This is a genomic window from Geodermatophilus sp. SYSU D00525, assembly GCF_054050475.1.
In genome coordinates, this window is the sequence record NZ_JBJGZK010000020.1 from 1 (window position 1) to 82,270 (window position 82,270).

Here is an 82,270-nt window from a genome sequence, read left to right on the forward strand (position 1 = left end):
GCAGCCCGCCGCGCCCCCCCGCCCCCCCCCCCCCCCCCCCCCCCCCCCCCCCCCCCCCCCCCCCCCCCCCCCCCCCCCCCCCCCCCCCCCCCCCCCCGGCGGCGGTCATCAACGGAAGCGCTCCACCAGAGCCTGCCGCGTGCTGGACGTGCGCCCACTCTCCCGCGGCCGGCCTGATCTGGCCTACTCCGCAGCCAGCGACCGCGGGGCCGCCGTGGTCAGACGAGTCCCTCGTCGTGGGGCTCGATGCTGGCCGAGGGGTCCACCCCCTCGTCGGCGGCCGGCTGGACGGGGCCCTCGCCCGGCTCGGGACCGGAGCCGGCGGCGGTGTTCCGGGAGGACCGCTCCGGATCGGTCACGTCGGTGGTCGTCGGCGCCTGACCGATGCGCTCGGCGGCCGGCGTGCGCTGCGGATCCGGTCGTGTCGGGGACGCCACCGTCGGGTCTACGTCGATCCGGGCACGAGCCGGGCGAACTCCCCGCCCAGGTGGGACAGCACGTCGTCGAACTCGCCCGGCTCGGCCGCGTCGCGGGTCGTGGCCAGCACGGCGACCATCCCCTCCCGCGCCAGGGCCCGGTCCCTCGCCCGCGTCCGTCGTGACCGGGGCGCGGGGCCACCGGTCGTGGGCGCACTCCCCGACCCGGTCGGACCCCCAAGGGGACGTCGGCCGGCCCCGGATCGGCATGTCTGCCGATACCGGGCGGCCCGCCGCGCCGGGTGCAATCGAGGTCCCGACCCCCGCCGGGCGCGGGGACCACCCCCGACGAGGAGGCAGCGTGAAGGCAGTCGTGTACGACGGGCCCCGCCAGGTCAGCGTCAAGGAAGTACCGGACGCGCGGATCGAGCGGCCGACCGACGTCCTGGTGCGGATCACCTCGGCGAACATCTGCGGCTCGGACCTGCACATGTACGAGGGCCGGACCGACTTCGAGACCGGCCGCTGGTTCGGGCACGAGAACCTGGGCCAGGTGGTCGAGGTCGGCGACGGGGTCGACAAGGTGCAGGTGGGCGACTGGGTCGTCCTGCCGTTCAACATCGCCTGTGGGCACTGCAAGAACTGCGAGCGGCAGCTCACGAACTACTGCCTGACCGCCCAGCCGGAGCCGAAGATGGCCGGCGCCGCCTACGGCTTCGCCGACATGGGCCCCTGGGCCGGTGGGCAGGCGGAGCTGCTGCGCGTGCCCTGGGGTGACTTCAACTGCCTGCGGCTGGGTGAGGACGCCGAGCAGCGCCAGACCGACTACGTGATGCTCGCCGACATCTTCCCGACCGGCTACCACGCCACCGAGATGGCCGGCGTGAAGCCCGGTGACCAGACGGTCATCTACGGCGCCGGCCCGGTCGGGCTGATGGCCGCCCTCTCGGCCACCATCCGGGGGGCCGGCAAGGTGATGGTCGTCGACCGGCACCCCGACCGGCTCAAGCTGGCCGAGTCGATCGGCGCGATCGCCATCGACGACTCGAAGGTCGATCCGGTGCAGGCCGTCCTCGAGCAGACGATGGGGCTGGGCGCGGACAACGGCTGCGAGTGCGTCGGCTACCAGGCGCACGAGCCCGACGGCCAGGAGCAGGCCAACCTGACGATGAACCGGCTGGTCGCCTCGGTGCGCTTCACCGGGACGATCGGCACCGTCGGCGTCTACGTGCCGCAGGACCCCGGCGCCAGCGACGAGCTGGCGAAGCAGGGCAAGCTCGCCTTCGACTTCGGCATGTTCTGGTTCAAGGGCCAGCACATCGGCAGCGGCCAGGCGCCGGTCAAGAAGTACAACCGGCAGCTGCGCGACCTCATCGCCGGGGGCAAGGCCGAGCCGTCGTTCATCGTGAGCCACGAGCTGCCCCTCGACCACGCGCCGGAGGCCTACGAGCACTTCGACCAGCGGGACGACGGCTGGACGAAGGTCGTCCTGCACCCGGCGATGGCGGGGAGCTGACGTGGCCGGGGAGCTGAACGGACGGCGGGTCGCGATCCTGGCGGCCGACGGGGTGGAGCGCGTCGAGCTGGAGCAGCCCCGCCGGGCCCTGGACGACGCGGGCGCGCGGACCGACGTGCTGTCGATCCACGACGGCGAGATCCAGGCGCGCAACAACGACCTCGAGGACGCCGGCACCTTCGGCGTCGACCGGCTGGTCGGCGCGGCGTCGGTGGACGAGTACGACGCGCTGCTGCTGCCGGGCGGCACGGTGAACCCGGACCAGCTGCGCATGCAGCCGGCGGCGGTCGAGTTCGTGCGGGACTTCGTCGAGTCGGGCAAGCCGGTGGCGAGCATCTGCCACGGGCCGTGGAACTTCGTCGAGGCCGACGTCGCGCGAGGACGGCGGCTGACGTCGTTCCCGAGCATCCGCACCGACCTGCGCAACGCCGGCGCCGAGGTGGTCGACGAGCAGGTCGTCACCGACGGCAACATCACCACCAGCCGGTCGCCGGAGGACCTGCCGGCCTTCTGCGAGCGCATCGTGCAGGAGTTCGCGCGGGCACCGCAGACCGCCGCCGCGGGAGGTCGGGCATGACCCACTCCATCGGGAACGTGGCGTCCTTCGCCGCCCGCGCCGGCGGGAGCGTCGTCCGCCAGGTGCGGTCGGCCATCGACCCGTCCGCCGCCCGGCCGGCCGGCGCGGGCCGGTCGGCGTCCGGATGGCTCGTGGTGACCGTGTTCCGCGAGCCGTCCGACGTCGACACCGCGCGGCTGCCTGCCCCCCTCGCGGGGTTCGGGGACCGGATCGAGGTCCGCGTCCGCCCGGCCGCGGGCGGCAAGGGCACCGAGCTCGCGGCCCGGTTGCGCGACCGGCCGTCGCCGGGCACCGCCCTCGGCCGGCTGAGCGGCAACGACCCGCAGGCCGACCTGCGGTCCGCGCTGCGCCAGGCCAAGCAGCTCATCGAGGTGGGCGAGGTACTGGCGGTGGACCCGGCGCCGCACGGCAGGCGGACGGCGACGCCCGGTGGCGTGCTCCTGGAGGCGTGGACCCGGATGGCCCCCAGGGCAGGTGTGCGATGAAGGCGGTGACCTGGCGCGGGGTCAACGAGATCGGCGTCGAGGACGTCCCCGAGCCGAAGCTCCTCAACGACCACGACATCATCCTCGAGGTCGGCCTGTCGGTGACCTGCGGCTCCGACCTGCACCTGATGGGCGGGTACATCCCCGCGATGCGCGCCGGTGACGTGCTCGGGCACGAGTTCATGGGCACGGTCGCCGAGGTCGGGGCCGGGGTGACCAAGCACCGGGTCGGCGACCGTGTGGTGGTGGTCTCCTTCATCGGCTGCGGGCAGTGCTGGTACTGCAAGCAGGAGCTGTGGTCGCTGTGCGACAACGGCAATCCCAACCCGGGGATCACCGAGGCGCTGTGGGGTCAGTCCATCGGCGGCTGCTTCGGCTACTCGCACGCGATGGGCGGCTGGGCGGGCAGCCACGCCCCCTACATCCGGGTGCCCTACGCCGACCAGGGCGCCTTCACGATCCCCGACGGCGTCTCCGACGAGCGGGCGCTGTTCGCCTCCGACGCTGCACCCACCGGCTGGACCGGGGCGCACCAGGCCGAGGTCCGGCCGGGCGACGTCGTCGCGGTGTGGGGCGCCGGCGGCGTCGGGCAGATGGCCGCGCGCAAGGCGATGCTCATGGGCGCCGAGCGGGTCGTCGTCATCGACCGGTTCGACAACCGGCTCGAGCAGGTCCGCACGCACATCGGGGCGGAGACCCTCGACTACGAGGAGGTCGACGTCCCCGCGGAGCTGCGGGAGATGTCCGGCGGGCGCGGTCCGGACGTCTGCATCGAGGCGGTGGGCATGGAGGCGCACAGCCCGGGCCCGCAGTACCTCTACGACCAGGTCAAGCAGCAGTTGCGGCTGCAGTCGGACCGGCCGACCGCCCTCCGGGAGGCCATCTACGCCTGCCGCAAGGGCGGGACGGTGTTCGCGCTGGGCGTGTTCGGCGGCCTGGTGGACAAGTTCCCGATGGGGGCGGTGATGAACAAGGCGCTGACCCTGCGCGGCGCCCAGCAGCACGGGCACCGCTACGTCCCGGAGATCCTCGACCTGATGAGCCGGGACGAGGTGCGGACCGAGCACCTCGCCACCCACGTGATGCCGCTCGACGACGGGCCGAAGGGCTACCGGATGTTCAAGGAGAAGGAGGACGGGTGCGTCCGTGCGGTGTTCCGTCCGGGTGGCTGAGGCGACGCCGGACGTACCGCCACGGGGCCCGGCGCCGGGCCGGACGGTGGGCCGGCGCCGGGCCCCCGCCGGCCCGGTGCGGGGCGACCCGGTGAGCGCCGCGCCCCGCACGACGGCGGTGGCGGCGGGCCCACGGCCGACGATCCTGTCGTGGCGCCGCCTGCTGGTCTGTCTCGGCGGCGGGCTCCTCGCCGCCGTGCTGACCACGATCGCCGGCGTCCCCGAGCTCGCGGTCCTCGCCGGCTGGGCCGTGGCCGCCGGCGGCCTGCTGTTCTGGGTGTGGCGGATCAGCTGGCCGCGCGACGCGGAGGGGACCAAACGCCTGGCCGAGGAGGAGGGGCAGACCCGGGTCACGGACACGGCCGTGCTGGGTGCGGCGGTGGCCAGCCTCGCCGCCGTCGTCGAGGGCCTCGTCCGGTCCAGCTCCGGGGACGCCGTAGGGGTCGCCACCGTGGTGCTCGGCGTCCTGGTGGTGATCCTGTCGTGGGCGCTGGTCAACACGGTCTTCGCCCTCAAGTTCGCGCGCCACTACTACTCCGGTGGCGACGGCGGCATCGACTTCGGCCAGCGGGAGCCGCCTGCCTACAGCGACTTCGCGTACGTCGCGTTCACCGTCGGGATGAGCTTCGCGATGCCGGACACCCAGGTCGAGGACACGTCGATCCGCAGGGTCGCCCTCGGGCACGCTCTGCTGTCCTACCTGTTTGGCACCGTGGTGATCGCCGTGGCGGTGAACCTGGTGACCAACCTGGGACAGCAGGGATAGCGCCGGGGTGACGGCCGACGCGGTGTCCACGGTGCTGCGCCCTCCGACCAGCCGGCCACGGCGAGCAAACCTCCCGTGGCCGTGGAGGTGGACCCGTCGCCCGGCACGGACGTGCTCGGCGTGGTTGCCGTTGGTGGTGTTCGCCCCCGGGCCCCCTTGTGCGCCGCCGTGCGAACCGGCAGGTCGAGCGGCTCACGGAACGCCCGTGGACCGCCGTGAACGCGATCATGACGGCCCGGCAGCGTGGGGGTCAGGGGTCCGAGTCCCCTCAGCTCCACCCCTTCGGACCAGGGCCTTCGCCAGAAGGCCCTGGTCCGATCTCGTTCGTGGTCGCAGTCGGCTCCCCCTCACCTGTCAGCAGCAGGGCGCCCATGCGGTCGGCGACCTCGTGACTCGAGCGGCTCGCACCGGGACTGCAGGAGTCTCGGAGCCTCGGTTCTGGTGCAGGCGGGGTCGCCGGTGAGGCGCGCGCGTCGCCGGTAGCCCCCAGTACGGGCTCCAGTGCCGCGCGAGGGCGGGCAGGTCGCGGTCCGCGAACTCGATGTCTCCAGTTGGAGTCGGCCGTGCGGCGTTCGTTGACCGCGTCACATGTGGGGTGCTTCACTCCCTACCGATAGTTTCCGGAAGTTCTGGCACCGCTTCCGGGCCTTTCTCGCGCCGGCGCGGCGCCCCTCCTGAGGAGAACCACGACGCAATGAGCCGACGACGCCTCGCGGCCGGGACCACCGTCCTGGGCCTGCTCGCACCGCTGGGGGTCGGCCTGGCGCCCTCGGCCGCCGCTGCTCCGGCGACGGTGCACGAGACCGGCTTCGAGGACGGGACCGGTGGCTGGTACGGCCGCGGCTCCTCCGCGGCCGTGACCACCGACGTGGCCCGCACCGGTGCGCACAGCCTCCTCTCCAGCGGCCGCACCCAGGCCTGGCAGGGGCCCGGCGTCAACGCCCTGCCGTTCATGCCGGCCGGCACCTACGAGGTCGCGGCCTGGGTGCGGCTGCCGGCGGGCTCCGGCAGCGACCAGGTGACCCTGAGCGTGAAGCGGGTCAGCGGCGGCGCGACCGCCTACGAGACGGTCGCCTGGCAGGTCGCGGTGAGCGACGCCGACTGGACCCTGGTCACGGGCGAGTACACCCACGCGACGGACAACACCGAGCTCGAGCTGTACCTCGAGAGCCCGGACCCCACGCAGGACTTCTACGTCGACGACGTCACGGTCGTCGGCGAGGCCGCGGCGCCGAGTGAGCCGGGCACCATCCAGCCGGTCAGCAGCGACTTCGAGAGCGGCCTGCAGGGCTGGGGCCCGCGCGGTGACGCGCAGGTCGCCACCACGACGTCCGACGCGCACGGCGGCACCACCAGCCTGCTGACCACCAACCGGTTGCAGGCGTGGCAGGGCCCGACCCTCGACGTCACCGAGAGCCTGGCCGTCGGCAGGACCGTGCAGATCTCCTTCTGGGCGAAGCTGGCTCCTGGGCAGTCGGCGACGTCGGCGTCCCTGAAGGCCTCCATCCAGCGCGACCGCGCCGGCGCTGCCACCGGCTACGACAACGTGCCGGGCGCCAGCGCCGTCGTCACCTCCGACGCGTGGACGGAGATCACCGGCCGGTACACCCTGGGCGCGCCGATCGACACGGCGCAGCTCTACGTCGAGGGCGACGCGAACGTCAGCTTCCTCATCGACGACGTCTCGGTCGCCGAGTTCACCGAGACGCCGATCCAGGACGTGCCGGCCCTCCAGGACGTCCTCGGGAGCCAGGGCTTCGAGCACGTCGGCGTCGCCATCGACCAGCGGGAGACGGTGGGCCGGGCGTCACAGCTGGTGCAGCGGCACTTCAACGCCTTCACCCCCGAGAACGACGGCAAGCCCGCCGAGATCCAGCCCACCGAGGGGAACTTCACCTTCGGCGACCTCGACGCCCTGCTCGACTACGCCGACGCCAACGGCGTCCAGGTGTACGGGCACGTGCTCGCGTGGCACTCCCAGACCCCGGACTGGTTCTTCAAGGACGGCGACCGCGACCTGACGAACAGCCACGCGGACCAGGCCCTGCTGCGCGCCCGCATGGAGGCGCACATCAAGGCGATCGCCGACCACGTCAACGCCCGCTACCCCGACGGGAACAGCCCGATCTGGGCCTGGGACGTCGTCAACGAGGTCATCAGCGACAGCGACAACGCCAACCCGCACGACATGCGCGACAGCCGCTGGTTCCAGGTCCTCGGCGAGAGGTTCGTCGACGACGCCTTCCGCTTCGCCGACGAGTACTTCCCGCAGGCCGAGCTGTTCATCAACGACTACAACACCGAGATGCCGACGAAGCGGGCGGACTACCTGTCGCTGATCGCCGCCCTGCAGGAGCGGGACGTGCCGATCGATGGGGTGGGCCACCAGGCGCACATGGACTTCGCCCGCCCGGTGGAGTGGCTCGACGACTCGCTGACCGCCGTCGAGCAGCTCGACCCCTCCCTGCTGCAGGTCATCACCGAGCTGGACATCAGCACCTCGGCCGAGAACTACGGCGCCGACGTCAGCAGCGGCACCACTCCGCAGCACCGCCCCGGGATGGCCGACCAGGACGAGGCCGAGACCGAGAACGGGTACTACTACCGCGACCTGTTCGACGTGCTCCGCAGCCACTCCGACTCCATCGAGTCGGTGACCTTCTGGGGCATCAGCAACGCCCGCAGCTGGCTGCGGACGTGGCCGGCCGCTCGGCCGTGGGAGGCGCCGCTGCCCTTCGACGACGACCTGCAGGTGACCCCGGCGTACTGGGGGATCGTCGACCCGACGAAGCTCGCGGAGCGCCCGTCCGACCAGTTGGCCCCGCGCGTCGCCGGTCACGACCCGGTCTCCGCGGACTCGACGGGCGTCGCCGGCGCGAAGGTCCCGTACACGGTCACCGCCGGTGACACCCGGGACGGCGCGGTGACGGCGACGTGCACACCGCCCTCGGGGTCCCGGTTCCCGATCGGCACCACGAAGGTCACCTGCACGGCGACCGACGCGGCCGGGAACACCTCCAACCCGATGACCTTCGACGTGGTGGTCACCCGACGCGCACCAGGACCACGCGCCTGAACCAGGCACATCGTTCGACCGGCCCCCGACCACACCCGTGGCCGGGGGCCGGGGTCTCCTCAGGGCCGCCGGCCGCCCTCGCGCCCGGCGGCGCGGTCGCGTTCCCGCGCGGCGAACTCGCGGGCGTCGCGGGCCTCGCGGCGGAGGCGGTCGCCGGCCTCCGGGCGGGTCTCGGCGAGCTGGTCGAGGGTCTCGGCGAGCCGCGTCTCGGTGTCGACGATGCTGCGGGTGGTCCTGGCCAGCGCGTCGGCCAGCTCCTCGTGCCGGAGCCGGAGGTCCTCGGCCCGGCGCCGCACGGCCTCGGCCCGCCGCGCGAGGCGCCGGGTCCGGTCGACCTCCCCGGCGGAGGGTGCTCCGCCGTCCGCCCGGGCCGCCATGGCGGACAGCGTGACGCACCGGCGTGCGGCGCGGCAGCTCCCGCGTCCCCGGACGACGGGTGCCGTGCGGCCGGCGCCGCGACGCGCCAGGATCGCGGCGTGCTGCACGTGGGGGTCGTCGTCCTGGGGGTGCGGGACGTGCCGCGGGCCGCGGCCTTCTGGACGGCCGCGCTCGGCTACACCGTGCGCAGGGACGGCTTCGGCGGCTGGGCCACCGTCCTCGTGCCGCCCGACGGCGCCCCCGGCTGCTCCCTGGCGCTGCAGAGCAGCGAGACGCCGCCGCAGGACCACCCGCGGCTGCACCTGGACCTGCACGTCACCGGCGCCGCCGAGCAGGCCGCGGAGGTCGAGCGGCTGGTGGGCCTCGGCGCCGGACGCGTGGAGTGGGACGCCTACCCCGACGACCCCGACTTCGTCGTGCTCGCCGACCCGGAGGGCAACCGGTTCTGCGTGGTCGACCTGGCGCACGGCTGACCGCCGGGGACCGGCGGCGGGGCGGCCGCCGGTCGGGGTGGCCGGTGCCGGTCGCCCGACCCGGACGGGGGACGGCGCGGCGCGGGTGCTTGCGCAGGTCGGCAGACTGCCGGGGTGATCGAGAGCGCCGACGCCGCCGGGACGACCGCACGCATCCCCTCCCTCCCGGCTCCTCGGACCGCTCCGGTCCCCGCCCCGTCCGACGACACGCTGCTCGTCCCGGGGGAGACCTGCTGGCGGATCGAGCGCGCCGACCGGCACGCCGTCTTCGTCGACGCCGCCGACTACTTCGCCACCCTCAAGCGCGCGGTGCTGCGCGCCGAGCGGCGGGTGCTGTTCATCGGCTGGGACTTCGACCCGCGCATCCGGATGGACCCGCGCACGCCCGGCCGCGCCCGCGACGACCGCCTGGGCCGCGTGCTCGAGCACGCCGTGCGCGCCAACCCGCGGCTGGAGATCGGCGTCCTGCAGTGGGACCTCGGCATGGTGGTGGCGCTGACCCGCCGCATGGCCCCGATCGTGCTGCTCGACCGGCGCACGCCCGACCGGCTGCGGTTCACCGTCGACACGCACCACCCGCTCGGCGGCGCGCACCACCAGAAGATCGTCGTCATCGACGACTGCCTGGCCTTCGCCGGCGGCATCGACGTCACCGCCGACCGCTGGGACACCTCCGAGCACCGCGACCGCCACCCGCTGCGGCACCGGCCGCACACCACCCGGCTGCGCGGCCCCTGGCACGACGTCACCAGCCTGGTGTCCGGCCCGGCCGCCCGCGCCATCGGCGACCTCGCCCGCGAGCGCTGGGAGAGCGGCACGGGGGAGCACCTGGAGCCGGTGACCGACGTCGAGGTCTGCTGGCCCGAGGAGGTCGAGACCTTCCTCACCGACGTCGACGTCGCGGTCTCGCGCACCCGCCCCGAGTACGGCGGCGCCGAGCTGGTGCACGAGATCGAGCTGCTGTGGCTGGCCGTCGTCGCCGCCGCCCGGCGCACCGTCTACGTCGAGACGCAGTACTTCGCCAACCGCCGGGTCGCCGAGGCGATCGCCGAGCGGCTGCAGGAGCCCGACGGGCCGGAGTTCGTCGTCGTCCTGCCGCGGTCGGCCGACGGCTGGCTGGAGAGCAAGGCCATGGACACCGCCCGGGTGAAGCTGTTCGACCTGGTCTCCCGCGCCGACCGGTACGACCGGTTCCGGCTGCTCGTGCCGGTCACCGAGGAGCGCCGGCCGATCTACGTGCACGCCAAGGTGACCTGCCTCGACGACCGGCTGCTGCGGATCGGCTCGGCCAACCTCAACAACCGCTCGATGGGCCTGGACACCGAGTGCGACCTGTCGATCGAGGCCCGCACCGGCGACCCGCGCCACGACGAGCTGGCCGCCGCGGTCCTGGGCATGCGCCACCGCCTGCTCGGCGAGCACCTCGGGGTCACTCCGGAGGAGGTCGCGGCCGCGGTGGAGGAGCACGGCGGGTCGCTGGTCCGCGCCGTCGACGCGCTCATGCGGCCGACCGGGCGCTCGCTGGTGGCCTTCGAGGCGCCGGACCTCGACCCGGTGGAGCGGCTGCTCGCCGAGACCGAACTGCTCGACGCCGAGCACACCCCGAACCGCTGGCGCCGGGTGCGGCGGGCCTTCGCCGGCCGCCGCCGCCGTCAGCGCGGCTGAGCGTCCGGCGGGTCAGAAGCCGAAGAGCAGGCCCAGGCCCGCGACGGTGAACAGCACCATCACGAGCACGAGCGGCAGCTGGTCCGACGCCGGGGCCCGCGGCGCCACGCGCAGCGCCTTCTCGTGGGCCAGCAGCACGCCGACGACGTGGCCGAGCACGACCGCGCCGACCTGCACCCAGGCGATGAGGTCCGGGCTCACCGCGCGCAGGTCCACCACGTTCGCCGCCGTCCCGAACAGGTCCGCGCCGGTGCCGAACGGGTCGCTGGCGAGGATCCACGTCGTCTGCCCGTCGAGGGCGAGCAGCGAGAAGTAGTGCGCCACGGTGTAGCCGACCGCGATCGGCACCACCGACGCCGCGTACAGCCGGGGCTGCGGGCCGAGCGGGAGGCGGCCGAGGCGGCCCGAGAGCCGGGTGCCGAGCAGGTACAGGACCGCGACCAGCGCGGTGCACGCGGCGAGCCCGAGCGTGCCCGACAGCGTGTCGTCCGCCGCCCCCGGCCCGCTCTGCCACCACGCGGTGCGGGAGAGCCCGTCGAAGCCGGTGGAGCCGAGCAGCACCACCACGACGGCGGCCAGCCCCCGGCCGTCCGGACCGGCCATCGCGTTGGTCAGCGGCGAGCGGACGACGACGACGCCGTCGTCGCGCCGGCCGACCACCGACAGCCGGCCGAGGACGGTCGAGTACACCTCGAAGCCGTCGCCGCGGGCGAACCACCCCTCGCCGAACCAGGCCACCGCGGCCAGGTGCACTCCGGCGTACGCGACGAGGAAGACCGCGACCGTGACCGGCTCCGCCCGGCCCGGGAACACCAGCTCCAGCCAGACGAAGACCAGCAGCGAGGCGACCGCCGGCCAGAGCCCGAGGGCCGGCAGCCGGTCGGCGCCCCGCGGTGGTCCGGCGAGCACCCGCAGGCCGCGGGCGAGCAGCCGCAGGGGGTTGACCACCCGCCACACCGGCCCGAGCAGCAGGCTCGCCGGCACCAGCCCCACCCAGAAGGTCACGTAGAGGACCCAGGGCGCGAGGTTGTCCGCGGTGTCGTCGGGGCCCGCCAGCGCGACCACCAGCACGAGGACGGCGACGGCGAGCGCGACCGCCTGCCCGCCCCGGCGCAGCGGAGCGCTGTCCGCGGCGCGCTGCACCCAGGCCGGCAGCGGGTGCCCGGAGGCGGCGTCGCCCAGCTTGGGCCGGCGCCAGAACAGCAGCAGGACGGTGAAGCTGACCAGGATCGCCGCGCCCGCGCCGTAGAGCGCCAGGCCGAGGGGGAGGGGCAGGTCGGTGCGCGACCCGACGCCGTGCGCGAGGACGGTCACCCGACCTGCAGCGACAGCAGCACCGTCCCCGCCCCGTGCAGCTCCACCTCGAACACCCCGGGGACGTCCGCGGTGAACTCCACCGTCGCGGGCGTGCCCGGGGCCAGCGCTGCCTCCAGGTCGTAGCCGTGCACGTGCACCTCGTCGGCGACGTCGCCGGTCACGGTGAGGGTCACGTGCTCCCCGGCGGGGACGGGCACCCGGCCGGTGTCGCCGGTGACCTGCCCGCCGGCGACCTGCACCGCGAGCGCGCGGCCGGCCGGGGTGGTGGGGGCCGCCGTCGACGCCTCCGGGGAGGGGGCCGGAGTACCCGACGGCGCGCCCGCGTCGGACGGCGCGGTCCCGGCGCACCCGCTCAGGGCCACGACCGCGAGAGCGGCCAGGGTCAGGCGGCGGGTCACCGGCCGGCCCCGCTCGGCGCCGGGGCCGGGCTGTCCACCGGCCGGTCGGGGAGCCGCTCGCCGGCGCTGCTGCGACGCGAGTAGCGGCCCACGCCCCAGGAGATCGCCGCGACGATCGCGATCGTGCAGGCCAGGACGACGAGGTTGGCCGCGGTCCACAGCCCGCCGCCGGAGTCCTCGAGCTCCCGCTGCAGCAGCTCGATCTCGGGGATCGCCGCGCGGGTGACCCCGTCGGTGGCGGCGATCTCGTCGGCCGGGATGGCCGGGTCCTCGGGCAGGTAGATCGGCACCGCGGTGAGCACCCGGCCGTCGTGGATGCGCAGCATCGTCTTCCAGTCGTCGTGGACCGGGACCGGCTCGGTGGTCCGGTACTCGCCCGGCCCGGTGCGCTCGAGGTCGGTGACGACCAGGCCCTGGCCCTGCCACGCGGTGATCTGCACCCACGCCGGGTCGTCGAGGGCGTCGGCGGGGTCCAGCCGCACGGTGACGTCCGCCGTCCGCGGGTCGGTGGTGACGTCCTCGATCGCGAGGGTGGCCTCGAGGTCGTCGGGGACGGTCGCGACCAGCCCGTTGGTCACGCCGCCGGCGACCGCCAGCAGGCTGAGGACGAGCACGCCGCGCGCGACGGCGGGGCGGGGCAGCCGGCGGCGCAGGCCCAGCGCGAGCAGCGCGCCGACCAGCCCACCGGCGACGCCGCCGACGACGGCCATGAGGGTGCCCTCGACCAGGACGTCGCCGTTCCACTCGAGCACCTGGGTGACCCGGGTCCACAGGCCCTCGACGGCGGTGCCGACGGTCCCGACCAGGACGCCGGCGACCGCGCCGAACGCGAGCGGGCGGCGGGCGAGCGGCCAGGCCAGGGCGAGCAGCTCGACCAGCAGCGCGGAGCCCAGGTAGAGCGGGAACTGCGGCGTGACCTCGCCGAGGACCGGCCCGACGACGACGGCGATCGTGCCGCGGACGACGAGGAAGAACCCGGCGGCGGCCAGCGCCCCGCCCCGGCCCATCCAGAGCCGGGCGGCGACCAGCGCGGCCCCCGCGGCGCCGGCGATCAGGAACGGCTCGAGCACCAGGCGGAACTGCGGGACGTCGAAGTCGAACTCGCCCTGGAACACCGACAGGCCCAGCAGCAGGCCGCCCATCGCCGAGGCCTGCCGCAGGAACCGGGCGCGGTTGCCCACCTTGCGGCCGCCGTCGTCGGTGGACAGCCCGCCGTGGCCCTCCATCTCCAGGACCAGCAGCCCGACGATCGACAGGCCGGCGCCGCCGATGAGCATCAGGTGGGTGGGGCCCCACAGCGTGACGTCCTGGCCGAACAGGCGGTGCCAGACGTCGTCGAGGGGGAAGCCGAGCAGGGCGTAGAAGCCCGCCGCGGTGAGCAGCACGCCGCCGACCGGCACGTCCCAGCCGCGGACGAAGCGGACGGCGGCCGGGCCGGGGCGCTCGTCCAGCGGCATCGAGCAGGCCAGGACGCCGCCGGCGAAGACCCCGAACAGGCCGAACAGGATGAGGTAGTGCGCGGGGTTGGCCAGCGGGCCCTCGTCGCGGCCGACGCCGATGTGCAGCGCGATGTCCCACATCATCCCGAGCAGCGCGACCAGCAGGGACGCCGTCGTCAGCACGGTCGGGAGGGCGACCCAGCCGGGGACGTGGGTGGCCCGGCCGAGGGCGTCCCCGGCGCGGGCGAGCACCGTCGTCCGGCGGGTGCGGTGCGCCCACACCAGGCCGAGCAGGACGGCGGTGAGGGCGAACCCGATGGCGGAGGCGAGCACGACCTCGCCGAGGGCGGCACCGCCGGCGGGACGGTCCTCCACGGCGAGCAGCACTGGTCCCAGGGGCGTCACGCCGGGTATGGAACACCATTTGACGTGACATCGCAAAGTGGCACATCGGGACACCGTTACGATCAGGTCCTGATGGAGGCTGAGGAACGGGTTGCCGCGACCACCGGTGACGGTGACCGGGAGCTGACGGTCGACGAGCTCGCCGCGCGGGTGGGCATCACCGTGCGCAACGTGCGGGCCTACGCGGCCCGCGGGCTGCTGCCCCCACCCCGGCTGGTGGGGCGCACCGGCTACTACGGCCCCGAGCACGTCACCCGGCTGCTGCTGGTGCGCGAGATGCTCGCCGAGGGCTACTCGCTCGCCGTCATCGAGCGGACGCTGGCCACCGCCCCGGCCGTCGGCGGCTCGGCCGCTCTGGCGCTGCACCGCGCCCTGCTGGCGCCCTGGCTGCCGCCGGAGCCGGAGGAGACCACCCCCGAGGAGCTCGCCGCCCGGGCAGGCGTCCCGGTGGACGCGGCCACCGTCGACGAGATGGTCCGGCTCGGCCTCGTGGAGCGGCTCGACGACGGCCGGCTGCGCGTCAACGACCCGCCGCTGCTCACCGCCGGCCTGCAGGTCGTCCAGCTCGGCGTGCCGCCGTCGGCGCTCATCGCCGCCCAGGCCCGGGTCATCGAGCTGGTGCGGGAGATCGCGGCCACCTACGTCGGCATGTTCGTCGAGACCGGGTGGCGCGCGCTGCTCGAGGAGGGCGCCCGGCCCGACCGGCTCGACCGGGTCCGCGCCATGGTCGACCGGCTGCAGCCGGCCGCCGCGCAGGCGCTGCTGGCGAGCTTCCGCACGGAGATGGCCGCCGCGGTCGGCGCCGCGGTGCAGGCCGAGCTCGGCGCGCTCGCCGAGGAGTGAGCCGAAGCCCGTCCCGTCAGCCGGCCCGGGGTCGTGGTTGCGGGAGGACGCCCAGCTCGCGGGCCCGGTCGACGGCCAGCAGGCGGTCGTGGCGGTCCAGCTTGCGGTAGGCGTTCTCTAGGTGCTTGTGCACCGTGCGGTCGCTGACCCCCAGCAGGCGCGCGACGGCGCCCGCGGTCAGCCCGCTGCCGACGTGGCCCAGCACCTGGACCTCCCGGGCGGTGAGCCCCGGCCACTCGGCCGCCGCGGCGCCCGCCGGTGCCGTCGTCGTCCCCGTGCCGACCGTCCGGTCCAGCAGCGCCAGGACCGGTTGCAGGGCGCGGGCCGACGCCAGCTCGTCGTCGGTGAAGTCGGCACCCGACCGGTTCACCGTCCACACCCGGCTGCCGCCGGCCGCCCGCCGCGCGGTCATGATCGTCAGCTGGTGCTCGGCGCCGCCCGGGCGCAGCATCTCCACGTAGGCCGGGCTCCGCAGCAGCTCCGCGCGCGTCGCCACGTCACTCAGCCGCCGCGGGGCCGGGATGCCGCGGGACCGGTCGGCGCGGTAGCTGCGCACGACCGGGTGGCCGTCGGCGACGTCGAGCAACTGCCGCGCCAGGTCGCCGGCGGGCCGACCGCCCCGCGGGTGGCGCTGCACCTCGGCCGACCGGACTGCCAGGTCGAGCGCGACGTGACCGACGAAGTCGGCGCCGAGGAGGTCCACCAGGCTCTCGGCGACCACGCGCAGGTACTCGGCCCGGTCGACGACGCCGGCGAGCCGGGAGGCCAGGTCCGGCGCCGCCGGCATCCGTGCGCTCGACAAGGCGACTCCCGCCACTCGCCGCCGGAGGTGTGCGGTCGCCAGCGTGGCACCGGCCCGCCCGGGGCGCGAGGTGTGCTAGTCGGCCGGCCGGCGGTCGCGCCCGGCCGACGGCTCGTCGATGCGCTCGTGGGAGCCGTCGAGCCCGTCGCGCTCGCGGGCGGCCAGCCGCCGGTCGCGCACCACGGCGGCGACGACGACCGCGACCAGGACGGCCGCCGGCACGAAGAACCCGGCGGTGGCGATCAGGCTCAACCCGTCGGTCGCCAGGACGCTCGTGCCGGACACGCCCTCCATGTGACACCGATCGGTGTCACGGTGTCAAACCGGCGCACCTGTCGGCACCCGGCGGTAGGACACCGGCATGAGCCCGCGCCGCTCGCTCGACCTGCTGGCCGCCCCCTCCAGCGCCGCGGCGCACTGGGCCGGTCAGGAGCGCGCCTGGGCGGCGCTGGCCGCGGCGGGGCTGGCGGAGGAGCTCGGGCGGACGCGGGAGGTCGCCGTCCGGGAGCTGTTCCCGCCGGTCCGGTGGGCCGCCGGCCCGGCCCCGGCGGGGCGGGTGCGCGACGCCGCCCGCGTCGTCGCCGGCCTGGCCGCGGTGCAGGACGCCGCAGCCGCGACGCTGCGGGCCGGCCGGCTGCCGGTCGTGGTCGGCGGCGAGTGCACGACGACGGTCGGGCTGGTCGCCGGCGCCCGCGCCGCGGGCCGGTCCCCGGGGCTGGTCTACGTCGACGGCGGCGTCGACCTGCGCACCCCGGCCGACAACCCGACCGGCGTCGCGGACTCGATGGCGCTGGCGCACGTGCTGGCCCTGCCGGGGTCCGACCCCGAGCTGCTCGCGGTCGGACCGGTGCGGCCGCTGCTCGCGGTGGACGACGTCGTGGCGGTGGGCGTCCGGGACGTCGAGCCGGACGCGACGACCGCGGCCCGGATCGGCCTCGGCACCGTCCCGGCCGGCGCGGTGGCGGCCGACCCCGAGGGCGCCGCCGCCCGGGCCGCCGCGGAGGTGGACCGGCCCGACGGCTTCCTCGTGCACCTCGACGTCGACGTCGTGGAGTTCCTCGACCTGCCGCTGGCCGACGTGCCGGACCACGGGCGGGGGCTGCCGCTCGACGCCGTCGCCGCGGTGCTGCGCCGGCTGTGCGCCGAGGACGGCTTCGGCGGCCTGTGCCTCACCGAGGTCAACCCCGACCACGCGCCGGACCCCGGCGAGGTGGCCCGGCTGGTGGCGGTCCTCGCCGCCGCGCTGGCCTGAGCCGCGGTTCCGCGCGGGCACCGCGGGGGAGGAGCAGGGCATGGCCACCACCACCTTCGACTTCACCGGCTCCGTCGTCCTCGTCACCGGCGGCGGGACGGGCATCGGCCTGGCGATCACCCGGGCCTTCCTCGACGCCGGCGCCACCGTCGCGGTCACCGGCCGCCGGCGGGAGCGGCTGGAGTCCGCCCTCGAGGGCGTGCCGGCCGAGCGCGGGGCGGCGCTGCCCGCGGACGTCTCCGACCCGGCCCAGGTGCGGCAGCTGGTCGCCGACGTCGTCGACCGGTTCGGCCGGCTCGACGTCGTGGTCAGCAACGCGGCCGGCTACGAGAGCGGGGAGGTCACCGACCTCGCCGACGACGCGTGGGAGCGGATGCGCGCCACCAACGTCGACGCGTTCTTCCACCTCGCCAAGGCCGCGCTGCCGCACCTGGCGGAGTCCGGCGGCAACCTGGTCGCCGTCTCCTCGGTGTCCGGGCTGCGCGGCGACTGGGGGCAGGCCGGCTACAACGCCACCAAGGCCGCGGTGACCAACTTCGTGCGCTCGCTGGCGCTGGACTGGGGCCCGCGCGGCGTGCGGCTCAACGCGGTCGCGCCGGCCTTCACCTTCACCGAGCTCAACGCCGACGCGCCGCGCGACGACCAGTCGCTGGCGCCGTTCCGCAACCGCATCGCGCTGGGCCGGCCGGGGGAGCCGGAGGACATCGCGCCGTCGGTGCTGTTCCTCGCCTCCGAGGGCGCGCGGTACGTCACCGGCGCGGTGCTGGCCGTCGACGGCGGCACCAGCGCCTCCACCGGCCAGGCCCACGTCTGAGGGCGCCCGCGTGACCGCCCGCCCGACCTCCGGCCGGCTGGCGTTCGTCGCCGGCGTGGTCGCGGCGGCGCCGGGGGAGCGGGTGCTCGAGGTCGGCTGCGGCGCCGGCGCGCTGGTCACGGAGCTGGTGGCCGCGGTCGGTGACGGGCGGGTGGTCGCGGTGGACCGGTCGGCACGGATGGCCGCCGCCGCCGCCCGGCGCAACCGGGCGGCGGTCGACGCCGGCCGGGTGCGGGTCCTCGCGGCGCCGCTGCTCGACGCCGACCTCGCCGGCGAGCGCTTCGACGCCGTCGTCGCCGTCGACGTCCGGGCGTTCTGGACGCCCCCGGCGCCGGAGTGGGACGTCGTCGCGCGGGTGCTGGCCCCCGGCGGGCGCGTGGTCCTCGGGTTCTCGGTGATGCGCCCGGACGACCGGGACCGCGTGCGGGCGGCCGTGGCGCGGACGGCGAGGGAGCGCGGGTTCGAGGTGACCACGACGGCGGAGGCGGCCACCGCGCCGTTCCCGACGGCCGCGGTCGAGGTGCGCCGTCCCGGGTAGGGGAGGGGCCACCCACCGACGGGAGGACCCTGCGATGACCGACGAGCTGCCCGGCGACCTCTACGGCTACGAGACGCTGCTCGACGACGAGGAGCGCAAGGAGCTGGCGGGCATCCGGCGCTTCCTGGCCGAGGAGGTCCGGCCACGGGTCAACGACGCCTGGGCGTCGTCGGAGTTCCCGATGGACCTGGTGCCGCGCTTCGCCGAGGAGGGCATGGTCGGGCGCAGCTACGACCTGGAGCACCGGCCGCGCGCCTCCCGGCTGTTCACCGGGTTCATCGCGCTGGAGGCCGCGCGGGTCGACCCGTCGATGGCCACCTTCCTCGGCGTGCACAACGGCCTGTCGATGGGCTCGATCGTGCTGCTGGGCTCCGACGAGCAGCGCGCCCGGTGGGTGCCGGACATGGTCGCGCTGGAGAGGATCGGCGCGTTCGCGCTCACCGAGCCGCACGGCGGCTCCGACGTCGCCCGGGGGCTGGAGACCACCGCCCGCCGCGACGGCGACGGGTGGGTGATCGACGGCGCCAAGCGGTGGATCGGCAACGGCACCATCGCCGACGTCGTCGTGGTGTTCGCCCGCGACGTCGCCGACGACGCGGTGAAGACCTTCGTCGTCGAGAAGGGCACGCCCGGGTTCACGCCCACGAAGATGGAGGGCAAGTACGCCCTGCGCACCGTGCAGAACGCCGACATCGTCTTCGACGGCTGCCGCGTGCCCGCGGAGAACAAGCTCGAGCACGGCAACTCGTTCAAGGACGTCAACCGGGTGCTCAAGCTGACCCGCGGCGGCGTCGCGTGGTCGGCGGTCGGCTGCCAGATGGGCGCCTTCGAGGCGGCGGTCGCCTACGCCAGGGAGCGCGAGCAGTTCGGCCGCCCGATCGGCGGTTTCCAGCTGGTCCAGGACCTGCTCGCCCGGATGGCCGGCAACGTCACCGCGAGCCTCGGCATGGCGGTGCGGGTGTCCCAGCTGCAGGAGGAGGGCGTGTTCAAGGACGAGCAGGCGGCGCTGGCCAAGGCGTTCGTCACCGGCCGGGCCCGCGAGACGGTGGCGCTGGCCCGGGAACTGTTCGGCGGCAACGGGATCCTGCTGGAGAACGACGTCGTGCGGTACTTCGCCGACGCCGAGGCGCTGTACTCCTACGAGGGCACCCGGGAGATCAACAGCCTGATCGTCGGGCGGGCGCTGACCGGGATGAGCGCCTTCGTCTGACGCCACCCCGCCCGGGTGAGGCGGCCGCGGCCCGGGTGGAGGCCGGCCGCGCCGCCGCCGTTGCTCCCACCGGGGGCGGCCGTCCGGGTCGCCGGGACGGAGGCGCGCGGTGGCCGGGCAGTCGGTGCTGGTGGTGGAGGACACCCCGGAGATCCGCGAACTCGTCACCACGGTGCTCGCCCGCGCCGGGCTCGACGTGCGGGCCGTGGCCACCGGTGTCGAGTGCCTCGCCGAGGTGCGCCGGTCCACGCCCGACCTCGTCGTGCTCGACCTCGGCCTGCCCGACCAGGACGGCACCGAGGTCTGCCGCCGGCTGCGCGCCGAGAGCGGCTGCTACGTCCTCATGCTCACCGCCCGCGCCGAGGAGGTCGACCTGCTCGTCGGCCTCGCCGTCGGCGCCGACGGCTACATGGCCAAGCCGTTCTCCCCGCGCGAGCTGGTCGCCCGCGTGCAGGCGATGCTGCGGCGCCCCCGGCTCGCGCTCGCGCCGGCCGAGGACGCCGTCGTCCGGCTGGCCGACCTCGAGGTGGACGAGGACAGCCGCGAGGTGCGCGTCGACGGCGTCGTCGTCGACCTGACCCGCACCGAGTTCGACCTGCTCGCGGCGCTGGCCGCCCGGCCCGGCCGCGTGCTGCAGCGGGAGACGCTGCTGCGCGAGGTGTGGCGCACCGACTGGGCCGGCAGCCTGCGCCTGGTGGAGGCGCACATGTCCAACCTGCGCCGCAAGCTGACCGCGGCGGGGCTGCGGGCGGCGCAGATCCGCACCGTCCGCGGGGTGGGCTACCGGCTGGTGGCCTGACCGCCGCGCGGCTCGGGCACCCGGCCGGTGCAGCAGGTGGCCCGGGCGCGCAGCCGCCGCACCAGGACCGGGTCGGCGGCCGGGGACTGCGGGGCGGCGGGCGCCGCGGCGGAGTCGTCGAGGAAGGCCAGCAGCCGGGCCGGCAGCTCACTGCCGGGACTCGGGTTCCTCTGCGCGGTGCCGCCGTCCTGCGTGCTCACGACCGGGAGCCTGCCACCGGCTGCGCGGCCCCTCCGCGGGACCCCCGCGACGGAGCCGCGGGGACGTGTGCTCTCAGCGCGGCAGCACCAGCGTCGCCGTGGTGCCGCCGCCCTCGGTGCCGGCCAGCTCCAGCCGGCCGCCGTGGGCGGCGGCGATCGCCCGGGTGATGGACAGCCCCAGCCCGACGCCGGGCACGCCCGCCCGGCGGGCGCTCGCGGCCCGCTCGAACCGCTCGCCGATGCGCTCCCGGTCCGCGGCGGCGATGCCGACGCCGGTGTCCCGCACGTGCACGCGCACGCCCGCGTCCCCGGCGTCGACGGAGAGCTCCACCCGCCCGCCGCGCGGCGTGGACTTGACCGCGTTGGAGACCAGGTTGTCCACCGCCTGGGCGAGCCGGACGGCGTCGCCGGGGACCACCGGCCCGGCCGCGGGCAGCCGCGTGGTCAGCGTCACCCCGGCGGCCGCCGCGGCGACCCGGGCGGACTCCTCCGCGGCCGCGACGAGGGCGGTGAGGTCGACCTCGCCGGGGGTGAGCGCGAACCGGCCGGCCTCGACCTGCGCGGTGAACAGCAGGTCGCCGACCAGCCGCTCGAGGCGGTGGGCGTTGCGGGTGACGACGTCCAGCGCGTGGCGGTGGCCGGCGTCGAGGGCGGGGTCGTCGAGCACGACCTCGAGCCAGCCGAGCACCGCCGACAGCGGGGTGCGCAGCTCGTGGCTGACCAGGGCGACGAACTGGTCCTTGAGCCGCTCGGCGGCGCGCACCTCGGTCATGTCGGTGCCGACGAAGGTCCAGCCGGCGGGGCCGCCGTCGTCGTCGGCGCGCGGGGTGACGGCCACCGAGACGGTGCGCCGGGTGCCGCCGGCGGCCACGTAGGTCCAGTCGCGGACGTCGCTGCCGCGCACGGCGGCGACGGACACCAGCGCGTCCAGGCCGCGGCCGGCGAGCTCGGCGGGGTCGTGGAAGTCGGTGATCCGGCGCCGGCGGACGACGTCGGCGCGGGGGACCCCGAGCAGCCGCTCGGCGCCGGGGTTCCACACGCGGACGACGCCGTCGCGGTCGGTGCCGACGACGGACTGCTCGGTGATCGCGTCGACGACGCTGGTCATCGTGGCGGCGCGGGCGCGCAGCATGCGGGCGGCGACGGCGAGCTCCTCGCCGCGGGCGTCGACCAGCGCGGTGAGCGTCGCCCGCTCGGCCCGCAGCGCGGCGACCTGCGCGCGCAGCTCCGCGACCTCGGCGTCCGTCACACCGGCAGCGTCGGCCGCGGCCGGGCGCGGCTGCAGCCGGTCCCGGGCCGGGTCACCCGGCGAGGGGAGACACGACAGCGCCCCGCCGGGGGGACCCGGCGGGGCGCTGTCGACCTGCTGGAACTAGCTCGAGGACGCCTGGCTCTGCACGGACTCGCGGGACTGCTGGGCCTGGCCCTGCACGTCCTGCGCGGCCGACTGGCCCTCCTGCTTGACGTTCTGCGCCGCGTCCTGCGCGGTCGACTTGACCTCCTCGACAGCCTGCTGGGCGGCCGGCTTGAGCTGCTCGCCGACCTCCTGCACCGCCTGCTTGGCCGGGGCGAGCAGCTCGTCCTTGTGCTCGCGGACCGCGCTCTCGGCCTGCTCGGCCAGCTGCCGCTCCTTCTCGGTGGCGGGCAGCAGGCTCGACACCAGCCAGCCGACACCGAAGGCGATCAGCCCGGCCGCGAGGGGGTTGCCCTGCGTCTGGCGGACCACCGCGTCGGGGGCCTGCTGGACGGCGTGCGCCGCCTGGGAGGCGGCGTCCTGGACGGTGCCGGCCGCGCTCGACGCCGCGCCCTGCACGGTGCCGGCCGCGTTGGACGCCGCACCCTGCACCGAGCCGACGGCGTGCTGCGCCATGCCGCGGGCGTCCTGCGCGGTGCCGCGCGCCGAGGACCGGGTGTCGTGGGCCGAGCCCATGACCTTGTCCTTGACGTTGGCGAAGCGGCCCTTCGCCGAGGACATCCGCCGGTCGATGACGCGGGCGGGGTTGACCTTCTCGTTGAGGGCGTCGACGTCGTAGCTCAGCTCGCGACGCGTCTCCTCGATCTGCCGCCGGATGACGTCCGGGTCACTGCTGCTGGTCATGTCTGCTCCAGGGGGTGTGGTGGCCTGACCGGTCGGGTCGCGGGCCGAGGGTCAGTGGGGCTTGAGGGCGCCGGGGACCTGCTGGAGGGTGTCCACGGTCCGTTCGGGCTTCGGGTTCACCTGCCGGAACTTCTTGCGTCCCATGGCGTAGGCGACGGCCCCGATGACGCCCCAGATGACCGCCACGATCAGTGCGGCCAGGCCGGCGTCCATCACGTTCTCCAGCGCCCACCACAGGGCGAAGGAGAGGAACAGCACCGTCATGTAGCCGGCGAAGCCCGCGGCGCCGAACATGCCCGCGCCCTGCCCGGCCTTCTTGGCCTCGACCTTGAGCTCGGCCTTGGCCAGCTCGAGCTCCTGGCGCATGAGCACCGAGAGGTCCGTGGTGACCTCGCTGATGAGCTCACCGACGGAGGTGCCGGAGACCTCGGGCCGGCCGGCCTCGGTCATCGGGGTGCCGCGCTCGCCGGCGTGCGCCCCGTAGGACTCAGTCGGGTACTCCTGCTGGCCGGCGTACTCCTGCTGGCCCGCGTAGCCCTGCTGACCGGAGTAGCCCTGCTCGTAGCCGGGGGTCACGGCGTAGTTCGACTGCGGCGGCTCCGGGGGGTAGCCCTGCTGGCCGCCCACCGGCGTGGCGCCGGAGTAGGGGGAGCTCATGGTCAGACCCCCTGGCCCGGGCGGCGGGTCGGGTCGTCCCAGCCGGCGGGTGCCGACGGCGGCACCACGCTGCCGGCCGGCGGGACCGTGCCGTACGGCGGGGGCGGCACCGGGGTGCCGGGGGTGGCGGCGTGCTCGCCGTAGGAGCCCGTGGTCGTCTCGTAGCCGCCGGTCGTCCCGTAGGAGGAGGTCGTCTCGTAGCCCGAGTAGGTCGGGGCCGGGTCGACGTAGTTGCCGGCGGGGTACGTGGACGGCGTCGAGGCGAACTGCTGCGAGCCGGACGAGGAGCCGTTGCTGTGCGCGGCCTTGACGCCGCTGGTCAGCCGCCCGGCGAGGACGCCGGCGACGGCGGCGCCGAGCAGGAAGGTGCCCGGCCGACGGCGGGCGAAGGAGCGGACCTCCTCGAGCAGGTCGGCCGGCTCGCGGTTCTGCAGCATCTCCGCGAACTCCTGGACCTTGCCGGCGCCCTGCTGGATCAGGTCGCGGGCGGGGCCGGGGGCCGGGGCGTTGCCGTCGACCATGCCGCGCAGCTGCTCGGCCAGGCTCGACAGGCTCTGGCCGGCCTTCTGCTGCTGCGACACGACCTGCTGGCGGGCCTGGGTGCGGCCCTGCTCGACCAGGCTCTGCGCCTGCTGCTTGGTCTCGGCGACGACGTTCCTGGCCTCGTCCGCGGCGGTCGAGGCGACCTGGGAGCCGGCCTCCTTCGCGGTCTGGCCGACGTTGCGGGCCTCGTCCTTCGCGACGTCGGTGGTCGACGGCGAGCCCGAGGTGGTGGTCGAGGTCGTACTCGTCTCCCCGTAGCCGCTGGCGCCCGAGGAGGGCGGCGGCGGGAGGGGGGCGTCGATGGAGTGGGTCATCGTTCCTCCTGAGTGGATCTCGGTCGAGGCTGGCGCTACCCAGAACTGGATCACTCACACACATCCCGGCGACGGCCGTCGCCGGGACGGATGCGGGTGGAGCGGGGCCGGCGACGAGTGGCGCCGGCCGGTGGACCGTGGGGAAGACGCGGTCGGGGAGCCGGCGGCCCGGACGTCCGTGCCCGGCGGAGTCGCCGTTCCCGCAGGCCACGGGCTACCCGGACGCACGGGTCCGAAACCGCGGCGGGGCCCCCAGGGACCGCAGGTAAGGTGAGCCTTCCCTGATCCGAGGAGGGCCCATGGCCGACCAGTCCCCGCGCCGCAGGCGGACGCCCCGTACCGGCACCGTCGTGCGCACCAGCCGCGTGACGCCGCACGTCGTCCGCGTCGTCCTCGGCGGGGAGGGGCTGTCGGGCTTCGCGCCCGAGCACACCGACTCCTACGTCAAGCTGCTCTTCCCGCCGGCCGGTGCGCCCTACATCGCCCCGTTCGACCTCGACGACGTGCAGGCCCGCCTGCCCCGCGAGCAGTGGCCCGCCACGCGCACCTACACGGTCCGCTCGTGGGACGCCGCGGCCGGCGAGCTGACCGTCGACTTCGTCGTGCACGGCGACGAGGGCGTGGCCGGCCCGTGGGCCCTGGCCGCCCGCCCCGGCGACACGCTGCAGATGTTCGGTCCCGGCGGCGCCTACAGCCCGGCCGCCGACGCCGCCTGGCACCTGATGGCCGGCGACGAGACGGCGCTGCCGGCGATCGCCGCCGCGCTGGAGGCGCTGCCCGCCGGGGCGCGGGCGGAGGTCTTCGTCGAGGTGGCCGGGCCCGAGGAGGAGCAGGACCTCGCCTCCGGCCCGGGCGTGCGGGTGACCTGGGTGCACCGCGGCGCGGCCCCCGGGGTGGCACTGGTCGCGGCCGTCGTCGCGGCGGACCTGCCCGACGGCGACGTGCACGTCTTCGTGCACGGCGAGGCCGGCGCCGTGCGGGAGCTGCGCCGGTTCGTGCGCACCGGGCTCGGCGCCCCGCGCGAGCGGCTGTCGGTGTCCGGCTACTGGCGGCTGGGCAGCACCGAGGACCGCTGGCAGGCCGAGAAGCGCGAGTGGAACGCCGCCGTCGAGGCGGAGGAGCAGGGGCTCGGCGTCGCCTGACCGGGGCGCCTCAGGGACTCCACGCCTCAGGGACTCCACGCCTCAGGGACTCCAGGGGAAGCGCGGGGTGCGCCGCTCGGTGAAGGCGGCCACGCCCTCGGCGAGCTCGCCGGCGGCGATGGTCTCCCGGTACCAGCGGCGGGCCACCTCCTCGCCGTCGCCGCCCGCGGCCAGCGCGGCGGTGACCTCCTTGGCCGCGCGCTGGGTGAGCGCCGACCGGCCGGCCAGCACCTCGGCGAACCGGCGCACCTCGCCGGCCAGGTCCCCGGCGGGCAGCAGCCGGTCGACCAGGCCGGTGCGCAGCGCGGTCTCGGCGTCGACCAGCTCCCCGGAGTAGAGGAGGTAGCGGGTCGTCGCCGGGCCCACGAGCTCCATCAGCTGGCGGGTCGACGTCGGCGTGTAGACGATGCCGACCTTCGCCGGGGTGACCCCGAAGACGCCGGTCGGGTCGGTGAACCGCAGGTCGCAGCAGGTCGCCAGCTCGACGCCGCCGCCGATGCAGTGGCCGCGGATCATCGCGATCGTCGGCCGCGGGAAGTCCCGCAGCGCCGCCTGCGCGGCGAGGTTGTCCCGGCGCAGGTGCGCCATCGGGTCGTCGGCGTCCGGCCCGCCGAGCAGGTCGGAGATGTCCGCGCCGGCGCAGAAGCTCGTCCCGGCGCCGGTGAGCACGAGCACGCGCACCGCCGGGTCGGCGGCCAGCCCGGCCAGCACGCGGGGGAGCGCGGCCCACATGCCGGCGGTGAGCGCGTTGCGCTTGTCCGCGCGGTCGATGGTCAGGACGGCGACGGCGCCGTCGCGGCCGACCCGCAGGTGGTCGGCAGGGTCGGACGAGGTCACGCGCTCAGCCCAGGTCGTCGGTGGCGAAGGTGTCGCACTGCCGCGGGTCGCCGGTCTCGTACCCGGTCAGGAACCAGTGCCGGCGCTGCTCGGAGGAGCCGTGGGTGAAGGTGTCCTGGTCCACGGTGCCGCCGCCGAGGTTCTCCTGGATGAAGTCGTCGCCGATGCGGCCCGCGGTGTCCAGCGCCGCGTCGACGTCGTCCTGGGTGATCTCGGTGATCAGCGGGGCGCCGGACTCGTCGGGCACCGTCTCGGCGTGGTTGGCCCACACGCCGGCGTAGCAGTCGGCCTGCAGCTCCAGCCGCACGGTGCCGCTGGTCGGGCCGGTCTCGCCCGGGGTCACCTGGCGGTTGGCGCCGAGCAGGTTCTGCACGTGGTGGCCGTACTCGTGGGCGAGCACGTAGGCGTTGGGGAACGCGCCGCCCTCGGCGCCGAACTGGCTGCGCAGCGTGTCGAAGAAGGTGAGGTCGATGTACACGAGCTGGTCGGCCGGGCAGTAGAACGGCCCCGACCCGCTGGTGGCGCCGCCGCACTGCGTCTGCGTCTCGGTGGAGAAGAACACCGTGTCGGTGGGGACGTAGTCCGCGCCGAGCGTCTGCGACCAGTAGTCCTGGATCGAGTCGATGTCGGCGACGACGGCGCACTCGACCGAGTCGTTCGCGTCGCCGCTGTCGTCGCAGGACTGCTCGAGGGCGCTGTTGTCGGCCGTCTCGCCCGGGCCGAGGCCGCCGGACAGCGCGCCGAGCCCGGCCCCGGCGCTGCCCCCGCTGCCGCCGAGGACCTGGAACAGCACGATCACCAGGAGCCCGACGAGGCCGATCCCGCCGCCGCCGACCGCGAGCCCGCGGCCCCCGCCCAGGCCCCCGCCGCGTCCGCGCCGGTCCTGGATCGACGACGTGTCGAGGTCGCCGCCCTCCCTGTACCTCATCCGCTGCAGTCCTCCCCGTGGCCGGCCGTCGTCCGACCGTGCCACCGGCCCCCGCGCTCCGCGACCGGAGCGTCAGGGGCCCGCGATCACGGCGCCGTGACCGTCCCGGGACCCGCGACCGTGGTCACGGCGCCGTGATCGCGGGGAGGAGGGAGGCGGGGTCAGGCGCGCTCGGCGGGCTCGGCGCCGGTGCGCGGGGCGGCGTCGCGGTCCTCGCGCAGGAACAGGTACCAGTACGACGTCCCGACGAAGACGACCGCGCCGATCAGGTTGCCCGCGCCGGCCAGCAGCCAGTTGGTCAGGGTGTCGCCCCAGTTCGCGCCCTCGACGCCGGCGAACACCGCCGCCGGCAGGAAGAACATGTTGGCGACGACGTGGTCGAAGCCCATCGCGACGAACGCCATGACCGGGAAGAAGACCGCCAGGATCTTGCCCGAGACGCTCGTCGACGCCAGCGACATCCACACCGCGAGGCACACCAGCCAGTTGCACCCGACGCCGCGCAGGAACGTCTCCCACGCGGTGTGGTGGGTCTTGCCGTCGGCGATCTCCGCCAGCCGGGTGAAGGTCAGCCCCGCGCTGCCGGTGCTGTCCGGGTCGCCGATCACCCCGGTGGAGACGGCGAGGAAGAAGGCGACGAACAGCGCCCCGAGCAGGTTGCCCAGCAGCACCAGCGTCAGGTTCCGGACGACGTCGCCGCCGGTGATCTTGCCGTTCATCGCGCCGAGCGGGACCAGCATCATGTTGCCGGTGGCGAGGTCGGAGCCGGCGATGAGCACCAGCACGAGGCCGAGGGTGAAGGCCGCCCCCATGAACAGCGTGGGCAGCGTCCCCCAGGTGCCGACGTCCAGGCCCGAGGAGACGGTGATCGCCACCAGCGCGCCGAAGGAGATGTAGGCGCCGGCGAGGAAGGCGCTCACGAGCACCCGGTCCCAGCTGCGGTGCACCTTCTTGGCGCCGGTCGCGCTCGCGACCCTGGCGACCTCGGCGGGTTCCTTCGCGGTCATCGGGCCTCCCGGGACAGCGGGGTCGTCCCGGGACGCTAGTGGAACACCTCCGTCCGCGCTGCCCGGGGACGCCACCTGCGCAGGTCAGCACCTAGGGTCGGGCCGACGATCGAGCGGGGAGGAGCCCATGGCGTTCGGCAACCGGGTGCGCAGCGCCCTGACCACCACGGTGCTGGCCACCGCCGCCACCGGCTTCCTCGCCGGCTGCGGGTCCGACGACGACCAGGAGCAGGTCGCCTACTGCACGAACGAGGACGGCGAGATCGTCGACGAGGACTACTGCGACGACGGCTACCGCGGTCCCGGGCTGTTCTTCCTCTACCTGGGCGCCTTCCGCCCCGGCCTGCCGGTCGGCACGGTGCTGCCGGCCGGCGGCACCCGCGTCAACCCCACCGACACCGCGGCCCGCCAGCGCTACGGGCTGCCCGCCACCGGCAAGGTGTCCGCCGGCCAGCGGGTGACCGGCGGCATCGGCTCGGGCGTCGGCGGCGGCTCGGGCTCCTGAGTGCGGCGCGTCGAGGGCGGCGTCGTCCGGCCCGGCTGGGAGGCCGAGGTCGAGGCGCAGGGGCTGGTCTACAACCGCACGACGACGCCGGGCGGTGAGGTCCGCAGCTACTGGCGCGAGGGCCCGTACTACGACTTCACCGCCGCGGAGGTCGAGCGGCTCGAGAGCGCCGTCGCCCAGCTGTTCGAGATGTGCGTCGCCGCCGGCGACCACGTCATCGAGCACGACCTGTTCGACCGGATGGGCATCCCGCTGATCGCCCGCTCCGGCATCCGCGCCTCCTGGGAGGCCGAGCCGCCGAGCGTGTACGGCCGCTTCGACCTGCGCTACGACGGCGAGGGCCCGCCGAAGCTGCTGGAGTTCAACGCCGACACCCCGACCGGCCTGGTCGAGGCGGCGGTGACCCAGTGGAACTGGCACCTGTTCACCGGGCAGGGCCGCGACCAGTGGAACGCGCTGCACGAGAGGCTGGTCGCCGCCTGGCAGCGCAACCTGACCCGCTGGGAGCGGCGCACCGGGGTGCGACCGCGGGTGCACCTGGCGTGGACCAGCGCGGAGACCTCCGGCGAGGACCGGATGACCGTCGCCTACCTCATGGACACCGTCGTCCAGGCCGGCTACGAGGCGGTGGAGGTCCTGGTGGAGGACGTCGCGCTGGACTCCGGCGACGGCCGCTTCTACGACCCCGCCGGCCGCCACCTCGACGTCGTCTTCAAGCTCTACCCCTGGGAGTGGCTGGTCGACGACGAGTTCGGCGCGGCCGTCCTCGCCGACGCCGCCCGCCCGGGCGGCACCACCTGGGTCGAGCCGGTCTACAAGATGCTGTGGAGCACCAAGGCGCTGCTGCCGGTGCTGTGGCAGCTGTTCGGGAGCGACCCGGTGCTCGGGCAGTACCTGCTGCCGGCCTACTTCGCCGACGAGATGCCCTCGTCGTGGCGGGACTACGTGCGCAAGCCCCTGTGGGGCCGCGAGGGGGCGAACGTGCAGGTCGTCCGCGGGGGGCAGGTGGTCACCGCGATGCCCGGCCGCTACGGCACCGAGGGGTTCGTCGTCCAGGAGTTCGCGCCGCTGCCGGACTTCGCCGGTGTCGACGGGCCGCACCACCCGGTGCTCGGCGCCTGGGTGGTCGACGGCGAGCCCGCGGGCCTGGGCATCCGCGAGAGCGACGGGCTGATCACCGACAACCTCAGCTTCTTCGTCCCGCACACCGTCGACGCCCGGTAGGCGGCGGGGCGGGGCGTGCCGACCTACGGTCGGGACATGCCGCTGGAGGGTGAGTACGAGCCGAGCACGCAGCAGTGGGTCCGCGACCAGGTCGAGCGCTACGAGGCGACCGGCGGGCGCGAGGCGAACACGCTGCTCGACACCGGTCTGCCGGTCGTCGTCTTCTCGACCCGGGGGGCGACCACCGGGAAGGTCCGCAAGCAGCCGCTCATGCGGGTGGAGAAGGACGGCGTGTACGCGATGGTGGGCTCGCAGGGCGGGGCGCCGAAGGACCCGGCCTGGGTGGCCAACCTGCGCAGGCACCCCGACCAGGTGACCGTGCAGGACGGCCCGGAGCCCTGGGACGGCGTCGCCCGCGAGGTCACCGGCGCGGAGAGGGCCGAGTGGTGGGAGCGCGCGGTGGCCGCCTACCCGCCCTACGCCGAGTACCAGCAGAGGACCGACCGCGAGATCCCCGTCTTCCTGGTCGAGCGGAAGGGCTGACCCGCCCGCTCGACTGAGGAAAGGCTGTCCTAAGTTCCTTCCCGGAGCCGGGTGGTCCGGCGCCGGGAGGAGGGCAAGGGTGCTCTGGGGAGAGACGGGCCGGCGGGTCACCGGGACGACGGCGGGCGGGCTGCTGGCGGCGGCGCTGCTGACGGGGTGCGCGGACACCGATCCCGTGGCCGCGGCGGCGCCCGCGGCGGAGACGCGCACGGTCGAGCACGCGATGGGGGAGACCGAGGTCGTCGGCACCCCCGAGCGGGTCGTCGTCCTCGACACCGGTGAGCTCGACGCGACCCTCGCCCTCGGCGTGACCCCGGTGGGCGCGGTCCGCACCGACGTCAGCGACGAGCTGCCCGGGTTCGTGGCGGAGGCCGGCGTCGACCCCGCCGACATCGCCGCCGTCGGCACGATCGCCGAGCCCGACCTGGAGGCGATCGCGGCGCTGCAGCCGGACCTGATCCTGTCCAACTCCGTGCGCCACGCCGACGTCTACGACCAGCTCGCGCAGATCGCCCCCACGGTGTTCGCCGAGGCCATCGGCGAGAGCTGGCAGGAGAACCTGCTGCTCGCCGGCGAGGCCCTCGGCCGCGAGGAGCAGGCGCAGGACCTGCTCGACGGGTTCGCCGCGCGGGCCGAGGAGATCGGCGGCCTCTACGGCGACCCGGCGCAGACCGAGGTGAGCGTCGTCCGCTTCCTCGACGGCACGCTGATCCGCCTCTACGGCGAGGGCTCGTTCATCGGGTCGGTGCTGGCCGAGGTCGGTTTCGCCCGGCCGGAGCTGCAGCGGACGGCGGAGACCTTCGTCGAGGTCTCGCCCGAGCAGGTGCCCCGGGCCGACGGCGACCTGCTCTTCTACGGCGCGTACGGGGCCGACGGCGTGACGGCGGCCGACCAGGTCACCGCCGGGCCGCTGTGGGGGTCGATCCCCGCGGTCGCCGGGGGGCGTGCGGTCGCGGTGGACGACGACCGCTGGTTCCTCGGCCTGGGCCCGCTGGGCGCCGGGCTGGTGCTCGACGACCTCGAGGAGCTCGCGGGCTAGGACGCGGCGAGCCGGCGGCCGAGGTCGGCGGCCACGGCGTCGTCGCCCCGGGCGCGGGCGCCGAGCAGGCCCCAGCCGAGGTCGGCCACGACCCGAGCGGCGTGCACCCGGGCGGTGAGCGCCGGGGTGGGCAGCAGCTCGGCCCGGGCGGCGGCCGACACCTCGGCCAGGTGGTCGAGCGCGGCGTGCAGCCGGCGGTCGTCGCCCGCGGCCGCCGCGGCGGTCACCTCCCGCACCGCGGCGGGCAGCCGCCGGCTCGACGCGCGGGGCAGCAGCGACAGCCCGACCGCCAGCGCGAGGACGACGCCGACGCCGGTCTCGGCCAGCCGCTCGGTGACCAGCTGCCCGGCGGACAGCGTCGGGTTGCCCAGGTGCACCAGCAGCAGCGCCAGCGGGGTGATGCAGGAGACCGCGAGCACGTACTGCGCGGCGACGAGCAGCTCGACGGCCAGCTGCAGCACCCCGGCCAGCGCGACGGCGACGCCGACCGGCGGGTCCAGCGCGACCAGCAGCCCCGCGACCAGCACGCCGAGGGCGGTGCCGACCGCGCGCTGCAGCCCCCGGGTGCGGGTGGCGCGGGCGTCGGTGCCCATCTGCACCGCGACCGCCGTCGTCACGGCCCAGTAGGGGCTGGACAGGCCGAGGGCGACGGCGGCCAGGCCGGCGGCGGCCGACCCGGCGCCGAGGCGCAGCGCGGTCGCGGCGGCGGGGGCGTGCCACCACCGCGGCGGTGCGGGGTCGAGGGGCGGCGCGAGTGCCGGCGGGGGCGGAGCGGGCAGCGCGGCGAGGAACCGCCGCTCGACGTCGTCGAGGCGAGCGCGCAGCCGGCCGTCGCCGCGGGCGCTGCCGCCGCGGACCGCGACGTCGGCCAGGCGCACCGCCCGGGCCGCCCCGGCCGGGGCGCCGCCCACCGCCGCCTCGGCCGCCTCCAGCGCGCGGCGCTCGGGGCCGGCCGGGTCCCACAGCCAGGGCAGCATGCAGCCGGCCCAGGCCAGCGCCGCGCCGGCCGCGGCGGCGAGGGTGTGCGCGCCGAGCCCGTCCAGGGGGGTGCCGAGCGCGCTGGAGCCGCCGGCCACCAGGACGACGCCCAGCGGGCCGGGCGGGCCGACCCGCCAGACGACGCCCGCCGCCGTGGCCGCCGCGGTCAGCGCCGCGCAGGCGAGCACCAGCGCGACCGGGTGCCCGCCGGCCAGCGCGCCCAGGGTGCTGCTCGCCACGAGCACCACCCCGACGACGGCGACCACGCCCGCGCCGCGGCGGTAGGGCAGCGCGTGGCCGTAGACCGCGGTGAACGACGCCAGGCCCGCCGCCGAGCCCAGGTCCGGGCGCCCCAGCGCCGTGCCGGCGGCCAGGGTCAGCACGAGGCAGGCCGCGGCGGTCACCCCGCGGCGCCCGCCGGCCCGCCACAGCGCCCGGAGCGGGGGGACCGGCGGGCCGAGGAGCGGGCGGACGGCGGTCACCCGCCCATCGTCGCCGCGCTCCCCGGGCCCGGCCGGGCGCCGCGGGCGTGATCCCGGTCCCTGGACGCGCCCCGGCCGGCTCCGGGACCATGCCCGGCACGACCACCGACCGGCTGCTGCGCGCCGCGCTGTTCGTCAAGGGACTCGACGGCGCGACGGAGCTGCTGGCGGGCCTGGCGCTGCTGGCGGCGGGCCCCCGCGCGCTGGACGGCCTGACCCGCGGGGTGGTCGGGCACCACCTGCTGGGCAGCCCGGACGGCGCCCTGGCCGGGCGCGTCCTCGCCGGCGAGGCCGCGCTCGGCGCCGACCGGACCTTCGCCGTCGTCTACCTGACCCTGCACGGCCTGGTGAAGCTGGGCCTCGTCGTCGCGCTGCTGCGCGAGGCGCGGCCCGCCTACCCGGTCGCCGCCGCCGTGCTCGGGGTGTTCGGCGTCTACGAGGTGTACCTGGCGGTGGACCGGGGCTCGTGGGGGATGTGGGCCGCGGGCGGCCTCGACCTGCTGCTGACCGCGCTCGTGCTGCGCGAGTACCGGCGGCTCAGAAGCCGGCGACGGCGTGCGGGCGGTACGGCTCCTCGAGGCGGGCGACCTCCTCGTCGGTGAGCCGCAGGTCGACCGCGGCGACGGCGTCGTCGAGGTGCGCGGCCTTGGTGACGCCGACGATCGGAGCGGTGACCACCGGCTTGGCCAGCAGCCAGGCCAGCGCCACCTGCGCCCGCGGGACGCCGCGCTCGCGGGCCACCTCGGCCACCCGCTCGACGATCGCGCGGTCACTGGACTCGTCGTAGAGGCGGCCGCCGAACGCGTCGTTCTCCGAGCGGTGCGTCGTCTCGTCCCAGTCGCGGGTCAGCCGGCCGCGGGCCAGCGGGCTCCACGGGATGACGCCGATGCCCTGGTCCGCGCACAGCGGGAGCATCTCCCGCTCCTCCTCGCGGTTGAGCAGGTTGTAGTGGTCCTGCATCGACACGAACCGGTGCCAGCCGCGCTCGCCGGCCAGGTGCAGCGCCTTGCCGAACTGCCAGGCCCACATGCTGCTCGCGCCCAGGTACCGGACCCTGCCGCTGCGCACGGCCGAGTCCAGCGCCTCCAGCGTCTCCTCGACCGGCGTGGCCGGGTCCCAGCGGTGGATCTGGTAGAGGTCGACGTGGTCCACCTGCAGCCGGCGCAGGCTCGCCTCGAGCTCGCGCAGGATCGCGACGCGGGACAGCCCGCCGCCGTTGGGCCCCGGGCGCATCCGGCCGTGCACCTTGGTGGCCAGGACGACGTCGTCGCGGGTGGTGAACTCGCGGATCGCCTTCCCGGTGATCTCCTCGCTGGAGCCGGCCGAGTAGACGTTGGCGGTGTCGAGGAAGGTGACGCCGGCCTCGAGCGCCTTGCGGACCAGCGGCATCGCCTCGTCCTCGGGCAGGCTCCACGGCGTCATCCCGCGCCCGGGCTCGCCGAAGCTCATCATCCCGAGGCAGATCCGCGAGACCTCCAGGCCGGTGGCGCCCAGGCGCACGTACTCCATGCGCCCAGCCTTCCCCGGCGGCGCGGTGGTCGCCTCCCAGCGGCGCCGGAGCACCTCGGGCGCTCAGGGGAGGGCGGCGGCGAGCTCCGGCACGCGCTCGGCGACACCGTCGGGGAAGGCGGTGAACGGCTCGGCGGTCGCGACCCGCTTCGCGCCCTTGCCGGTCCACCGCCAGGTGCCGACCACCTGCCCGCCGCAGACGACGGTGGACCGGAACACCCCGTTGCCGCCGGGCACGATCCGGTCGGCGAACTCGGGCGGCACCGTGCAGCTGCGGTCGGCATAGCCGAGCACGACCTCGTCGAACCCGGGCAGCAGGTGCAGCCCCTCGGCGTCGGCGCGGCAGGCGGCCAGCCGTTCCGGGGTCTCCGGGTCGAGGTGGGCCTCGGTGCCGCCGACGTCGACCGTGGCCAGCCGGTCCCGCACCGACGCGAGGCCCGCGCGGGCGTCGCGGACCGTCGTGCCCGCCCAGCGCACCAGGTCCGCGACCGTGGCCGGCCCGTGCCCGGTGAAGAACCGCAGCGCGAGCTCGGCCAGCGCCCCCTCGCGGTCCAGGCGGCGCGGCGCGGGCACCCACTCGTCGAGCAGCACGAACGCCTGGTCGCCGTCGTCGGTGGGGCCGAGGACCAGCGTCCCGGTCTGGGAGAGGTACCAGAGCGTGTGGTAGCCCTTCGGGCCCGCGACGTCGCAGCCGGCGTCGGTCAGCGCGGCCAGCAGCGCCTGCCGGCCCAGCCGCCGCCGGCCGGTCAGCGCGGCGACGGCGACCTCCCGCGAGCGCTCGAGGCCCTCCTCGGTCAGCCCGACGACGGCCCGCCGCTTCGCCGCGCCCGCCAGCGCCCGCCCGCCGAGCAGCTCGAGCATCCAGTGCAGGTCCTCGGCGGCGACCAGGTGCAGCGTCCCGCGCATCGGCCAGGAGCGGACGACGCTGCCGGCGTCGAGGGCCGCGGTGACCCCCGCGCGGGAGCGGCCGGCGGTGCGCAGCGCCACCGACGTCAGCGCGCCGGGCAGGTCCTGGCCCTGCACCGCGCCCAGCGCCCGCACCGCCGCCGCCGCGTCGGGGAACGGCGTCCCGGCCACCCGCTGGGCCACCAGGCGCAGCAGCGCGACCTCGCGGGGCGTCACCGTCGTCATGCCGGGAGCGTGCCAGCCGGGGGTGACCGTCAGGCGTCCTGCCCGCGCTCGATCCCCAGGGTGGCGAGCAGGTCCTCGTGCAGCTGGATCCACACCGTGTGGCAGGAGTCGACCTCGGGGGAGTCCACCCAGTGCCGCTCGCCGCGGTCGACCCGGGCGAGCGCGGCGGCGTAGCGGTCGGAGTAGCCGTCCAGGCGCTGCAGGCAGCGGGCCAGCGGGTCGGTCACCGCGGCCAGGTCGCGGCCGAGCGTGCCCAGCGCCCGGAGCACCCGCTCGTCCCACCTCCAGTCGGTGTGGTCGTTGGCGGCCATCGGCTCGGTGCGGGTCGGCCGCAGCTGCCAGTCGGTGCAGACCTTGCCGAACCTGCGGTTCAACGGGACGAACCGGCCGTGGGCCTCGGTGACCACGTCCCGCGCGCCGGTCAGCTCCAGCTCCGCGCCCATCCGCCGCCCGTCCTCGGCCCGGCCCTCCTCGGTCAGCGACCACCCGGCGCTGTCGGCGAAGCGGGTGTGGGTGACCCAGCCCCGGGTGGCGTGCCCGAGCAGCCGGTCCTCGACCTCGTCGCGGTCGAGCCCGAAGCGGGCCGCGATCCGCCCCGGCGAGGCGAAGCCCAGCACCCGGAGGCCGTGCAGCACGAGGTCGTCGGGGTCGGAGACGTGTGGGGGCACGGGGCCATCCTCGGCCACGGCCCCGCGCCGGTCAGCGCTCCAGGTGCAGGTAGACCATGTCCTCGGCGTCGGGCTCCGTGGTCAGCGGCGTGCACCCGGCCGCGGCGGCCACCCGCAGGCTCGCCGCGTTGTCCGGCTCGATGCCCAGCACGAACTGCTCGACGTCGGCGGTCTCGGGCGCGGCCACCAGCGCCCGGAGCGCCGCGCTGCCGCGGCCGCGCCCCCGGCAGGCCGGGTCGACGACGTAGGCCACGCCCATCGTGCGGCGCGTGTCGGCCGCGAGGACCCGCTCGGCGACCGGGTCCCACGTCGTCCACCGGTCGTAGACGTCCCCGCCGATCTGGGCCACCGGGCGGCCGGTGTCGTCGAGGGCGACGAAGGAGTGGCTGCGCAGCAACCGGCGCCCGCGGAACTCGTCGGTCCACCGCGTGCTGCGCAGCGCGATCTCCCGCACCGGCCACTCGCGGCCGCCCAGTCGCCGCCGCGTCTCGTCGTCGTCGAACCACGGCGTGACGGCGGGCAGGTGCTCCGGCTCGAAGCGGACCAGCCGGAGGGTGTTCACCCGCCCACCCTGACCCCGGCCCGGGCGGCGCGCACGTCGTCGCTGCCACACTCCGGCCCGTGCAGGCCGAGGACTGGGACGCGCGCTACGCCGAGCGGCAGCAGTGGTCGGGGGAGCCCAACGCGCTGGTCGCCGCCCTCGTGGGGGAACTGCCGCCGGGGGACGCCGTCGACCTGGCCGCGGGGGAGGGGCGGCACGCACTGTGGCTCGCCCGGCGCGGCTGGCGCGCGACCGCCGTCGACTTCTCGGCCACCGGCCTGGCCCGCGGGCGGGCGCAGCCGGACGCCGACCGGGTCACCTGGGTGACCGCCGACGCGACCACCTGGTCGCCACCGCCCGGCTCCCTGGACCTGGTGCTGGTCGCCTATCTGCACCTGCCGGACCCGCCGATGACCGGCCTGCTCCGCCGGGCCGTCGGCTGGCTGCGTCCCGGCGGGCGGTTCCTGCTGCTGGGGCACGACGCCGAGAACGTGACCGCGGGCGTCGGCGGGCCGCAGGACCCGGCGATCCTGCACAGCACCCGGCGGCTGGCCCCGGTGGCCGCCCTGCTCGACGTCGACCGGCTCGAGCAGGTCCGCCGGGAGACGCCCGACGGCACCGCGCTGGACACCCTGCTCTGGGGACGCCGACCGCCCGGACCTGTCGGCCCGCGGCGCTAGCGTCCGGTCCGTGACCGACACCATCGAGGAGTGGTTCGCCGCGGCCGGGCCGCGCGAGGCGGAGCTGCGCCGGGTCGACGCCCTGGTCCGCGAGGCCGCGCCCGGGCTGGACCGCGAACTCGTGCCGGCCGGGTCGGGACGCGTGCTCGGCTACGGCCTGCTGCCCTACCGGCCGCGGTCGGCGAGGGAGACCACCCGCTGGCCGCTGGTCGCCCTCGCCGCGCAGAAGCGCCACCTGTCGCTGTACGTCTGCGCCGTCGTCGGCGGCGAGTACCTGCCCGAGGCGCGCGCCGCGCGGCTGGGGCGGGTGTCCTGCGGGAAGAGCTGCATCCGGTTCACCTCGCTCGACCGGGTCGACGAGGCGGAGCTGTCCGCGCTGGTGCGTGACGCCGCCGCGGTCACGTCCTCGGGCGGCAACACCTTCTTCGCGTCCTGACCGACACGCCGGATCCGTCCTCGGCCGGGGACCTAGGTCCCTGGATCACACCCGTCCCAGCCGCCACGGTGGACGCACTTCCCCGCACGGACCGAACGAGGAGTCCCGCGCGCCCATGACCTCGATCGAGCAGCTCTCCGACCCCAGCGTCGAGCAGGCCGTCACCCGGCTGGTGGACGAGTTCGGCACGCGGTTGCGACCCCAGGTCGTCGGCAACGTCGTCCGCATGTGCCGGCAGGACCTCAGCGGCGTCCCGGTGACCGCGCTGCCGGAGATGGTGGAGCGCCTGGCCCGGACCCGCCTGCAGTCCGTCGGCTGAGGGGGACCCGCCGAATCCGGTTGCCCGGCCCCGGACGATGTCGGGGTGGGCTACGTCGACGTGAGCGGGGTCCGGCACACGCTGCCGGGCGGCCGGGTGCTGCTGGACGACGTCTCGTTCCGGATCGGCGAGGGCGCCCGCGCGGCGCTGGTCGGCGAGAACGGCGCGGGCAAGACGACGCTGCTGCGGATCGTCGCCGGTGACCTGGTGCCCGAGGCAGGCACCGTGGCCCGCAGCGGCGGCCTCGGCGTCATGCGGCAGTTCATCGGCTCGGTGCGCGACGACACCACCGTCCAGCGCTTCCTCGTCGACCTCTCCGCGCCCGCGGTGCGCGCGGCCTGGGACGCCCTCGACGCCGCCGAGCTGACCCTCATGGAGACCGACGACGAGCCCGCGCAGCTCGCCTACGCCGACGCGCTCGCGCAGTGGGGCGACGCCGGCGGCTACGACGCCGAGGTCACCTGGGACACGGTGACCGTCGCGGCGCTCGGCGTCCCCTACGACCGGTGCAAGTACCGCGAGCTGTCCACGCTGTCCGGTGGCGAGCAGAAGCGGCTCGCACTCGAGGCGCTGCTGCGCGGGCCCGAGCAGGTGCTGCTGCTGGACGAGCCGGACAACTACCTCGACGTCCCCGGCAAGCGGTGGCTGGAGCAGCGGCTGCTCGAGACCCGCAAGACGGTGCTGTTCGTCAGCCACGACCGCGAGCTGCTCGCCACCGTGGCCGACCGGGTGGTCACCGTCGAGGGCGGGACGGCGTGGGTGCACGGCGGCGGGTGGTCCTCCTATCCCGAGGCCCGCGAGGCGAGACACGAGCGGATGGCCGAGCTGCGCCGCCGCTGGGAGGAGGAGCACGAGCGCCTCGTGGAGCTGGTCCGCACGCTGCAGCAGCAGGCGGCCAACTCCCCGGACATGGCCTCGCGGTACCGGGCGATGCAGACCCGGCTGGCGAAGTTCGAGGCGGCCGGGCCGCCGCCGGACCGGCCGCCGCAGCAGCAGGTGACGATGCGGCTGCGCGGCGGGCGCACCGGCGTGCGCGCGGTCGTGGCCGAGCAGCTGGAGCTGACCGGCCTCATGCAGCCGTTCGACCTGGAGGTCCGGTACGGCGAGCGGGTCGGCGTCCTCGGCGCCAACGGCGCGGGCAAGTCCCACTTCCTGCGGCTGCTGGCCGGCCAGGACGTCGCCCACACCGGGGCCTGGCGGCTCGGGGCGCGCGTCGCCCCCGGCTCCTTCGCCCAGACCCACGCGCACCCGGAGTGGCAGGACCGGACGCCGGTGGACCTGCTGTGGCACGGGGAACCCGGCCGGCCGGGCGTCGACCGGGGGCGGGCCATGGCGGTGCTGCGCCGCTACGGGCTCACCGACGCCGCCGACCAGCCGTTCCGGACCCTGTCCGGCGGGCAGCAGGCGCGGTTGCAGGTGCTGATGCTGGAGCTGTCCGGCGCCACGCTGCTGCTGCTCGACGAGCCCACCGACAACCTCGACGTCCTCTCCGCCGAGGCGCTGGAGGAGGCGCTGGCCGCGTTCGACGGCACCGTGCTCGCGGTGACCCACGACCGCTGGTTCGCCCGCTCCTTCGACCGGTTCCTCGTCTTCGGCGCCGACGGGCGGGTGTACGAGTCCGCCGAGCCGGTGTTCGACGAGACCCGGGTCGTCCGAGCCCGCTGAGCACCCGTGAACGGAACCGGCCGGACCTCCGTCGTGGGAGGTCCGGCCGGGAACGCGCGGCGTGGGGCTACGGGAGGGCGTAGAAGACGCGGTCGTCCGAGTCGAAGCTCATCGTCGGCTCGACGGACAGCTGACCGCCCGCGACGGCGGCCGGCGGCACGTCCATGCAGAACTCGAACGTGTCCGAGCCCCCCGGGTTGAGGGTGGGGGTGTCCATGGCGTCGTCGGCGAGGACGGCCATGCACTCGGAGTCGCTGTACTGACGGGCGTCGGAACCGTGGAAGACGGTGGTCAGGTCGAAGCCGGGCATGCCCTCCGTCGTACCGGTGTAGGTGACGGTCAGCTGGGTGAGCACGTACTGGCCGGTGGCCGGCTCGTTGTACTCGTTCGCGGCGAGCACGGACTCGTCGGCGTCGAGCTCCACGGCGTCCACGGTGACCAGGTAGTCGCCGACCTGGGCCGGGACCCCCAGCGGCACGACCTCGTCGGCCGGGGCGGCCTCCTCGGGGGCGGACTCCAGCAGCTCCGACGTCGCGCCGTCGAACGGGGCGGCGCTGCCGAGGTCCTCGTCGAGGCTGTCGGCGACCTCGTCGATCACGCTGGCGTAGAAGGCCTGCGTCGCGAACACCACGGCGATGGCCACCACCGAGGTGACGAGGCCGGCGATCGACAGGCCCTTGCCCCGGTGGGTGCCGCGACGGGCGCGCAGCAGCGCGGGGATGCCCAGCGCCAGGCCGACGACGGCGATCACAGCGGCGACGTTGTTGACGATCGGCACCCAGCTCAGCAGCAGCGCGATGATCCCCAGGACCATCGACGCGACGGCCAGGCCGGCGCCCTTCTGCTGGGGGACGTACGGCGGCTGGACCGGAGCGTAGGGCTGCTGGTACGGCGCCTGCGGGGGGTGGGACACGGAACGGCTCCTCGCGAGGGCTGGGTGGATTCGGATCGAGACCGTGTCGTTCTTCGGCCGGACCGCACCCGATCGCGATCCGAAAACGCCCGGAGGCATCCCAGCCGCCGCAGGAGCACCACCCGTCCCGCCGGCGCCGTCCGGCCGTCAGGTCTCCTTGACTGTCAGGGGAGCCTGACGGACGCTGGGTCATGGACGTCGACGACCTCGAACGACGGCACACCCTCGCCAGCGCCGTCCGCCGCTACGACGAGCTGCGCACCCGCGACTCGCTGGCCGACCCCGACGACCCGGCCGGCCCCCGGCCGCTGACCCGCGAGGAGGCGCTGGAGCTCCTGGCGCTGGGCGAGGTGGTCGCCCGGCGAGCGGCGCAGGGGCGTCAGCTCACCGTCCGGACGGCGCGGGCCACCGGGGCGTCCTGGGCGCAGATCGGCCGGGCGCTGGGCGCCACCCGGCAGTCGGCGTGGGAGGCGCACCGGCGCTGGATCGACGCCCAGGTCGACCACCCCGACGGCTCGGGCGGGCTCACCGAGGACGAGGCCGCCGAGGCCCGCGCCCTGCTCGCCAACGACGCCGACTGACGCGGCTCCCGGGGGCGGCAGAAAGGGCCGTCCCTGCCGCCCGGGGGCTGGTCGGGCGGTCGGTCACCGAGTTCTCGCCGCAGGCACGCGCGGGCGCGCCGGCGCGAGCGGCGACGACCCGACGATCGACACCTGCGAGTACGGGGCTCAGCCGAAGGCCCGGCCCTCGCCGCGGTAGGTGGCGACGGCGCCGGCGAGGCGGTCCCCGGCCAGCGTGTGCAGGACCTCGACGTGCTCGCACACCTCGCCGGCCTTGGCGTGCCGGAACCAGACGCGGTCCCCGACGGCGAGCCCGTCGGCGTCCGGGCCGCGCAGCGGCGTCTGCACCTCCCCGGCGCCCTCGGTGCCGAGCACCCGCAGCCGCGCGGGATGGACCGGGCGCGGCAGCCGGTCGGCGCCGGGCGGCCCGGAGGCGATCCACCCGCCGCCCGCGACGGTCACCGTCCCGGGGGCGGGCCGGCGGGTCACCGGCAGCGCGAACAGCAGCGCCGGCCGGCCGCGGAAGGCGCGGTACCCGTCGAACAGCGTCGGCTGGTACAGCCCCGAGCCCGCGGCGACCTCGGTGACCGACGGGTCGGCCGCGGTCCGCTCCAGGCTCCCCGTGCCGCCGCCGTTGACGAACGCCAGCGGCGCGACGGCGGAGACGGCGGCCACCGCGGCGGCGCGGCGCCCGGTCAGCTCCCGCACCGACAGCGCCTGCACCCCGCGCACCGCCAGGCCGCGCAGCGGGCGCCCGGGCGGCGCGTCCGGCACGCCGGCGACCTGCGCCTCGTAGGCCATGAGCCCGACCAGGGCGAAGCCGGGCCGGTCGCACACCGCCCGGGCCAGCGCCGCGGCGGCCGCGGGGTCGTGCACCGGCGACCGGCGCACCCCGACGTGCACCCGCCCGGCCCGCAGCGACGCGTCGAGGTCCAGGCAGATCCGCACCGGCGGCCGCGACCCGGGCGGCGCCACCGCGTCGACGGCGTCGAGGTGGTCGGGGGAGTCGGCCACCAGCGTCACCCGCGCGGCGAGCGCGGGGTCGGCCACCAGCCGGCGCAGCGCCGCGCGGTCCACCGAGGGGTAGGCGACGACGACGTCGTCGGACACCGGGTCGTCGCCGCCGGCCAGCCAGAGCGCCTCGGCCAGCGTGTAGGCGAGCACGCCGGCGAAGCCGGGGCGGGCCAGCACCCGCCGCAGGACCGCGCGGCTGCGCACCGACTTGCTCGCCACCCGGACCGGGCGCCCGGCGGCGCGGCGCACCAGGTCGGCGGCGTTGGCGTCGAGCGCGTCGAGGTCCAGGATGCCCAGCGGCGGGTCGAGGTCCGCCGTCGCCCGGTCCAGCCGGGCCCGGGCTGCGGCCGGGGAGGTCATGGCGCGGCAGCATCCTCGCGGACCGCCGACCGGGTCAAGCGTCCCAGTCACTTGACCCGGTCCGGCGCGAGCGGGACGCTGCCGCGCACGACGGAGGAGGCGGCGTGGGCACCTGGCGCAACTGGGCCGGCAACCAGCGGGCGGACGGCGTGACCGTCGTGCACCCGGCGGGCACCGGGGAGATCGCCGCCGCGGTGCGGGACGCCGCCGCGGCAGGGCGCCGGGTCACCGCGCTGGGCAGCGGCCACTCGTTCACCGGCGTCGGCCGCCCGGAGGACGTCGCGCTGGCGCTGGACCGGCACGCGGACCTGGTCGGCGTCGACGACGCCGGGCTGGTCACCGTGCAGGCCGGCATGCCGCTGCACCGGCTGAACGCGGAGCTGGCCGCCCGCGGCTGGGCGCTGACCAACCTCGGCGACGTCGACCGGCAGACCGTCGCCGGCGCGATCTCCACCGGCACCCACGGCACCGGCGCCCGGTTCGGCGGGCTGGCCACGCAGGTCTGCGCGCTGGAGCTGGTCACCGCCGACGGGACGGTGCTGCGCTGCGCGCCGGACGAGAACCCCGACGTCCTCTCCGCCGCGCGGGTCGGCCTGGGCGCCCTCGGCGTGCTGAGCACCGTGACCCTGCAGGCGGTGCCGGCGTTCGCCCTGCGCGCCGAGGAGGGCACCGCCGCGCTGCCGGACCTGCTGGCCGACTTCGCCGGCTTCACGTCCTCCACCGACCACGTCGAGTTCTACTGGTTCCCGCACACCGACCGGTGCCGCACCCTGCGCAACACCCGGGTGCCGCTGGAGGAGGTCGCGCCGCCGGGCCGGGCGCGGGCGTTCTGGGACGACGAGGTGCTCGCCAACGCCGGCCTCGCCGCCGTCGTCGCGGCCGGCCACCGGGTGCCCGCGCTGGTGCCGCCGCTGGCGCGGTTCTCCGCCGGGGCGCTGGGCGCCCGCACGTACACCGACGTCGCGCACCGGGTCTTCGTCTCCCGCCGGCGGGTGCGGTTCCGCGAGATGGAGTACGCCCTCCCGCGGGACGCCGCCCCGGCCGTGCTGGCGGAGCTGCGACGGGTGGTCGACGCCGGCCCGCACCGGGTGCCGTTCCCGGTCGAGGTGCGGGTCGCCGCCGCCGACGACGTCCCGCTGTCGACGGCGTACGGCCGCGACACCGCCTACGTCGCCGTCCACGTGCCCGCCCGCAGCGAGCCCGGCGGGTACTTCGCCGCGTTCGAGGCGATCGCGCTGGCCGCCGGCGGGCGCCCGCACTGGGGCAAGGAGCACGGCCTCGACGCCGCGGCGCTGGCGCAGCGGTACCCGCGGTTCGGCGAGTTCGCCGCGCTGCGCGAGCGGCTGGACCCCGCCGGGGTGTTCACCAACACCCACCTCGCCCGGGTCCTCGGCCCGGCCGGGCAGCCCGCCGGGCAGGCCTGAGGTGCCGCGGCTGCCGGCCGCGCAGCGGCGCGCCGCCCTGGTGGAGGCGGCGCTGCGGGTGATGGCCCGGGACGGCCTGGCCGCCGGCACCACCCGCGCGGTCGTCGCCGAGGCCGGCATGCCGCTGGCCGCCTTCCACTACGCCTTCTCCTCGCGCGACGAGCTGCTGCGCGAGCTGGTGACCCGCGTGGTCGGCCGCGAGCTGGCCGCCGCCTCCGCCGCCCTGGACCCGGCCGCGGGCCTGGCCGGCTGCCTGCGCGCGGCCGCCGCCGGCTACCTCGACCACCTGGAGCGCGAGCCCGGCGCCGAGGCGCTGATGCTCGAGCTCACCCTGCACGCGGTGCGCGACCCGGAGCTGCGGCCGGTGGCCGCGGCGCAGTACCGCGCCTACACCGCGGCGGCGACCCGGCTGCTGGAGGAGGCCGCCGCCGCGACCGGCGCCACCTGGCGGCGGCCGGTGCCCGAGCTCGCCCGGCTGCTGGTCACCGTGGTCGACGGTGCGACGACGACCTGGCTGGTCGACCGCGACACCGCCGCCACCCGCGCGGTGCTCGAGGCCGCGGTCGACCAGCTGGTCACCTCCGCCGCCCAGCCCTAGGCGGCAGGAACGGCCGTTCCTGCCGCTCCCCGCCGGGTCAGAGGTCGACGTCGGGCTCGCCGGTGCCGCCGATGCGGTCGAGCTCCTGCATCTCCAGCGGCCCGAGCACCCGCGCGCCCGCCTGGAGGTTCTCCTCCAGGTGCGCCACCGACGACGTCCCCGGGATGAGCAGGACGTTGGGGGAGCGGGCCAGCAGCCAGGCCAGCGCCACCTGCATCGGCGTGGTCTCCAGCCGCCGCGCCACCGTCTCCAGCGCCGCGGACTGCAGGGGCGTGAACCCGCCGAGCGGGAAGTAGGGCACGTAGGCGACGCCCTCGCGGGCCAGCGCGTCGAGCATCGGGTCGTCGGCGCGGTGCACGAGGTTGTAGTGGTTCTGCACGCACACCACCGGCGCGATCGACCGCGCCTCGGCGAGCTGCTGCGTCGTCACGTTGGACACGCCCAGGTGCCGGACCAGCCCCTGCTGCTGCAACTCCGCCAGCGCCTCGAACGGCTCGGCCAGCGAGCGCTCCACCGGTGCGTCGAACCCGGGCATGCGCAGGTTCACCACGTCGAGCACGTCGACGCCGAGGTGGTCGAGGTTGTCGTGCACGGCCTGCTTGAGCTCCTCGGGGGAGAGGGCCTCGGGCCACGCGCCGTCCGGCGTCCGCCGGGCACCGACCTTGGTGACGATCGTGAGCTGCTCCGGATAGGGGTGCAGCGCCTCGCGGATGACCTCGTTGGTCACGTGCGGGCCGTAGTAGTCGCTGGTGTCGACGTGGTCCACGCCCAGCTCCACCGCCCGGCGCAGGACGGCGACGGCGGCCTCGCGGTCGGCCGGCGGGCCCATGACGTGCGGGCCGGCCAGCTGCATCGCGCCGTAGCCGATGCGGTTGACCGTGCGGTCCCCGAGCGCGAACTGTCCCGACCTCTCGGCCGTGGTCGTCGTCATGCCCGCTCCCTACCCGGGGAGCCCGGGGGAACCCTCAGGCGGCCAGCCGGCTGCCGACCTCCGCGTGCCACCGGCCGACGTCGGCGGTCACCCGCGCGGTCTCGCGCCGGTCGGCCCGCCGGGCGACCAGCGCCAGGCCGCTGCCCAGGAGCGCCAGGCCCGCGCCCACCCACATCGGCGCGGTGTAGCCCAGGCCGAGGGAGATGACCAGCGCGCCCAGCGCGGCGCCCACCGCGTTGGCCACGTTGAACGCGGCCTGGTTGGCTGCCGACACCAGGCTGCCGCCGGAGACCCGCGCGGCCACGATCACCCCGTTCTGCACGACCGGGCCCATCGCGAAGGCGACCGTGCCGAACAGCACCAGCAGGACGACGGCGGCCGCGGGGGTGCGGGCGAGGAAGGCGAAGGCGGCCAGCAGCAGCGCGGTGGCGAGCAACCCGACGACGACGAACGTCCAGCCGAACCGGTCGCCGAGGCGGCCGCCGGCCAGCGTGCCGACGGTGGTGCCGACGCCGAACAGCGCCAGCACCGGCGTCACCCAGCCCTCGGGCAGACCGGCCAGGTCGGTGAGGATCGGGCTGACGTAGCTGTAGACGGCGAACAGCGCGGCGAAGCCGACCATCGTCAGGCCGAGCACCAGCCACACCTGGGGACGGCGGAAGGCGGCCAGCTCGGCGCGCAGGTCCCCGCGCTCCCCGGTGCCGGCGGGCAGCCAGGCCAGCAGCCCGGCGATGGTGACCAGCCCGATGCCGGCGATCGCGCCGAGCACCAGCCGCCAGCTCAGCTGCTGGGCGACGAACGTGCCGAGCGGGACGCCGACCACGTTGGCCAGCGTCAGCCCGACCATCATCAGCGAGATCGCCTGGGTGGCCCGCTCCGGCGGGACAAGCCGCCGCGCGGCCACCGCGCCGACGCCGAAGAACGACCCGTGCGCCAGCGCGGTCAGCACCCGCGCCGCGGCCAGGGTCTCGTAGGTGGGCGCCACGGCCGACAGCGCGTTGCCGACGACGAACACGACCATCAGCGCGACCAGCGTCTGGCGCGGGGAGAACCGCACGCCGAGCGCGGTGAGCGTGGGTGCGCCGATGACGACGCCGGCGGCGTAGGCGGAGATGAGCAGGCCGACGGCGGACACCGAGACGCCGAGGCCGCCGGCGATCTCGGGCAGCATGCCCATGACGACGAACTCGGTGGTGCCGATGCCGAAGGCGCCGATGGCGAGGGCGAGCAGACCGCGGGGCACGGGAGGACTCCAGGAGGGACGACGGCGGACGTGGCGGGGCGTGCGGACGTCGTCGTCCGTGCTGGTCCTACAGGGAGGGAAGGCACCGGCCGCGCGGGACATGCCCCGCGCGGCCGGTGGGTGTGCTCACACCCGGGTCAGGGCTGCAGCAGCACCTTGACCGCGCCGTCCTTCTTCTCGCGGAAGTCGGCGTAGGCCTGCGGCGCCCGCTCCAGCGGCACCCGGTGGGTGGCGAAGTCGTCGACGCCGAGCGGGTCGCCGTCGACCAGCAGCGGCAGGATGTCGGGCACCCAGCGCCACACGTTGGCCTGGCCCATCCGCAGCTGGATCTGCTTGTCGAACATCCGCATCAGCGGCAGCGGGTCGGTGGCGCCGCCGTAGACGCCGGACAGCGAGATGGTGCCGCCGCGGCGGACCGCGTCGATGGCGGTGTTCAGCGCGGCCAGCCGGTCGATGCCGGCGACCTGCATGACCTTCTCCATGATCGCGTCCGGGACGACCGCGGTCGCCTTCTGCGCGATCTGCGCCAGCGGCGAGCCGTGGGCCTCCATGCCGACGGCGTCGATCACCGCGTCGGCGCCGCGGCCGGCGGTCGCGTCCTGGATCTGCCGGACGACGTCGTCCTTCTTCGTGGAGCGGATGACGTGCGTGCCGCGGGCGGTGGCCCGCTCCAGCCGCTCCGGGACGACGTCGGAGGCGTACACGTCCTCGATGCCCAGGTGGTGGGCGATCCGGGTGCACATGTCGCCGATCGGCCCGAGCCCGAGCACCAGCAGCGTGCCGCCGGGCGGCGTCGCGGCGTACTGCACCGCCTGCCAGGCGGTGGGCAGGACGTCGGAGAGGTAGACGAAGCGGTCGTCCGGCGGGCCGTCCGGGACCTTGATCGGCAGCGTGTTGCCGAAGGGCACCCGCAGGTACTCGGCCTGGCCGCCGGGCACCTGCCCGTAGAGCTTCGTGTAGCCGAACAGCGAGGCGCCGAAGCCCTGGTCGCGGTTCTGCGTGGTCTCGCACTGCGACTGCAGGCCCTGCGAGCACATCCAGCAGGTCCCGCAGGAGATGTTGAACGGCACGACGACGCGGTCGCCGGGCTTGACCGCCGTCACCGCGGAGCCGACCTCGCGGACGACGCCCATCGGCTCGTGCCCCATGACGTCGCCCTTGCTCATGAACGGCGCCATCACCTCGATCAGGTGCAGGTCGGACCCGCAGATGCCGCTCGAGGTGATCTCGACGACGACGTCGGTGTCCTCCTGCAGCGTCGGGTCGGGGACGGTGTCCACCTGTACGTCGGCACGTCCGTGCCAGGTCACTGCGCGCACGAGATCCTCTCCTCGGGTCGTCGGCCGGAAGCGGCGTCGATCGGCCTGTCCAGGGGCCTCGTGCCCGGTGTGGGCCTCCTCGCCCCTCGTTCAACGCTCAACCGGCGTGTTGATCACTCTCCGTCACATCGGTTCGACGCATCGTCGAATGACAACCGTGCAGCTCAGTGACCCATGCCACACATCCGGACCTCCATACCCAGGTCTGCAGATCACGTAACGGTCACGGCGTGTTTACATGGGCCCCGCCCGCTCCCCCGGGCGCAGCACGACGTCCCTGTCCCCGACGGAAGTCAGGTGCATGACCGAGCTCCACCCGGACCGCCTCCTCGACGGAGGGACGGCCGCGAAGCCCGCGGCCGGCGCACCCCTCCGCAAGGCAGCGGCAGCGTCGCCCGACCGGCGACCCGCCGGCGCCGCGAAGACGGCCCCGCGGCCCACCCCGCACCGACGTCAGGGGGAGACGTCGCCGAGCGGGGACCGCACCGAGTCCCGACCCGAGTCCCGCCCCGCCCGCCGTCCGAGCCCCCGGCCGCGGCCCACGCCGTCGCCGCGGACCTCTCCCGAGGCGACCGCCGAGCCGGCGCCCGCCCCCGCGGCCCCGGTGCCCGGCCTCGAGGCCCGCACCGTCGTGGTCGCCGGGGACGAGCCCGCTGGGGCTCCCGAGGCCGACGAGGCCGCCGAGCCCGCCGAGGTCCTCGCGGTCGCCGACGCCGCCGAGCTCGTCGAGGCCGCCGACGCCCAGGCGCTGGCCGCCGTCGCGGCCGCCGGCACCGACGAGGCCGCCGCCGACGGGCCCGAGGAGGCCGACGCCGGCGAGGAGCGGGTCCCGGTCACCGTGGTCGCCGGCCACGGCCGGCACCGGGCGATGGCCCGGCTGCTGCGGCTGCCGCGCCGCCGGCCCGCCTTCTACCTCGCCGCCGCGCTGGTCGGCGCGGTCGGCATCGGCTCCTTCTCCGTGGGCGACCGCGTCGCCCAGGCCGACGGCCCGGAGGCGGTCAGCTCCTCGGTGAGCGTCGCCGAGGAGCTGGGCATCGCCGACCAGGACCTCCCCGCGGCCGCCGAGGTCGCGACCCTGCGCTCGGACGCCACCCTGCTCGGCGCGGTCACCGCCAGCCGCAACGCCCGCGAGGCCGGGGAGGCCGCCGCGGCGCAGGCGCAGGCCGACGCCGACCGCGCCGCCCAGGAGGCCGCCGCGGCCGCGGCCGCCGAGGCCGCCCGGCCCAGGACCGTGCTCCCGGTCAGCGGGGCACGGCTCACCAGCGGCTTCGGCGCGCGCTGGGGCACGCTGCACGCCGGCATCGACCTCGCCGCGCCCATCGGCACGCCGGAGTACGCGGCCGCCGACGGCGTCGTCCTCGAGGCCGGCCCCGCCAGCGGCTTCGGCCTGGCGGTGTACGTCCAGCACGAGAACGGCGACGTCACCGTCTACGGGCACATGGAGGAGATCCTCGTGCAGCCCGGCCAGGTGGTCCGCGCCGGCGACACCATCGCGCTGCTGGGCAACCGCGGGCAGTCGACCGGCCCGCACCTGCACTTCGAGGTGCACGTCGGCGGCATCGATGGCGAGCGGATCGACCCGATCCCGTGGCTGCGGGACCGCGGCGTCGCGATCTGACGAAGGACCACCCTTCCTCCCCACGCCTCGCGAGCACGGCGCGGACCCTGGAGGGTGGCCGTTCCAGCACGTCACGGGACACGCGCCCCCCTCCCGGCAGCTCCGGGCAGGGGGCGCGTGTGCGTCGGAGGACACTGGAGGGGGAGGTGGGCCGATGGGAGCCGGGCACGGGCACGCGCACGCCACCGCGGCGGCGGCCTCGCGGGGGCGGCTGGCGGTCGTCCTCGGGCTCACCCTCGCCGTCCTCGTCGCCGAGCTCGTCGGCGCGGTCGTCTCCGGCTCGCTCGCCCTGCTCGCCGACGCCGGGCACATGGCCACCGACGCGCTCGGCGTGGGCCTCGCCCTCGGGGCGGTGACGCTGGCGCAGCGCCCGGCCCGCGGGCGGCGCACCTTCGGCTGGCAGCGGGTGGAGATCCTCGCCGCGGTGGCCAACGGGCTGCTGCTGGCCGGCGTCGCGGTGTTCGTCCTCGTCGAGGCGGTGCGGCGGATCGGCGACCCGCCCGAGATCACCTCCGGCGTCGTCCTCGCCGTCGCCGCCGGGGGCCTGGCCGCCAACCTCGCCGGGCTGACGCTGTTGCACCGCGGCCGGCGGGGGTCGCTCGCCGTCCGCGGTGCGCACCTGGAGGTGCTCGGCGACGCGCTGGGCTCGGTGGCCGTCCTCGTCGCGGCCGGCGTCGTCGCGCTCACCGGGTGGACGCCGGCCGACACGATCGCCGCGCTGCTCATCGGCTGCCTGGTGCTGCCGCGGGCGTGGGCGCTGCTGCGCGAGTCCCTCGACGTGCTGCTGGAGGCCGCGCCGCGCGACGTCGACCTCGACCAGGTCCGCGCGCACGTCCTCGGGGTGCCCGGCGTCATCGGCGTCCACGACCTGCACGCCTGGACGATCACCTCGGGCCTGCCGGTGCTGTCCGCGCACGTCGTCGTCACCGACGAGGCGCTGGCCGCCGGGCACGGCGGCCGGGTCCTCGACGCGCTGTGCGCCTGCCTCGGAGACCACTTCGACGTCCCGCACTGCACCTTCCAGATCGAGGCCGAGGCGCACGCCGGCCACGAGGCGCCGGTCCACGACTGAGGCCGCGACCCCGGGCGCGGCCGCCGGTGGGACAGTGGGGAGCGCGCGACCGACGGACCGGAGGTACAGGTGGAGCACGGGCACCACTCGGGCATGTGGGTGCCCGGCGAGCCACCCACGTGGGGGCGGGTCTTCCTGCCCCACCTGGACGCGTGGTCGGTGCTGCCCGTCCTCGCCCTGCTCGGCGTGCTGGCCTACCTGGTCGGCCTGGTCCGGCTGCGCCGCTCGGGCGTGGCCTGGCCGTGGTGGCGCGCGGCGTCCTGGGTCGCCGGCTGCCTGTCGCTGTTCGCCGTCACCGGGACCTGGCTGAACGGCTACAGCATGGTGCTGTTCAGCGTGCACATGGCCCAGCACATGGTGCTGTCGATGGTCGCGCCCCTGCTCCTGCTGCTCGGCCGGCCGGTGACGCTGGCGCTGCGCTCGCTGCCGCGGGGGAGGGGAGTGGCCGGCGTCCCGCGGGCGCTGCTGCTCGACGCCCTGCACAGCCGGGTCGCGCGCTTCCTGTCACACCCGCTGTTCACGCTGCCGCTGTTCCTGGTCAGCCTCTACGGCGTCTACTTCACGCCCGTCTTCGACGCGCTGATGGGCGACCCGGTCGGGCACCAGTTCATGCTCGCCCACTTCACCGTCACCGGGCTGCTGTTCTTCGGGCCGATCCTCGCCCAGGACCCGTGGCCCCGGCAGGTGGGTCACGCCGGCCGGATGCTCGAGCTGCTGATCCCCATGCCGCTGCACGCGTTCTTCGGCGTCGCCATCATGATGTCGACGTCGCTGGTGGTGCGGACCTTCGCCGACCCGCCCGCCGGCTGGGGCGTCGACCCGCTCGCCGACCAGAACGCCGCGGGCAGCATCGCGTGGTCCTTCGGCGAGCTGCCGACGGTGCTCGTCCTCGTCGTCGTCCTGTTCAGCTGGATGGGCTCCGAGGAGCGCCGCGGGCGCCGGATGGACCGCGTCGCCCGGCGCACCGACGACGCCGAGCTCGAGGCGTACAACGCGCGCCTGAAGCAGCTCGCCACCCGCTCCGGCTCCTGAACGCGGCACCGCCCGCGTCCCCGGGCGGGGACGCGGGCGGTGCGCTGCGCAGGAGCGGTCAGCCGACGTGGACGGCGACGTCGCCGGCCGGCAGGTCCTCCCGGGTGGCCCTGATGAGCACCGCGGCCACCAGCGCGCCGACGACGAGCAGCGCGGCCGCCCAGGTGAAGGCGGTGGTGTAGCCCTCGACCTGGCCCTGGAGGCCGACCGCCGGGTCCCGCGGGTCCGCCCCCGCGGTCAGCGCGTCCGCGGTGTAGGCGCTGATCGCACCCACCGACAGCGACGCCAGGACGGCGGTGCCGATCGAGGCGCCGACCTGCTGGGTGGCGTTGAGCATCGCGCTCGCGGCGCCCGCGTCGTGCTCGCCGGCGCCGACCAGCGCCAGGTTGGACAGCGGCACGAAGGTGAAGCCCAGGCCCAGGCCGAGCAGCAGCTGGCCGGGGAAGGGCAGCGCCCAGAAGCCCGTGTCCAGCCCGACGAACGACAGCGTGAACAGCCCGCCCGCGGCGAGCAGGCCGCCGAGCACCATGAGCGGCTTCGGGCCGACCCGCGGCACCAGCGCGCTGGCCGCGCCGGCCGAGAGGAACACGCCCAGCGTCGTCGGCAGCGAGGCGACGCCCGCGACCACCGGCTCGTAGCCGAGCACCTGCTGGAAGTACAGGCTCAGGAAGAAGAACGCCCCGATGAGCCCGGCGCCGACCAGCGTCGAGGTGAGGTAGGCGCCGCCGCGGTTGCGGTCGAGCACGATCCGCATGGGCAGCAGCGGGTTGCGGGTACGCAGCTCCAGCAGCACGAACAGCGCCACCAGGACCAGGCCCGCGACGATGAACAGCCACGCCGGGCCGTCGGCCCACCCGCTCTCGGGCGACACCAGGGTGGTGCTGCCCTGCGCGGCGGCCCGGGCGTTGGCGGCCGCGGCCTCGGCGGCGTTGGTCTGCGCGGCCTCGGCGACCCGCGTGAAGCCGTAGACGATCGAGGCCAGGCCGAGGGTGACCAGCACGGCGCCCGGGATGTCGTACTTGGTGTCCCCGGGCGCCCGGCTCTCCGGGACGATCGGGACGGCCAGCACGACGGCGAGCAGCGCGACGGGCAGGTTCACCCAGAAGCACCAGCGCCAGTCGGCGTACTCGGTGAGCACGCCGCCGAGCAGCAGGCCGACCGCCGACCCGCCGCCGGCGATCGCGCCGTAGACGCCGAACGCCTTGGCCCGCTCCTTCGGGTCGGTGAACAGCACGGTCAGCAGCGCGAGCGACGCCGGCGCCAGCAGCGCGCCGAAGACCCCCTGCAGCGCGCGGGCGCCGAAGAGCATCGCCTCGTTCTGCGCGATGCCGCCGAGCGCGGAGGCGACGGCGAAGCCGGCCGCGCCGACCAGGTAGGTGCGCTTGCGGCCCCAGAAGTCGGCGATGCGCCCGCCGAGCAGCAGGAAGCCGCCGAAGGTGAGGGTGTAGGCGGTGACGATCCACTGCTGGGTCGCGGCCGAGATGCCGAGGTCGGCGGACACCGCCGGCAGCGCGATGTTGACGATCGTGGCGTCGAGGATGACCAGCAGGACGGTCATCGCGATGACGCCGAGGGCGAGCCAGCGCTTCTCGTAGGGCTCCGCGGCCGGGGTGTCCGGCCCGGCGGCAGGGGTGGACGACGGGTGGGTCATGGGGTCCTCAGGGTCGTGACGCGAGGCCGAGGTCGTCGGCCGAGGGAGCAACCTAGCCCCCTGCGACCATGGGCTCGTGCCCGTCTCGCTGGTGGTGACCGCCGACACACACCTGCCGAAGCGCGCCCGTGACCTGCCCCGATCCCTCTGGGCCGCGATCGACGCCGCGGACCTCGTCGTGCACGCCGGCGACTGGGTCGACGTCACCCTGCTCGACGTCCTGGAGTCCCGCGCCCGGGCCCTGCTCGCGGTGTACGGCAACAACGACCACGGGCCCCTGCGCGAGCGGCTGCCGGAGGTGGCGCGCGCCGAGGTGGGCGGGCTGCGGGTCGCCGTCGTCCACGAGACCGGCGACGCCCGGGGCCGCGAGCGGCGCTGCGCCGCGCGCTTCCCCGACACCGACGTCCTGTTCTTCGGCCACAGCCACATCCCGTGGGACACCACCGCGGACACCGGGCTGCGGCTGGTCAACCCCGGCTCGCCCACCGACCGGCGCCGGCAGCCGCACGGCACCTTCGTCACCGCGGTCGCCGGCGGCGGGGTGCTCACCGAGGTGGTCTTCCACCCGGTCGCCCGGTGACGGCCCTCGCCCCGGTGTCCCCTCCCGCCGCCCGCCGGCGCCACCTCGCCGTCGTGCCCGCCCGGGCGGCCGAGCCGGCGCCGCCGGTCCCGGCGGGTGCGTCGTGAGCCGGTGGCGCCCCTGGCCGCCGGGGGCGGTGGCCGTGCTGGCCTGTCCCGTGTGCGGCGCGGGGCTGGCCGCGCTCCCCGGCGACGCGGGCCTGCGCTGCCCGGCCGGCCACGCCTTCGACCGCGCCCGGCAGGGGCACGTGACGCTGCTGCCGCCGGGCCACACGCCGCCGACCGGGGACACCGCGGCGATGGTGGCCGACCGCGCCGAGGTGCTGTCCGCCGGCGCCTACGCCGGGCTCACCCGGGTCCTGGCCGGCGCGGTCGCCGCGGGGGAGGGCCCGGTGGACGCCGTCCTCGACCTCGGCGGGGGCACCGGGCACCACCTGGCGGGCGTGCTGGACGCGCTGCCCGGCGCCGTCGGCGTGGTGCTCGACTCGTCGCGGTACGCGGCCCGCCGCGCGGCCGGCGCCTCGCCGCGGGCGCTCGCCGTCGTCGCCGACACCTGGGCCCGGCTGCCGGTCCGCGACGCCGCCGTCGACCGGGTGATGGTGGTGTTCGCCCCGCGCAACGGCCCGGAGACCGCGCGGGTGCTGCGCCCCGGCGGCCGGCTGGTGGTCGCCACCCCGGCGCCCGAGCACCTCGCCGAGCTGGTCGGTCCGCTGGGGCTGCTCCGGGTGGACCCGGAGAAGGAGGCCCGGCTGTCCGCGGCCCTGGAGCCGCACCTGGTGCCGGCCGGGCGCGTGCGGCACCGGGAGGAGCTGGAGCTCGACCCCCGCACCGTCACCACGGTCGTGGGGATGGGGCCGCACGCCCGGCACCTGACGCCGGAGCGGCTGGCCGCCGCGGTCGCCGCGCTGCCGCCGCGGGTGCGGGTCACCCTCGCCGTCGACGTCACCACCTGGGCGCTGCCCGCGGACGCAGGAGGGGCCCGGCCGTGACGGCCGGGCCCCTCCTGGGTGACGGGACCGCAGGGCTCTCGTCGTCCCCCGAGGTGCCGGGAGCCCTGCGCCGGTCAGATCCGGGTGCGGGTGCGTCCGCGGGTGGCGAAGACGTAGACCAGCAGCACGATGATCGCGCCGATGATCGAGCCGATGATGCCGGCGGCGCCGAGCTCGAAGCCGTTGCCGCTGATCAGGCTCCCGAGCAGGTTGCCCACGAAGGACCCGATGATGCCCAGGACGATCGTCATCCCGACGCTCATGGACTGCTTGCCCGGGACGACGGCCCGCGCGACGAAGCCGGCGATGGCGCCGACGACGATGAGCACGATGATGTTCCAGAGAAGCTCCACGGTGGAGACCTCCTGAGGGGATGGCCGGGTGGCCGAGGCGCTGGGATCTCCAGGCTCGGACGGTCCTGTTCCCCTGGTGAGCAGCGCGGAAACGCGTCTTGATCATGATGTGACCTGAGCGCCGCCCGCACCGGGGCCGCCGGCACCGGCGCGCCTCCCCGGTCGGGCCCGACGGCCCCGTGGCCCTCGGTCTAAGCTGCGCTCGTGACGATCGCGCCTGCACCGATCGTGAGCCGGCCCAGCCCGGCTCGCGAGGTCCAGCGGGGTGCGCGGCTCTCGAACCTGCTGCGGACCACGGACCACAAGACCATCGGCCTGATGTACATGGCCGCCTCGTTCGCCTGGTTCATCGTGGGTGGCTTCATGGCCATGCTGATCCGCGGTGAGCTGGGCCAGCCCGGGCTGCAGTTCCTCTCGCCCGAGCAGTACAACCAGCTCGTCACGATGCACGGCACGATCATGCTGCTGATGTTCGCGACGCCGCTGTTCTTCGCGTTCTCGAACCTGATCATGCCGCTGCAGATCGGTTCCCCGGACGTGGCGTTCCCCCGGCTGAACGCCTTCTCGTTCTGGCTGTTCTTCTTCGGCAGCATCATCGCGGTCTCGGGCTTCTTCACGCCCGGTGGCGCGGCCGACTTCGGCTGGTACGCCTACGCCCCGCTGTCCGACGCCGTCCACTCCCCGGGGGTGGGCGCGAACCTGTGGTTCGCGGGCCTGGCGGTCTCCGGTCTGGGCACCATCCTCGGCGCGGTCAACTTCACGGCCACGATCGCCTGCCTGCGGGCGCCGGGCATGACCATGTTCCGGATGCCGATCTTCACCTGGAACACGCTGGTCACCAGCCTGCTGGTGCTCCTGGCCTTCCCGATCCTCACCGCCGCGATCTTCGGCATGCTGGCCGACCGCAACCTCGGCGCCCTCGTCTACTCGGACGAGAACGGCGGCCCGATGCTGTGGCAGCACCTGTTCTGGTTCTTCGGCCACCCCGAGGTCTACATCATCGCGCTGCCGTTCTTCGGCATCATCACCGAGATCATCCCGGTCTTCGCCCGCAAGCCGCTGTTCGGCTACAAGGGCATGGTCGGCGCGACGCTGCTCATCGGCGGCCTCTCGCTCACGGTGTGGGCGCACCACATGTACGCCACCGGCGCGGTGCTGCTGCCGTTCTTCGCGTTCCTCACCTACCTGATCGCGGTGCCGACCGGGATCAAGTTCTTCAACTGGATCGGCACCATGTGGCGCGGCCAGCTGACGTTCGAGACGCCGATGCTGTTCTCCATCGGCTTCCTGGTGACCTTCCTCCTGGGCGGGCTCACCGGTGTGCTGCTGGCCAGCCCGCCGCTGGACTGGCACGTCAACGACAGCTACTTCGTCGTCGCGCACTTCCACTACGTCGTGTTCGGCACCGTGGTGTTCGCCGCCTACGCCGGCATCTACTTCTGGTTCCCGAAGATGTCGGGCCGGATGATGGACGAGCGGCTGGGCAAGCTGCACTTCTGGCTGGTGTTCATCGGCTTCCACGCGACGTTCCTGGTCCAGCACTGGCTGGGCACCGAGGGCATGCCGCGCCGGTACGTCGACTACCTGCCCACCGACGGGTTCACGACCCTGCACGTGATCTCCACCATCGGGTCGTTCGTCCTGGGCGCCTCGACCATCCCGTGGCTGTACAACGTGGTGAAGTCGTGGAAGTACGGCCGGCTCGCGCTGCGGGACGACCCGTGGGGCCACGGCAACTCGCTGGAGTGGGCCACCTCCTCGCCGCCGCCGCGGCACAACTTCACCGAGATCCCGCGGATCCGGTCGGAGCGCCCGGCGTTCGAGGCGCACTACCCGCACCTGGTCGAACGGCTGCACGCCGAGGCGCACGTCGGCAAGCGGCACCAGCCCTACGCGGGTGTCAGCGAGCTGGCCGAGGGCACCGGCCCGCGGCAGGGTCCCAACGACCCCGACCCCTTCTGATCCCCCGGGGGCACTGCCCCCTCCCGCGCGAGCGCACGTCACCAGCGACGCCCCGTCGGCCCCGGCCGGCGGGGCGTCGCCGCGTCTCCGGGACCACCGCCCGGAGCCCCCGGGGGAGTGCGGCACCATGGCCGCCGTGCCGCTCGACCCCGCACCCCGCACGCGTCCGCAGGCCGCCCCCGTCGGGCCGCGCGCGGTCCTCACGGTCACCGGCGCCGACCGGCCCGGCGTGACCGCCCGGCTGTTCGGGGCCCTCGCCTCCGGCGACCACGGGCTCCCGCCGGTCGAGGTCGTCGACGTCGAGCAGGTCGTCGTGCACGGCCAGCTCGTCCTCGGGGTCGTCATCGGCGCCCGGCCGGCCGACGACGAGGCGGACGAGGCCGGCTTCCTCGCCTGCCTGGGCCGGCTGGCCACCGAGGTCGCCCGGGCCACCGGGGTCCGGGTCGACGTCGAGACCGCGTCCGGCCGCGGTGCCGGCAGGACGCCCACCGGCCGGCCGCACCACGTGATCCTGCTCGGCCGGCCGGTGCCGCCCTCCGCGGTCGCCGGCGCGGCCACCGCCATCGCCGGCGTCGGCGGCAACATCGACGCCATCCGGCGGCTGTCGGACCACCCGGTCACGTCCCTCGAGCTCACCGTCTCCGGGGCCGGGGCCACCGAGCTGCGCACCGCGCTGGCCGCCGTCGCCGCCGCCACCGGCGCCGACATCGCCGTCGAGCGGGTCGGGCTGGCCCGGCGCAGCAAGCGGCTGATCGTCCTCGACGTCGACTCCACGCTCGTGCGCGGCGAGGTCATCGACGAGCTGGCCGCCCGCGCCGGCCGCGCGGCCGAGGTCGCCCGGATCACCGCGGCGGCGATGAACGGGGAGCTCGACTTCGCCGAGTCGCTGCGGGCGCGGGTCGCCACGCTGGCGGGCCTGCCGGTCGAGGTGCTCGACGAGGTGCGCGAGCACCTGGAGCTCACCCCTGGTGCCCGCACGCTCATCCGCACGCTGCAGCGGCTCGGGTTCCGCTGCGGCATCGTCAGCGGCGGCTTCAGCCAGATCACCGACCCGCTGGCCGCCGCGCTCGGCCTCGACTTCGCCGCGGCCAACACCCTCGAGGTCGCCGACGGGAAGCTGACCGGCGGCCTGGTCGGCGAGATCGTCGACCGGGCGGGCAAGGCCCGCGCGCTGGCCCGCTTCGCCGCCGAGCACGGCATCCCGCTGGAGCAGACGGTCGCGGTCGGCGACGGCGCCAACGACCTCGACATGCTCAACGCCGCCGGGCTCGGCATCGCGTTCAACGCCAAGCCCGTGGTGCGCGAGCAGGCGCACACCGCGCTCAACCAGCCCTACCTGGACGCCGTCCTGCAGGTCCTCGGCTTCACGAGGGACGAGGTGATGGACGCGCTGTGACACGGTGTGATCTGCCGTCCCACCGGACGGCACCGCGGCCACGTGCCGTCCCCCTGCTGCGCTGAGCCCCACCCGGTCCTCGTCGCGGAGGCCTCCGGCCCCCACTCCTCGGCCCGCCCCGCAGGGCGGCTCACCTCGTCGGCGGCTGGGGTCAGCCGCGGGTGACCGCGCCCTCGAGCTCGACGCCGGCGGTGCGCAGCTGGTCCAGCGCCGCCTCGGTCGAGGCCTCGGACACCCCTGCAGTGAGGTCGAGCAGCACGCGGGTCGCGAAGCCCGCCGCGACGGCGTCGAGCGCGGTGGCCCGCACGCAGTGGTCGGTCGCGATCCCGACCACGTCGACGGCGTCCACGCCCCGCTCGCGCAGCCAGTCCGCCAGCGGCACGCCGTCGGACCGTCCCTCGAAGCCGGAGTAGGCCGCCGCGTAGTGGCCCTTGTCGAAGACGGCGTCGAGGGGCCCGCGGTCCAGCGACGGGTGCAGCTCGAGCCCGCTGGTGCCGGCGACGCAGTGCGCCGGCCAGGTCTCCAGGTAGTCGGGTTGTTCGTGGAAGTGGTCGCCCGGGTCGACGTGGTGGTCGCGCGTGGCGACGACGTACGCGTAGTCGGCGGACCTCACGTGCTCGGTGATCGCCGCCGCCACCGCCGCACCCCCGGCCACCGCCAGGCTGCCCCCCTCGCAGAAGTCGTTCTGCACGTCCACCACCAGCAGTGCGCGCGTCACCGCGGGACCTCCGTTCACGCCGTCACCGTCTCCAGTGCGGGTTCCCCGCGGGAGAGCGCCCATGCCTCCTGCGGCAGCGCCTCGCGCGCCCGGCGGTGGTGCGCGGCCGCCGCCTCGAGCGCGTCGGCCGGCGACGACGGCGTCACGACCTCGCCGCCGCGGACCAGCTCCACCACCAGCTGCCGGTCGCCGTCACGCGCCTCGACCCGCCCGCTGCTGACCACCTCGGCGGTCGCCGTCCCGTCGGGGTCGTGCCGGCGGACGGCGGTCTTGCGGCCGCCGGTGGAGTTCTTGCCCTCCGAGCGCTTGGCCACCGGCACGCCGTCGCGCTGGACCAGCTTGTAGACCATCCCGGCCGTCGGCGCGCCCGACCCGGTCACCAGCGAGGTGCCGACGCCGTAGCCGTCGACCGGCGCGGCCATGAGCCCGGCGATCGCGTACTCGTCGAGGTCGCTCGTGACGATGATCCGCGTCTTCGTGGCGCCCAGCTCGTCGAGCTGGCGGCGGGCGGCGGTGGCCAGCGTCGGCAGGTCGCCGGAGTCCAGCCGGATGGCGCCGAGGTCCGGCCCGGCCACCTCGACCGCCGTCCGGATGCCCTGGACGACGTCGTAGGTGTCCACCAGCAGCGTGGTGCCGACGCCGAGGGTGTCGACCTGCGCGCGGAAGGCGGCGGCCTCGTCGTCGTGCAGGAGGGTGAACGCGTGCGCGCTGGTGCCCGTCGTCGGCACCCCGTACCGGCGGCCGGCCTCCAGGTTGGAGCTGGCGGTGAAGCCGACCAGGTACGCCGCCCGCGCCGCGGCGACGGCGGCCTGCTCGTGGGTGCGCCGCGAACCCATCTCGATGACCGGCCGCTCGCAGGCGGCCCCGACCATGCGGGCCGCGGCCGAGGCGATCGCGCTGTCGTGGTTGAGCACCGAGAGGACCAGGGTCTCCAGCAGCACGCCCTCGGCGAACGGCGCGCGCACGGTGAGCACCGGGGAGCCGGGGAAGAACAGCTCGCCCTCGGCGTAGCCGGCGACGTCGCCGGAGAAGCGGAAGTCGGCCAGCCAGTCCAGCAGCCGCGCGTCGGTCAGGCCCTGCTCGCGGAGGGTGGCCAGCTCGTCGTCGCCGAACCGGAAGGAGGGCAGCAGCTCCAGGAGCCGGCCGGTGCCGGCGACGACGCCGTAGCGGCGGCCGTGCGGGAGGCGCCGGGCGAAGACCTCGAAGACGCAGTCCCGGTCGGCGGTGCCGTCGGCCAGGGCGGCGGCGACCATGGTCAGCTCGTACCGGTCGGTGAGCAGGGCGGTACCCGTCGGCATGATCCCGACCCTAGGTCGGCCGCCGTGGCCGCACCCGGGGGACCGGGGGAGCGACCGTCCTAGAGTGGTCGGGTGGCCGGACCACTCGCGCCGACACGGACGCCCGAATCCACGGTCGAGGAGACCGCCGACCTCGACCGGCCCTGGGTCACCATCGTCTGGAACGACCCGGTGAACCTCATGACCTACGTGACCCACGTGCTGCGGGAGCTGTTCGGCTACGACGAGCCGACGGCGACCACGCTCATGCTGCAGGTGCACAACGACGGCAAGGCGGTGGTCAGCTCCGGGCCGCGCGAGCGGATGGAGCACGACACCAGCCGGCTGCACGCCTACGGCCTGTGGGCCACCTACCAGCAGGACGCATGAGGCCGTTCCGCCGCAAGGGGGCCGACGTCGTCGCGCGACTCGAGCCGGCCGAGGCCGGCGTCCTCGGGCTGCTGCTCGACCAGCTCGAGCAGCTGCTGGGCGCCGACCCCGAGGACGTCGAGGGCGACCCGGTGGTCGCGCGGCTGCTGCCGGCCGGGCACCGCACCGACCCGGAGCTCGCCGCCGACTACCGCGAGCTGACCGAGTCGGCGCTGCGCGCGGGCAAGACCGACGACCTGGCCGCCGTCCGGGCCACCCTGCCCGCCGACGGCGGTGAGGTGCGGCTGGACCGGGACCAGGCCGGCGCGTGGCTGCGCACCACCAACGACCTGCGGCTGGCGCTGGGCGAGCGGATCGGGATCACCGAGGAGACCGAGCCGCCCGAGGACCCGGCCGGCGAGGAGGGCCAGCAGCTGGCCGTCTACTACTGGCTCACCGGGCTGCAGGGGTCGCTCGTCGACGCGGTCGCCGCCGGGCGCGACGCCCGAAGGTGAGCAGCACCAGCACCGCCAGCAGCAGGTCCAGCACGAAGAAGACCAGCACGAGGCTGGGCAGCTCCAGGTCGCGGACGGCCGCCCCGACGGTGGAGACGAGCGTGACCGCCGACAGGACCAGCACCAGCAGGAGCACCAGCACGCGCAGCGCGACGAGCAGGGCGAGCGACAGGCGGTCGGCGGCGACGTCGCTGCTGTAGTGCCCGCTGCGCAGGGTCAGCCCCCGGACACCGAGCCACAGCGTCGGCAGCGCGACGACCACCACACCGGCCGCCATGATCAGCTCGAGCACCACGGGTCCGCACCGTATCCGGTCGGTGACGACCGGGTGTCCTGCCCCGGTCGGGCGAGCGTCCTCCGGTGCCCGCGGTGCCGCTGCCGCGCGCCGCCTAGACTGGCGGTGTGCTGCGCATCGACCGCGCGACCTACGACGCCATCGTGGCCCACGCCCGGGAGGACCACCCGGACGAGGCCTGTGGCGTCGTCGCCGGACCCGAGGGCAGCGACCGCCCCGAGCGGTTCATCCCGATGCTCAACGCCGCCCGGTCGCCGACGTTCTACGAGTTCGACTCGGCCGACCTGCTGCGCCTGTACCGGGAGATGGACGACCGGGACGAGGAGCCGGTGGTGATCTACCACTCGCACACCGCCACCGAGGCGTACCCCTCGCGCACCGACGTCAGCTACGCCTCGGAGCCGAACGCCCACTACGTCCTCGTCTCCACCCGCCACTCCGGCCGCGAGACCGGCCTGGCCGGGGACGACGTCGAGTTCCGCAGCTTCCGGATCGTCGACGGCGAGGTGAGCGAGGAGGACGTCGAGGTCGTCGAGTCCTACCTGTTCGGCCACTCGCCGACCACCGTCGTCTACGACTGAACGGTGCCGTGCCGCCGGGTGCGGAATCCCCGGCGGCGAGCGGGCGTTGCCCGCACCGACACGCGCTCGCCCGAGCGCTCCCGCACGTCCCCCCACCCTCCCGAGGAGAACCGCACGCCATGGCCATCGAGGTCCGGATCCCGACCATCCTGCGCACCCACACCGGCGGCAACAAGACCGTCGAGGGCAGCGGGGACACCCTCGGCGCGCTCGTCGACGACCTCGACGCCAAGCACCCCGGCCTCAAGGGCCGCCTCGTGACCGAGGAGGGCAAGCTGCACCGCTTCGTCAACGTCTACGTCAACGACGAGGACGTGCGCTTCACCGGTGCCCTCGACACCGCGGTCAAGGACGGCGACTCGGTCACCATCCTCCCGGCGGTCGCCGGCGGCTGCTGAGGCTCACCGCCCCGCCGTCCCGCCGTCCCGCCCCCTCACCCGGAAGAGCTCCCGCATGGCCCGCTTCAACTCCCTCGTCGACTCCCTCGGCGGCACCCCGCTGGTCGGGCTGCCGAACCTGTCGCCGACGCCGGACGTTCGGCTGTGGGCCAAGCTCGAGGACCACAACCCCACCGGGTCGATCAAGGACCGTGCCGCGATCTCGATGATCGAGGCGGCGGAGAAGGACGGGACGCTGCAGCCAGGCGCCACCATCCTGGAGCCGACCAGCGGCAACACCGGCATCTCGCTGGCGATGGTGGCCCGGCAGCGCGGCTACAAGCTCATCTGCGTCATGCCGGAGAACACCTCCGTCGAGCGGCGCCAGCTGCTGGAGATGTACGGCGCGCAGATCGTCAGCTCGCCGGCGGCCGGCGGCTCCAACCAGGCCGTCGCGATGGCCAAGGAGATGGCCGCCGAGCACGACGACTGGGTGATGCTCTACCAGTACGGCAACCCGGCCAACGCCGACGCGCACTACACCGGCACCGCCCCGGAGATCCTCGCCGACCTGCCGTCGATCACCCACTTCGTCGCCGGCCTGGGCACCACCGGCACGCTGATGGGCTGCTCGCGCTACTTCCGCGAGCACAAGCCCGGCGTCCAGGTCATCGCCGCCGAGCCGCGCTACGGCGAGCTGGTCTACGGCCTGCGCAACATCGACGAGGGGTTCATCCCCGAGCTCTACGACTCCTCGCTGCTGGACTCCCGGTTCTCCGTGGGTCCGGAGGACGCCGTCCACCGCACCCGGCAGCTGGTCGAGCGCGAGGGCATCTTCGCCGGCATCTCGACCGGGGCGATCCTGCACGCCGCGCTCGGCGTCGCCGACCGCGAGGTCGCCGCGGGGCGCCGGGCCGACATCGTGTTCATCGTCTGCGACGGCGGCTGGAAGTACCTGTCCACCGGCGCCTACGCGGGCACCCTCGAGGAGGCCACCTCGGCCCTCGAGGGCCAGCTCTGGGCCTGATGGAGGGCCACCCTGCCCCCCACCGCTCGCAGGCTCGCGGCGGGCCCCTGCAGGGTGGCCGACGGTTGGTCGCGAGGGGCCTGCTGTTCGACAACGACGGCGTCCTGGTCGACTCCGACGCCGCCGTCACCTCCTCCTGGTCGCGCTGGGCCGCCGAGCACGGCCTGGCGCCCGCCGACGTGCTCGCCGTCGTGCACGGCCGGCGGTCCGCCGACACCGTCGCCGACCTGGTGCCCGGGCCCGGGCGGGCCGCCGCGACGGCGCTCATCGACCGGTACGAGCTCGAGGACGCCACCACCGTGGCCGCCGTCCCCGGGGCGGCCGACCTCCTGGCCGGGCTGCCCGCCGGCGTCTGGGCGGTGGTCACCTCCGGCACCCCCGACCTGGCCGCCGCCCGGCTGACCGCCGCGGGGCTGCCGCTGCCCGGCGCCCTGGTCACCGCCCGGGACGTGCGCACCGGCAAGCCCGACCCCGAGGGCTACCGCCTCGGCGCCCGCCTGCTCGGCGTGCCGCCGGAGGACACCGTGGTCGTCGAGGACAGCCCCGCGGGCATCGCCGCCGGCCGGGCGGCCGGCGCGCGGGTCGTCGGCGTGGGGGAGCGGGCCCTCGGCGCCGGGGCCGACGTCGTCGTCCGTGACCTCCGCGGCCTGTCCTGGACCGGCGGCGTCCTGTCCGTCCCGGCCGCCGCCCTGCTGGCGACCGGCGGCTAGCCTGGCGCCCGCCATGGGAAGCGGATGGACGTGCGACCGGCCGGGGAGTGCGGCATGAGGCTCACGGTCGTGGGCTGCTCGGGCAGCGGACCCGGCCCGACGTCGGCGGCCTCCTGCTACCTCGTCGAGCACGACGGCTTCCGGGTGCTGCTCGACCTCGGCAGCGGCGCGTTCGGCGCGCTGCAGGCGCTGGCCGACCCCGACTCGATCGACGCCGTCTACCTCTCCCACCTGCACGCCGACCACTGCCTCGACGTCGCGCCGCTGGTGGTGTGGCACCGCTACTCCGGCCGCTCCTCGGGGCGCCGCATCCCGCTGATCGCCCCCGCGGGCGCCGAGCGGCGGCTGGCCCTGGTCTACGACGACGGGGGCGCGCCGCTGACCGACGTCTTCGACTTCGCGGTCACCCCGGTGTCGGCCGTCCTGGGCCCGTTCACCGTGCAGACCGCGCGCACCGCGCACCCGGTCGAGTGCCACGCCGTCCGGCTGGCCGCGCACGGCAGCTCCCTGGTCTACACCGGCGACACAGGGCCGTCGCGGGCCGTCGTCGACCTGGCGCACGGCGCCGACCTCCTGCTGGCCGAGGCCGCCCACCCCGAGCGGGACGGGCTGCCGCCGGACCTGCACCTCACCGGCCGGCAGGCGGGGGAGGCCGCGGCCGCGGCCGGGGTGCGCCGGCTGCTGGTCACCCACGTGCCGGCGTGGGTGGACCCCGCCGCGCAGCTGGCCGCGGCGCGGACGGCGTTCCCCGGCGCGGAGCTGGCCCTCCCGGGAGCCGTCCACGAGGTCTAGGCGCTTGCCGTCCCCGGGCGGGGCGGGCACGGTGGGCCGGTGGTCGACGACGAACGGGACGGCGTCCGGCTGACCAGCCTCGACGCGCCGCTGGGCGACGGACTGGAGGTCACCAAGGGCGACCTGGTCGACCACCTCGACGCGTTCGCGGACCGGCTGGTGCCGCAGCTGGCGGGCCGGCCGCTGTCGGTCAAGCGGGTGCGGCCGGGCCAGGAGCCGTTCATGCAGCGCAACGTCGCCAAGGGCGCGCCGGACTGGGTGCGCACCGTGCCGGTGTGGTCGTTCGGCGCCCACCGCGAGGTGCACCAGGTGCTCTGCGACGACCGGCGCACCCTGCTGTGGCTGGCCAACCAGCGCGCCGTGGAGTTCCACGTCCCGTTCTTCCGCGCGGGCGCGGAGACCGAGCCGACCGGCATCGTGCTCGACCTCGACCCGCCGGAGGGCGCCGACTTCGCGGTGGTCGTGCAGGCCGCGGAGCTGGTGCGGCGGGCGCTCGCCGACGCCGGGCTGGCCGGGGCGGTGAAGACCAGCGGGTCCAAGGGCGTGCACGTCGTCGTCCCGGTGCGCGGGGCCGGGCCCGAGGACGCCGCGGCCGCGACCCGCGCGCTCGCCGCCCGCGCCGCCGCGCTCCACCCGGACCTGGCCACGACCGCCTACATCAAGGAGGACCGGCACGGCCGGGTCTTCCTCGACTCCACCCGGTCGGGGTCCTCGACCGTCGTGGCCGCCTACAGCCCCCGGATCCGGCCCGGCCTGCCGGTGTCGGCGCCGGTCGCGTGGGAGGACCTGCCCTCGGTCCGGCCGGGCGACGTGACCGTGACGACCGCCCTGGACCGGCTGGGGGACGGCGACCCGTGGGCCGAGCTGCTGCCCGGGCCGCGGGAGCTGCCGGCCGACCTGGTCGCCGAGGGCCACACCATCCCGGTGGCGCGGGTGGCCGCGATGCACGAGGGCAAGCGGCGGGCGCGGGCCAAGCGGTCCGCGGAGGGCTGAGCGGGCGACCCGGGGACCGACACCCCCGCCGCCGTCGTCCACAGGAGGGACCCGCGTCCACCACCGGCTGTGCGCGGGCGCGTCCTGTCGGTGCCGACCCGCACGCTCCCGGGCATGACGCACGACCCGCAGACCACCGCCTGGCTCGACCAGGAGGACGCCCACCTCGCCGCCGTCATCCGCCGCGCCCGCTTCGCCGTGCAGTACGTGGGGCCGGGGGACCGTCCCGACGAGCCGGCGTTCGGCTACACCATCGGCCTGTTCGGCCTCGGGCACCCCGAGCTGGTGCTCGTCGGGCGCGGGACCTCCGCCACGCACGCGCTGCTCGACGCTGTGGCCGGCGAGGTCGTGGCCGGCCGCTCGCTGGTGCCCGGTGAGCTGCTCGAGGCCGGCCGGGAGGAGCTGGTCGTGGAGGAGTGCCCCAACCCGGGCGAGGTCCTGCTCGGCGCCAACCGCTGGTACCGGCGGCCGGCCGAGTACTCGGTGCCGGCGCACGTCCTCACCTGGGCCTCGCCCGCCGGGTGCTTCCCGTGGGACCCGGGCTGGGACGGCGGCCGGTACGGGCAGCCCCGGCCGGGCACGTGGACGGCCTGAGTCCGCTCCGGGAGAACGCCCCTCGTCCCGGGCGCCGGGAGGGACCAGGATGGCCCGCGTCGCGGCAGGCCGGGGCGCGCCCGGCGGGCGGGAGGTGCACGTGACCGCGCGAGCCGATCGACCGTCCGGGGTGCGTGCCCGCGCCCGCGTGCTGCCGACGACGGAGCACCACACGGTCACCACGCTGGAGCTCTTCTTCGACCTGGTCTTCGTCTTCGCGATCACGCAGGTCACCGCGTTCATGGCCGAGGACATCGGCTGGCGCAGCGCGGTGCGCGGCCTGCTCGTCCTCGCGCTGCTGTGGTGGGCCTGGTGCAGCTACGCGTGGCTGGGCAACCAGGCCCGGGCCGACGAGGGGGTCGTCCGCGGGGCGCTGATCACGGTGATGGGCGCGCTGTTCCTCGTCGCGCTGGCGATCCCGGAGGCCTGGCGCGACGAGGGCGACGGGTTCAGCGCCCCGCTGGTGCTGGCCGCGTGCCTCGTCGTCGTGCGCCTGGGTCACCTCGCGGTCTACTCCATCGCGGCGGGGGAGGACGCCGGGTTGCGCCGGCAGCTGCTGCGGGCCGCCGTCCCGGTCGTCCTGGCCGCCGGGCTCCTGGTGGCCGGGGCCCTGGTCGGCGGGACCGCCCAGACGCTGCTGTGGGTCCTGGCGCTGCTGGTCGACTACACCGGCATCTACCTCTCCGGCGCCGACTGGCGGTTGCCGGCGCCGCGGCACTTCGCCGAGCGGCACGGCCTGATCGTGATCATCGCCCTCGGCGAGTCGATCATCGCGGTCGGCGTGGGGGTCGTCGACCTGCCGCTGACCCTGCCGATCGCCGCCGTCGCGCTCCTCGGGCTCACGGTCACCGTGTGCCTGTGGTGGTCCTACTTCGACGTGGTCGCGCCCGTGGCGGAGCGGGTGCTGGCCGGCAAGCAGGGGGTGGACCGGGTCCGGCTGGCCCGTGACTCCTACACCTACCTGCACTTCCCGATGATCGCCGGGATCATCTTCCTCGCCCTCGGGCTGAAGAAGGTCGCCGAGTACGTCGGCGACGTCGAGCACCACGACCTGACCGACCCGCTCAAGGGGACCGCCCTGTGGTCGCTCTACGCCGGCGTCGCGGTGTACCTGCTGGCGCACCTCGCCTTCCGGCTGCGCAACGTCGGGTCGGTCAACCGGCCGCGCGCCGTCGTCGCGGTGGTGCTGCTGCTCGCGCCCCTGGCCGTGACGCCCCTGCCGGCGCTGGCGCAGCTCGCGGTGCTCGCCGCGGTCCTGGTGGCGATGCTGACCTTCGAGGTGGTCCGCTACGCCGACGCGCGGGCGCGGGTGCGGGCGGAGGCGGCCGCCGAGCACGGGTGACCGCCGCCCGCCGGCCTCAGCCCGTCCGCACCTCCCGGCGGTCCTCGGCCCAGACCGTGTGGAAGACGCCCTCCCGGTCGGTCCGCCGGTAGGTGTGCGCGCCGAACAGGTCGCGCAGGCCCTGGACCAGCGCGGCGGGCAGCCGCTCGGCGCGCAGCCCGTCGTAGTAGGCCAGCGCGGTGGAGAAGCCGGGCGCCGGGATCCCGGCCCGGGCGGCCTCGACGACGACCGTCCGCCAGCCCTCGAGGCAGTCCGCGACGGCGTCGCGGAAGTAGCCGTGCGTGAGCAGGGTCGTCAGGTCCGGTTCGTCGGCGTAGGCCTGCCGGATCCGGTCGAGGAAGCGGGCGCGGATGATGCAGCCGCCGCGCCAGATGGTCGCCAGCGCGCCGGGGTCGACGTCCCACCCGTGCTCGCGGGCGCCGGCGGCGATCTGGTCGAACCCCTGCGCGTAGGCGACCACCTTCGAGGCGTACAGCGCCTGCCGGACCGCCTCGACGAACGCGTCCCGGTCGGCCACGGGCTCCGGCGCCGCCGACGGGCCGGGCAGCACCGCCCGGGCGGCGGCGCGCTGCGCGGTGTGCCCGGACAGCGAGCGGGCGAACACCGCCTCGGCGATCCCGCTGACCGGCACCCCGAGGTCGAGCGCCGACTGCACCGTCCAGCGCCCGGTGCCCTTCTGCTCGGCCTGGTCGAGGACGAGGTCCACGAAGGGCCGGCCGGTCGCGGCGTCGACGTGGCGCAGCACCTCGGCGGTGATCTCGACGAGGTAGGACTCCAGGTCCCCGGCGTTCCACCCGGAGAACACCTCGCCGATCTCGGCGGGGGACAGGCCCAGCCGGGTGCGCAGCAGGTCGTACGCCTCGGCGATGAGCTGCATGTCGGCGTACTCGATGCCGTTGTGCACCATCTTCACGAAGTGGCCGGCGCCGTCGGTGCCCACGTGGGTGCAGCACGGCGTCCCGTCGACCACCGCCGCGATCGACTCCAGCAGCGGCCCCACGATCGCGTAGGCCTCGGCCGACCCGCCGGGCATGATGCTCGGCCCGAGCAGGGCGCCCTCCTCGCCGCCGCTGATCCCGCAGCCGACGAAGTGCACGCCGCGCCGGGCCAGCGCCTGCGTCCGGCGGATGGTGTCGGTGTAGCGGGCGTTGCCGCCGTCGACCAGGACGTCGCCCGGCTCCAGCAGGCGCGCGACCTCCTCGACCACCGCCTCGGTCGACGCCCCGGCCTGCACCATGACGACGACCTTGCGCGGCCGGGCCAGCGCGGCGACGAACTCCTCGACCGAGCCGGTCGGCACGAACGCGCCCTCGTCCCCGTGCGCGGCCACCAGCGCCTCGGTGCGCGCCTGCGTCCGGTTGTGGAGCACCACCCGGCAGCCGTGGCGGGCGAGGTTGCGGGCCAGGTTGGCGCCCATCGTGGCCAGCCCGGTGACGCCGACGTCGCCGTCGGGGGGAGGGGTCGCGTCCGCGTCGCTCATGCCCGCCGATGCTCGTCCACCGGCGCCCGGAGCGGCACCCCGGCGGACCCGGTCGTCACGGCCGGACCCGGCGTCCTGACGACGGGGGCGGCCACGGGCACGCACGGTGGCCGCCCTCCCGCGTGCGGGTGAGGCCGGTGCCGCGGCCGTGTCGACGCCGGACGCCCGCGCCTACGCTGCGTCCGTGATCGCGCCGCGTGAAGAGGTCGTCCGCCGGGCGGCGCGGACCTTCCTGCGCGGCGAGCGGATCGACACCACCACGCTGGCCGCCGACCTCGGCATCTCCCGGGTGACGCTGTTCCGCCGGGTCGGCAACCGCGACGCCATCCTGGGCGAGACCCTCTGGTACCTCGCCGAGCGGCAGCTGCAGCAGGCCGCCGACGCGTACGACGCCCGGCCCCAGGGCGCCGAGCCCGCCGGCCGGCTGCGCAGCCTGGCCGTCGTCGAGGACTACCGGCACGCGCTGGGCACGGCGGCGCCGCTGCACCGCTTCCTCGACGACGAGCCGACCACCGCGATGCGCATCCTCACCGACCCGCGGGGCCGGGTGCAGCCGCGGCTGGTCGAGGCCTACACCGCGCTGTTCGAGCGCGACGTCGAGGAGCGCGGGCTGACGCCGGAGGTGCCGCTGCCGGTGCTCGCCTACGCCGTCGTCCGGCTGGGCGAGTCGTTCCTCTACTCCGACGTCATGGTCGCCCGCGAGCCCGACCTCAAGGCCGCGACGACGGTCGTCGACGCGCTGGTGACCGGCGTGCTCGGGGTCCGCGGGGACTGAGCGCTCAGCCCAGGCCCAGGTCGCGGCGCAGCTTCGCCACGTGCCCGGTGGCCTTGACGTTGTAGGCGGCCCGCTCGATGCGGCCCTCAGCGTCGACGACGAAGGTCGAGCGGATCACGCCCTGCACCTCCTTGCCGTACAGCTTCTTGGTGCCGAAGGCGCCGTAGGCGGTGAGCACGCGCTTGTCCGGGTCGGACAGCAACGTGATGCCCAGGCCCTCCTGCTCGCGGAAGCGCTGCAGCTTCTCCGGCGGGTCGGGGGAGATGCCGATGATGTCCAGCCCGGCCTCGGCCAGCTCCCCGGCCGCGGCGGTGAAGTCGACGGCCTGGGTGGTGCAGCCCGGGGTGAGGGCGGCGGGGTAGCAGTAGACGACCACCCGGCGGCCGCGGCGGTCGGCGAGGGAGACCGGGGTGCCGTCGGCGTCGGGCAGCGTGAAGTCCGGCGCCGGGTCACCGGGCGCGAGGCGGACGGGAGCGGGCGCGGTCTCGGTCATGCAGCGATGATGCCGTGCCCGTCCGGCGGGGGAGGGGATCGGGGCGTCAGCCGCGGAGGAACGACAGCCGCACCTGCCGCTCGGGGTTGTCGCCGTTGGGGTCGACCAGGCAGATCCGCTGCCAGGTGCCCAGCTGCAGCCGGCCCCCGAGCACCGGCACGCCCAGGTGCGGCGGCACGAACGCCGGCAGCACGTGGTCGCGGCCGTGGCCGGGGCTGCCGTGCCGGTGACGCCAGCGGTCGTCGCGGGGCAGCAGCTCGTCGAGCTGGGCGAGCAGGTCGTCGTCGCTGCCCGCGCCGGTCTCGATGACCGCCAGCCCGGCCGTGGCGTGCGGGACGAACACGGACAGCAGGCCGTCGTCCTCCTGACGGACGAAGTCCTCGCACTCGCCGGTCAGGTCGACCACCACCGGCTGCCCGCCCGTCCGCACCGTCCGCAGCTCCGATCGCACGGGGCGATCGTGGCATCTCGCCCGGAGGACGGCGTGCCGACGTCGATAGGCTCGGTGCCCGTGACCCGCCCCGACGGCCGCGCGGCCGACCAGCTCCGCCCGGTGACCATCACCCGCAACTGGCTCGACCACGCCGAGGGCTCGGTGCTCGTCGAGTTCGGCCGCACCCGCGTGCTGTGCGCGGCCAGCGTCACCGAGGGCGTGCCGCGCTGGCGGAAGGGCTCGGGCCTGGGCTGGGTCACCGCCGAGTACGCCATGCTGCCGCGCGCCACGCACACCCGGGGCGACCGCGAGTCGGTCAAGGGCCGGATCGGCGGGCGTACCCACGAGATCAGCCGGCTCATCGGCCGCTCGCTGCGCGCCTCGATCGACCTCGCGGCGCTGGGGGAGAACAGCATCGCCCTCGACTGCGACGTCCTGCAGGCCGACGGCGGCACCCGGACGGCGGCCATCACCGGCGCCTACGTCGCCCTCGCCGACGCCGTCTCGTGGCTGGCCGACCGCCGGAAGCAGGCGAGGAAGACCGCGATCGTGCAGTCGGTGGCGGCGGTGAGCGTCGGCGTGGTCGACGGCGAGCCGCGGCTGGACCTCGCCTACGAGGAGGACGTGCGCGCCGGCACCGACATGAACGTCGTCTGCACCGGGCAGGGCGGGTTCGTGGAGGTGCAGGGCACCGCCGAGGGCGCGGTGTTCGACCGGCCCACCCTCGACCGGCTGCTCGACCTCGCCGTCGCCGGGTGCGCCGAGCTCACCCGCGTCCAGCAGGAGGCGCTGCAGCGATGACGACCCGCCTGCTGCTGGCCACCCGCAACGCCGGCAAGCTCGCCGAGCTGCAGCGGCTGCTGTCCGACGCCGTCCCGGGGATCGAGGTGGTCGGCCTGCGCGACGTCCCCGAGTACCCGGAGGCCCCCGAGACCGGCGCGACGTTCGCGGAGAACGCGCTGCTCAAGGCGCGGGAGGCGGTCCGGTACACGGGCCTGCCGGCGGTGGCCGACGACTCGGGCCTCGCCGTCGACGCGCTCAACGGCATGCCCGGGGTGCTCTCGGCGCGCTGGTCGGGCCGGCACGGCGACGACGCCGCCAACACCGCGCTGCTGCTCGGCCAGATCGGCGACGTCCCCGACGAGCGGCGCGGCGGGGCGTTCGTGTGCGCCGCCGCCCTGGTCACCCCCGACGGCGCGGAGTCGGTCGTCGAGCGGCAGTGGCGCGGCCGGGTGGTCCGCGAGCCGCGAGGCAGCAACGGCTTCGGCTACGACCCGGTGTTCGTCGCCGACGGCCTGGACCGCACCGCCGCCGAACTCGAGCCCGCCGAGAAGGACGCCCGCAGCCACCGCGGTCAGGCCTTCGCCGCGCTCGTCCCGGTGATCGCCCAGGCGCTCGGCGCGGCCTGACCTCCGCGCCGCGGCGGCACCTGGATCCCGCCCCGACGACGTAGGGTCCACGCCCGCGGCGGGCGGGGGCCCGCGGGAGGGGAGCGGGGTGCGCGCGGACGTCAGGGCGTGGAGGACCGGGCTGCGGCCCTCGCCGGTGGGCTACCGCCGCTCCGAGGTGCTCCGCGGCGGGCTGGGCGCCCTGGCCGGCATCGCGCTGGCCGCGCTGACCGCCCACGCGGTCCCCGGCGGGCCGGCCGGGCTGCCGTGGATCGTCGCGCCGATGGGCGCCACCGCGGTGCTGCTGTTCGCCGCGCCGGCCAGCCCGCTGGCCCAGCCCTATCCCGTGCTCGCGGGCAACACGCTGTCCACCCTGGTCGGCGTCGCGGCGGGCAAGCTCCTCGACGACGTCACGCTCGCCGCAGCGGTCGCCGTCGGCGTGGCGATCCCGCTGATGATGGTGCTGCGCTGCGTGCACCCGCCGGGCGGCGCGTGCGCGCTGTTCGCGGCGGTCGGCGAGGCGGCGGTGGCCGAGCACGGGTGGGCGTTCGCGCTGTGGCCGGTCGGCGTCGACACCCTGGTGCTGCTGCTCGTGGCGGCGCTGGTGAACAACCTGACCGGCCGGCCCTACCCGCACGTGCCCGAGCCGCCGCGCACCGGGTCCGAGGCGCCGCCCACCGAGCGGGTCGGGCTGCAGGCCGAGGACGTCACGGCGGCGATGCAGCGGCTGGACCGCGGCCTGGACGTGCTGCCCGGCGACGTGCTGGCGCTGGTCCGCGACGCCGAGGCGCACGCCCTGGACCGCCGGCTCGGGCAGCTGCGCGTCGGCGCGCTCATGGAGCGGGACGTGCGGACCGTCCAGCCCGACGAGACGCTGTACCGCGCGCGGATGCTCATGAACCAGCACGCGGTGAAGGCGCTGCCGGTGGTCACGCCCGACCGCCGGGTCGTCGGCATCGTCACCGTCCACGACCTGTTCAACCTCGACGTCGTGGACTTCGACCCGGTCGCGAAGGTCATGACCAGCCCGGTCACCACCGTCGACGCCGACACCCCGGTCTCCGAGCTGGTCGGGCTCATGGCCGACCGCGGGCTGCGGCACCTGCCGGTGGTCGACTCCGACGACCGGCTCGCCGGGATCGTCACCCGCGCCGAGCTCGTCGCCGTCCTGCACCGGGCGCTGGTCGGTTCCTGACCCCTCCGGGTGGTCCCGCCCGCGCCGGCTGCGGGACCGGCCCCGGGCTGCCGTTGACCCCCTGACGGGACGACGGCAGGGGAGACGCATGGCAGGCGACGACGGACGCTCGACGGCGCGGGTGGTCGTGCTGATCCCGGCGCACGACGAGGCCGCGAACATCGGCGGCACCCTCGACGCCCTGCAGCGGCAGACGCGGCGTCCCGACCGCGTGGTCGTCGTCGCCGACAACTGCACCGACGACACCGCCCGGATCGCGCGCGAGCGCGGGGCCGAGGTCTACGAGACCGTCGGCAACACCGACAAGAAGGCCGGCGCGCTCAACCAGGCGATCGTGCAGCGGTTCCGCCGCACCGCCACCGCCGACCGGCGGGGCGCCTCCGACGACCCCCGCCGCGGTCCCGACCGGCGCCGCGGCGCGGCGGACGACGGCGTCCCCGCCGGCCCCACGCCCGACCTGCGCGACGACGACCTCGTCCTGGTGATGGACGCCGACACCGAGCTCGCGCCCGGTTTCCTCGAGGCCGCCGCGGCCAGCCTGGAGTCCTCACCGCGCATCGGCGCCGCCGGCGGCCTGTTCTACGGGCACCCCGGGGCCGGGGTCCTCGGGCAGCTGCAGCGCAACGAGTACCTCCGCTACAGCCGCGACGTCTCGCGGACCGGCCGCGTCATGGTGCTGACCGGCACGGGCACGCTGTTCCGCGTCCGGGCGCTGCGGGAGGTCGCCGCCGCGCGGGGCACCACGCTGCCGGGCCGGGAGGGGCAGGTCTACGACACCCTCGCGCTCACCGAGGACAACGAGCTGACCCTCGCGCTCAAGACCCTCGGCTGGCGCATGACCAGCCCGGCGGCGTGCTCGGTGGTCACCGAGATCATGCCGACCTGGCGGGACCTGTGGAAGCAGCGGATGCGGTGGCAGCGCGGCGCCCTGGAGAACCTCCGGCACTACGGGCTCACCCGGGTCACCCTGCGCTACTGGGGCCAGCAGCTGGGCATCGGCCTCGGCGTCCTCGCCTTCCAGGCCTACCTGCTGCTCACCGTGCTGGTGCTCGCCCGCGACGGCGGGCTGCACGTGGACCCGTTCTGGGCCTCGGTCGGCCTGGTCTTCCTGGCCGAGCGGCTGGTGACCGTCCGCAGGGGCGGCCCGCGAGCGCTGCTGCTGGCGCTGCCGCTGGTCGTCGAGCTGGTCTACGACCTGTTCATCCAGGCCGTCTTCGTCCGCTCCCTGGTGGACGTCGTCCGCCGCCGGGAGGCCACCTGGCACCACGTCGCGGCTCCCGCGGCGGGCTGATCCACCGAGAGGAGGTGCACGTGTACAGCAAGGCGGGTTACGTGACGGCCAGCGGCGTGGGCGGGTCGACCGCCCTCGCCTACACCGGCTTCAACGCGCTGGCGTTCGTGGTCGCCGGCGTCACCCTGCTGTTCGCCGGGCTGGCGCTGCTCAAGCTGGTCCCGCGACGCGCGAAGGACTGATCCCGGAGGATCCGGCTCAGGCGGCCGGCGGCGCCTCGCTGCCGGCCGCCTGGCCCCCGGTGTCCGCCTCTGCCTGCGGCTCGGCGCCCGAGCCGCCGTCCGAGCCGGTGTCCGAGCCGCTGTCGGAGCCGGTGTCCGAGCCGCTGTCCGAGCCGCTGTCCGAGCCGCTGCCCGAGCCGCTGCCCGAGTCGGTCCCCGGTGCCTGCGTCGACGGCTCGGCCGGCGCGGACTCCTCGGTGCCGCCGTCGGTGTCGCCGTCGTCGCTGCCGCTCTCGGTGGCCGGCGCGGACTCCCCGGACTCCTCCGTGGGCGCCGCGCTCTCCCCGGCGTCCCCGGGCGTCCCCGTGGCCGGCGCCTCGGTCGTCGGGGTGGCCGGGTCGGAGTCCGACGGCGTCAGGTCGCGCGAGGACGAGGCGTTGGACAGCTCGCCGATCGTGGTGGACGACGACGAGGTGTCGTTCCCGCCGACCAGCGCCGACACCGGCTTCTGCCCGACCAGCTCGATCGTGGTGACGATCCCCATGGCCAGGACGAAGACCGCGGCCGCGTACACCGCCACCCGCGGCCAGCGGATCCGCCGGCGCGGCTCCGGGGCCCGGCGCGGGTCCAGGTGCGCGGGCAGCTCCCGGGTCGCCGCCTCGCCGGCCGCGGGCATCGCCCGGGTCGCCGCCTCGCCGGCCGCGGGCATCGCCCGGGTCGGCGCCGCGCCGGGCGCAGGGTCGGGGCGGGGCGCCAGCTGCTCGCGGGCCTTCCTCAGCTTCTCGCCGGTGCGGTTCAGGGAGGAGCTGTAGAGCGCGGAGCCGACGGTGCTGACGACGCTGACGAGGGCGGCGCCGATCACCGTGCCGGCGACGCCGAAGAACGAGGCGAGGACCGCCGCGGACACCGCGGCCAGGGCGCCGGCCGCCACCTGGGTGACGCTGAGTCCGGTGCGGGGCTTGTCGGGGACCGGCTCGGGGTTCGTGCCGGGGGAGGTGGTGGTCTCGGTGCGCGGGGAGGTCATGAGCTCCGACGGGTCGTGTCCGGAGGACTGCGTGCAGGGGAAGAGGACCGGCCCCGGGCACCCCGTCGTGCGGCCGGTCGACCCGAGGCTACGTCGGCTTCGCCGCGCGTGCAGCGGCCCTGGACGGAGTTCAGCGTGCTGAGCTGCGGAAAGACAGTTGTGTGATCCGGTCCCGGCACCCGCCCGCGTGAGGCCGCGCCCGAGCGGGCACCCCGTCCCCGTGCGCGTCGACCTCACCGCCGTCCGGGGGCTCCGCTTCGACGACGGGACGCCGGTGACCGCGGCCTCGGGCCTCGCGCCGCTGGGCGACGGCTGGCTCGTGGTCCAGGACGACGCCACGTCCGCGGCCTGGCAGCGCCCGGGCGGCGTCGTCCCGGTGCGGCTGCTGCCGCCGGTCGAGGGACACGACCGGTTCTCCGAGGCGGCCGGGACCAAGTCCCTCAAGCCCGACCTGGAGACGGCCAGCCCGGTGGAGGCCGGCGGGCGGCCCGCGGTGCTGCTGCTCGGGTCGGGGTCCACACCGAGGCGCACCCGCGGGGTGCTGGTCGCCCTCGACGACGACCGGCCGTCCGCCCGGGCGGCCGACCTCGGCCCGCTGTACGCCGCGGTCGGCGACCGCCTCGGGGTGCCGGACGGGCAGCGGAACCTGGGGGGGGGGGGGGGGGGGGGGGGGGGGGGGGGGGGGGGGGGGGCGGGGGGGGGGGGGGGGGGCGGTGGTGGGGGGACGGGGGGGCGCCCGCCCCCCCCCCCCCCCCCCCCCTCCGCTGGTACCAGCGCGGCAACCGCGCCGCCGGGGTGCCGAACGCCTGCGTCGAGGTCCCGCTGGCGCCGTTGCTGGCGGCCGTGCTCGGGCGCGCGGACCCCGGCGCGGTGCCGCTGGGGCCGGTGCACGTCCTCGACCTCGGCGAGGTCGCCGGCGTCGGGCTCGCCGTCACCGACGCCGTCGCCCTGCCCGACGGCCGGGAGCTGCTGTCCGCGGCGGCGGAGGACACGCCGAACGCCGTCGACGACGGCCCGGTGGTGGCCACGGCGCTCGTCCTGGTCGAGCACGGGCGGGTGCTCGACGTCGCGCCGGTGCCGGAGGTGGACGGGCGGGTGGCGAAGGTCGAGGGCCTGGCCCTGCGCGGCGTGGACGGTGACCGGGTCGACCTGCTGGCGGTGGTCGACGCCGACGACCCGGGGCTCGCCTCGCCGCAGGTCGAGCTCACCGTGCGCCTGGGCTGACCCCTGGGTGCGGGAGGCGGGAGTCGAACCCGCACGCCCGAGGGCACCAGATCCTAAGTCTGGCGTGGCTGCCGTTACACCACTCCCGCGTGGCCGCCGAGTCTAGGGCGCGTCCCGGGGCGCATCGCCCGCGTGGGTGCCGCTGATCGCCGGAACGGGCCGGTCGCCGCGGTGTCTGGCAGGCTGTCGCCGTGCCTCGCGACCCTCGAGAGATCCAGCTGGAGATCGACGCCGCCCGTGAGTCACTGGCGGCCACCCTGGACCAGTTGGCGTACCGGAGCAGCCCGACGCGGCTCCGGGCCCAGGGGCAGGCCGCCGTCGTGCGCTTCCTGCAGTCGACGGCGGGGCGCGCCACCGTCGGCGCCCTCGGCCTGCTGGTGACGCTGGTCGTCGTCCAGAAGGCCCGGCACCGCAACGACTGACCCGGCCGTGCGCCCGCCGCGCCGCGACCCGGTCGGCCCGGGTCAGGAGTCGGTCTGGGACTACCCGCGCCCGCCGTCGGCCGAGGTGACGCCGCGCCGCGTCGTCGTCGAGCTGGGCGGGCGGGTGGTCGCGGCGACGGGCCGCGCGGTGCGGGTCTGCGAGACCAGCCACCCGCCGGTCTACTACGTGCCCCGCGAGGACGTCGCCGCCGGCGTGCTCGAGCGGGCCGCCGGCTCGTCGTGGTGCGAGTGGAAGGGGCAAGCCACCTACTGGGACGCCGTCGTCGACGGGCGGCGCCACCCGGCGGTCGGCTGGTCCTACGAGGACCCGACCCGGGGGTACGAGCACCTGCGCGGGGCGGTGGCCTTCTACCCGAGCCGGGTCGACCGGGCGCTGGTCGACGGCGAGCAGGTGCGCGCGCAGGCGGGGGACTTCTACGGCGGCTGGATCACCGCGGACGTCGTCGGCCCGTTCAAGGGCGAGCCGGGCACGCTCGGCTGGTGAGCGTCAGCCCCGGCGGACCAGCGGGAGGACCACCGTCTCGAGTACGGCGTCGGCGTAGGCGGCGTCCACCGGCTCGCGGGTGACCAGCCAGCGCTGCACCAGCAGCGCGGTGGTGGCCTCGGCGGGGATCGACTGCGGCAGCCCGGGGCCCACCTCGCCGCGGGCCTGGGCCCGGGTCCACACCTCGTCGTAGGCCCGCCGCCAGACGGCCAGCGGGCCCTCGCGGAACGCCTCGATCAGCGCCGGCTCGTGCTGCATCGCCGCGAGCAGCGAGCGGGTGGCTGCGCCGACCGGGCTGGCCATCATCTCCACCATGCGGTGCACGAGCTGGCGCAGATCGCCCTCGAGGGACCCGGTGTCGGCAGTGACCGTCCACGCCCGGTTGAGGTCGGAGACGGTGTCGACGACGAGGTCCTGCTTGGTGCGCCAGCGGCGGTAGATGGTCGCCTTCCCGACCCCGGCCTCCGCGGCGACGGCGTCCATGGTCAGCGCGCCGTACCCGACCTCCCCGAGCAGCCGGAGGATGGCCGCGCGGATGACGTCGTCGCGGCTGGGGTCGCGCGGGCGGCCGCCGCGGCCTGTGCGCGTCGGCGGCTCGGTGAGGACAGCAGCCATGGACCGACCCTAGGGCCTGCGCGCCGCGTGCAGACCGGTCCGCGGCGCGGCATCCTGAACGGTCGGACCTCGTCCGCGCGCCTGCCCGCCCGCGCCGGGCCGGTCGGTCATCCTGCTGCGCGTGGCGAGTCCGATCGGCGCGGCGCGGCGGCGCGAGGAGTGGCCCCTGCCCGAGACCGCGACCCGCGTGCTGCTGGCGACCGCGGAGGAGAACGTGCTGCCCGCCGTGGCCGCCGTCGCCCGCGCGGTCGGGCTGTCGGTGTTCGCCGCCCCCGGGCTGCTCGACCTGTCCGACGAGCGCGACGGCGTCCGCGTGGAGGTGTTCTTCGACCGGCTCTCCCGCGCGCTGACCGGGGCCGAGGCCGAGGCGGTGCGGGTGGCCACCGACCCGGCCGGTGAGTACACCGCGCTCACCCTCGGCCTGCTCACCGCGCCGACCCTGGCGCAGGAGCTGGCGCGCCGCGGCGTGACCGCCGAGGTCGGCGTGCTCGCCGAGGCCGAGCTGTGGTCGGCGTACCAGCCGATCGTGACGCTGGCCGACCGTGCCGTCGTCGCCCACGAGGCGCTGCTGCGCGGGGACTCCGACGGGCGCACCGTCGACGGCGGGGACCTGTTCTTCGTCGCCGACTCCGCGGGCTGGCTCACCCGGTTGGACCGGGTCGGCCGCGAGTGCGCCATCGCCGGCGCGGCGGGCTGGCTCGGCGGCGCCGACCTGTTCGTCAACACCCGGCCCACCTCGGTGCTGCACCCCGACGCCGACCTCGCCGGCACCGTCGAGGCCCTGGAGGTCGCGGGGCTGGAGCCGCGGCAGCTGGTGCTGGAGGTGGGCGAGCGGGCCGCCGTCGCCGACCGCGGGCACCTGCTCGCCGTCCTGGAGGCCTACCGCGAGCGTGGCTGGCGGGTGGCCCTCGACGAGGTGGCCGCCGGGTGGTCGAGCCGCTCGCTGCTCGACGTCGTCCGGCCCGACGTCGTCAAGCTCGGCCGGGCGCTGGTGTCCGCGCTGCCCGACGACGGCGCCCGCGCGGTGGTGCGGACGGTGACCGAGCACGCGCACCGGCTGGGGGCGGTCGTCGTCGCGGAGGGCGTGGAGACCGAGCAGGTGGCCGCGGAGGTGGCCGCGCTCGGCGCCGACCTCGCGCAGGGCTGGCTGTTCGGCCGGCCCGTCGCGCCCGCCGGCGCGGCCGGGCCGGCGGACCTCAGCCCAGTCCCCATCCCGTGAGCACCGGGCGCGCGTGCTCGTGCCCGAGCACCCCGTAGGCACCGGCCGGCAGCGCGAACAGCGCCCCCGCGGCGGGCTCGAGGCCCAGCCAGCGCGCGGTGAGGACCCGGAGCACGTGCCCGTGCGCGACGAGGGCGACGTCGCCGTCGGCGAGCCGGGCCCGCGCCCGGGCCAGCACCCGGTCGACCCGCTCGCCGACCTGCTCGAGGGACTCGCCCGGGGTCTCGCCCGCCACCACCGGGTCGCGCCAGACCGACCACTCCCGGCCGAGCTCCTCGCTGATCTCGGCGGTGGTGCGGCCCTCGTAGCCGCCGTAGTCGAGCTCGACGAGGTCCTCGTCGACGGCGGTGGCGGTCAGCCCGGCCAGCTCGGCGGTGCGCCGGGCGCGCTGGCGGGGGCTGGTCCACACCTCGACGACGTGCCGCTCGGCCAGCGCCGGCGCCAGGGAGCGGGCCCGCTCCTCGCCCTCGGGCAGCAGCGGCAGGTCGGTCACGCCGGTGTGCTGGCCGCTCCTGCTCCACTCGGTCGCGCCGTGCCGCAGCACCAGGATCTCGCCCATCGCCGTCCTCTCGCTCGCGTGTCACCGGTCACACCACCGGCGTGCCGGGAAGACCGGTGCGGACCGCCGTGCTGGCGGGATGCGGGTCCCCGGGCAGCCGGCCCGGGGCACACGCACCGGGAGGGTCCATGACCGCCACCGCACCTGCCGACACCTTCGCCATCGGCGGCGACCTCGCCGTCCACCGCCTCGGCTACGGCGCCATGCAGCTGCCCGGCCCGGGTGTCTGGGGGGAGCCGGCCGACCGCGACGCCGCCCTCCGCGTGGTCCGCGCCGCCGTCGAGCAGGGCGTCGACCTCATCGACACCGCCGACTCCTACGGGCCGTTCGTCAGCGAGCAGATCATCGCCGAGGCCCTGCACCCGTACCCGGAGGGCCTGGTCGTCGCCACGAAGGCCGGCCTGACCCGCCAGGGCCCGGGCATCTGGACGCCGGTCGGGCGCCCCGCCTACCTCAAGCAGCAGGTCGAGCTGTCGCTGCGCCACCTGCGGGTCGAGCGGATCGACCTCATCCAGCTGCACCGCATCGACGCCGAGGTGCCGCTGGCCGACCAGCTCGGCGCGTTCAAGGAGCTGCAGGACGAGGGCAAGGTCCGCCACATCGGCGTCTCCGAGGTCTCGGTCGAGGAGCTGCAGGCGGCCCGCGAGATCGTCGACGTCGTCAGCGTGCAGAACCTCTACAACCTGACCAACCGGCAGTCGCAGGACGTCCTCGACCACGCCACCGACAACGGGATCGCGTTCATCCCGTGGTTCCCGATCGCGACCGGCGACCTCGCCGCCCCGCACAGCCCGGTGGCCGACATCGCCCGCGAGCTGGACGCCACCCCGGCGCAGGTCGCGCTGGCCTGGCTGCTGCAGAAGTCGCCGGTGGTGCTGCCCATCCCCGGCACGAAGTCGGTGGACCACCTCACCGAGAACATGGGCGCGGCGCGGCTGACCCTCTCCGACGAGGACATGGCCCGCCTGGACGCCCTCGCCTGACGAAGGACCCCCTGGCCCCACCGCTCGCACGCTCGCGGCGGGACCCTGCAGGGGGCCTAACGCCAGCGGTCCAGCGGGACGGGGACGCGCCGGCGGGACCCGCCGGCCGGTCCCCGCATCGGGTGGGCCGCAGCCCGCGGCCTGCGGGCGTCCTCGCGCGCCGGCGCCGGCG

General features: G+C 75.8%; 91 protein-coding genes, 1 tRNA gene and 1 pseudogene. 56 read left to right on the forward strand and 37 right to left on the reverse strand.

Features of this window, described 5'->3' with window-relative positions; all coding sequences use genetic code 11:
* Nucleotides 1-218: 218 nt before the first annotated feature.
* A complete protein-coding gene (locus tag ACI796_RS16125) occupies nt 219-359 on the reverse strand; it encodes a hypothetical protein (RefSeq protein ID WP_456942238.1) in 141 nt (46 codons plus the stop codon).
* Between the two features lie 418 nt (nt 360-777).
* On the opposite strand from ACI796_RS16125, the gene ACI796_RS16130 reads away from it, so the two are divergent.
* The 6 genes from ACI796_RS16130 (at nt 778) to ACI796_RS16155 (ending at nt 8,008) form a co-directional block, all read left to right on the forward strand.
* On the forward strand, nt 778-1,932 hold the full coding sequence (locus ACI796_RS16130) for a glutathione-independent formaldehyde dehydrogenase (protein ID WP_456942239.1): 1,155 nt from the start codon (nt 778-780) through the stop codon (nt 1,930-1,932).
* A gap of 1 nt (nt 1,933) precedes the next feature.
* Nucleotides 1,934-2,509: a type 1 glutamine amidotransferase domain-containing protein gene (locus ACI796_RS16135; RefSeq protein ID WP_456942240.1), complete on the forward strand. Its 576-nt coding sequence runs from the start codon at nt 1,934-1,936 to the stop codon at nt 2,507-2,509.
* Nucleotides 2,506-2,994 (forward strand): hypothetical protein, encoded by a 489-nt coding sequence (locus tag ACI796_RS16140; protein WP_456942241.1) that lies wholly within the window; start codon nt 2,506-2,508, stop codon nt 2,992-2,994. Before ACI796_RS16135 ends, ACI796_RS16140 begins: the two co-directional genes overlap by 4 nt.
* Complete coding sequence (locus ACI796_RS16145) at nt 2,991-4,166, forward strand: zinc-dependent alcohol dehydrogenase (protein WP_456942242.1); 1,176 nt, start codon at nt 2,991-2,993, stop codon at nt 4,164-4,166. Before ACI796_RS16140 ends, ACI796_RS16145 begins: the two co-directional genes overlap by 4 nt.
* 91 nt (nt 4,167-4,257) lie before the next feature.
* A complete protein-coding gene (locus tag ACI796_RS16150; protein WP_456942243.1) occupies nt 4,258-4,932 on the forward strand; it encodes a DUF1345 domain-containing protein in 675 nt (224 codons plus the stop codon).
* A 694-nt stretch (nt 4,933-5,626) separates the two neighbouring features.
* Nucleotides 5,627-8,008, forward strand: coding sequence for an endo-1,4-beta-xylanase (locus ACI796_RS16155; RefSeq protein ID WP_456942244.1), 2,382 nt, complete (start codon nt 5,627-5,629; stop codon nt 8,006-8,008).
* A gap of 59 nt (nt 8,009-8,067) precedes the next feature.
* Here the strand turns inward: ACI796_RS16155 and ACI796_RS16160 are convergent, their stop codons facing one another.
* A complete protein-coding gene (locus tag ACI796_RS16160) occupies nt 8,068-8,385 on the reverse strand; it encodes a hypothetical protein (RefSeq protein ID WP_456942245.1) in 318 nt (105 codons plus the stop codon).
* 99 nt (nt 8,386-8,484) lie between these two features.
* Between ACI796_RS16160 and ACI796_RS16165 the strand changes: the two genes are divergently transcribed.
* Both ACI796_RS16165 and ACI796_RS16170 read left to right on the forward strand, forming a co-directional pair.
* The gene (locus ACI796_RS16165) at nt 8,485-8,859 is read left to right on the forward strand and encodes a VOC family protein (RefSeq protein ID WP_456942246.1); all 375 of its coding nucleotides are present in this window, start codon (nt 8,485-8,487) and stop codon (nt 8,857-8,859) included.
* Nucleotides 8,860-8,973: 114 nt separating this feature from the next.
* On the forward strand, nt 8,974-10,524 hold the full coding sequence (locus ACI796_RS16170) for a phospholipase D-like domain-containing protein (protein WP_456942247.1): 1,551 nt from the start codon (nt 8,974-8,976) through the stop codon (nt 10,522-10,524).
* 12 nt (nt 10,525-10,536) lie between these two features.
* Here ACI796_RS16170 and ACI796_RS16175 read toward each other — a convergent pair whose 3' ends face one another.
* Genes ACI796_RS16175 through ACI796_RS16185 form a run of 3 tightly spaced genes read right to left on the reverse strand, consistent with a single transcriptional unit; the run spans nt 10,537 to nt 14,083 of the window.
* Nucleotides 10,537-11,838: a hypothetical protein gene (locus ACI796_RS16175; protein WP_456942248.1), complete on the reverse strand. Its 1,302-nt coding sequence runs from the start codon at nt 11,836-11,838 to the stop codon at nt 10,537-10,539.
* Nucleotides 11,835-12,239, reverse strand: coding sequence for a hypothetical protein (locus ACI796_RS16180; RefSeq protein ID WP_456942249.1), 405 nt, complete (start codon nt 12,237-12,239; stop codon nt 11,835-11,837). Before ACI796_RS16180 ends, ACI796_RS16175 begins: the two co-directional genes overlap by 4 nt.
* Nucleotides 12,236-14,083 (reverse strand): hypothetical protein, encoded by a 1,848-nt coding sequence (locus ACI796_RS16185; RefSeq protein ID WP_456942250.1) that lies wholly within the window; start codon nt 14,081-14,083, stop codon nt 12,236-12,238. Before ACI796_RS16185 ends, ACI796_RS16180 begins: the two co-directional genes overlap by 4 nt.
* Nucleotides 14,084-14,155: 72 nt before the next feature.
* Between ACI796_RS16185 and ACI796_RS16190 the strand changes: the two genes are divergently transcribed.
* A complete protein-coding gene (locus tag ACI796_RS16190; RefSeq protein WP_456942251.1) occupies nt 14,156-14,926 on the forward strand; it encodes a MerR family transcriptional regulator in 771 nt (256 codons plus the stop codon).
* 16 nt (nt 14,927-14,942) lie between these two features.
* On the opposite strand, the gene ACI796_RS16195 is transcribed toward ACI796_RS16190, so the two are convergent.
* Together ACI796_RS16195 and ACI796_RS16200 are read right to left on the reverse strand one after the other, a co-directional pair.
* On the reverse strand, nt 14,943-15,728 hold the full coding sequence (locus ACI796_RS16195) for a response regulator transcription factor (RefSeq protein ID WP_456942252.1): 786 nt from the start codon (nt 15,726-15,728) through the stop codon (nt 14,943-14,945).
* 75 nt (nt 15,729-15,803) lie between these two features.
* Nucleotides 15,804-16,013, reverse strand: coding sequence for a hypothetical protein (locus ACI796_RS16200; RefSeq protein ID WP_456942253.1), 210 nt, complete (start codon nt 16,011-16,013; stop codon nt 15,804-15,806).
* A 76-nt stretch (nt 16,014-16,089) separates the two neighbouring features.
* On the opposite strand from ACI796_RS16200, the gene ACI796_RS16205 reads away from it, so the two are divergent.
* From ACI796_RS16205 to ACI796_RS16225, 5 genes are all read left to right on the forward strand, one after another.
* Nucleotides 16,090-16,980 (forward strand): arginase family protein, encoded by an 891-nt coding sequence (locus ACI796_RS16205; protein ID WP_456942254.1) that lies wholly within the window; start codon nt 16,090-16,092, stop codon nt 16,978-16,980.
* A gap of 40 nt (nt 16,981-17,020) precedes the next feature.
* Nucleotides 17,021-17,794, forward strand: coding sequence for an SDR family NAD(P)-dependent oxidoreductase (locus tag ACI796_RS16210; protein WP_456942255.1), 774 nt, complete (start codon nt 17,021-17,023; stop codon nt 17,792-17,794).
* A 10-nt stretch (nt 17,795-17,804) separates the two neighbouring features.
* On the forward strand, nt 17,805-18,332 hold the full coding sequence (locus ACI796_RS16215) for a methyltransferase domain-containing protein (protein ID WP_456942256.1): 528 nt from the start codon (nt 17,805-17,807) through the stop codon (nt 18,330-18,332).
* A gap of 34 nt (nt 18,333-18,366) precedes the next feature.
* Nucleotides 18,367-19,542, forward strand: a complete 1,176-nt coding sequence (locus ACI796_RS16220) for an acyl-CoA dehydrogenase family protein (RefSeq protein ID WP_456942257.1) — start codon at nt 18,367-18,369, stop codon at nt 19,540-19,542.
* A gap of 109 nt (nt 19,543-19,651) precedes the next feature.
* Complete coding sequence (locus tag ACI796_RS16225; protein ID WP_456942258.1) at nt 19,652-20,341, forward strand: response regulator; 690 nt, start codon at nt 19,652-19,654, stop codon at nt 20,339-20,341.
* On the opposite strand, the gene ACI796_RS16230 is transcribed toward ACI796_RS16225, so the two are convergent.
* From ACI796_RS16230 to ACI796_RS16250, 5 genes are all read right to left on the reverse strand, one after another.
* On the reverse strand, nt 20,323-20,541 hold the full coding sequence (locus tag ACI796_RS16230; RefSeq protein ID WP_456942259.1) for a hypothetical protein: 219 nt from the start codon (nt 20,539-20,541) through the stop codon (nt 20,323-20,325). The two genes, ACI796_RS16225 and ACI796_RS16230, sit on opposite strands and share 19 nt — an antisense overlap.
* Before the next feature lie 73 nt (nt 20,542-20,614).
* Nucleotides 20,615-21,790 carry a sensor histidine kinase gene (locus tag ACI796_RS16235; RefSeq protein ID WP_456942260.1) on the reverse strand — a complete coding sequence of 392 codons (1,176 nt, stop codon included), beginning with the start codon at nt 21,788-21,790 and terminating at the stop codon, nt 20,615-20,617.
* A gap of 123 nt (nt 21,791-21,913) precedes the next feature.
* A complete protein-coding gene (locus ACI796_RS16240) occupies nt 21,914-22,639 on the reverse strand; it encodes a DUF3618 domain-containing protein (protein WP_456942261.1) in 726 nt (241 codons plus the stop codon).
* 51 nt (nt 22,640-22,690) lie between these two features.
* Nucleotides 22,691-23,296: a phage holin family protein gene (locus ACI796_RS16245; RefSeq protein ID WP_456942262.1), complete on the reverse strand. Its 606-nt coding sequence runs from the start codon at nt 23,294-23,296 to the stop codon at nt 22,691-22,693.
* Nucleotides 23,297-23,298: 2 nt separating this feature from the next.
* Nucleotides 23,299-24,153: a hypothetical protein gene (locus tag ACI796_RS16250; protein ID WP_456942263.1), complete on the reverse strand. Its 855-nt coding sequence runs from the start codon at nt 24,151-24,153 to the stop codon at nt 23,299-23,301.
* Nucleotides 24,154-24,452: 299 nt separating this feature from the next.
* On the opposite strand from ACI796_RS16250, the gene ACI796_RS16255 reads away from it, so the two are divergent.
* On the forward strand, nt 24,453-25,295 hold the full coding sequence (locus tag ACI796_RS16255; RefSeq protein WP_456942264.1) for a siderophore-interacting protein: 843 nt from the start codon (nt 24,453-24,455) through the stop codon (nt 25,293-25,295).
* 42 nt (nt 25,296-25,337) lie between these two features.
* Here the strand turns inward: ACI796_RS16255 and ACI796_RS16260 are convergent, their stop codons facing one another.
* The 3 genes from ACI796_RS16260 to ACI796_RS16270 all read right to left on the reverse strand — a co-directional run bounded on the left by ACI796_RS16260 (nt 25,338) and on the right by ACI796_RS16270 (nt 28,067).
* The gene (locus ACI796_RS16260) at nt 25,338-26,132 is read right to left on the reverse strand and encodes an enoyl-CoA hydratase/isomerase family protein (protein WP_456942265.1); all 795 of its coding nucleotides are present in this window, start codon (nt 26,130-26,132) and stop codon (nt 25,338-25,340) included.
* A gap of 4 nt (nt 26,133-26,136) precedes the next feature.
* The gene (ypfJ, locus tag ACI796_RS16265; RefSeq protein ID WP_456942266.1) at nt 26,137-27,060 is read right to left on the reverse strand and encodes a KPN_02809 family neutral zinc metallopeptidase; all 924 of its coding nucleotides are present in this window, start codon (nt 27,058-27,060) and stop codon (nt 26,137-26,139) included.
* 161 nt (nt 27,061-27,221) lie between these two features.
* The gene (locus ACI796_RS16270) at nt 27,222-28,067 is read right to left on the reverse strand and encodes a formate/nitrite transporter family protein (protein ID WP_456942267.1); all 846 of its coding nucleotides are present in this window, start codon (nt 28,065-28,067) and stop codon (nt 27,222-27,224) included.
* 127 nt (nt 28,068-28,194) lie between these two features.
* Between ACI796_RS16270 and ACI796_RS16275 the strand changes: the two genes are divergently transcribed.
* From ACI796_RS16275 to ACI796_RS16290, 4 genes are all read left to right on the forward strand, one after another.
* A complete protein-coding gene (locus ACI796_RS16275) occupies nt 28,195-28,572 on the forward strand; it encodes a hypothetical protein (protein ID WP_456942268.1) in 378 nt (125 codons plus the stop codon).
* On the forward strand, nt 28,573-29,796 hold the full coding sequence (locus ACI796_RS16280; protein WP_456942269.1) for a glutathionylspermidine synthase family protein: 1,224 nt from the start codon (nt 28,573-28,575) through the stop codon (nt 29,794-29,796).
* Nucleotides 29,797-29,832: 36 nt separating this feature from the next.
* Nucleotides 29,833-30,279 (forward strand): nitroreductase family deazaflavin-dependent oxidoreductase, encoded by a 447-nt coding sequence (locus ACI796_RS16285; RefSeq protein ID WP_456942270.1) that lies wholly within the window; start codon nt 29,833-29,835, stop codon nt 30,277-30,279.
* Nucleotides 30,280-30,358: 79 nt separating this feature from the next.
* Entirely contained in the window at nt 30,359-31,318 is a 960-nt protein-coding gene (locus ACI796_RS16290; RefSeq protein WP_456942271.1) for an ABC transporter substrate-binding protein, read from the forward strand.
* Here the strand turns inward: ACI796_RS16290 and ACI796_RS16295 are convergent.
* Entirely contained in the window at nt 31,315-32,778 is a 1,464-nt protein-coding gene (locus ACI796_RS16295; RefSeq protein WP_456942272.1) for an FUSC family protein, read from the reverse strand. The genes ACI796_RS16290 and ACI796_RS16295 overlap by 4 nt on opposite strands.
* Before the next feature lie 89 nt (nt 32,779-32,867).
* Here ACI796_RS16295 and ACI796_RS16300 point away from each other — a divergent pair, with 89 nt between their 5' ends.
* On the forward strand, nt 32,868-33,380 hold the full coding sequence (locus tag ACI796_RS16300) for a DUF2127 domain-containing protein (protein ID WP_456942273.1): 513 nt from the start codon (nt 32,868-32,870) through the stop codon (nt 33,378-33,380).
* On the opposite strand, the gene ACI796_RS16305 is transcribed toward ACI796_RS16300, so the two are convergent.
* The 4 genes from ACI796_RS16305 to ACI796_RS16320 form a co-directional block, all read right to left on the reverse strand.
* Nucleotides 33,316-34,287, reverse strand: a complete 972-nt coding sequence (locus ACI796_RS16305; protein WP_456942274.1) for an aldo/keto reductase — start codon at nt 34,285-34,287, stop codon at nt 33,316-33,318. The two genes, ACI796_RS16300 and ACI796_RS16305, sit on opposite strands and share 65 nt — an antisense overlap.
* Before the next feature lie 63 nt (nt 34,288-34,350).
* On the reverse strand, nt 34,351-35,418 hold the full coding sequence (locus tag ACI796_RS16310) for a winged helix DNA-binding domain-containing protein (RefSeq protein ID WP_456942275.1): 1,068 nt from the start codon (nt 35,416-35,418) through the stop codon (nt 34,351-34,353).
* 29 nt (nt 35,419-35,447) lie between these two features.
* Nucleotides 35,448-36,086: a hypothetical protein gene (locus ACI796_RS16315; protein ID WP_456942276.1), complete on the reverse strand. Its 639-nt coding sequence runs from the start codon at nt 36,084-36,086 to the stop codon at nt 35,448-35,450.
* Nucleotides 36,087-36,117: 31 nt separating this feature from the next.
* Nucleotides 36,118-36,648 carry a GNAT family N-acetyltransferase gene (locus tag ACI796_RS16320; protein ID WP_456942277.1) on the reverse strand — a complete coding sequence of 177 codons (531 nt, stop codon included), beginning with the start codon at nt 36,646-36,648 and terminating at the stop codon, nt 36,118-36,120.
* 59 nt (nt 36,649-36,707) lie between these two features.
* On the opposite strand from ACI796_RS16320, the gene ACI796_RS16325 reads away from it, so the two are divergent.
* From ACI796_RS16325 to ACI796_RS16340, 4 genes are all read left to right on the forward strand, one after another.
* A complete protein-coding gene (locus ACI796_RS16325; RefSeq protein ID WP_456942278.1) occupies nt 36,708-37,307 on the forward strand; it encodes a class I SAM-dependent methyltransferase in 600 nt (199 codons plus the stop codon).
* Between the two features lie 10 nt (nt 37,308-37,317).
* Nucleotides 37,318-37,743: a DUF1801 domain-containing protein gene (locus ACI796_RS16330; protein WP_456942279.1), complete on the forward strand. Its 426-nt coding sequence runs from the start codon at nt 37,318-37,320 to the stop codon at nt 37,741-37,743.
* Between the two features lie 115 nt (nt 37,744-37,858).
* Entirely contained in the window at nt 37,859-38,062 is a 204-nt protein-coding gene (locus tag ACI796_RS16335; RefSeq protein ID WP_456942280.1) for a three-helix bundle dimerization domain-containing protein, read from the forward strand.
* Nucleotides 38,063-38,107: 45 nt separating this feature from the next.
* Nucleotides 38,108-39,727 (forward strand): ABC-F family ATP-binding cassette domain-containing protein, encoded by a 1,620-nt coding sequence (locus ACI796_RS16340; RefSeq protein WP_456942281.1) that lies wholly within the window; start codon nt 38,108-38,110, stop codon nt 39,725-39,727.
* Nucleotides 39,728-39,794: 67 nt separating this feature from the next.
* Here the strand turns inward: ACI796_RS16340 and ACI796_RS16345 are convergent, their stop codons facing one another.
* On the reverse strand, nt 39,795-40,640 hold the full coding sequence (locus ACI796_RS16345; protein WP_456942282.1) for a DUF4190 domain-containing protein: 846 nt from the start codon (nt 40,638-40,640) through the stop codon (nt 39,795-39,797).
* Between the two features lie 191 nt (nt 40,641-40,831).
* Here ACI796_RS16345 and ACI796_RS16350 point away from each other — a divergent pair, with 191 nt between their 5' ends.
* Nucleotides 40,832-41,221: a hypothetical protein gene (locus ACI796_RS16350; RefSeq protein ID WP_456942283.1), complete on the forward strand. Its 390-nt coding sequence runs from the start codon at nt 40,832-40,834 to the stop codon at nt 41,219-41,221.
* A 147-nt stretch (nt 41,222-41,368) separates the two neighbouring features.
* On the opposite strand, the gene ACI796_RS16355 is transcribed toward ACI796_RS16350, so the two are convergent.
* A complete protein-coding gene (locus tag ACI796_RS16355; RefSeq protein ID WP_456942284.1) occupies nt 41,369-42,574 on the reverse strand; it encodes an alanine racemase in 1,206 nt (401 codons plus the stop codon).
* A 104-nt stretch (nt 42,575-42,678) separates the two neighbouring features.
* Between ACI796_RS16355 and ACI796_RS16360 the strand changes: the two genes are divergently transcribed.
* Together ACI796_RS16360 and ACI796_RS16365 are read left to right on the forward strand one after the other, a co-directional pair.
* On the forward strand, nt 42,679-43,998 hold the full coding sequence (locus ACI796_RS16360) for a D-arabinono-1,4-lactone oxidase (RefSeq protein ID WP_456942285.1): 1,320 nt from the start codon (nt 42,679-42,681) through the stop codon (nt 43,996-43,998).
* 1 nt (nt 43,999) lies between these two features.
* Complete coding sequence (locus tag ACI796_RS16365) at nt 44,000-44,596, forward strand: TetR/AcrR family transcriptional regulator (protein WP_456942286.1); 597 nt, start codon at nt 44,000-44,002, stop codon at nt 44,594-44,596.
* Nucleotides 44,597-44,633: 37 nt separating this feature from the next.
* Here ACI796_RS16365 and ACI796_RS16370 read toward each other — a convergent pair whose 3' ends face one another.
* The 3 genes from ACI796_RS16370 to ACI796_RS16380 all read right to left on the reverse strand — a co-directional run bounded on the left by ACI796_RS16370 (nt 44,634) and on the right by ACI796_RS16380 (nt 48,089).
* Complete coding sequence (locus ACI796_RS16370; protein ID WP_456942287.1) at nt 44,634-45,527, reverse strand: aldo/keto reductase family oxidoreductase; 894 nt, start codon at nt 45,525-45,527, stop codon at nt 44,634-44,636.
* A gap of 34 nt (nt 45,528-45,561) precedes the next feature.
* Entirely contained in the window at nt 45,562-46,770 is a 1,209-nt protein-coding gene (locus tag ACI796_RS16375) for an MFS transporter (RefSeq protein ID WP_456942288.1), read from the reverse strand.
* A 137-nt stretch (nt 46,771-46,907) separates the two neighbouring features.
* Nucleotides 46,908-48,089, reverse strand: a complete 1,182-nt coding sequence (locus tag ACI796_RS16380) for an alcohol dehydrogenase catalytic domain-containing protein (RefSeq protein ID WP_456942289.1) — start codon at nt 48,087-48,089, stop codon at nt 46,908-46,910.
* A gap of 604 nt (nt 48,090-48,693) precedes the next feature.
* Between ACI796_RS16380 and ACI796_RS16385 the strand changes: the two genes are divergently transcribed.
* From ACI796_RS16385 to ACI796_RS16395, 3 genes are all read left to right on the forward strand, one after another.
* Entirely contained in the window at nt 48,694-49,707 is a 1,014-nt protein-coding gene (locus ACI796_RS16385; RefSeq protein ID WP_456942290.1) for a M23 family metallopeptidase, read from the forward strand.
* Between the two features lie 154 nt (nt 49,708-49,861).
* Nucleotides 49,862-50,779 (forward strand): cation diffusion facilitator family transporter, encoded by a 918-nt coding sequence (locus tag ACI796_RS16390; protein ID WP_456942291.1) that lies wholly within the window; start codon nt 49,862-49,864, stop codon nt 50,777-50,779.
* 69 nt (nt 50,780-50,848) lie between these two features.
* Nucleotides 50,849-51,811, forward strand: coding sequence for a cytochrome c oxidase assembly protein (locus ACI796_RS16395; RefSeq protein WP_456942292.1), 963 nt, complete (start codon nt 50,849-50,851; stop codon nt 51,809-51,811).
* Between the two features lie 58 nt (nt 51,812-51,869).
* Here the strand turns inward: ACI796_RS16395 and ACI796_RS16400 are convergent, their stop codons facing one another.
* Nucleotides 51,870-53,462, reverse strand: a complete 1,593-nt coding sequence (locus ACI796_RS16400) for an MFS transporter (RefSeq protein ID WP_456942293.1) — start codon at nt 53,460-53,462, stop codon at nt 51,870-51,872.
* Nucleotides 53,463-53,538: 76 nt separating this feature from the next.
* Here ACI796_RS16400 and ACI796_RS16405 point away from each other — a divergent pair, with 76 nt between their 5' ends.
* A complete protein-coding gene (locus ACI796_RS16405) occupies nt 53,539-54,042 on the forward strand; it encodes a metallophosphoesterase family protein (protein ID WP_456942294.1) in 504 nt (167 codons plus the stop codon).
* A 136-nt stretch (nt 54,043-54,178) separates the two neighbouring features.
* The gene (locus ACI796_RS16410) at nt 54,179-55,030 is read left to right on the forward strand and encodes a putative RNA methyltransferase (protein ID WP_456942325.1); all 852 of its coding nucleotides are present in this window, start codon (nt 54,179-54,181) and stop codon (nt 55,028-55,030) included.
* Nucleotides 55,031-55,104: 74 nt separating this feature from the next.
* Here ACI796_RS16410 and ACI796_RS16415 read toward each other — a convergent pair whose 3' ends face one another.
* Nucleotides 55,105-55,383: a GlsB/YeaQ/YmgE family stress response membrane protein gene (locus tag ACI796_RS16415; protein WP_456942295.1), complete on the reverse strand. Its 279-nt coding sequence runs from the start codon at nt 55,381-55,383 to the stop codon at nt 55,105-55,107.
* Nucleotides 55,384-55,587: 204 nt separating this feature from the next.
* Here ACI796_RS16415 and ctaD point away from each other — a divergent pair, with 204 nt between their 5' ends.
* The gene (gene ctaD, locus ACI796_RS16420) at nt 55,588-57,345 is read left to right on the forward strand and encodes an aa3-type cytochrome oxidase subunit I (protein WP_456942296.1); all 1,758 of its coding nucleotides are present in this window, start codon (nt 55,588-55,590) and stop codon (nt 57,343-57,345) included.
* 127 nt (nt 57,346-57,472) lie between these two features.
* On the forward strand, nt 57,473-58,741 hold the full coding sequence (gene serB, locus ACI796_RS16425) for a phosphoserine phosphatase SerB (RefSeq protein ID WP_456942297.1): 1,269 nt from the start codon (nt 57,473-57,475) through the stop codon (nt 58,739-58,741).
* Between the two features lie 151 nt (nt 58,742-58,892).
* On the opposite strand, the gene ACI796_RS16430 is transcribed toward serB, so the two are convergent.
* Both ACI796_RS16430 and ACI796_RS16435 read right to left on the reverse strand, forming a co-directional pair.
* Entirely contained in the window at nt 58,893-59,459 is a 567-nt protein-coding gene (locus ACI796_RS16430; RefSeq protein WP_456942298.1) for an isochorismatase family protein, read from the reverse strand.
* 14 nt (nt 59,460-59,473) lie between these two features.
* On the reverse strand, nt 59,474-60,757 hold the full coding sequence (locus tag ACI796_RS16435) for a nicotinate phosphoribosyltransferase (protein WP_456942299.1): 1,284 nt from the start codon (nt 60,755-60,757) through the stop codon (nt 59,474-59,476).
* A 72-nt stretch (nt 60,758-60,829) separates the two neighbouring features.
* On the opposite strand from ACI796_RS16435, the gene clpS reads away from it, so the two are divergent.
* Complete coding sequence (gene clpS / locus ACI796_RS16440; RefSeq protein WP_456926023.1) at nt 60,830-61,126, forward strand: ATP-dependent Clp protease adapter ClpS; 297 nt, start codon at nt 60,830-60,832, stop codon at nt 61,124-61,126.
* Complete coding sequence (locus ACI796_RS16445) at nt 61,123-61,620, forward strand: DUF2017 family protein (RefSeq protein WP_456942300.1); 498 nt, start codon at nt 61,123-61,125, stop codon at nt 61,618-61,620. The genes clpS and ACI796_RS16445 overlap by 4 nt, the downstream gene beginning before the upstream one ends.
* Here ACI796_RS16445 and ACI796_RS16450 read toward each other — a convergent pair.
* Nucleotides 61,559-61,915: a hypothetical protein gene (locus ACI796_RS16450; RefSeq protein ID WP_456942301.1), complete on the reverse strand. Its 357-nt coding sequence runs from the start codon at nt 61,913-61,915 to the stop codon at nt 61,559-61,561. The two genes, ACI796_RS16445 and ACI796_RS16450, sit on opposite strands and share 62 nt — an antisense overlap.
* A 107-nt stretch (nt 61,916-62,022) precedes the next feature.
* Between ACI796_RS16450 and ACI796_RS16455 the strand changes: the two genes are divergently transcribed.
* The 8 genes from ACI796_RS16455 (at nt 62,023) to ACI796_RS16490 (ending at nt 68,331) form a co-directional block, all read left to right on the forward strand.
* Nucleotides 62,023-62,496, forward strand: coding sequence for a Mov34/MPN/PAD-1 family protein (locus ACI796_RS16455; protein WP_456942302.1), 474 nt, complete (start codon nt 62,023-62,025; stop codon nt 62,494-62,496).
* Between the two features lie 119 nt (nt 62,497-62,615).
* Nucleotides 62,616-62,894 carry a ubiquitin-like small modifier protein 1 gene (locus ACI796_RS16460; RefSeq protein WP_387985774.1) on the forward strand — a complete coding sequence of 93 codons (279 nt, stop codon included), beginning with the start codon at nt 62,616-62,618 and terminating at the stop codon, nt 62,892-62,894.
* 55 nt (nt 62,895-62,949) lie between these two features.
* Nucleotides 62,950-63,900, forward strand: coding sequence for a PLP-dependent cysteine synthase family protein (locus tag ACI796_RS16465; protein WP_456942303.1), 951 nt, complete (start codon nt 62,950-62,952; stop codon nt 63,898-63,900).
* Between the two features lie 65 nt (nt 63,901-63,965).
* Nucleotides 63,966-64,610, forward strand: coding sequence for an HAD-IA family hydrolase (locus tag ACI796_RS16470; protein WP_456942304.1), 645 nt, complete (start codon nt 63,966-63,968; stop codon nt 64,608-64,610).
* Between the two features lie 54 nt (nt 64,611-64,664).
* Entirely contained in the window at nt 64,665-65,402 is a 738-nt protein-coding gene (locus tag ACI796_RS16475; RefSeq protein ID WP_456942305.1) for an MBL fold metallo-hydrolase, read from the forward strand.
* A 39-nt stretch (nt 65,403-65,441) separates the two neighbouring features.
* Complete coding sequence (locus ACI796_RS16480) at nt 65,442-66,395, forward strand: DNA polymerase domain-containing protein (protein ID WP_456942306.1); 954 nt, start codon at nt 65,442-65,444, stop codon at nt 66,393-66,395.
* A 114-nt stretch (nt 66,396-66,509) separates the two neighbouring features.
* Nucleotides 66,510-66,989 carry a DUF4262 domain-containing protein gene (locus ACI796_RS16485; protein ID WP_456942307.1) on the forward strand — a complete coding sequence of 160 codons (480 nt, stop codon included), beginning with the start codon at nt 66,510-66,512 and terminating at the stop codon, nt 66,987-66,989.
* Between the two features lie 100 nt (nt 66,990-67,089).
* A complete protein-coding gene (locus tag ACI796_RS16490) occupies nt 67,090-68,331 on the forward strand; it encodes a low temperature requirement protein A (protein WP_456942308.1) in 1,242 nt (413 codons plus the stop codon).
* Nucleotides 68,332-68,347: 16 nt separating this feature from the next.
* Here the strand turns inward: ACI796_RS16490 and gndA are convergent, their stop codons facing one another.
* Nucleotides 68,348-69,811, reverse strand: coding sequence for an NADP-dependent phosphogluconate dehydrogenase (gene gndA, locus ACI796_RS16495; RefSeq protein WP_456942309.1), 1,464 nt, complete (start codon nt 69,809-69,811; stop codon nt 68,348-68,350).
* A gap of 184 nt (nt 69,812-69,995) precedes the next feature.
* Between gndA and ACI796_RS16500 the strand changes: the two genes are divergently transcribed.
* Complete coding sequence (locus ACI796_RS16500; RefSeq protein WP_456942310.1) at nt 69,996-70,586, forward strand: QsdR family transcriptional regulator; 591 nt, start codon at nt 69,996-69,998, stop codon at nt 70,584-70,586.
* Nucleotides 70,587-70,590: 4 nt separating this feature from the next.
* Here ACI796_RS16500 and bcp read toward each other — a convergent pair whose 3' ends face one another.
* Nucleotides 70,591-71,079: a thioredoxin-dependent thiol peroxidase gene (gene bcp, locus ACI796_RS16505; protein ID WP_456942311.1), complete on the reverse strand. Its 489-nt coding sequence runs from the start codon at nt 71,077-71,079 to the stop codon at nt 70,591-70,593.
* Between the two features lie 46 nt (nt 71,080-71,125).
* Nucleotides 71,126-71,530 (reverse strand): YjbQ family protein, encoded by a 405-nt coding sequence (locus ACI796_RS16510; protein WP_456942312.1) that lies wholly within the window; start codon nt 71,528-71,530, stop codon nt 71,126-71,128.
* 60 nt (nt 71,531-71,590) lie between these two features.
* Between ACI796_RS16510 and rph the strand changes: the two genes are divergently transcribed.
* The 5 genes from rph to ACI796_RS16535 all read left to right on the forward strand — a co-directional run bounded on the left by rph (nt 71,591) and on the right by ACI796_RS16535 (nt 75,568).
* Nucleotides 71,591-72,313 (forward strand): ribonuclease PH, encoded by a 723-nt coding sequence (gene rph, locus ACI796_RS16515; protein ID WP_456942313.1) that lies wholly within the window; start codon nt 71,591-71,593, stop codon nt 72,311-72,313.
* Complete coding sequence (rdgB, locus tag ACI796_RS16520) at nt 72,310-72,921, forward strand: RdgB/HAM1 family non-canonical purine NTP pyrophosphatase (protein WP_456942314.1); 612 nt, start codon at nt 72,310-72,312, stop codon at nt 72,919-72,921. The genes rph and rdgB overlap by 4 nt, the downstream gene beginning before the upstream one ends.
* Nucleotides 72,922-73,009: 88 nt before the next feature.
* Nucleotides 73,010-74,095, forward strand: a complete 1,086-nt coding sequence (locus tag ACI796_RS16525) for an HPP family protein (RefSeq protein ID WP_456942315.1) — start codon at nt 73,010-73,012, stop codon at nt 74,093-74,095.
* A gap of 88 nt (nt 74,096-74,183) precedes the next feature.
* On the forward strand, nt 74,184-75,386 hold the full coding sequence (locus tag ACI796_RS16530) for a glycosyltransferase (protein ID WP_456942316.1): 1,203 nt from the start codon (nt 74,184-74,186) through the stop codon (nt 75,384-75,386).
* A gap of 20 nt (nt 75,387-75,406) precedes the next feature.
* Nucleotides 75,407-75,568 carry a hypothetical protein gene (locus ACI796_RS16535; RefSeq protein WP_456942317.1) on the forward strand — a complete coding sequence of 54 codons (162 nt, stop codon included), beginning with the start codon at nt 75,407-75,409 and terminating at the stop codon, nt 75,566-75,568.
* 16 nt (nt 75,569-75,584) lie between these two features.
* Here the strand turns inward: ACI796_RS16535 and ACI796_RS16540 are convergent, their stop codons facing one another.
* The gene (locus ACI796_RS16540; RefSeq protein ID WP_456942318.1) at nt 75,585-76,571 is read right to left on the reverse strand and encodes a hypothetical protein; all 987 of its coding nucleotides are present in this window, start codon (nt 76,569-76,571) and stop codon (nt 75,585-75,587) included.
* 319 nt (nt 76,572-76,890) lie between these two features.
* On the opposite strand from ACI796_RS16540, the pseudogene ACI796_RS16545 reads away from it, so the two are divergent.
* Nucleotides 76,891-77,166: pseudogene (locus ACI796_RS16545) on the forward strand (DUF6910 family protein); the annotation flags it as partial.
* A 200-nt stretch (nt 77,167-77,366) separates the two neighbouring features.
* Nucleotides 77,367-77,795 carry a DUF6910 family protein gene (locus ACI796_RS16550; protein ID WP_456942319.1) on the forward strand — a complete coding sequence of 143 codons (429 nt, stop codon included), beginning with the start codon at nt 77,367-77,369 and terminating at the stop codon, nt 77,793-77,795.
* An 8-nt stretch (nt 77,796-77,803) separates the two neighbouring features.
* Here the strand turns inward: ACI796_RS16550 and ACI796_RS16555 are convergent.
* Nucleotides 77,804-77,884: transfer RNA gene (locus ACI796_RS16555), tRNA-Leu, on the reverse strand.
* A gap of 102 nt (nt 77,885-77,986) precedes the next feature.
* Between ACI796_RS16555 and ACI796_RS16560 the strand changes: the two genes are divergently transcribed.
* Together ACI796_RS16560 and ACI796_RS16565 are read left to right on the forward strand one after the other, a co-directional pair.
* Nucleotides 77,987-78,217: a DUF3618 domain-containing protein gene (locus ACI796_RS16560; RefSeq protein WP_387985736.1), complete on the forward strand. Its 231-nt coding sequence runs from the start codon at nt 77,987-77,989 to the stop codon at nt 78,215-78,217.
* 7 nt (nt 78,218-78,224) lie between these two features.
* On the forward strand, nt 78,225-78,722 hold the full coding sequence (locus ACI796_RS16565) for a DUF427 domain-containing protein (RefSeq protein WP_456942320.1): 498 nt from the start codon (nt 78,225-78,227) through the stop codon (nt 78,720-78,722).
* Nucleotides 78,723-78,725: 3 nt separating this feature from the next.
* Here the strand turns inward: ACI796_RS16565 and ACI796_RS16570 are convergent, their stop codons facing one another.
* A complete protein-coding gene (locus tag ACI796_RS16570) occupies nt 78,726-79,337 on the reverse strand; it encodes a TetR/AcrR family transcriptional regulator (RefSeq protein ID WP_456942321.1) in 612 nt (203 codons plus the stop codon).
* 121 nt (nt 79,338-79,458) lie between these two features.
* Between ACI796_RS16570 and ACI796_RS16575 the strand changes: the two genes are divergently transcribed.
* Nucleotides 79,459-80,556, forward strand: a complete 1,098-nt coding sequence (locus tag ACI796_RS16575) for an EAL domain-containing protein (protein ID WP_456942322.1) — start codon at nt 79,459-79,461, stop codon at nt 80,554-80,556.
* Here ACI796_RS16575 and ACI796_RS16580 read toward each other — a convergent pair.
* A complete protein-coding gene (locus ACI796_RS16580; protein ID WP_456942323.1) occupies nt 80,534-81,115 on the reverse strand; it encodes a histidine phosphatase family protein in 582 nt (193 codons plus the stop codon). The two genes, ACI796_RS16575 and ACI796_RS16580, sit on opposite strands and share 23 nt — an antisense overlap.
* A 128-nt stretch (nt 81,116-81,243) precedes the next feature.
* On the opposite strand from ACI796_RS16580, the gene ACI796_RS16585 reads away from it, so the two are divergent.
* The gene (locus ACI796_RS16585; protein WP_456942324.1) at nt 81,244-82,098 is read left to right on the forward strand and encodes an aldo/keto reductase; all 855 of its coding nucleotides are present in this window, start codon (nt 81,244-81,246) and stop codon (nt 82,096-82,098) included.
* Nucleotides 82,099-82,270: the final 172 nt, after the last annotated feature.

Bases quoted from the DNA above. Each gene is read 5' to 3' on its own strand.
- ACI796_RS16335 (WP_456942280.1), top strand. From the start codon at position 37,859: ATGACCTCGATCGAGCAGCTCTCCGACCCCAGCGTCGAGCAGGCCGTC.
- ACI796_RS16350 (WP_456942283.1), top strand. From the start codon at position 40,832: ATGGACGTCGACGACCTCGAACGACGGCACACCCTCGCCAGCGCCGTC.
- ACI796_RS16210 (WP_456942255.1), top strand. From the start codon at position 17,021: ATGGCCACCACCACCTTCGACTTCACCGGCTCCGTCGTCCTCGTCACC.
- ACI796_RS16400 (WP_456942293.1), bottom strand. From the start codon at position 53,462: ATGACCCACCCGTCGTCCACCCCTGCCGCCGGGCCGGACACCCCGGCC.
- ACI796_RS16245 (WP_456942262.1), bottom strand. From the start codon at position 23,296: ATGAGCTCCCCCTACTCCGGCGCCACGCCGGTGGGCGGCCAGCAGGGC.
- ACI796_RS16310 (WP_456942275.1), bottom strand. From the start codon at position 35,418: ATGACGACGGTGACGCCCCGCGAGGTCGCGCTGCTGCGCCTGGTGGCC.
- ACI796_RS16355 (WP_456942284.1), bottom strand. From the start codon at position 42,574: ATGACCTCCCCGGCCGCAGCCCGGGCCCGGCTGGACCGGGCGACGGCG.
- ACI796_RS16445 (WP_456942300.1), top strand. From the start codon at position 61,123: ATGAGGCCGTTCCGCCGCAAGGGGGCCGACGTCGTCGCGCGACTCGAG.
- gndA (WP_456942309.1), bottom strand. From the start codon at position 69,811: ATGAGCGACGCGGACGCGACCCCTCCCCCCGACGGCGACGTCGGCGTC.
- ACI796_RS16300 (WP_456942273.1), top strand. From the start codon at position 32,868: ATGCCCGGCACGACCACCGACCGGCTGCTGCGCGCCGCGCTGTTCGTC.
- ACI796_RS16285 (WP_456942270.1), top strand. From the start codon at position 29,833: ATGCCGCTGGAGGGTGAGTACGAGCCGAGCACGCAGCAGTGGGTCCGC.
- ACI796_RS16540 (WP_456942318.1), bottom strand. From the start codon at position 76,571: ATGACCTCCCCGCGCACCGAGACCACCACCTCCCCCGGCACGAACCCC.
- ACI796_RS16485 (WP_456942307.1), top strand. From the start codon at position 66,510: ATGACGCACGACCCGCAGACCACCGCCTGGCTCGACCAGGAGGACGCC.
- ACI796_RS16460 (WP_387985774.1), top strand. From the start codon at position 62,616: ATGGCCATCGAGGTCCGGATCCCGACCATCCTGCGCACCCACACCGGC.
- ACI796_RS16475 (WP_456942305.1), top strand. From the start codon at position 64,665: ATGAGGCTCACGGTCGTGGGCTGCTCGGGCAGCGGACCCGGCCCGACG.
- ACI796_RS16390 (WP_456942291.1), top strand. From the start codon at position 49,862: ATGGGAGCCGGGCACGGGCACGCGCACGCCACCGCGGCGGCGGCCTCG.
- ACI796_RS16255 (WP_456942264.1), top strand. From the start codon at position 24,453: ATGGCCGACCAGTCCCCGCGCCGCAGGCGGACGCCCCGTACCGGCACC.
- ypfJ (WP_456942266.1), bottom strand. From the start codon at position 27,060: ATGAGGTACAGGGAGGGCGGCGACCTCGACACGTCGTCGATCCAGGAC.
- ACI796_RS16145 (WP_456942242.1), top strand. From the start codon at position 2,991: ATGAAGGCGGTGACCTGGCGCGGGGTCAACGAGATCGGCGTCGAGGAC.
- ACI796_RS16275 (WP_456942268.1), top strand. From the start codon at position 28,195: ATGGCGTTCGGCAACCGGGTGCGCAGCGCCCTGACCACCACGGTGCTG.
- ACI796_RS16585 (WP_456942324.1), top strand. From the start codon at position 81,244: ATGACCGCCACCGCACCTGCCGACACCTTCGCCATCGGCGGCGACCTC.
- ACI796_RS16530 (WP_456942316.1), top strand. From the start codon at position 74,184: ATGGCAGGCGACGACGGACGCTCGACGGCGCGGGTGGTCGTGCTGATC.
- ACI796_RS16305 (WP_456942274.1), bottom strand. From the start codon at position 34,287: ATGGAGTACGTGCGCCTGGGCGCCACCGGCCTGGAGGTCTCGCGGATC.
- ACI796_RS16140 (WP_456942241.1), top strand. From the start codon at position 2,506: ATGACCCACTCCATCGGGAACGTGGCGTCCTTCGCCGCCCGCGCCGGC.
- ACI796_RS16240 (WP_456942261.1), bottom strand. From the start codon at position 22,639: ATGACCAGCAGCAGTGACCCGGACGTCATCCGGCGGCAGATCGAGGAG.
- ACI796_RS16465 (WP_456942303.1), top strand. From the start codon at position 62,950: ATGGCCCGCTTCAACTCCCTCGTCGACTCCCTCGGCGGCACCCCGCTG.
- ACI796_RS16435 (WP_456942299.1), bottom strand. From the start codon at position 60,757: ATGCCGACGGGTACCGCCCTGCTCACCGACCGGTACGAGCTGACCATG.
- rdgB (WP_456942314.1), top strand. From the start codon at position 72,310: ATGACGACCCGCCTGCTGCTGGCCACCCGCAACGCCGGCAAGCTCGCC.
- ACI796_RS16155 (WP_456942244.1), top strand. From the start codon at position 5,627: ATGAGCCGACGACGCCTCGCGGCCGGGACCACCGTCCTGGGCCTGCTC.
- ACI796_RS16370 (WP_456942287.1), bottom strand. From the start codon at position 45,527: ATGACGACGACCACGGCCGAGAGGTCGGGACAGTTCGCGCTCGGGGAC.
- ACI796_RS16250 (WP_456942263.1), bottom strand. From the start codon at position 24,153: ATGACCCACTCCATCGACGCCCCCCTCCCGCCGCCGCCCTCCTCGGGC.
- ACI796_RS16160 (WP_456942245.1), bottom strand. From the start codon at position 8,385: ATGGCGGCCCGGGCGGACGGCGGAGCACCCTCCGCCGGGGAGGTCGAC.
- serB (WP_456942297.1), top strand. From the start codon at position 57,473: ATGGCCGCCGTGCCGCTCGACCCCGCACCCCGCACGCGTCCGCAGGCC.
- ACI796_RS16570 (WP_456942321.1), bottom strand. From the start codon at position 79,337: ATGGCTGCTGTCCTCACCGAGCCGCCGACGCGCACAGGCCGCGGCGGC.
- ACI796_RS16580 (WP_456942323.1), bottom strand. From the start codon at position 81,115: ATGGGCGAGATCCTGGTGCTGCGGCACGGCGCGACCGAGTGGAGCAGG.
- ACI796_RS16190 (WP_456942251.1), top strand. From the start codon at position 14,156: ATGGAGGCTGAGGAACGGGTTGCCGCGACCACCGGTGACGGTGACCGG.
- ACI796_RS16205 (WP_456942254.1), top strand. From the start codon at position 16,090: ATGAGCCCGCGCCGCTCGCTCGACCTGCTGGCCGCCCCCTCCAGCGCC.
- ACI796_RS16220 (WP_456942257.1), top strand. From the start codon at position 18,367: ATGACCGACGAGCTGCCCGGCGACCTCTACGGCTACGAGACGCTGCTC.
- bcp (WP_456942311.1), bottom strand. From the start codon at position 71,079: ATGACCGAGACCGCGCCCGCTCCCGTCCGCCTCGCGCCCGGTGACCCG.
- ACI796_RS16270 (WP_456942267.1), bottom strand. From the start codon at position 28,067: ATGACCGCGAAGGAACCCGCCGAGGTCGCCAGGGTCGCGAGCGCGACC.